Source organism: Streptomyces rubellomurinus (assembly GCF_000961885.1).
Lineage (GTDB): Bacteria > Actinomycetota > Actinomycetes > Streptomycetales > Streptomycetaceae > Kitasatospora > Kitasatospora rubellomurina.
Genome location: NZ_JZKH01000004.1, coordinates 1 through 112,368, shown reverse-complemented (window position 1 = coordinate 112,368; position 112,368 = coordinate 1). Strand labels below are relative to the sequence as shown.

The following is a 112,368-nucleotide window of genomic DNA, read 5'->3' as shown; positions in this document are numbered from 1 at the left end:
GAGGAGCTGGTCCCGGTCCATCCGGTCGGGCGGATGGTGCTCGACCGCAATCCGCGGAACTTCTTCGCCGAGACCGAGCAGGTGGCGTTCCACACCGCCAACATCGTGCCCGGGATCGACTTCACCAACGATCCGCTGCTGCAGGGCCGCAACTTCTCCTACCTGGACACCCAGCTGATCCGCCTCGGCGGCCCCAACTTCTCCCAGCTGCCGGTCAACCGCCCGCTCGCCGACGTCCGCACCGACCACCGGGACGGCTACGGCCAGCAGGTCGTCCACGACGGCACCAGCTACACGCCGAACTCCGTCGGCGGCGGCTGCCCGGCCACGATGGGCGGCGGCCACCTGGCCGAGGGGGTGTTCCAGCACTACCAGGAGCGGATCGACGGATCGGCGGTCCGCCGGCGCAGCCCGAGCTTCGGCGACCACTACAGCCAGGCGGCGCTGTTCTGGCGCAGCATGGCGGACTGGGAGCAGCGGCACATCACCGCCGCGTTCGCCTTCGAGCTCGGCAAGGTCGGTGACCAGGAGGTCCGGCAGCGCACGGTCGGGAACCTGGTGCACGTCGATCCGGGCCTGGCGGCGGAGGTGGCCCGGCGGATCGGCGTGCCCGAGCCCGAGGCGGCGCCGGCGAACGGGGCGGCGCCGCTGGACGGGCGGGCGGCTTCGGCCGGTAACGGCACGGCCGGGCCGCGGACCTCCCCCGCGCTGAGTCTGGACAACCTGCGCGGCCGCGGTATCCGCACCCGCAGGGTCGCCGTGCTGACCGGCCCGGGGGTGGACGGCGACCAGGTGCGGGCCGCCCGTGCGCGGCTGTGCGGCGCGGGCGCCCGCGTCGACACGCTCGCCGCGCACGGCGGTCACGTGCTCGCGCAGGACGGTGAGCACCTGCCGGTGGACCACCCGCTGCCCACCACCGCCTCGGTGCTGTACGACGCCGTCGTGGTACCGGACGGCTGCCACCGCGCGCTGCCCGCCGATCCGGACGCCGTCGCCTTCCTCGCCGAGGCGCTGCGGCACGGCAAGCCGGTCGCGGTGCTGGGCTCGGGCGTCGAGCTGTCCCGGGCGGCCGGGTTCGGTACGCCGAGCGGGCTGGCCGGGGTCGCGGTCCGGGCCGACGGCGGACGGCCCGATCCGGCGTTCTGGGACGAGTTCGCCGGCCTGGTCGAGCGCCACCGCTTCCCCTCGCGCTGACTTTCGCCGACGCGGGCCAACTCGCGCTGACTCTCGCCGACTCCCGCTGACGCGCCCGCACACCAGGGCCCGGACGGTGCCGTACACGGCAGGCCGTCCGGGCCCTCGGTGTGTCCGTACTCCGGCCGTACGCCAGCCATACGCCGGCCGTACGCCGACCGGACGCCGGTCCGGCGGCGGCGGGTCAGCCGGGGGTGATCCGGCCGCGCCAGCCGCCCTCCTCCCGGCCGCGCTCCTCCATGAACTCCTTGAAGCGCTTCAGGTCCCCCTTCACCCGCCGGTCGATCATGCCCATCATGTCGCCGGCCTTCTCGGCGATGCCCTCGGGCCGGAAGTCGATGGCCATGTGCACCCGGGTGTGCACGTCGTCGAGCCGCTGGAAGGTCACGACGCCCTTCTGCTCCACCTCGCCGTCCATCGTCCGCCAGGCGATCCGCTCGTCGGGCTGCTGGTCGACGATCTCGGTGTCGAACTCCCGGCTGACGCCGCCGATGCTGGTCCGCCAGTGGTTGTGGCGGTCGTCCAGCTGCGTCACCGCGTCGACGCCCTCCATGAAGCGCGGGAACTCCTCGAACAGCGTCCACTGGTTGTAGGCGGTGTGCAGCGGCACACCGACGTCCACGGACTCCTTCACCATGCTCATCTGCGACCTCCTCGTACCGTGCGGCCGGGCCGTTCCCGACCGGTCGCGCGTGTGCCCGCCCAGGGGCGGTGTAACCACCGCGCCGGGCCCGACCTCCGGTCCCCGGACGACCGGCCGCCGCCCGGGGACGTTTCGCCCGTGCGGGCCGGGGCAGCCTCGGGTCCCCACCGGGCGCCGCCCCGCCCGGACCTGACGGGCGCCGAGGAGGCGCACCGAGGAGGGAGGTGCTCGCGCGATGACGGTCGACACCATCACCTCCCGGCTGCTCTCCGAGCACGGCCGCACCTACGCCGAGGAGGCCGGCATCACGCTGCGGGACAAGCCCTCGCCGCTGTACCGGCTGCTGGTCCTGACCGTGCTCTGCTCCATTCGGATCAGCGCCGGGACGGCCACCCGGGCCGCCCGGGAGCTGTCCGCCGCGGGGTTCCGCACGCCCCGGGCGATGGCCGACTCCGGCTGGCAGGACCGGGTCGACGCCCTGGGCCGGGCCCACTACGTCCGGTACGACGAGAGCACCGCGACCGCCCTCGGCGAAGGGGCGCGGCTGGTGCTCGACCGCTGGCACGGCGACCTGCGCCGGATGCGGGACGAGGCCGACCGCGATCCGGACGCCCTGCGGGAGCTGCTGCAGGACGTGCCGAGGATCGGCCCGGTCGGCGCGGGCATATTCTGCCGCGAGGCCCAGGCGGTGTGGCCGTGGCTGCGGCCGTTCTTCGACGACCGCGCGTGCGGCGCGGCCGAGGACCTCGGGCTGCCGCACACGCCCCGGGGCCTGGGCGGCCTCGTGCCGCCGAAGGACCACGCCCGCCTGGCCGCCGCGCTGGTCCGGGTCAGCCTGTCGAAGGACGCGCTGGCGCGGCTGCGGGACGCCTGACCGGCGGCGGGCCGGCTGGGTATCAGTCGCCGTGGGCGTGCAGCTGGTAGACCGCGAAGGCGCGGCCGAGGACGGGCTGGGCGACGTTGCGCACGCGCACCCCGCAGGCGGTGAGGCCGCGCTCGGTGCCCAGGTGCGCGTGGCCGTGGACGGCCAGGTCGGCGCCGGCCCCGTCGATGGCCTCGGCGAGCAGGTAGCTGCCCAGGAACGGGAAGATCTCGGGCGGTTCGCCGGCCAGGGTGTCCGGCACCGGGGCGAAGTGGGTGAGGGCGATCCGCAGGTCGCAGCCCTCCTCGGCCAGTCGGTCGAGCGCGGCGCGCAGGCCGTCCGCGCACTCCCGGCTGTGCCGGACGAAGGCCTTCATCTCGGGCTCGCCGAACTCCCCGCCGCTGCGACCGGCGAAACCGCCGCCGAAGCCCTTGGTGCCGGCCACGCCGACGAGTCGGCCGTCCACCCGGACGGTGGTCGAGGCGCGTTCCAGCACCCGTACGCCGTGCGCGGTCAGGATCCGGGTGACCTCGTCCGGCCCGCCGGCGTCGTAGTCGTGGTTGCCGAGGACGGCGATCACCGGCACGGGCAGGCCGCCGGCCTCCTCCCCCACCACCACCGCCTCCTCGGGGGTGCCGTGCCGGGTGAGGTCGCCGGCCAGCAGCAGCAGGTCCGCCAGCTCTCCCAGCGTGGCGAAGGCGGGCCGCAGCAGGCCCCGACTGTCCGGGCCGAGGTGGATGTCACCGACCGCGGCCACCCGGATCACGGCAGGTCCTCCACCCCGGTCGGCGGCCGGCCGTCGACGAGCGCGATGTCGGTGTGCACCGTCAGTCCGGCCAGGGCCTCGTTGACGATGCGTTCGACGGCCGCCCGGCGCCGCTCGTTCGGCACGGTGCCGCGCACCGTGACCCGGGCGCCGTGCAGTTCGATCCGCAGACCGAGTTCGCCGACCTCGTCGTCGGCGAGGCGGTCGCGCAGGTGGGCGAGCCGGTACTCGGTGTCGTCGGCGCCGCTCATCGGTCCGCCTCCTCGGGTTCGATCACCTGGAGCCGTTCCAGGAGGAACAGGAACGCCGCCGGCATCGGCGCCCCGCCGCGCTCCGCCCGGACCCGCCGCCAGTCGACCTTCTCCCGCAGCGGCCGCACCACCGAGAGCACCGCGCCGAAGTCGCAGTGGTGCTCGGAGAACGCGGCCAGCAGGCTGCTGACCAGGTCGGTGGCGGAGAGCACCGGCATGTGGACGGAGTCCACCGGCAGCACCTCGGCGCGGTCCAGCAGCTCCGAGGTGACCGGCCGCTTGGCGAGCTCCAGGATCAGGTCGACGTCCTGGCCCAGGCAGCGGGCCTTGACCAGCCAGTCCTCGGGCGGCAGGAACACCTGGAGCCCGGCCTCGCGCAGGGTGTGGGTGACGGCGTCGGCGTCCTCGCGGCGGATGCAGAAGTCGGCGTCGTGCTGGAGCCGCACGGCGGCGCCGTGCGCGTAGGCGGCGACCCCGCCCGCCAGGGCGAACGGGTGGTCCTTGGCCTTGAGCAGCGAGCCGATCCGCTTCGCCGCCTCCAGGATGGCCTGGGTCCGGTCGGGCGGCAGGCTCCCGTCCGCTCCGTCCAGCGGCCAGTCGGCCACGTCGGAGCGTGCCGGGCGCGGCGGATCGAGCTGTTCGACGCGTCTGTCCATCGCAGGCTCCTCCGCCGGCTCGTTCGGGGCTCCCACGGCTACCCCGGTACCGGGAGTTCACACGGTCGGAGGGCTCCCCGCCCGGGCCGGACGGGGAGGTCGTACGGGGTCGGGCGGGGTCGGGCCGGCTCGGGCGGTTTCCTGCGGTTCGTCCGGGTATACGCCCCCGCGCAACGACCCGGACCACGAGAGGAGCGGCGGCCATGCCCCGACGATCCAGCCCCAAGCGCGAGCGGCAGTACGAGCACATCAAGGAGAGCGCCCTCGACCGCGGCGAGAGCGAGAAGCGGGCCGAGGAGATCGCCGCCCGGACGGTCAACAAGGAACGGGCCCGGCACGGCGAGTCCAAGACCGCGAGCCGCTCGTCGACGCACGACATGTCGTCGAGCCGGCGCGGCGGGCAGCGCTCCCACCAGGGCAGCCAGGGCCCGACCTACGACCAGCTGTACAACGAGGCCAAGCACCGCAACATCAAGGGCCGTTCGAAGATGAACAAGCGCGAACTGGCCAACGCGCTCGGCCGTTGAGCACGGCGCCCGGCGGCGCGCCGCACACCACCGCGCGCTGATCCGGCCGGCCCACGAGGGACGTCATGGACCCGGCGACGGCGCTGCGGCGGATCGCCTTCCTGCTGGAGTGGAACGACGCCTCGCCCTACCGGGTGCGGGCGTTCCACACCGCGGCCGACGCCGTCCGCGCGCTGCCGCCCGGTCCGGTGGACGCTGTGCAGGCCCGGCGCCTGCCGGGCGTCGGGCCGGTCACCGCCGAGGTGATCGCCCAGGCCTCCACGGGCGCCGTCCCGCGCTACCTCGCCCGGCTGGAGAGCACGGCGGGACCGGCCGCGCGGGCCGGATGGGACCTGGCGGCGGCCGCGCGCGGCGACTGCCACCTGCACTCCGACTGGTCGGACGGCGGCCACCCGATCGAGGAGATGGCCGAGGCCGCCCGCACGCTCGGGCACGACTGGGCGGTACTGACCGACCACTCGCCCCGCCTGACCATCGCCCACGGGCTCGACCCCGAGCGGCTGCGCCGCCAGCTCGACGCGGTCGCGGCGCACAACGCCGCCGCCCGGAACGCCGCGGCCCACGACACCGCCGGCCACAACGCCGGGGACGGGCCGTTCCGGCTCCTGACCGGGATCGAGTGCGACATCCTGGAGGACGGCTCGCTCGACCAGGAGCCCGAACTCCTCGACCGGCTCGACGTGGTGGTGGCCTCGGTGCACTCCAAGCTGCGGGCCGATCCGGAACCGATGACGGCCAGGATGCTGACCGCCGTCCGCGACCCGCGCACCAACGTGCTCGGCCACTGCACCGGGCGGATCGTCACCGGCCGCGGCCGGCCGCCGTCCCGCTTCGACGCCGCGGCGGTGTTCACCGCCTGTGCCGCGGCCGGGACGGCGGTCGAGATCAACTGCCGCCCCGAACGCCGGGATCCGCCCGACGAACTGCTGCGGCTGGCCGTCGAGGCGGGCTGCCTGTTCGCCGTCGACACCGACGCCCACGCCCCGGAGCAACTGCACTGGTTCACCTCCGGCTACGCCCGCGCGGCCCGGTTCGGCCTCGGGCCCGACCGCCTGGTCACCACCTGGCCGCGCGAGCGCCTGCTCGCCTGGGCGCGACCGGCCGCCGCCAGGCGACCGTGAGCCCGGGCCCCTCAACAGCCCCTGCCGGTCAGCAGCCCTTGCCGGTCAGCAGCTCGACCACCGCCCGCTCGACCTCCTCGCCGGTGCCGGGCAGCCCCAGCCCGTCGCCGGGCGCGAGGTTCCGCAGGGCGGGGGCGAGGGTGACGCCCTGGTCGTACAGCTCGAACAGCCGCGGATTCAGGTACGAGGCCCGGCAGACCGCGGGCGTGTCGCCCAGGTAGTCGGCCACCTCCCGGACCACCCGGGCCGCCGCGCGCCGCCGGGCGCCCGGGGAACGCCCGGCCACCGGCCAGGAGACCGCCAACCCCACCGCGGCCAGCACGGTGGCGTGCCAGGTGCGGAAGTCCTTGGCGGACAGGTCGGTGCCGCTGTGTTCGCGCAGGTAGCCGTTGAGCCGCGCGGCGTCGACGTCCGCGAAGACCCGGCCCTGCCGGAAGGCCAGCAGCCGCGCCCCCGGATCCGGTCGGCGCAGCAGGGCCCGTACGGCGGTGGCGGTGGTGCGGTCGGTCAGCACGAGGTCGCGCTCGCGGCCCGACTTGGCCCGGTAGGCGAAGTGGATCCGGTCGCGCCGTACGGACACCTGGTCGCGCCGCAGCGTGGTGAGGCCGTAGGAGCCGTTGTCCCGCTCGTAGCCCGGTGCGCCGATGCGGAAGAAGCCCAGGTCGAGCAGCCGGGTGGCGCAGCCGAGGACGCGTTCGGGGCCCAGGCCGCGCCGGGCGAGGTCCTCCTCCGCCCGGCGCCGCAGTCCGGGCAGGGCGGGGGCGACGGCGAGGACGTGGTCGTGCTTGGCGCGCTCCTGCTGCGCCCGGAAGTCCGGGTGGTAGAGGTACTGCCGCCGCCCGGCCGCGTCCGTCCCCACGGCCTGGAGGTGCCCGCGCGGATGGGGGCAGATCCAGACGTCCGTCCAGGCCGGCGGGATCGCCAGTGCCTTCACCCGGGCGATCGCCCGGGGGTCGCCCACCGGGCTGCCGTCGGCGTCCCGGTAGCCGAAGCCCCGCCCTCGGCGCACCCGCCGCCAGCCGGGGCCGTGCGGGTCGCTGCCGGTCAGGGCGGTCGTTCTGGTTCGGCTCGTCACGGTACGGCGGGTGCCCGCACGGCCTCGGCCCACACCCCCGGCCGTGCCCGGGTCGACGCGGCCGGGGGGTGGACTTCGACCGCCCGGTGTGGAAACGCCGATCCGGGGCAGACGCTGCCGGGGGATCGACCGACCGGCCCCCGCACTCGGCACCACGAACCGACCGCCCCGCACGGGCGGAACGACGAGAGGAGCGCCCGATGGGCACCGAGAACAAGCTGCGCAACATCGCGGAGAAGGCCCACGGCAAGGCCAAGGAGGCCGCCGGCAAGGCCATGGACGACCCGGTCGTCGAGGCCGAGGGCCGGGGCAAGCAGATGAAGAGCGACCTCAAGCAGGCGGCCGAGAAGGTCAAGGACGTGGGGAAGGACTGACTCCACTCCCGGGGGAGGCGGCCGCCCCGCGCGGCCGCCTCCCCCGCCCCGTGCGACTCTTTCTTCCCACCCGTCCCGTCTTGCCTCCGAGGGCCCGAAAAAGCTCCGTGCCCATGCCATATTTGCCGGGCGGCGGCGCCCGGCCCGGGGTCGTCCGGTTCGGCCTGCCCGCGAACAGTCGACGCTCGACCGAGTTGGAGGAGAGAGACTTGACGAACCTGCCGGAAACCGACCGTGACATGCCGTCCCCGGTGCCGCTGATGCAACTGACGTCCGCGTTCTGGCAGTTCAAAACGCTCGCGGCCGGGGTGGAGACGGGGCTGTTCACCGAGCTGGCCGACGGGCAGGCGCTCACCCGGGAGGACCTGGCCGCGCGGCTGGACCTCCGGGAGCGGCCGGCGGACATGTTCCTGGCCGCCCTCACCTCGCTGGGGCTGCTGACCAAGGACGACGGCCGGTACCGCAACTCCCCCCTCGCCGAGGAGTTCCTCGTCGAGGGCCGGCCCCGCTACTTCGGCGGGCTCGTGCGCTACTGCGACCAGCGCGAGTACCCGGCCTGGCACCGCATCGTCGAAGCGCTGCGCACCGACAAGCCGCTCACCTGGGACCCGGCCACGCAGGACAGCCTGTTCGGCGCGGACGACCAGGTGATGACGCGACTGTTCTGGGAGGCGATGCACTCCCTCTCGATGTCGACCGCGCGGACGCTGGGCGAGGCCTACGACTTCGGCGCCCACCGCCGGCTGCTGGACGTCGGCGGCGGGTCGGGGGCGTTCCCGATCGTGCTCTGCCAGCGCTACCCGCAGCTGTCGGCGACGGTGGTCGAGCTCGACCACGTGTGCGGCGTCATCGAGCAGAAAGCGCGCGAGGCGGGGGTGGGCGAGGCCGTGCACGCCGCGGCCGGCGACTTCCTGTCCGATGCGTCCCTGCCGCCGGGCCACGACGTGATCCTGCTGAGCAACGTGCTCCACGACTGGGACGAGAGCACCGGCCGGAAGCTGCTCGCCAAGTGCTACGACGCGCTGGAGGACGGCGGCGCGATCATCCTCTGCGAGCTGATGCTCGACTCCGAGCACACGGGGCCCGCGAACGCGGCCCTCATGGGGATGAACATGATCGTCTCGACCGAGGGCGGCCAGAGCTACTCCGCGGACGAGCTCACGCGCTGGCTCACCGACACCGGCTTCGAGGACCCCCGGACCATCTCCTTCGAGGCGACCGGCGCCAACGGCGCCGTCGTGGCCCGCAAGAACCCCGGCCGCGTCGGCTGACCCGAACCACCCGAGCCCGGCACGGCCCCGCCGCACCCCGGCGGGGCCGTTCTCGTGCCACCGGCGGACTCGCGCCATCCGCGGACTCGCCGCTCCCTCCTGGCCCCCACAGGCGGTTCGGGTACCGAGCAACAATGGGCACCCGATCGGACACGGAGGGAAACCATGCCCATGCTGCTCATCACCGGCTCGTACCGGATCCTCGGCGACCGGCCGGACGGCGACACCGTCCACTTCACCCCGCAGGACCCGGGCTTCTGGTGCGAGGTCCCCGGCGAGCACCGCGTCAAGCGCGACGAGTTCGGCGGCGCCTCGATCCGGGTGGACGGGATCGACGCCACCGAGACCCACTACAAGGGCGCCGGCCCGACCTTCGTCCACCAGCCGCTGGACAAGGGGGCACACGCCGCCCGCGACGAGATGCTCAGCTGGCTGGGCTTCAGCCAGGTCGTCCAGGACCCGGAGGAGAAGGTCACCGCCTCCACCCCGCAGACCGTCCCCGGCTACATCCTCACCTCCGGCGCCGACCTCTACGGGCGCTGCGTCGCCCTGGTCGGGCGCGGCGACGCGCCGATGATCGGCAACTCGCCGAAGCCCGCCAGGAGCGGGACCCGCGTCGACGTCACCGTCGCCATGCTGAACCGGACCGCCAACCACCACCTGCTCGCCCGCGGCCTGGTCTACCCGACGTTCTACGGCAACCTGCCCGAGGACCTGCGGGCGGACATGGCCGCCACCGCCCAGCAGGCCCGGGACGACAAGGTCCCGGGCAGCGTCTGGTCGTACGACGAGACCACCAGCGGCGTGAAGATCGACAGCCTCGCCACGCTCACCGACGACCAGGTCATCGTCCCCAAGCTGTTCCGCCGCCTCGCCGACTACGTCCGCCTGTTCGGCCCCTCCCTGACCTGCCTGCCCGCCTACCTCGCGGGCGGCGCCGACGAGTTCCACGTGCCCGAGCAGCAGGACAGCATCATCGGCCTGCAGCACGTCGTCGAGGTCACCAACGGCAACACGTTCCGGATGACCCGCCCGATCGAGGACCTCGTCTTCGTCGAGAAGTAGCCCGCGGCGGGATCGACGTGCGTGCGGGCCTGAACGGGAGTTGGCTGGAAGGCGGGAAATCGAACCGCTACGGGGAGCGGACGCGAGTGAAGGAGCGGTGACATGGCTGTGGTGATGTCGATGCGGTGGGCCGGGACCACCCCCGAGCAGTACAACGCCGTGCGCGACGAGGTCCGCTGGGAGGAGGTCGAGCCGGCCGGCGGGCAGGTGCACATCGCCTGGTTCGACGCGCAGGGCCTGCACGTGACCGACGTCTGGGAGTCCCAGCAGGCCTTCGAGACGTTCTTCGCCGAACGGTTGGCGCCCGCGATCCAGAAGGCCGGCATCTCCGGCGAGCCCGAGGTGGTGTTCAGCCCGCTGCACCGCCGCTTCGTCGCCCCGGGCGTCCACGGCGCCGCGTAGCGGAACTCGGCGCGGGTGCTCCCCGGTGAGCACACCCCCGGCCTCACGCCACCACTAGGGGCCCGTCTTCGACCTCCCGCAGGCGGGAGGTCGAAGACGGGCCCCACGTCCGGCGGGCCTCAGCCGTCGATGCGGTGCTGGCTCCAGAAGGAGGTCAGGTCGACGGTGGTGGCGGCCTGGGACGCGGCCTTGAACTCCGCGGTGGTGGACACGCCGTACCAGTGCGCCTGCGCGTAGCTGCGCAGCAGCGTGGTCATCGCGGTGTCGCCGATCGTGCGGCGCAGGTCGTGCAGGGCGCACTTGCCGTAGCCGTAGACGACCGTGGAGTAGCGGGAGGAGTTGGCGTCCCAGTAGGCCATGGAGTTGGTGATCTTCTCCGCCGACGAGGCCCAGGAGACGTTGTTCCAGCAGCCGTTACCGGTCTTCCCCTGTGCGAGGTCGGTGGCGTAGTCGGTGAAGGCCTCGTCCAGCCAGGGGGCGTTGTACTCGTCGTCGCCCACGATTCCGTACCACCACTGGTGGGCGATCTCGTGGGTGAGGGCCGTGGTGCTGACCAGGTCGAGGACGAAGCCCGGGTACTCCATGCCGCCGAACCAGAAGTTGTTGTCGATCACCGCGTCCAGTTCGCCGTACGGGTAGGCGCCGAAGCGCTGGGCGTGGGCGTCGACCGCCGAGGTCGCGGTGGAGAGCATCGATTTGGCGTCGGCCGCGCTGATCCCCGCCACCGAGTACACGTTGACCTTCACACCGGCTGCGGAGGTGCCGGAGATCCGGGTGAACGGGCCGGCGCCCCAGGCGAAGTCGCGCACCTTGCTCGCGGTCGCCTTGGTGACGGTCCGGCCGGCCGCGCCGGGGGTGTCCACCGAGGTGCCGGTCGCGGGCACCAGCAGGCTCGTCGGGTGGTCCAGGGTGACGGTGAAGTCCGAGGCGACCGAGTAGAAGGACTCACCGTTGTTGGTGTACGGGTCGAGGTGCCAGCCGGCCGCGTCGCGTATCGCCAGGACGGGCAGGGCGTTGCCGAGGAAGTTGTACGCGCCGTCGTGGCCGAAGCGGTCGGCGCCGCTGGGCACGGTGATGCCGAGGTCGAAGCCGACGGTGCCGCTCTGGCCCTGCGCGAGCGGCGCCGGCAGGGTGACCTTGAGCGCGGTGCAGTTCACGCTGAGCGGGGCGGGCGTGCCGCCGGTCACGTTGGTCACCGTGATCGGGGTGCTGGGGCAGCTGCCGTGGGCGTTGTCCCACAGCCGCAGGTACACCTCGTTCAGCGCGGTGGGCGAGGCGTTGGTGAAGGTGACGCTCTCGTGCCCGGTCCAACTGCCGCCGGAGGCGTCACTGGTGAGGTTGACGGTGTACGCGGGTGCGGCCGGGGTGCGGGTCGGGTCGCCGGGCTGGGGCGGGGTGGTGCCGCCGGAGGCGTCCAGGGTGATGTCGTCCAGCACGAAGCTGGTCTGCAGGCTGGAGTCCTCGGTGCCGGTGAAGGAGAGCGTCACGGTCTGGCCGGCGAAGGCGGAGGCGTCGACGGTCTTGTGCACGTACCCGTCCTGGGCGTCCAGGTTGGAGTAGGTGGCCACGGTGGTCGTGCCGAGCTTGACGGCGAGTGTGTCGTAGGCGGTGCTGGTGGTCGTCTCGGCGGTGTCGACGTGCAGCCAGAAACCGAGCGTCGCCGCGCCGCACCCGGTGGGGAGGGTGACGGACTGGGAGAGCGTGTCGGTGTGGGTCGAACCGGTGCCGTCGAGCCAGGCGTAGGAGTTGCCGGAGTGGGCGCTCTGGCCGCTGTCGGCGGTGATCGCGCCGCTCGGTGCCGTCCAGGGTGAACTACCGGACTCGAAACCGCCGTTGGCCACCACCTGGGCGGGCGTGCAGTCCGCGGCGCTCGCCGCATGGGGGGTGGCGAGCACCGTCAGGCCGGCCGCCGCGAACAGCGCGGCGCCGGTCAGGGCAGGCAGGATTCTTCTCATCGGGACCTCTCGTGGGGAAGCGGGCCGGGAGCAGCAGCGTGACAGCAAACCCGCGCCTTTGAAAGGCTCATGTCAGTAAACTGACCCCACGCCCCCGGATGCGTCCGAGCGTTCGGCCGCTGACGGTCAATGTGCCGTAGCCGTCCCAAGTGCCGCTTCCAGAGCCCTGCCCGGCTTTCTGTCTGACTCCCCGGATCTCAGGGCCGGAACCCCCATCTTCCGATTCGAGTGACTGCGCTCCATTGCCCCAGGCAACAGAGCGCAGTCACAGAGCCTTCGCCAACAATGTCCGGCTCGCCTGGTCCCAACGCCGTCCGCCTGGGATGGAGGACCGATCTGCTCTACGGCTCGGGCTGGCGGGCCTCGCTCTCCTGGAGATGGCACTGGAACAGGTACTCGACCTCGTCGGGCGCGCAGTGCATCCGGGCTTGCCGCCAAGCACTGTCGAAGTCAAACGGCGAGCGGCTGAGCCGCTGGAGGCGGAGCGCCCGCAGGGTCGTGAGCGGGGCGAGCAGAATCCGCCACAGGGCCGTTCTCATCCCGCCCGTCCATCCGGGACAGCCCGGTCCGGTGGCGCGGTGGCCGCCATCAGGGCCTCGACGGACTTCCGAAGCAGGACCTGCATAGCCGCGTGCTGGGTCTCCAGGTCCTTGAACCCTGCACCGACCGCCTCCCACTGCTCGAGAAGCGGATACCACCAGGCATCGCAGGACCTCATCGCACGTGAGAGTCGTTGCAGGCCAGCCACTTGAGCATCGTCCGGAAGTGCCGAGGTCCGCTCCAGGCGGTCGAGCACCACGAGGTTCGGGTGGTCGTAGAGGGCCGTCTTGAGGAACTCAAGCCGTCTGATCCGTTCGGTGTCGGCCCGCCGGGTGGCCAGGGTCTCCTGCGCGGTGGGCGACAGGCGAAGGGCGAACTTCGCGGACAGCAGCCGGTAGTGCGGGGTACGCCGTCCGTGTGGCGCACCGAGCACGGCGTTCAGGGTGTCCTCGGCCCCGAGCAGGTCATCCGGTCGCAGCTCGGCGGTCACTTCCGCCGCAGCGGCGCGGATGTCGCTACGGACCTGCTCCGCCAGATTGACCCGGCCCCGTAAGGCGGGCCGCCAGACTAGGGTGAAGGTTGCCTCGAACGGTACACCCTCTTCGGCACTGGGCAGTTGGCACGGCCGCGGGCACCCGGTGGTGTCCGTGGCCCGCTGCCACGGCCACCTCATCGAGCGGCACCGTCGAGCGCGAAAACCTCGTGGAAATCGGCACCGACCAGGTGTTCGTAGAAGTCCTCGGCGATGTTGACGCCCTGCGCCGTGACGTTTCCCGTGAGCGCCTGCATCAGCTGCATCCCGGCCTGGAGCATCCGGTGCCCGCGGAATGGGACGAGCAGCCGGTCGCGGAGCTGCCCGTAGCTGCTGGCATCGGCCTCACCCGCGCAGGAGCGGATCCAGCCGGTGAGCCGCAGGATGGTCTCGCTCGCGGTGTCCGGATTGCCGAGCAGCTCCGCCAGAGCCTGCTGCACATCTATCTCCGACGCGTCGCCCGACAGCAGCCATGGCAGCCCCGGCCTGTCCACCGACATCAGAGCGAGGAAGGCCAGACTCCCGCTCCAGGGCGAGCCCTTCGCCTGCTGCCAGGTCCGTACCTCGGCAACCAGCCGGGCCCGACCGGCGGGCTGGCGGGAGAGCTCCTCGAAAGCCGTGAGCACGCTCTGCCGCACGGCCGGGTCAGCGGTCCTCTGCGCCACCCGCCGCAAGCGGACCACCGCCATCTTCGCGACGGCGGCGCTCACCTCGGAGTCGGCCAGAACGAGGCGGCAGGTGGACACCACGACGGGCGCACTGCTGCTCGTATCAGCCCACTGGTAGAGCGTGGCCCAGACGAGGCGTCCGACATGCTCGTCGGACACCACTGCCCTGAGGACGGCGCCCAGCAGGTCAGGCGCGGTCAGCTCAGTCAGCTTGTTGAGGTGTTCCCTGGTGCCGTGGCGCAGGGCCAGCGACCCGAGCGTCCGGACCACCGGATCCGTCGGCTCGGGCTGGTCGGCGAGCTTCGCGAGCCAGCGGAGCAGAGGCGTGCGCATGACTTCGTAGTTGTCCCAGACGTACTCGAGCACCGCCCGCCCGTAGGCCGGTCGGTCGAAGAGCACCATGTCGCGCCCATCGACCGCGGCACCGACGTCCTGGATCCGACGACGCAGACCACGGGCCGCGAACGCCGCCTGGGTGGCCGTCCCTGCCGTCTGGTCGCTGCCCGCCGACTCCACCGCCTCCTGCAACTGTCGTGCGCCGGCGGACACCAGGGACACCGACGCGGACTGCCGCACCGCCAGGGCGAGCAGCAGGTAGCGGTCCTCAAGCGCCAACGAGCGGTCGATCCTGCTAGGGGCGACAGTCCGGTCCCCGAAGAGCTGGTCCAACTCCTCGCGCCAGTCCGACAGCGCGTCCAGCACGCGCTCCTCGAATGTCTTCGCCGCGTTCTGGTCCGCTCCATTCCGGTGCAGGGCCGAGGCTCCCTGATAAAGGCGGTACTCCTCCCAGACCGCGACAATCCGATGAACCGCCCGAACCGCCGCCACGGCATTCAGGCCTTGAAGCTGGGACTGGGCCTGCGTGGACGCCCTGATCTCCATTGCCAGCTCGCGGTGACCGCCAGCCTCGAGGTGAGCGTCCACCACGGAGCCTGCGGCGGGGGACTCCGTTAGGCGGAGCACCTGTACACCGTGTCGGGCGACCAGTCCGGGCGCGTCCCAGAGCTCCTGAGCCACTGTCAGTACCAGGTGGGATCCGCAGCCAGCGAGGTGCTCGGCATGCTTCCCGAGCGAGTTGAGGAAGTCGGCCGAGACCCGGTCGGTCTCCGGATCCTTGAGATCGAGCTGGAAGGCGTGCCGCTCCTCCAAGGGCAGCCTGGTCCGGCCGGGCGAGTTCCAGTCCGCGTGCAGTTTGACCAGCGTGGTACTCGGCCCGGTGTGCTCGGCCAGCAGGCGCAGCGCGAAGGTCGTGGCGCCGATCGCGCGGGGGGCGACGACGACCAGGACGGGTGCCCGCAATCCGCCAGTCTCCGGGTCGACGGCTTCCTGCCAGGTGTCCGTCCACGCGTCGCGGACGAACGGCTCCTCCAGGAGAGACTCTCGGTCCTGCTCCTCACCCTCCAGGAGATCGCGCTTCCGGGTCTCGAGGATCAGCTTCTTGACGTCGCCGCCGACGACGACGTCGACCGGACGGTGGAAGTGCGCCACCGAGCCGGGGACCGTGTAGACGCCCGGGGCCGCCTCGTAGCTGGCAGGAGGCTCCGGAGCCTCACCGACCGAGGGTTGCACAGCGTCAGGCGGCTGCGGGTGATACTCCTGCCGAGGCTGTACCCAGTTCGGCAGCCGAGACGCGAGATCTTCGCCGCTATGTCCCTCGTCGTTCGGCTCGTCAGCAGATCGCGGCGGGTGGAGGGTTTCGGACACAGGCTTCTCCCTTGTACGGATATGGCGGACGGAGTGGTGTCGGCTCAGCGGCTGCGGCGGTCGATCCGGAGGTTCTTGATCTCGTCCGCGATGACGGGATCGGTAACCGCTCCGTTGAAGTTGAAGACGGCCCCCGCCCTGGCAGGCTGCTCCGGCGCGGGGTGAGCCGGAGGCGTGGAAGCAGTGCCCGGCGCGGGGCTGCCAGGGGCGGTCAGGTACCCGCGAAGGAAGTCGGCAGGCAGGCCCGGGACGAGCAGGCGGCACGGCGCCTCGAACCCGGGCTTCTCGGCCACCCGGGCGACAGTCGCCAGGAACTGTCGCTCCGTCATCTCCATGCCGGTACGCCCAGCCTGCACGGAGCGTTGGTAGACGGGCTCCGAGAGGACGGCCGCCAGGAACAGCCCGTTGGCGGTCGCAGCCGCGACGGCCTGGTAAGCCGCGTCACTGTTGACCAGCCGGCAGGCGTCGTTGATCGCGGCGCCACGATGGTCGGGGACGCTCAGCGGGCCGACGTGGACGGCCGCACGGACGCGGATGGCCGGTGCTGCGGCCATCCGCACGCCCTCGTAGCGCTGGAGCGCCGCACTCAGGTGCCCCAGCAGAGGATCGACCAGCCGCGCGGCGTGTCGGGGCGGGAGGAGCAGGATGACACCGTCGCCCGTGTCCTTGTACCCGGCGCCCAGGGTGTGGGGCGCGGGCAGTCCGCTCTGGACGAAGACCGTCTCCAGGATGCTGTCCAGATCGGACCGGACCGGTGCCATCTGTGCTTCGGGGAGTCGGCTGTAGCCCTTCATGTCGACGACCAGAACGGCCTGCTCGGGCGGGACGTCACGGCCCGCTACGTCGTGGTCCTGTGCGTCGAGGTCCGGCGCGAAGGCGGAGGAAGTCATGGGTGGGCGGCCTTTCGGCAGTCGGGGCGGTGGACGAGGCCCCATGGTGCTCGGCAGGCCACCGCGATGGTGCCCAGGACTGGGCACCATCGCGGTGGCCTGCGTCACTCAGGCGAGCACGTCGGCCTGGATGGCCGACATGTTGCGGATGACCAGGCCCCCGCCGGCCTCGGTCCCGAGCCAACCCCGTTCCCGCCACGGCTTGATCGCGCTGCCCACGCCGTTCCGGGAGGCTCCGATCAGCTGCGACAGCTCGGTCTGGGTCAACCGCACCATGGTCTCGGCACCGTGTCGGGAAGCCGCCTGGACCAATCGACCCAGGGCCGCGGCTAAGCGCACCGGAACCGGCGCGGTCGCCATCTCCAGCCTGACCGCCTCCGACTCCCGGACACGTGCAATGGCGTGCCGCAGCAAGGAAATTGTCAGATCGTGTTCGAGGACAAAGGCGAGGAAATCGGGAGCGGGGATGAGGTGGACGCGGCACGGTTCGGCGGCGATCACCGAGGCCGAGCGCGGCTGGGCGTCCAGGACCGCGAGTTCGCCGAGCAGTTCTCCGGCGCCACGGACGGCCAGCAGGGTCTGCTCACCGTTGGCGCCCGCCAGGGTGACCAGGGTGGATCCAGAACTGAGCAGGATCACCTGGGTGGCGGGGTCACCCTGGCGGAGCAACATGGATCTGGCGGGACGGGTGCGTTCTGGCGCGAGATTGCGCAGTTCCGACCAGAGCTGATCACCGATGATAGATTCATGGCAGAGATACATGTGCCCCCCCTGATTTTCCTCGGACAACAGGGGCATGATGCTCTCAATTCGTGCAGGTAATCAACAGGCCGATTCCGGTCACGGTGCCCGCCACAATGATCAGGTCCACTGCAGTCCGAACGGCCCGGAACTTCCGCTCGGCGAGTTCGGCCAGCCGCCGCAGGCGCTGCACCTCCATTTCGATCAGGGCCGCCCGCTCCAGAGTCGCCAGGTCGGCGACGGTGCTCATCGACCCGGGACCCGGCCGAAAGAGCTCCGACTCGACCAGCGACCGACCCTGCGGTGTCACCGGCCGGATGGCAAGAAGCGCAGCCGCCGCAGCAGCGAGCAGGAGCACGCAGCCACCCAGCACCGCCGCGGTCAGCAGCACTGATCCCGTGGACCAGAGCGGGACGGCCGCCACCGTCGCGGCCAGCGCGCCGCTGGCCAGCCCACAGAGCGCGGTAGCCTTCCCGTCTGCACGCTGGAGCTCCACGAGCACCGCCGCAGACCTAACGCCGAGCACTGCTTCCAGCGGAACGGGCGAGGGATCGGCAGTCCCACTGTTCGAATCCGGCATGGAAACCCCCTGAAATGGTCGGACGATTCGGTCATCACCACTCTCCAGGAGGCGGGTACCGGCACAAGCCCGGTACTGGGCGCCGCTGCTGTTCGCTGCGCCACAACGGTGTGTCTCGACCCACCGGAGCAAGCCGTTGACCACTGTCTACAGTCCCGCAGGGATCTTGCCGTCGCATACAATTCACGTGAATTCACTCGCGCTTCCTTCCGCACCGATCCGCGCGAACCTGTCGGACAACGGCCGGACTTCGCTCTCGCGCCAAGGTCACGAACCCACGTAGCCGGTGGGTCAATCAGCCAGCGGGACAATCTTCTGAGGGCCGGCTCGAGACAAGAAGGCACCAGTGGATGCGTCCGGAAGCCGAGCGAGGCTGTGCGGGAAAAGCCGAACGTGCGACCGAAACGGTAGCGGGCCAGTGGACCGGGATCTCCACTGGCCGCACCTCAGAGGCAGAACAGCTAGCGACCTGCTCGAAAGGTCACGGTGGCCTGATCCACCGGGGTGGGAAGCATTGGCCGGGTCCAGAAGCCCGACTAACAACTGCGTGCTCGGACTCACCGGGCACGCCACGGTCTACCACCCCGCCCCAGATGTCAGAGTGTTACCCCCAGCCCAGGTCGGGGCCCGACAGCTCCTCATCGTCGATCACCCGCCGATGCTCGTACGGCCTCACCCGGAGGACATCTCGGTGCCTCAGCAACCGCTGATCGTTCCCAGGGCTACACCGGCAGGTCCAGGATCGCCGAGGCGAAGGCCTCGGGGGCCTCCTGCGGGACGTTGTGGCCCACGCCGGGTAGGGTCCGCACCTCGCACGGCCCGGTGAAGCGCTCGGTGCCGGTCTGGTCCGCGGCGGGGATCACGCCGTTCTCCTCACCGACCAGCACCATCGTCGGCGCCACGACGGGCGGCCGTCCGGCCAGCGCGTCCTCCAGCTCCTGATAGCGCGGATCGCCTTCGACCAGGCCGAAGCGGTGGCGGTAGGAGTGGATCGTGACCTCCACGAAGTCCGGGTTGTGCAGGCTGGGGGCCGAGGCGGCGAAGGCCTCCCGGGCCTGCGGCCAGGTCGGGGACCAGAGCCGCCAGAGCAGCCCGCACAGCTCCTCACGGTTCCGCTCCAACCCCTGGCGGCCCCGCTCCGAGTGGAAGTAGTACTGGTACCAGAGGTTGCGCTCCGCCTCCGGTGCGGCGGGCTCCGCGGCACGCGCGATGTCCTGGACGGTGTAGCCGCCCGCCGCGACCAGGCCGTGGATCCGCTCCGGCCACAGCGCCGCCGCCGCACAGGCCGCCCGCCCACCCCAGTCGTAGCCGGCGACCACGGCCCGCTCGATCCCCAGGGCGTCCATGAACTCCACCAAGTCCTGCGCGAGCGCGGCCTGCTGACCGCTGCGCGGGGAGTCGTCGGCCAGGAACCTGGTCGGCCCGTAGCCGCGCAGGTACGGCGTCAACACCTCCCGACCGGCCTCGGCGAGCAGCCGCGCCACCTCGTCGTACGCCCGCACGTCGTAAGGAAAGCCGTGCAAGAGGATCACCGGAGGATCGGTCTCCCGGCGCCGCCCGCCGGTCCGGTGGTAGGCGATCTCCAGAACGGGTGTCGCCACCCGGTGCAGCTCGTACGCCTCTTCGGCAGTCGCAGTCATCCGATCATGCTCGCACGCCCGCTGCACCGCCCGGTCCCGCTCGCCACGGATTCGCCGGACCGCCGCCGTCCGCGCCCTGACCTGCCGGGTTCGACAGGGCTGCGCCCAACGGAGCAGGGTGGTCCCGAACACGGGATGCGGGCGACTGCGGGGGCGGGGCCGCAGGGCACGACGAGGATCAGGAGCAGCAGTGGGCGAGCGCAGCGGGATCGAGTGGACGGAGGTGACGTGGAACCCCACGACGGGGTGTGACCGGGTGTCGGCCGGCTGCGACAACTGCTACGCGCTCACCTTGGCGAAGCGGTTGAAGGCCATGGGCGCCGCGAAGTACCGGAACGACGGCGATCCCCGGACCTCGGGACCGGGCTTCGGTCTCACCCTTCACCCGGACACCCTACGGGCGCCTTACGGCTGGCGCGGTCCGCGGACGGTCTTCGTCGACTCGATGTCCGACCTCTTCCACGCCCGTGTCCCGTTCGACTTCGTCCGCCGGGTCTTCGCGGTGATGGCGGATACACCTCAGCACACGTACCAGGTGCTCACCAAGCGGACCCGCCGACTGCGGCGCGTGGCGGACCGGCTGGAGTGGCCGTCCAACGTCTGGATGGGCGTGTCAGTGGAAAGCTCCGAAGAACTCGGCCGGGTCGACGACCTTCGAGTGGTTCCCGCCGCCGTACGATTCCTTTCCTGCGAGCCACTGTTGGGCCCCTTGGACGGTCTGGAGCTGGACGGCATCCACTGGGTCATCGCGGGTGGGGAGTCCGGGCCCGGCCACCGCCCCATGGAGGTAGCCTGGGCCCGAGGCCTTCGCGACACCTGTCACCGGGAAGACGTGGCCTTCTTCTTCAAGCAGTGGGGCGGCCACACGCCCAAGGCCGGCGGCCGCCTGCTCGACGGGCGTACCTGGGACCAACTACCGCTCCCGGTCAGCGTCTGACCGCCGGGCGCAGCTCCAGATTCTTGATCCTCGACGTCTTTCCTCCCTTGGCAATGAGACCTGCCTCGTCCAGTTGCCGAATTGCCTTGCCGACGACGGTTTCCGGTACCTGGCCGTAGTAGTCACCGAACACCTGGACCGTGTGGTCCACCAGCTTGAACGATCTCCCTCGCTGCAGCAGCGTCCGGATGTTCTCGGCGATGACCGGTACCGCTTCCTTCTGCACCTGCGCCGGATCCGGCCGTTGCAGGGTCGCGATCGTGAACAGGGCGTTGTCGTGGGCCTCCTCCTGCAGTTCGACGCCCTCCCACCAGGTGTCGCGGGCACGGGCGTGCGCGTCGCCGAAGACCCAGAGGCCGTGGTTGCTGCGTGTTCCGAACACCAGGTTATAGACCGCCTTCTGGCCCGGGCCCTTGGTGACCGGCACCGACACCATGCGCATGCCGGTCGCCTTCCCCAGGCGCAGGCTGTACTCGCCGGCCACCTTCTCGTCCGCGTCGTGGGTGTAGCCGTCTGCGAAGTACTCTCGCCACCAAGTCCCACCGCAGACCGCGTCAAGGCGCTTGTTGGTGCGTTCATAACCTTTCGGGGAGTGCGAGTTGCCGCCAATCCGGCGCACCGCCATCATGCTGAAGTTGAGTAGCAGTTCGGTGGGCGGCCAGGTGCCGGTGGTACGTCGGCGTGCGAGCACTTCGACCAGACGGTCGAAGGGGAGCGCCAGCCCACAGGGGTCGAGGAACAGGAACAACGGTCGACCCACCGCAGCAGCGAGCACATCGTCGAGCAGCCCGAGCACGTCACCGTGGAAGGCCCGCGCATCCACGCCACGGGACCGGTACTCCGCGACCAGCGCTTCGAGTTGGGTGAATGACTCCGCGGACCGCTCGGCAAAGAAACAGGTCCAGCGAACCAGACCCTTCGCCTGATGGTGAGCCGCCACCTTGAGCACCCGGTCGGCCGACCCCGGCTCGCCGTTGAGATAGCGCCCCTCCCCCGCGTACCCGTCCAGGTACACCACCTCACCGCCCGGTGAACCGGTCATCCCGCCGAACTTCGGTATGTACCGACTCAACAAGTCGTGCTTGAACTTGCTCGGCAACGCCGGCTCGACCCAGTACTCCCCCGAGGTGCCCTTCGACATCCGTCCCCTCCCGGCCCGACACCCGCACCAGTCATCGACCGTTTCAGAGTGGGCGAGGCCGGAGGGCGGCGTAAAGAGGGCGTGTAAGCCAAATGAGCGGGCCCCCCGGGGGCGGGCTCGGCCCTCGTGCCGAGCCCGGTCCCCCGGGGGCCGCTGTCAGCCGGCGAGTTCCGCCCGCAGGCGGCGGGCGGCGCCGACCAGGCTGTCCAGGGAGGCGCGGGTCTCGGGCCAGCCGCGGGTCTTCAGGCCGCAGTCCGGGTTGACCCACAGGCGCTCGGCGGGGATCGCCGCGAGGCCGGCCCGGAGCAGCTCGACGGCCTCCTCGGTGCTGGGGACGCGCGGGGAGTGGATGTCCCACACGCCCGGGCCGACCTCGCGCGGGTATCCCGCACCGGCCAGCTCGCCGGCGACCTGCATGTGCGAGCGGGTGGCCTCCAAGGAGATGACGTCGGCGTCGAGTTCGTCGATCGCGGTCATGATCGCACCGAACTCGGCGTAGCACATGTGGGTGTGGATCTGGGTGTCGGCGCGCACGCCCGAGGTGGCGAGGCGGAAGGCCGCGGTGGCCCAGTCCAGGTAGGCCGGGCGGTCGGCGGCCCGCAGGGGGAGGGTTTCGCGCAGGGCCGGTTCGTCGACCTGGACGACGGCGGCGCCGGCGGCCTCCAGGTCGGTGACCTCGTCGCGCAGGGCGAGGGCGACCTGGCGGGCGGTCTCGGCGAGCGGCTGGTCGTCGCGGACGAAGGACCAGGCGAGCATGGTGACCGGGCCGGTGAGCATGCCCTTGACCGGGCGGTCGGTCAGGTCCTGGGCGTAGCGGAACCAGTCGACGGTCATCGGGTGCGGGCGGGAGATGTCCCCGGCGAGGACCGGCGGCCGGACGTAGCGGGTGCCGTAGGACTGCACCCAGCCGTGGCGGGTGGCGAGGTAGCCGGTGAGCTGTTCGGCGAAGTACTGGACCATGTCGTTGCGTTCGGGCTCGCCGTGCACCAGGACGTCCAGGCCGGCCTTCTCCTGGTAGGCGATCACCTCGCGGACTTCGGCCTCCATCCGCTCGCGGTAGGTGTCCGGCCCGATCCGCCCGGCGTTCAGGTCGGCTCGGGCGAGGCGCAGGTCGGTGGTCTGCGGGAAGGAGCCGATGGTGGTGGTCGGCAGCAGCGGAAGGCCGAGCCGGGCGCGCTGGGCCTCGGTCCGGACGGCGTAGGGCTGGGCGCGGCGGGTGTCGCCCGGGGTGACGGCCGCGGTGCGGGCGCGGACGGCCGGGTCGCGGGTGATCGGCGAGGCGGCGCGGGAGGCCAGGTCGGCGCGGTTGGCGGCGAGTTCGGCGGTGATCGCGCCGGTGCCCTCGCGCAGGCCGCGCGCCAGCAGGGCGGCCTCGCGGGCTTTCTGCTTGGCGAAGGCGAGCCAGCGGGCGATCTGCGGGTCGATGTCGCGTTCGAGGGTGGCGTCGATCGGCACGTGCAGCAGCGAGCAGGACGGCGCGACGTCGACCCGGTCGGCGAGGCCCAGCAGGGTCGCCAGGGTGGACAGCGAGGCGCCCAGGTCGTTGATCCAGATGTTGCGCCCGTCGATCACCCCGGCGACCAGGCGCTTGCCGGGCAGCCCGCCGACCGCGGCGAGGTCGTCCAGGTTGGCGGCGGCCGGTCCGGTGAAGTCCAGCGCCAGGCCCTCCACCGGGGCCTTGGCCAGCACGGGCAGCGCGTCGCCGAGACGGTCGAAGTAGCTCGCCACCAGCAGCTTGGGCCGCTCGGTCAGCGCGCCCAGCTCCCGGTAGACCCGGGCGGCGGCGTTCAGCTCCGCCGGGGTGCGGTCCTGGACCAGGGCGGGCTCGTCCAGCTGCACCCACGCGGCGCCCGCGGCCCGCAGCTCGGCGAGGAGTTCGGCGTAGACGGGCAGCAGCCGGTCCAGCAGGGTGATCGGCTCGAAGTCCTCGGCGACGCCGGGCGCCGGCTTGGCCAGCTGCAGGTACGTCACGGGGCCGACCAGCACCGGGCGGGCGTCATGACCGAGCGCGAGGGCCTCCTTGAGCTCGCCGACGGCCTTGGCCGGGTTCGCCGCGAAGACGGTGTCCGGCCCCAACTCGGGCACCAGGTAGTGGTAGTTGGTGTCGAACCACTTGGTCATCTCCAGCGGCGCGACGTCCTGGGTGCCGCGCGCCATGGCGAAGTAGCCGTCCAGTGGGTCGGCGTCGACGGCGGCCCGGTGCCGGGGCGGGATCGCGCCGACCGCGACGGTGGTGTCCAGCACGTGGTCGTAGAGCGAGAAGTCACCGGTCGGGACCTCCTCGATCCCGGCATCGACGAGCTGCTGCCAGTTCTCCCGGCGCAGGTCGGCGGCCGCGGCCAGCAGTGCCTCGGCGGTGACGGCGCCCTTCCAGTACCCCTCGATCGCCTTCTTCAACTCCCGGCCCCGGCCCTGGCGGGGGTAGCCGTACGCGGTGGCGAGGGCCGCCGCGGCTGCGGACTTCGTGGTCAAGGGACTCTCCTTCGCGAGTCTGGATCCTCAAGCACCCGGTGGCGGCACGAGAACGCGAAGGTAGGACGAACCGGACGGGCGACCTCGGATGGGTACGGCTCCGTCAGGTATGGTCGCCGACCCGCCCACGAGGTCACCGGATGGCCGCGCGCGAACGGTCGCGCACGGGCAGTGGCAGGTCTTCGGACTCGGGGGCACGCCCGCCCTGATTCCAGGACGGACACCTACTGACCGTCGCTTCCCAGACCCGATCCGGGCCCAGTGCGTATGACGGCGGTCGTTCCCACTCACCGCTGCGGGGCAGTCCCGGACTGGCCAATGGAAAGGCGTCACCGGGTTCCCTCTTACGACGCCCCGCCTGGCGGACGGGGCGAACCAACTGCGTCGGCCAGCTTAGGGGCAAAGTCCCGGCCCGGCGCGAGAATCCGTGAGAATCCGCGAGAATCACGGAACCCGTCCACATGATGGGACGCCACCTCCCCTCGCGGGCGAGCGCCCTCGACCCGAAACCCGGTCGGGCAACCGTCCAACCGATCGGGTGAATCGGGCGACGGCCGGGCTCTGCCCGACGCCCTGCCCGGACGGGCGTCCGCGACCGCCCCGAACCCGGCCGGACAGCCTCACTCGAACGTGCACTCGCCGCCTGCGCACTGGCTTCCGGCGCTCCTCGCCGTCCCTCGCGAGCAGGTGGAGCAGCCGCTCGGCGGCGCCTCGGAGCTGCTCGAAAACGCCCGATTCGACCCGGGCTCGCCCGGGGGTAAATCCGCTTGAAGGGCGCATTCGAACAGCTCCATCATCAGACCCTCCCCGTTCACCGGCGCACGCCAACTCGGCTCGATAGAAGCCGACTTGGCAATCCTGGCAATCCCTCACCTGGAGGAGCCGTGATGCACACCCCTGCCCCGATGCCCATCGACCCCCGAGAGGAGGCGGACGCATGAGCGCCGCGACCCGAGCGACCCGAGCGGCCGGGCCGACCCCGGCGGCCGAGGCCGCCGACGAGGAGCTGCAGTGGCTGGCGGACGGCCAGCGCATCAAGGCGATCGAGGCGATCAGCGTCGGCTCGATGGCCCGCCGGCTCCCCGCCCTCGTGGTACGCGCCTTCCGGCTCGGCTGGCGCATCGACCGCGCCTCCGTCGCCCTGCTGCTGACCTCCCAGGTCGTCTCGGCCGTCCTCGGCGCGGCCGGGCTGTTCGCGACCACCGGCGCGATCGCGGCCCTGTTCGGCCCGGGCCCGATCGGCGACAAGCTCACCCACGCGGCGCCGTCGATCCTGGTGATCGCGGCGGCGGCGGGCGCCCGCGCACTGCTCGGCATCACCATCCGCACCGTCACCGTCCACCTGTCCCCCCGGATCTCCCGCGAGGCGGAGGCGGCCGTCCTGCGCGCCACCGTGGCCGCCGAGCTGACCGCCTACGACCACGCCGGCTACAACGACGAGTTGGAGGCCGCCGACCGCGGTGCCGAGGTGTGCGTCGACATCGTCGGCGAGGCGCAGAACCTGATCGCCGCACTCGCCTCCCTCGTCGGCGCCGCGGGCGTGCTGACGGTGCTCCACCCCCTGCTGCTGCCGCTCCTCGTGCTGGCCGCGCTGCCGCAGGGCATCGCGTCGGTGCACGCCGCCCGGGTGCAGTTCCTGGCGAACCGGGCCGCCATCGGCGACCGCCGGATCATGGCGAACCTGCGCTGGTACATCCACCTCAAGCGCAACGCCGACCAGGTCCGCTCCGACACCATGGGCGAGTTCCTGCTCGCCAAGTACGAGCAGGTCGGCCGGCGACTGGACGTCAGCTCCCGGCAGGCGGCGCTGAAGGGCGCCAGGGTCTCGGTGATCGGCGCCGCCGCGTCCGGCCTCGGCACCGCCCTGGTGTGGGGCACGATGCTGTGGCTGGTCAGCACCGGCCGGATGAGCCTGCCGCACGGCGGCGCGGCGGTGTTCGCCCTCGGCTCGGTCGGCACCAGCCTGCACGGCATCGTCGGCTACGGCGCCGACCTGTTCCGCACCGGCATGTACCTGGACGACTGGTCGAGCTTCCTCGACACCGCCGGCGGCCACCGGCCGCAGCGCGGCACCGCCGTACCGCCGGCACCGCGCCGGATCTCGGTGCACGGCCTGACCTACGCCTACCCCGCCTCCGAGCGCACCGCGCTGGACCGGGTCAGTCTGCACGTCGACCGCGGCGAGATCCTGGCCCTGGTGGGCGAGAACGGCTCGGGCAAGACCACCCTCGCCAAACTCCTCGCGGGCCTCTACCTGCCGGCCGCCGGATCGGTGCGCTGGGACGGGCAGGACACCCGCGACCTGGACCCGCACGCCCTGTGGCGCCAGGTCGCGGTCGTGCCCCAGGACTACGCGCGCTGGCCGCTGACCTGCCGGGAGAACATCACCCTCGGGCAGCCGACCCCCGATGGCGACGAGGCGGTGCTGCGCGCCGCCGAGGCCTCCGGGGCGGGTGAGGTCGTCGCCAAGCTCCGCCGGGGCCTGTCCACGCTCCTGGCCGTGGAGTGGATGGGCGGCGAGGAGCTGTCCGGAGGCCAGTGGCAGCGGCTGGCCATCGCCCGGGCCTTCCACCGCGAGGCCGGGCTCCTCGTCCTGGACGAGCCCACCGCCGCCCTCGACCCGCGGGCCGAGCACCGGATCTTCCGCAACCTGCGGGCCGTCGCCCGCGAGCGCGCCGTCGTCCTGGTCACCCACCGGCTCACCAACGTGGCCGTCGCCGACCGGATCGTCGTCCTCGAGGACGGGAAGGTCCTCCAGGAAGGGACGTTCGCCGAGCTGGTCGCCGACACGGGCGGCCGGTTCCGGGAACTGTGGGACCTGCAGAACGAGCGCACCGGCGTCCCCGCCCAGCGGGCCGTCCCGGCCCGGGAGACGGAGGAGCCCCTCCCGTGACCAGCCTCGGCACCCACAGGGCGCCCACGGCGTGAGCCGCCGCGAAGACGAGCACGAACCCGAGGAGGCCCGCGCGCCTGGGCCGGTGACGGGCGAGCGCGGCCACCAGAGGGGCACCGACGACCATGCCGATCGCGAAGGCCGGGGTGAGGACGCCCGCTGTCCCGACGGTGACGTCAAGATCCGAGGCGATCTCCGGCAGGAGGCCGGCGAGCATGAACTCCGAAGTCCCCATGGCGAAGACCGCCAGGGCAAGCAGGTACAGCGGCAGAGGCATCGAGTGGCTCCGGGGTGAGAGAGGAACGAGAAGGCCATCTCGTCACCGCGGCCAGCCCCGGGCACACGCGTCCCACCGCGCGAAGCGGCGCGACAAACGGCGCGACAAACGGCGCTACGAACTCAGTGGTTCGGGGGGCTGACGGCGTGACCGAAAGCCCCCACCCTGTCCGACTCAGGACTCGACATGGTCCGCACACTACCCGACCGCCGCCCGTCGAAGCACCCGGGTTTCCCGGGCATCGGCCTGTACCACCACACGTCATGCGGCCCGGTCGTCCCCCAGCACCGGGAAGCTCCCTCGCCCGCGCCGGACCTTCAGGAGCAGGACGCCGCGAGGAGGGTTTCGGCGGCGCCGGTGCGGGCGTAGAGGACGGAGCGGCCGGCGCGATGGGCGCTGACCAGACCCGCACCACGCAGCGCGGTGAGGTACTGGGACACTGCGGCCGGGGAGAGTCCGGTGCGGCGGGCCAGCTCGGTGGTGGAGGCCGGGGTCTCCAGCTCGGTGAGCAACAGGGTGCGCGAGCGGCCGAGGACGGGGCTGAGGGCACCGGCACCCGTGGCCGGCCGCTTCTCCCACAGTGCGCCCACGCCACGTGCCGGATAGGCGAGTTGCGGCGGGTCCGGCGGTCGCATCCGGGTGCGCAGGCCGGGGCCGGTGAACGCGGACGGGATCAGCAGCAGCCCCGTGCCCGCGCGGTGGCGCGGCATGTCCCGTTTCCGGCGGGCCAGGGTGAGTGCGTCGTCGTCCCAGCTCACCGAGGCGTGCAGGTCGTTGAACAGGTGCCCCGCGCCGTGTTCGGCGACGGTGCGGGCCCGGTGGAAGACATCGGCGTCCAGGACGGCCCTGATCCGCGCCCAGTACGGCGCGAGCGCCGACTCCCAGTAGGTCTCGATCTCCTGCGTCAGCCTGGCCAGCCCGGCGGGCGGGTCGGCGCGGAGGCCGAACAGCCGTGGGCCGAGGTATCCCTGGTGGCGGTCGAGGTGGTCGAGGTCCTGTCGCACCCGGTCGGCGGGCGTGGCCCGGATCGCGTCCCACTCCGCAGCCGGAGCGGGCGCCGGCTGGCCGGGAGCCGGCGTGAGGAAGTCGGGGACGTAGCCGGAGGGGCCGATCAACTCGGCCAGCCATCCTCGCTCCAGGCCGGCGGCCAGCACACGCGGCCGCACCTGCTCGACCCAGGGCCGGTGGACCGGGTGCGCGGTGGTCGACATCAGCAGCCGGAAGCTCGGCGCGACCTCCCACATCGGCGAGACGGCGAAGCGTACCTTCGCGAGATCGTTCGCCGAGAACGCGAGTTCCGCCATGACGAGCACCCCCCGGTGGATTCGGACATGTGTGAATCACTGGCCCGCCACGTTACCGTGCGCCGATCATGCCGCCATGACCTCACAGACCATCACCGCGGCGGCATCGGGCACCTGGAAGCTCGGCGACCGCACCGTCAACCGGATCGGCTTCGGCGCGATGCGCCTGACCCAGCACGGCGAGGCGTTCGCGCCCGACGCCGTCCCGCGCGACCGCGACCAGGCGATCACGGTGCTGCGCAGGGCGGTCGAGCTCGGTGTGAACCACATCGACACCGCCGCGTTCTACTTCTCGTCGCTGCGCTCCGCCAACGAATTGATCAACCGCGCCCTCGCGCCCTACCCGGACGACCTCGTCATCGCCACCAAGGTCGGCCCCGGCCGCGGCCCCTCGGGCACCTGGCTGCCGCACGCCACCCCCGAGCAGTTGCGCGGCCAGGTCGAGGAGAACCTGCGCCAGCTCGGCCGCGACCACCTCGACGTGGTCAACCTGCGCATCGTCGGCAGCGATTCCGTCGCCGAGCGCTTCGGCGCACTCGCCGAACTGCGCGATGCCGGACTCGTCCGCCACCTCGGCCTGTCCAACATCCACCCGCACCACCTCGCCGAGGCCCGGGCCATCGCGCCGGTGGTCTGCGTCCAGAACATGTACGGCATCGGTGCGGCGCCCGAGCAGCGGGAACTCCTGCGCCTGTGCGGTGACCAGGGCGTCGCGTTCGTGCCGTTCTACTCGATCGCCGGCAACGGCCGCACCGCCGGCGCGCCCGCCGACGACAGCAGGGAGGTGCGGGCCCTCGCCCGCGCCCGCGGTGTGAGCACCGCCCAGGTCCGCCTGGCCTGGACGCTGCACCAGGGCCCGCACGTCCTGGCCATTCCCGGCACCGGCGACATCGACCACCTCGCCCAGAACGTGGCGACCGGCGCCCTGCGCCTGTCCGAGGACGAACTGGCCGGCCTGGAGCCCCTCGACGCCGCCACCGCCTGACCGAGCCGCCCTCCGCCGGAGCGGCGGAGCCCCACGCCGATCAGGCGCCGATCACACGTCGATCATGGTCAGGCCCGGGTAGACGTCGGACCAGCGGTAGCGGCGGCAGTGGAAGTGCCAGTAGGCGAAGCCGGTCATGTACCGGTCGAGGTGGGGCCGTTGGTCGTCGGTGGCGAGGTCGAGGACGCTCCGGTAGGCGGCCAGGCCGCTGTCGAGGCTCCGGCGGTAGGCCGCGAGGTAGGGGATGCGTTCCTGGAGCGAGCGGCGGTGGATCCGGCTGACGGCGAAGTCCTCGCCGTGCACCGCCTCCTTGTAGAAGGACAGGACGTCGTTGACGTCGTTGAGGAAGGAGACGCCGTGGCTCAGCGCCGCCGACCAGAACGCCCGGTGGGACGAGGCCTCCAGGCAGGGGTCGGCGAACTGGAGGGTGAGGCACCAGAACTGGGAGAACCCGTTGAAGACGCGCACGAAGTCGCCGTCGACGTGGTCGGACGCGTCCGGCGTGAACTCGGCCTCCATGAGGACACCGGTGATCGCGTTGTAGAAGAAGCTCTTGAAGGCGGCGAGGAAGGTCGGATCGCAGAACCGCGCGATCTCGCCGAACATGTGCCGGATGTACCGGGTGTTCGGCGAGGACGCGGTCACCCCGGGCAGCATGCCCGCCCGCAGGATGGTTTCGGCCTCGGCACGGTCGTGGCAGCACACGTCGTCGGTGGTGGTGACGAACACCCAGATCCGGTCGACGGCGAGGGCGAGGGCGTCGTCGGCGATCGGCACCATCAGGGCCCGCATCAGCGTGATGTTGGCGGTCGTGGCGGCGGGGACGGTGACGCCGAAGGCCGCGAACTCCGCGGTGAGCACCTCGGCGTCGGCGCGGGCCTGCGCGAGGTCGGCGGACGGGTCGAAGGAATCGGTGAGGGCGATCATCCGGTCGACGAGGCCGGCGGACAGGACGTCGGCGACCATGGCGCGGTGGCGCGGGTCGGCGATGGCGTCGAGGCCGTGCCGGACGGTGAAGTCGAGGGTGTCGATGCCGGGCGGTCGCGGGTGCCTGAGCAGGGGACGGCCTGTCTGGTCCACTCGGAGTCCTTCCACGCTGGTTCCGGTCGGGCGGGTGCCGTACGGGCCTTCGGATACTCACACAGTTCGTGCCGTCCTCGGCGCGCATGAGGCGCCGTCACCCGATCGTGTCCGCGGCGCGGTCGGACCGGGCGCGCCGTGGCGGGGCGGCAGCCGGCACGGCGGTCCGGAGCGAGACGGTACAGTCCTCAACAATTGAAAAAGGAACGAAAGGAACGATGGCCATGCACGTCTTCCTCGCCGGTGGCACCGGCGCCGTCGGCCGCCTGCTGCTGCCCCTGTTACTGGATGCCGGCCACCGCGTGGCGGCCACCTCCCGTACGCCCCGCGGGATCGCCTGGCTGCGCGCCCAGGGCGCCGAAGCCGTCCGCCTGGACATGTTCGACCGTGCGGGCGTGCTGGACGCCGTGGCCGCCGCGGCGCCCCAGGTGATCGTCCACCAGCTGACCGCACTGGCCGACGCGAACCTCGCCGACAACGCCCGGATCCGCCGCGAGGGCACCCGCAACCTGGTCGACGCGGCGCACCGGGCCGGCGTCGAGCGGATCGTCGCGCAGTCGATCAGCTGGGCCTACGAACCGGGCGAGGGCCCGGCCACCGAAGCCACCGCGCTGGACACCGACGCGCCCGAGCCCCGGGCCACGTCCGTGGACGGCGTGCTCGCGCTCGAACGGGCGGTGGCCGAGCTCCCCGAGCACGTGATCCTGCGGTACGGCATGTTCCACGGACCCGGCACCTGGTACGAGCCGGACGGCCCGGTCGCCGGCCGCCTGCGGCGCGGCGAACTCGCCGCGGACGGCTCGGTGACCTCGTTCCTGCACGTCGCGGACGCGGCGAGAGCCGCACTCGCCGCGCTGGACTGGCCGAGCGGCGTGGTCAACGTGGTGGACGACGAACCGGCCGCAGCGCACGACTGGATGCCCGTGCTGGCCCGCGCACTCGGCGTACCGGCGCCCGCCCCTAGCCAGGGACGGCCGGGCTGGGCCCGCGGCGCGGACAACACCCGCGCCCGGACGGCCTACGGGTGGCAGCCGCGTGAGGGTTCGTGGCGCGACTGCTTCGAGCGCCTGGCGGCGGACCGGCCCACCGTGCCGGTCACCGCCCACGCCGGAGCCGCCCGCTAGCGCCGGCGGTCGGGGGCGGAGGGACGTGCGACCCTCCGCCCCCGACCCGATCCGGACGGCGGCGACGGCGACGACGCGGTACTCGGCACGGCCAGGGTCGACCTCGCTCTCGACCTCGGGCCGGCACGCTGGCTCACTATCCACTCAAATCATGACCGCCGAACAACAATTCGTGCCACGATTCCATCGCCCCCGAACAGCGGGGCCTCAGCGAGGGGGTGGGTTGTGATCACGATGATCGCCCTATCGGCCGGACTCGTCGCCGCGACCGTGGTGGCGGGCCCGCGGGGCACGGCCACTGCGGGGACCCGAAAGGGAAAAGGGGACCCGAAAGGGAAAAGGAAAAGTGGGAAAAGAGGTGGAGATAGGATTCGAACCCATGTAAACGGCCCTGCAAGCCGCTGCCTCACCGCTCGGCCACTCCACCGCGGCAACACCGGGAACACTACACAACTGTGGAACACGAACCTTTACGGATCACACACAGGTCACCCGAAAGGCCCCACCCGCGACGCATGAGCGACTGACACTTCCGCGCCCGGGTCCGGACAGGAAATCGACCTCGTTCGGCCACGATCCTCCGGAAACCGGACACTTCGGGCCATCACCGGTCCCGGAGGTGTGACACGCCGGGACGGCCGGGCACGCTGCGGGCCGAGCCGATTCGCCCGCACGACGCCAGGAGTGGGACATGTTCCGCAAGGTCCGCGCCGCCAGGATCACCGCCGCCGCTGCCACCACCGCCCTCGCCGTGAGCCTGGGCCTGGTGGCCGCGCCGTCCGCCTCGGCGGCCGACAACTGCTGGCCCGGGGAGAGCAACCGCTGGTACTGCTACAACGTGCCCGGCTCCCCGGTCTACGGCACGGTCGGCAACAACCACCTCTACCCGGACCCGAACACCGTCGTCGGCTACATGAACTCCAACCCCAGCTGGTTCTGGTGCAAGGAGGACAACCAGGCCTGGGTCGGCGGGCCGCACCCGACGCGCTGGCTGATGACCGTCGCCGACAACGGCCGGCTCGGGTTCATGAAGGACACCGCCATCGTCAGCGAGACCGATCCCGTCCCGGACTGCTGACCGGGAGGCGGCGGCGCGGGTGCGACCTCCCGGCCCATGTTCCTGACAGCGGTGACCAGTTCGTCGTTTCCCTGAACGGCGTCGGTCCGCGAGTGGAACGATCAGGGACATGACCACACCTGAGAACGCGGGGAGCGACTACGACGTCGTCATCAGCGGGGCCAGTCTCGCCGGGAGCGCCGCGGCGATCCTGCTCGCCCGGCGCGGCGCCCGCGTCGCGCTGCTGGAGCGCCGCTCGGATCCCGCCGCGTACCGGGTGCTCTGCACCCACAACGTCCACGCCTCCGCCTACCCGGTGCTGGACGAACTCGGCCTGCTGCCCGCGATCGAGCGGGCCGGGGCCGTCCCCAACACGGCCCGCTGGTACACCCGTTGGGGCTGGATCGAGCCGACCGACGTGCTGGCCGGGCCGGGGCTGCCGTCCGGGTACAACCTGCGGCGCAGCGTCCTCGACCCGATGATCCGGGCCCGTGCGGCGCAGACCCCCGGCGTCGAGCTGCTGCTCGGCCACCAGGTGACCGGGCTGGTCCGGGAGGCCGGGCGGACGGTGGGTGTGCGCGTGTCGACACCGCAGGGCGAGCGGGAGCTCCGGGGCCGGCTGGTGGTCGGCGCCGACGGCCGGGACTCGGCCGTGGCGAAGTTCGCCGGGGTGCCCGCGCGGGCGTACGAGAACGCCCGGTTCGGCTACCTCGCGTACTACCGCGACCTGCCGCTGCCCGACGACATGACGCGCGCCTGGTTCCTCGAACCCGACATGGCGTACGCGTTCCCCAACGACGACGGCGTGACGGTCGTCGCGGTGCTGCCGCACAAGAAGCGGCTGCCGGGCTTCCGGGCGGACCTGGAGGGCAGCTTCGACGCGTTCGTCCGCGCCCTGCCGGGGGCGCCGGACATCGACTCCGCCGAACGGATATCGAAGATCATCGGGATGCTCGACTACCCGCTGCGCGAGCGCGAGCCGATCGCGCCGGGCATCGCGTTCATCGGCGACGCCGCCCTGACCGGGGACCCGGTGTGGGGTTCGGGCTGCGGGTGGGCGCTGCAGTCCGCGAAGTGGCTGGCGGAGGCGGTCGCCCCGGCCGTGACCGGTCGGGGCGACCTCGACCCGGCGCTCGCGGAGTACGCGCGGACGCACCGGGAGCGGATGCGCCGTCAGAAGGACCGGCACATCAGCTTCGCCACGGGCCGCCCGCTGAACCCGCTGGAGCGGCTGATGTTCGCGGCGGCGGCGCGCGACGAGTCGATGGCGCGGCACATGCACCGGTTCCAGACCCGGGCGATCGGTCCGCTGCGCTTCCTGAACCCGGTGGCGCTGGCGCGGGCCGCGGCCGTCAACCTCAGGTCCGGCGGGCCGGCCGTGCCGCACGTGCGCCCCCGTCGTGGCGCCGGAGCGGCTTCACGCTGAGGCCGCGCGGTCAGTGCGGGTGGACGACCGCGACCAGGTACTCGGCCTCCACCCGCACCCCGGTCCCGTTCCCGTCCTCGGTCCCGTCCCGGGGCTGCCGGTTCCACTCGGCGAACACCGTCGCCAACTCCTCGTGCAGCGCGTCCCAGCGGCCGGTCGCGACGAGGCGCGCCCGCTCGACCTGGACGTGCCCGGCCGCCCGGATCCAGAAGCCGGCCGCCTCCGCCGGCGACCCGAACGCGAAGGCGATCCGCTCCACCGTGCAGGTGGGCTCCCCCGGGAAGAGGGTGCGCAGGAACTCCGGGTCGCCCCAGCGCGTCGGCGGCTGCCCGCCGGGCGGCGGCGGGGGCAGGAAGCGGCCGAACACGTGGTTGGTCGCGGCCATGAACCCGCCGGGGGTCCAGGCCGCCGACACCACCCGACCGCCGGGCGCGCAGCAGCGGATCATCGCGTCCGCGGCCGACCGGGCGTGCGGGGCGTACATGGCGCCGAAGACCGAGAGCACCCGGTCGTAGCGGCCGGTGATCCGTTCCGCGTCCAGCTCCTGCCAGACCACCGGCAGGCCCTCGGCCGCTGCCCGTTCGGAGGCCAGCGCCAGCAGTTCGGGGGTCGGGTCGGCGCCCGTGACCAGGGCTCCGCGGCGGGCGGCGGCCAACGCGGCGTTGCCGGTACCGGTGCCCACGTCCAGCACGCCGGCGCCGGCGGTCACGCCGGCCAGTCGGACCACCTGCTCGGCGACCGGCGCCAGCCGGTGCGCCATGGCGGGATAGTCCCCGGCTGCCCAGGTCGACGGGCCGGCGGGGGCAGGGGTAGGGGTGCGGGCGTCGGTCACGTGCGGACTCCTCAGCGGCTGGATCGGCTCTCGCCCGAGCTTCTCGGGATAGCGTCGGCGCCGGGAAGTACCGAAACAGTACTGGGGGGTTGTGGGTGGAGCAGGGCATCGAGTACTGCCCGGTCTCGGCCGGGGTGCACGCGGTCGGCGACCGGTGGACCCTGCTGATCCTGCGGGAACTGCTGATGGGCTCACACCGGTTCAACGACATCCACCGCGGGTTGCCCGGACTCAACCGGACCCTGCTGGCCGGTCGGCTGCGCCGGATGCGGGCCATCGGGCTGCTGGAGCACGGGCCCGACCGGGCGGGCCGGCCCGCATACCGGCTGACGGCGGCCGGGGCCGCACTGGAGCCGCTGGTGTGGCAGCTCGGTGACTGGGCGCGGCAGTGGTACTTCGGCGAGCCCGCCGCGGAGCAGGTGGATCCGGGGTGGCTGCTGTGGCGGCTGCGGCAGTTCGTCCGGCCGGAGGCGCTGCCGCAGCGGCGGGTGGTGGCCGAGTTCCGGTTCCAGGACGGGCCGGAGCAGCCCCGCGAGCCGGTCTGGCTGGTGCTGACGCCCGGCGAGGCGAGCGTGTGCCGGGTGGCGCCCGGGCCGGAGGCGGACCTGTGGGTGACGGCGGAGCTGCGGGCGCTGCACCGGGTGGTGGCGGGCACGTTGGCGTTCCCGGCCGCGGTGCGGGACGGCAGCGTGCGGCTGGCCGGGGACCCGGCCCTGGCGGACGGGTTCCCCGGCTGGTTCGCCTGGCGCACGCCGCAGGCGTCGTGAGCGGCGGACGGCGGCGTCGCCGCTTCGGCCGGGCCGAAGCGGCGACGGGCCGCCCGCCTACCGCGGGGCGGGCGTCAGCAGCTGGTGTTGGAGCTGATCATGATGCCGGTGAGGGTTCCGCTCGACCCCAGGCTGTTGTAGGGCTGGCTCGCGTTGGTGAGGCACTCGTAGTCCAGCGGGCCGCCGCCGTGGTCGATGCGCAGCCACACGGTGTCCTGGTTGCGGGTGTTGACGACGCTGAAGCCCGGCCCGTGGTACGTGCTCTGGTAGTAGCTGGTGATGTCCCGGAACTCGGCGACGATGGTGCTGCTGTCGGGGCCGGCGTAGATGCACACGTACGGGTAGGGGCAGCCGTCCTGGGAGTCGGCGTGCGCGCCCGTGGCGCCGACCAGGGACGTGGTGAGCATGGAGAGGCCGACGGCGCCGGTGGCCGCCAGCTTCTTGAGTCCGTTTCGCATGGGGTTCCTCTTCTGTGCAAGGGGGAGCAGGGGAGAGCAGGGGGAATCGCCCGCCGGTCCGGCGGAGTGGTGTAACTCGGGCTCCGCCGTGGTCAGCTGTAGGTCGGGACGAACGGCTTGCAGGCGCCGTTGGGCCCGGCGTACGAGTCGTTCCAGTCGTAGTTCATCAACTTGCTGCCGGTCGCCGGACCGACGACGCCGTCCGCCTGGCTGCTGCCGAGGACGACCTGCTGGAACTCCCGCACGGCGCCGTCGGTCTGCGGGCCCCACTGGCTGTCCTCGCCGATGGCCGCCTCGCCCGCGGCCCGCCGGTAGTCGTTGACCAGGTGCTGCACGCACCACACCCCGGTGCCCGAGGTGGTGTGGCCGTAGCCGAGCCAGGCAGCGGTGGTCGACGCCTGCGCGGTGCCGGCCAGCGCCGCGGTGGAGAGCGTGAGGGCGGCCGCCGCGACCAGGCCGCGGCGGATCGACTTCTTGAGCATGGTGGTCCTTCTTCGAGGGCGGTGCGGGCGGTTCAGGTCGTTCGGCCCTGGGGAGCGCGCTGCGAATTCCGGGATCCCCGCGGTCGAGCCGGCCGCGTGACGGGGGCGGCTCCAGGGGAGCCGTTCGAACGGCTTCCGGGGGGCGGCACAGACTCTGACACGCGGTCACAGCAGCGGCAACCGTTCCTCCGCCATCTCCGTGTCTCAGATGTTCGCGGCTCTCCTGACCTGCGGATTGAGACGTCTCACAACGCTCGTCCCGCACGCTTGGGCGGTTGTCGGACCTGCTCGCTAGGGTTTCGCTCATTGATCACCGGGTGCTCACCGCACCCGGTGGCCGACCACGACATGGAGGAGGAACTGTGCGGCGCTCGGAGCTCGTAGCCGGACCGCGGACGGAGCACGCGGTCGGGACCGCGGAGGCGGTGGCGGAGCCCCGCGAGCTGCCGGACGAGGACACCTTCGTCCTGCCCGCCGCCTGGCGGCCGCTGGTCCTGCCGCGCCGTGGGGGCGCGGGGCAGGCCGTCGCGGAGCCCCGGCCGCAGGCGGTGGAGCAGGAGGAGGAGCTGATCGCCTCCGAGCGGGACTGGGTCGAGCGGGTGCTGGCCGCAGACGGCTCCGATGCCGCACTGGTGCGCGCCGCCCGCGCGTACCTGGCCGGGGAGGCGGACCCGGTCGGGGCCGCCGCGGTGGCGAGCATGCTGCCGCGCGCGTGGCGGTCCGGCCGCTGGGAGGAGTCCCCGCTCGCCGACGCGTGGGTCGCCCGGCACGGGCTGGTGTTCGCCGCCCGGGCGGTGACGGAGGTCTTCGAGGTCGAGACCCACTACACGCAGAGCGGTTCCCACCGGTACGACCTGGCGCTGCGGCACCGGGCTCCGAGGCCGCACGACCTCCGGGCCGCCGAACGCGCGCTGGCGGACCGGGTGCGCGCCCTGCTCGCCGCCGCGGACGAGGCGACGTACGAGGAGGCCGTCGCCGCGCTCGCGGAGTGCCGGACCACCGCGCAGCGCCGCGTCGTCGCCGCCCACCTCGCGCCGGGCACCCCGGGCTGGGCCGACGACTGCCTCGCCGACGAGCCCGGCTACGGCGACGAGGGGCCGCGGCTCCGGGCGATGCTGCTGCCCGCGCTGGACGATCCGGCGCAGGTGGAACGCCTCGGCGGGGCCCCGCAACTGCCGTGGAACGGCTGGTCGCTCCCCCTCATCGCGACGCTGGCCGACAACCTCGGCACGGCCTGCGTGCCGTTCCTCGGCACTGCGGTCGAGTGCGCCTACGGCTCCGACGCGGTGCGCGACATGACTTCGATCGTGGCGCGCTTCCCGACCGACGACGCCTTCCGCCTGCTGCTCGCCCGCCTGGACGACAAGCACACCCGCCCCGCCCTCCAGGAGGCCGTCCAGCGCTATCCGGTCCGGGCCGTGCGGCTGCTGGCCGCCGCGGCGGTCAAGGACGGGAAGAACGCGCGGGCCGCGCGCCAGCTCCTCAACTCCCACGTGGCCCTGAACAAGGACCGCCTGCCGGCGATCCTCCGGCAGCTCGATCCGGCCGTGGCGGAGTTGGTCCGGTCGCTCGACGGCGCCCGGGAGCGCGTGGCCGAGGCCTCGCCGGACGCCCTGCCTCCGCTGCTGGTCGCCCCGCCGTGGACGCGCAAGCGGACGCGACGCAAGCCGCGCGTGCTCACCGGCCTGGAGCCGGATGACACGCCGAGCCTGACGTGGCGCCCCGGTGAGCAGGAGCGCTGGGCCCGTGCGGAGTTCACCGGGTGGGAGTACCCGGAGTCGACGGACTGGGCGGCCGAGGCGGCGCGGGTCGTCGACGGCCGTGCCGGCCTCTGGTACGGAAGTCGGCTGCTGATGCAGGGGCCGGCCGAGGTGCTGACCCCCTGGGTGGAGAAGTGGCGGCCCACCGAACTCTGGGGCGGGCAGGATTACCTGCGCCCCGTCGTCGCCAAGTACGGGACGGCGGCGCTGTCGATGGCCGTGTCGGTCGCGCAGGCGCAGCCGGCGAGCCTCGCGCCGCTGCTCCTGCCGATCCTCGACGCCGCCGCGGCGCGGGTGATGGCGGACGGCCTGGTCCGGCTCAAGTCGGTGCAGCCGACGGCCCGTTCCTGGTTCGCCCGGCACGGGATCCCCGCGGGCCTGCTGCTGGTGCCGGACGCGGTCGGCGCGGCCGGTCCGGCCCGCAGGGCCGCGGAGCAGGCGCTGCGTCTGGTCGCGGCCGGCGAGGGCACGGACGCCGTGCTGGCCGCCGTGGTCGCCCGTTACGGCGGCGAGGCGGCGGAGGTCGTCGCCGAGGCGCTGGCCACGGACCCGCTGGAGAACGCGCTGCCCGCCCGGATGCCGGTGCTGCCCGCCTGGGTTCAGCCCGCCGTGCTGCCCCAGCTGCTGCTCGCCTCGGGCGAGGCGCTGCCGGAGGACGCCGTCCGGCACGTGCTGACCATGCTCGCCCTCTCCAAGCCCGCCGACCCGTACCCGGGGCTCGCCGTCGTCGTCGAGGCGTGCCGCAAGGACTCGTTGGCCGAGTTCGCCTGGGCGCTGTTCGAGGAGTGGCGGCAGGCCGCCATGCCCGCCAAGGAGAGCTGGGCGCTGCACGCGCTCGGGGTCCTCGGCGACGACGAGACGGTCCGCCGGCTCAGCCCGATCCTGCGGGACTGGCCCGGCGAGGGTTCGCACCACCGCGCCGTCGAGGGTCTGAGCGTGCTGGCCGGGATCGGGAGCGACGTCGCGCTGCTGCACCTGCACGGCATCGCCCAGCGGGTGAAGTTCAAGGCCCTGAAGCTCCGTGCCCAGGAGAAGATCTCCGAGGTGGCGGAGGGCCTGGGCCTGACCGGCGAGCAGTTGTCCGACCGTCTGGTCCCGGACTTCTCCCTCGACGCGGACGGCACCACGGTGATCGACTACGGGCCGCGCCGCTTCACGGTCGGCTTCGACGAGCAGCTGCGCCCCTTCGTGCTGGACGCGGACGGCAAGCGGCGCAAGGATCTGCCCGCCCCCGGCGTCCGGGACGACCAGGAGCTCGCCCCGGCCGAGCGCAAGCGCTTCGCGGCGCTGAAGAAGGACGTCCGGACCGTCGCCGCCGACCAGATACGCCGCCTGGAGGCGGCCATGGTCGCCCAGCGCGGCTGGACGGCCGCGGAGTTCCGGGAGCTCTTCGTCCAGCACCCGCTGACCTGGCACCTGGTGCGGCGCCTGGTCTGGCTCGCGGACACCCCGGGCGGTGACGCCGTCACCGCCACGACGGCCTTCCGGGTCGCCGAGGACCGCACCTTCGCGGACGTCGCGGACGAGGCGTTCGCCCTCGCCGAGGACGCGACGGTCCGCCTCGCCCACCCGTTGCACCTCGGGGAGGCCGTGACGGCGTGGTCGGAGCTCTTCGCCGACTACGAGATCCTGCAGCCCTTCCCGCAGCTCGGCCGGGCCGTGCACCACCTGACGGCCGAGGAGGCGGCCGCCAACCGCCTGCACCGCTTCGAGGGCTGCACGGTGCCGGTGGGGCGCCTGCTCGGTCTGACCAAGCGCGGCTGGGAGCGCGGGGTGCCGCAGGACGCCGGCATCGAGCGCTGGTTCTCCAAGCGGCTCGGCGATGCCTGCCACCTGGTCATCGAGCTCAACGAGGGCATCTGGGTCGGTGTGGTCGACGAGTTCCCCGACCAGACCTTCGAGACGGTCTGGCTGGACAGCGCGCCCGGCGACTACTGGCCCCGGGGCCAGTACCCGCTGCGCTTCGCCGACCTGGACCCGGTCGTCGCCTCCGAGCTGCTCGCCGACCTGGAGGAGGTGACGGCCAGGTGACCGCCGTCGCGGGCGCCGCGCTCCGGTCCTGAGGCGCAGCGCGCCGGGGCCCCGGGATACCGGGCCCCCGGTGAGCGGCTGTGCGGGGCGTCAGCGGGCGAACTTCGCGACGGCCTCCGGGGTGACGGGGGTGAAGAAGTTGACGAGGTTGCCGTCCGGGTCGCGGAACAGCAGCGCCCGGTTGCCCCAGGGCATCGTGGTCGGCTCGTTGACGAAGTCGGTGACGAAGCCGGTCAGGTTCCGGTGGACACGGTCCACGTCGTCGACGAGGAACTCGGTGATGACGCTGTGGTTGTCGGCCGGGCGGGCGGAGCCCGGGGCGAACAGCGGGACGGTGCGGGTGCCGGCGATCGCGAGGGTCGCTCCCCCGGTCCTGAGCTCGGCGAAGTCCTCGGTGAACCATATCGCCCGCAGGCCGGTGGCCCGCTCGTAGAACTCGACGAGGCGCGCCACGTCGCCGGTGATGATGCGGATCGAGACGAAGTCCATGGGAATCTCCTTGGCCGTGCCGGTGCGGTACACGTCGCAGACTAGGAGGATTAGCGGACAGAACCGGTCCGGTATTCGCGTTAGGCTGCGGCCATGCCCCGACCCACCGGCCGCGTCCTGACCCTCCTGGAGCTCCTGCAGTCGGGCGGCACCCGGACGGCCGCCGAACTCGCCGACCGGCTCGGCGTCGAGGAGCGCACCGTGCGCCGGTACGTGGACCAGCTGATCGACCTCGACGTGCCCGTGCAGTCGCTGCGCGGCCGCTACGGCGGGTACCGGCTCGCCCCCGGGTACCGGCTGCCTCCGCTCATGCTCAGCGACGACGAGGCGCTGGCCGTGCTGCTCGGGCTGGTCGCCGGCCGCCGGGCGGGGCTGACGACGAGGGACCGCACGGCGAACGAGACGGCCTCGGCGAAGATCCGGCGGGTGCTGCCCAAGCACGTCGCCCGCCGGCTCGACACGGTGCTGGAGGCCCTGGCCTTCACGGACCGGCCCGGCGAGTTCGACACCCCGGACGCCGGGCTCCTGCTGACCGTCGCCGACGCGGTGCGCCACCGCCGGCCCGTCTCGATCCGCTACACCGACCGCGGGGGACGGCGCACCGAACGCACTCTGCACGCGTACGGGATCGTCGCCCATGCGGGCCGGTGGTACGTCACGGGCGAGGACCCCGGGATCGGCGAGGACCGGACCTTCCGGCTCGACCGCATCGCGGACGCGCGGACCCTGCCCGGCTCGTTCGACCCGCCGGCGGGGCCCGATCCGGCGCAGCGCGTGCTGTCGGGATTCGCCACGGCCGGGTACCGGCACGAGGTGACCCTGCGGATCCACGGGACGGTCGAGCAGGTCCGCGCGCACCTCCCCGAGGCCGTCGCGAGCGTGGCGGAGCACGAGCCCACGGCCGGTCAGGACCCGGCGGCCGAGCGCTGGCTGCGGGTCGAGCTGCGGGTGCAGCAGCTCGACTGGCTGCCCCGGACGCTCGCCGCACTCGACCAGCCGTTCGTCATCGAGCGCCCCGACGAACTGCGCGACCTCGTCCTCGCGCTCGCCGACCGCCTCACCTCCCACGCCCGCCGGGTCTGACGGCCCGGCATCATCCGGTGCGCGACCCGGAGACGACCCCGGGGCTGCTCGCGACGTCGCGTCAGGTACCCGCGCACCTCTCCCTCCTGAGTGTCCGTCACGACCCGGGTAGGAGGTCCCGCCCTGCTCCCGGGGCCCCGCCGCATCCGCACGTGTGCGGACTTTCGGTGGGCGACAAGTCCAGAAGTGATCGGATTTGATCATACAGCTCGCGCAGGGCAGGCTCGGTGCCGCACAGTGGCGGATCCGCCACGGTCCGGCACGGAGGGAGCCGCATGTCCGGGACCCAGCACCACGCACCGACCGCGCACGTCGTCGTCGGGTACACCCCCCAGGAGGGTTTCGTCGCCGTCCAACTCAGCCCGCCTCCCGCGGAGTACGTGTGGCACGACCGACAGGCCGAGCACGACCGGGAGCGGTTCGGGCCGGGCAACGGGTACCAGCAGTGGCTGGCCGTCGACCTCCGCACCGGCGCGGTCTGGTTCGGGGACACCGACTGGCGGACTCGGGACGAGGAGGCCGCTCCGCGGTTGCCGGGGCACCGGAGGGCGGAGGTCGGTGACGGCGCCCTGCCGTGCCCGGCCGTGTTCGCCCACCCGCTCCCCCACCGCACCACCGACGAGCGGGGCGGCGAGACCTGGCGCTTCTTCACCGCGGAGGAGCTCTACGCGCTGGCGCGGCGGATCCTGCCGCTGGTCCAGCGGGTGATCGGCTCGCTGCACCGGGTCGGCCCCGCCGCGGACCTGGAGTGGTCCGCCGAGGCCGCGACGGCCTGGAGCGATCTGGAGGAGGCCTGCCGCCACACGCTCGACGCGACGGGAACGCCGGTCTGGCCCGTCCCCCGGATGAGCCCGGTCCCGGGATGGCGGGTCGAAGTGGCGGGCTTCCTCGCCCGGAACCCGGAATTGTGCGACCCGGCGTGGGCGACGGCCACCGACGCCGAGCTGGACGCCTACGCCGCCTACGAACCGGATTCCGGCTACGGCGGCGTTCCCGGGCGGGTGTGCGCCCCGGCGGGCGTCCGGATCGAGGAGGGCTACGCCTTCTACGGTCACCGGGCGGCCCTGTACGCCTGCCGTGCGGCCGCCTGCGGCGACCGCACGCCGGTCGAAGCCGGGGTCTGGCTGCACACCAGCGACGCCGGGCGGAGCAGCTGGGAGGGCGCGAAGGTCGTGGGAGCGAGCCTCGCCGACGCCACCGACTGCGTGTTGGACCACCTCGCCGAAACGTTTCGCCGCGCCGCGGCCGACGACGGCGTGGTCCTCACCGGTCTGACGGCCCACCTGCGGCAGCAGCGGGCCGAGGAACGGACGGCGATCGACGAGACGCTCGCCGCCACGGGGGAGGAGCTGAAGCGCCTGGAGGAGTTGCTCAAGGAGATCCGGCTGGTCCGGAACACCGTGCTGACCCGGGTCCTCAGCTGGACCGACGGACGGGACGACGAGGCGATCGCCCGCCTCGCGTCGCTGTCGCCCGCCGCCGTGGCCGAGTGGCGCGAGCGGCTCACGGCCGACCGGAGCGACCCGACCGAGGGCTGACCGGCACCGTCACCGGCCGGGCCCGGGCCAGCCCGCCGGCCAGCCCGCCCCAGCCGGACGGCGGCCCGGCCCGGCCCGGTCGCGGATCCGTCGAGGCGTCGGCCGCGCCTCAGGACAGCGCGGCCGACGCCTGCGCGGCGAGCATCTCCTCCAGCGCCAGCAGGGCACGCGGGGCGTGCCGGGTGTCGATGCGGACGGTGTAGATGAAGCGCGTCAGCTCCGGGTCGGCGAGGGGGCGCGCCACGATCCGGGGGTTCCGCGGCGGGAGGGCCAGCTGCGGCATGACGGCGACGCACAGGCCGGCGGCCACGAAGCCGAGCACCGTGTTGAAGTCGTCGCCGTCGTATTCCAGACGGGCCTGGAAGCCCGGCGTCTTGGCCATCTGGGCGAGCAGTTCCAGGCGCAGCGCGGCCTCCGGAGCCGCGATCCAGGTCTCGGAGGCGAGACTGGCCAGGTCGATGACGTCCCGGTCGGCGAGGTGGTGGTCGGCCGGGACCACCGCCACGACCGGGTCCCGCGCGACCAGCGTGCGGCGCAGCGTCCGGGGCGGTGGCAGCGGGATGAAGTCGTAGTCGTAGCTGAGGGCCAGGTCCATGTCCCCCCGCTTGAGCCTGGTGTAGCCGGCTTCGGGTTCCACTTGGGAGAGGCTGACCCGCGCGTCGGGGTAGGTCGCGTGCAGCCGTGCCAGCGCCTGCGGGACGATGCCGGCGGCGGCGGAGGCGAAGGCGCCGAGCCGGATCCGTCCGGCCGTACCCGCGCGGATCGCGTCGAGTTCGGTGGACGCGGCGGCCAGGGCGCTCCGGAGGCGCTGTTCGGCGCCGAGGAGGACCTCGCCGGCCGCAGTGGCGCGTACGGGGTGGCGCTCGATCACTCGGAGGCCGGCGCGGCGTTCGAGCTCGGCGATCTGCTGCGAGACGGCGGGTGCGCTGTAGCCCAGCTCGCGGGCGGCGGCGTTGAAGGAGCCGTGGCGGACCACGGCTTCGAGGGTGGCGAGCAGCCGGGGGTCGAGTCTCTGCACGGTGTTAAGGCTCGCTTATCTGTCGCGAAGATGTCTTTTCTTGTGCTTAAGCGTGAACAGCAGCAGGATTCTTGCTCGCGGCCCGGATGCGCAAGCCGCCGCCGCCTGGTCGGTACGCGGCCGATCCCTTCCCCCCGTCGTGGGGGTCGGCCGCGCCCGGCCGTCCCGCGCACGGACTCCTTGACAGCACCGCTCCGGACCCCGAGGATCACCCCGTGAACCTGTCAGACAGCCAGACAGCAAGTGGGATCCCCCGGCGCGTGAGCGCGATGGAAGCGGTGTTCGGCCACCTGCGGAGCGCGATCGAGCGCGGCGAGTACGTGGTCGGCGACAAGCTCCCCTCCGAGGCGGAGCTGTGCCGCACGCTGGAGGTCAGCCGGCCCGTGCTGCGGGAGGCGCTCCGGGCCCTGCAGGCCATGGGCCTGACCGTGTCCAAGACCGGCAAGGGCACCTTCGTCGTGGCGAACACGGTCGAGGACCCCACCTTCGGCGACTACGCGGCCAGCGACCTCCTGGAGGTGCGACGGCACGTCGAGATCCCGGTCGCCGGGTACGCGGCGCTGCGCCGCACCCCGGAGGACCTGGACCACCTGGGCCACCTGCTCGACCGGATGGAGCGGGAGACCGACACCACCGCGTGGGTCGCGCTGGACACCGTCTTCCACCTGGCGGTGGCCGAGGCCTCGGGCAACCCCGTGTTCCGCCGGGTCATCGAGGAGATCCGTGACGCACTGGCGCGTCAGTCGACCTTCCTCAACGAACTCGGCGGTCGGCGCGAGCAGTCCAACTGCGAGCACCGGGCGATCGTCGAGGCCCTGATCGACGGTTCCGAGCCCGACGCGGTCGAGGCGATGTCCCACCACCTCCACCGCGTGGAGGCCACCCTGACCGACATCGTGCGCCCCCAGCGCGCGGACACTCCGAGAGAAGGCAGAGCCGAGGCGTGAGCGAGCAGTTCCTCAAGGACGAGAAGCGCCCCACGACCCGTCACACCGACGCCGGCGACACCGGCTACAGCAAGTCCCTGAAACCCCGGCACGTCAACATGATCGCCATCGGCGGGGCGATCGGCACCGGCCTGTTCCTCGGCGCGGGCGGACGCCTCGCCGACGCCGGCCCCTCCCTGTTCCTGGCCTACGCCGTCTGCGGCGTCTTCGCCTTCCTCGTCGTGCGCGCGCTCGGCGAGCTCGTCCTCTACCGCCCGTCCTCGGGCGCCTTCGTCTCGTACGCCCGGGAGTTCCTGGGCGAGAAGGGCGCCTACACCGCGGGCTGGATGTACTTCCTCAACTGGGCGACCACCGGCATCGCCGACATCACCGCCGTGGCCACGTACGCCCACTACTGGCACCTGTTCTCCGACATCCCGCAGTGGGTGATCGCGCTGATAGCCCTGGCCCTGGTGCTCACCGTGAACCTCATCTCGGTGAGAATCTTCGGCGAACTGGAGTTCTGGTTCGCGATCGTCAAGGTCAGTGCCCTGGTCGTCTTCATGGGCATCGCGATCTTCCTGCTCGTCACCCGGCACCCCGTCGACGGGGCCGTGCCCGGCCCGGCCCTGATCACCGACAACGGCGGGATCTTCCCCAACGGGCTGCTGCCGATGCTGCTGATCATCCAGGGCGTCGTCTTCGCCTACGCCTCCGTCGAACTGGTCGGCGTGACGGCCGGGGAGACCGAGAACCCCGAGAAGATCATGCCGAAGGCGATCAACTCGATCATGTGGCGGGTGGGCCTGTTCTACGTCGGCTCGGTGGTGCTGCTGTCGATGCTGATGCCGTGGAACAAGTACACCTCCGGCCAGAGCCCGTTCGTGACCGTGCTGTCCCACATCGGTGTCCCGGCGGCCGGCAGCGTGATGAACCTGGTCGTCCTCACCGCGGCGATGTCCTCGCTCAACTCCGGCCTCTACTCCACCGGCCGCATCCTGCGCTCGATGGCCGTCAACGGCTCGGCCCCGCGCTTCACCGCCCGGATGAGCCGCAGCCAGGTGCCGTACGGCGGCATCCTGCTCACCAGCGGCATGTGCGTCCTCGGCGTGGGCCTCAACTACGTCGTCCCCGCCGACGCGTTCGAGATCGTGCTCAACCTCGCGGCCATCGGCATCATCGCCACCTGGGGCATGATCATGATCTGCCACCTCTTCTTCTGGCGGAAGACCCGGGCCGGCGAACTGACGCGCCCCGCCTACCGCCTGCCGGGCTCGCCGTGGACCGAACTCGTGACGCTGGCCTTCCTCGCGACCGTCCTGGTCCTCATGTACGCGGACGGCGGCGCCAGCCGCACCACCGTGCTGTGCGTACCGCTGATCGCCGCCGTGCTGGTCGCCGGCTGGTTCGCGATCCGCGGCCGGATCGCCCGCGCCGCCGCCGGGTCCGACAGCTGACACCCGCCGACCAGCAGTGACCCACCTTCGAACGAGGCAGTGATGCACAGACCCTCCCCCGCGGACGCACCCCCGATCCGCGAGCCCCGACACGCCCCCGTCGCCCACGTGACCCGCGGCGGCCTGATCGAGGGCGTCCACCACGGCTCCGTCGTCGTCCTCGGCGACGACGGCGAGGTCCGGTTCCGGCTCGGCGACATCGAGGTCGCCTGCTACCCGCGATCCGCCCTCAAACCGCTCCAGGCCGTCGCCATGGTGCGCGCCGGGCTGCCGCTGGACGGCGAACTCCTCTCCCTCGCGATGGGCAGCCACTCCGGCGAGGAACGCCACCTCGCGGGCGCCCGGCGGATCCTCGAACTCGCCGGTGTCGGCGAGGACGAGCTGCGCAACGTCCCGGACCTGCCGTACGACCCGGTCGTCCGCGACACCTGGGTGCGCGAGGGCCGGCCGCCCTCCCGGCTCGCCCAGAACTGCTCCGGCAAGCACGCCGCGATGCTCTACCTCTGCCGGCTCAACGGCTGGCCCCCGGAGACCTACCTCGACCCCGCGCACCCGCTCCAGCGGGCGGTCGCCGAGGTCGTCGAGGAGCTCACCGGGCAGCGGTCCGCGCACGTCAGCGTCGACGGCTGCGGCACCCCGCTGTTCGCCGTCTCCCTGCACGGCCTCGCCCGCGCCGCCGCCCGCATCGCCACGGCGCCTCCCGGCACCGCCGAGGCCAGGGTCGCGGACGCGCTGCGCACCCATCCGGAGATGGCCTCCGGGACCGGACGGGACACGGCCGCACTGATGCGCGCGGTGCCCGGACTGCTCGCCAAGGACGGCTTCGAGGGCGTCCAGATCGCCGCCCTGCCGGACGGCCGCGCCGTCGCGGTGAAGATCGCGGACGGCGCGAACCGCGCGCGGATCCCGGTGGCCGCCGCCGCCCTGGCGCTGGCGGGCGTCGACCCCCGCCTGCTGGTGGAGTGCGCCGGCGAGGCCACGGCGGGGGGCGGGCTGCCCGTGGGCAGCGTCCGGCCGGTGCCGGCGCTGACGCCGCAGGCCCTCGCCCACCCCGCGTGAGCGCCGCGCGACCCGCGACCCGCGACCCGCGACCCGCGACCACCCGACATCGGAAACCCCAGGAAGAGGACCCGCACACGATGACGACCGCCACCCGCAGCGAGCACGACCTGCTCGGGGACCGCGACGTCCCCGCCGACGCCTACTGGGGCGTCCACACCCTGCGCGCCACCGAGAACTTCCCTATCACGGGCACGCCCATCTCCGCCTACCCGCACCTGATCGACGCGCTGGCCGCCGTGAAGGAGGCCGCCGCCCTCGCCAACGAGGAGCTCGGCCTGCTGGCGCCCGCGAAGGCCGCCGCGATCGTCGCGGCCTGCCGCGAGATCCGCCGCGGCGAGCTGCACGACCAGTTCGTCGTCGACGTCATCCAGGGCGGCGCCGGCACCTCGACCAACATGAACGCCAACGAGGTCATCGCCAACCGGGCCCTGGAGCTGCTGGGCCACGCCAAGGGCGAGTACCGGCACCTGCACCCCAACGAGGACGTCAACCTCGGCCAGTCCACCAACGACGTCTACCCGACCGCGGTCCGGATCGCGACCGTGTTCGCGGTACGCGGCCTGCTCGACGCGATGGCCGTCCTCCAGGACGCCTTCGCCGGCAAAGCCGTCGAGTTCCACGACGTCCTGAAGATGGGCCGCACCCAGCTGCAGGACGCCGTCCCGATGACCCTCGGGCAGGAGTTCTCCGCGTTCGCCGTCATGCTCGACGAGGACCGCAGCCGCCTCGCCGAGGCCGTCTCGCTGATCCACGAGATCAACCTCGGCGCGACCGCGATCGGCACCGGCCTCAACGCCCCGGCCGGGTACGCCGAATCCGCGCGCCGCCACCTCGCCGCGATCACCGGGCTGCCCCTCGTCACCGCGGCCAACCTGGTCGAGGCGACGCAGGACTGCGGCGCGTTCGTCCAGATGTCCGGCGTGCTCAAGCGCGTCGCCGTCAAGCTGTCGAAGACCTGCAACGACCTGCGGCTGCTGTCCTCCGGGCCACGCGCGGGCTTCGGCGAGATCAACCTGCCGCCGGTGCAGGCCGGTTCGAGCATCATGCCGGGCAAGGTCAACCCGGTGATCCCGGAGGTCGTCAACCAGGTCGCCTTCGAGGTGATCGGCAACGACGTCGCCGTCACCATGGCCGCCGAGGCCGGCCAGCTCCAGCTCAACGCCTTCGAGCCGATCATCCTCCACTCGCTCTCGGAGTCCATCACCCACCTGAGCGCGGCCTGCCGCACCCTCGCCGACCGCTGCGTCGTCGGCATCACCGCCAACACCGAGGCGCTGCGCGCGAGCGTCGAGAACTCCATCGGCCTGGTGACCGCGCTCAACCCGCACATCGGGTACACGGCCGCCACCGAGATCGCCAAGGAGGCGCTCACCAGCGGCCGGGGCGTGGCCGAACTCGTCCTGGAGAAGGGCCTGCTCCCGGCCGGGACGCTCGCCGGCCTGCTGCGGCCCGAGGTGCTCGCGGGCACCGGCGCCGCTCCGGCCTGACGGCACGGCGGACCCGGAAGCCGTGCCCCGGCGCGCCGGCCTGACGGCGGACCGCCGGGGCGCGGTCAGGCCGGCGCGCGGGTCAGGTCACGCGCGGGTCGGGCTGGCCAATTGGGCTTCGCGCCCGGCCGCGGTCTATCATCGTCGCGGTTTGAACAGACACCTCGTTCGGTGAGGCGTCTTCACGGACACAGGCCACTGATCCGACGACGTCGAGAGACGCCCAGGGTTAGGACAGATCCTCCCGACCTAAGGGTTGATCCGAAGTGGCTTCCGGCCCACCGGGCCGGACACGCCGTGGAGTGCCAAAGCTCTGACGAGTTGGGGTGCGCCGGGACACCGTCCCGGTTCCCCTTGCCGCGCCGCCGCGACACCACTATTCGCGGCCGGGATCGGGAGGAGGCGAAATGGACAGTAGTCCGGGCCATAGTCGGCCCATGACCGTGTTGTCCTCGTCGTCCTCGCCGTCCGTCCGCGGCCTGGGACAGCCTCTCCAACCCTGACCTCGTCGGCCTTGCCGCCCCGCCCGTCCCCGTCCCGCGTCGCCGGAACAGGGTGCCCCGGTGCGCGAGGAGCCCGCGTGCTGCTGTGGTCAGGGACGGACAGGCGTGTTCCGGGCTGCCCGTCGCCCCGTTCCCGCCGGGGCCCCAGGGGGTGTTCCTCGTGGCTACCGCCACTTTGCTCATGTCGGCCACGGCTCGGCTGCGCGACCGCAGGGTCGAGGTCGCACGCCGCGCCTGCGCCACCCGAACCGTCCGGGACGCACTGGTCTCCGTCGCCGGGCTGATCGGCGGCCCGGTCACCAACCAGGCCGGTGAGGAGGTCGGCCGCGTCGTCGACCTCGTCGCCCGCCTCTACGGACCCGACCCCTACCCGCCGATCACCGGCCTGATCATCCGAATAGGCCGCCGCCGCGCCTTCGTCCGCGCCGGCAAGGTCGAACGCGTCCTCACCGGACAGGTCCGGCTGCGGACCGCCCGCGTCGACCTGCGCGAGTTCAACCGCCGCCCCGGCGAGGCGCTGCTCGCCCGCGATGTGATGGACCACCAGCTGGTGGACGTCGACGGCGTCCAGGTCACCCGCGCCGCCGACCTCTACCTGGCCCCGCTGGCCGACCGTACCGTCCTGGTCGGCGTCGACGTCTCCCTGCCCACCCTGCTGCGCCGCCTCGGCCCCCGCCGCTGGCAGGTCCGCCCCACCCCCGACCGCGTCCTGGACTGGCAGTCCGTCGCCCCGTTCGGCGAGCAGGCCACCCACGGTCCCGCCGAGGTGCGGCTGCGTGCCTCCCGCTCCGCCCTGCACCAGCTGCGCCCGGCCGACCTCGCCGACATCCTGGAGGACCTCGGCCGCCACGAACGCCAGCAGCTCCTCGGCTGGCTGGAGCCCGAGCACGCCGCCGACGCCCTGGAGGAGATGGAACCCGCCGAGTTGGAGAACCTGCTCCGCGAAGTCCCGCCCGAGCACGCCGCACGCCTGGTCGACGAGATGGAACCGGACGAGGCCGCCGACGCCCTGCGCGACCTCGACCCCGGCGAGCGCGAGACCCTGCTCGCCCGGATGCCCGCCCCCGAGGCTGCCGAGCTGCGCACCCTGCTCACCCACCGCGAGGGCACCGCGGGCGGCGCCATGACCACCCTGCTGGTCACCGCCCGCCCCGCCCAGACCATCGCCCAGGTACGGGCGGAGCTGGCCGCGCAGGCCGAACACCGCACCGACATCGACGCCGTCACCGTGATCGACGAGGACGGCCGGCTGCTCGGCGACCTCCCGCTGTTCGACCTGGCCGTCGCCGAGGACACCGCTCTGGTCGCGGACCTGGTGGCCTGGCTGGCCCAGTTCGGCCCGCCGGTGGCCGTCCCGCCCGACACCCGCCTCGCCGAGGCCGCCGACCGGCTGGTCGCCGCCCGGGCCAGTTCCCTGCTCGTGGTCGACGACACCGGGCGCCCACTTGGCCGGGTCCTGGCCGACGACATCCTCGACTCCCTGCTGCCCGAGCGCGGGCGCCTGCACTTCCGGAGACTCCTCAAGTGACCCGCGACCCGGACACCGTCCCCGCTCCCGCCGCCGCACCGCCCACCCCCGCGACAACACCCGGCCGCCGTCGGCGCCTTCGCCGCATCGGCGCCGTCGCCATGGTCGCCGGCCCCGGCCTGGTCGCCGCCAACGCCGGCAACGACGCGGCCGGCATCGCCACCTACGCCAGCGCCGGCTCCCAGTTCACGTACGGCACCCTGTTCTTCATGGTGCTGGTCACCGTCGCCCTGGTCATGGTGCAGGAGATGGCCGTCCGCCTCGGCGCCCACACCGGCAAGGGCCTGGGCGCGCTGATCCGCGAGCAGTTCAGCCTCCGCCTGACCGCCCTCGCGGTCTTCTGTCTGCTGCTCGCCAACACCGGCCTGGTCGTCAGCGAGTTCGCCGGGATCGGCGCCGCCTTCGAGCTCCTCGGCATCCCCAAGTGGGCGGTCATCCCGCCCGCCGCCGTCCTGCTCTGGTCCCTGGTGCTGTTCGGCTCCTACAAGTGGGCCGAGCGCATCTTCCTGATCATGTCGCTGGCGTTCTTCGCCTACCCCGTCGCCATGGTCCTCGGCCACCCGAACTGGGGACAGGTCGGCGAACACCTCGCCGTCCCCCACATCGAACCCAGCAAGGACTTCATCCTCCTGGCCGTCGCCCTCATCGGCACCACCGTCAGCCCCTACATGCAGTTCTACGCCGCCGCGGGGGTCGTCGACCGCGGCGCCAAGCCCGCCGACTACAAGCTGATCCGGGCCGACGCCGTCCTCGGCGCCGTGTTCGCCTGCGTGATCAGCCTGACCATCATCATCGCCACCGCCTCCGCCATCGGCGGCACCGGGCCCCTGGAGTCCGCCGCACAGGCCGCCGAGGCCCTCAAGCCGGTCGCCGGGCACGGCGCCGAGCTCCTGTTCGCCTTCGGCCTGATCGGCGCCTCCGCGCTGGCGGGCGCCGTCGTACCGCTCTCGGCCAGCTACGCCGTCGGCGAGGCCGCCGGCGTCGAGCGCTCCGTCTCCCGCAGCTTCCGCGACGCCCCGCTGTTCCTCGGGCTGTTCACCGCCCAGATCGCCCTCGGCGCGATCGTCGCGCTGACCCCGGTCGACGTCATCCAGCTGCTCATCGGCACCCAGGTCCTCCAGGGCCTGATCAGCCCGATCGTCCTGGTCTACCTCCTCGTCCTCACCAACCGCCGCTCCGTCCTCGGCGAGGCCGCCAACAGCCCGCGCTACCGCATCGCGGCCACCGCCGTGGTCGTCGGCGTGGCCGCCATGTCCACCATCCTGCTCGCCCAGACCGTCCTCGGCTGGTTCGACCTCGCCTGAGCCCACGGCCTCGCTCGCCCGCGGCTACCTCGCCGGACGCGACCACCTCGGCATCGCCGTCGCACTCACCCGCGTCCACGCCGCCACCGCAGCCGCCCGCACGGGCGCGGACGGGCGGTGCTCGGCTCAGTGCTGCCGGTGTTCCTCGGCGAGCAGGCCGAGGACGACCTCGTCCACGAACTCCCCGTACACCCAGGCCGAACGGCGCAGCGTGCCCTCGACGGTGAAGCCCGCCCCGGCGGCGGCCCGGAGCATCGGCGTGTTGTCCGCGAGCGTCTCCAGCTGCAGCCGGTGCAGCCCGAGCACCACGAAGCCGTAGTGGCACAGCACCCGGACGGTGTCCGCGGCGAGCCCTCGCCCCCGGTGGCCGGGGCGCAGGGAGATGCCCAGGTGCGCGGTGCGGTTGTGGGCGTCGATGCCCCAGAGCAGGGCCTCGCCGGCCAGCTCACCGGTGGCCGTCTCGACCACGGAGAAGCAGGCGACCTCGGGTGACGGCCCGGAGACCGCGTACGGCGAGTGCGCCGCCCCGGGCGGGACGGGCCGCCACGGCCGGGAGTCGGCCCGCGCGCGGGTTTCGACGTCGTCGTACAGCTCGGCCTGGAGCACGGGGACGTCGGCCTCGTGCCGGGCCCGGAGGGTGATGTGAGCGCCCTGCAACATGACGCATTGGTAACACCGGGGGCGCCGCCTCGGCCACCGATTATCGACCGGCGAGGCGGACGCCCGGGTGGCGCTCGCGGCGTGCGGGTAGAGCCTCCGCTACGGCGCGGGAGCGTCGCCGGCGCCGCGGCGCAGCGCTTCGAGGGAGGAGCCGCGGCGCCGGCGGACGAGCTCGCGCAGGGTGCTGACGTTGCGGTAGCCGACCCGGCCGGCGATGGCCTCGGCGCTGAGGGCGGTGGTGCGCAGCAGGAAGGTCGCCTCGTCGAGCCGGATGTCCTGGACGAAGTCCAGCGGCGACTTGCCGAGGACGGTCTGCGCGGTGCGCTGGAGGGTCCGCAGGCTGACGCCGAGTGCGCGGGCGGCTTCGGCCAGCGGGGGCGGGTCGGCCAGGTGGGCGCGGGCCCATCGTTCGAAGGCGGTCATCAGCGGGTCGGCCTGGGCGAGCCGGGTGGGCAGGGCGAAGGCGGCCTGCGAGGGCCGGTCGCCGATCAGCAGGTAGCGGGCGACGAGGTCGGCCAGGGCCGGGCTGTGCCGCTGCACCACCCACAGGGCGAGGTCGATGTGGGCGAAGGCGGCGCCCGCGGTGGTGACGGAGCCGTCCTGGACGAGCGTGCGCGAGTCCTCGAGCACGACGGCGGGGTAGCGGGCGCGGAAGGCCGGGCCCAGCCACCAACTCGTCGTGGCGCGCTGCTGTTCGAGCGTGCCGGACTCGGCCAGGAAGAACGCTCCGCTGCAGGCGGCGGCCAGCGCCGTCCCGGCGGCGGCGGAGGCCTCGGCGAGGTCGAGCAGCCAGGCGTTGGCGGGCTCGCGGACCGCCGCGACCACCCGCTCGGGGGCCTGGAAGCCCACCGCCGGCATCAGCAACAGGTCGATTCCGTGCGGGAGTTCTGCGGCCGGGACGGTCGCCAGGCTCAGCCCGTTGCCGGTGCGGACCTGTGGGCCCGCGCCGATCACGGTGACCGAGAACGGCGGTGCGCCGTCGTCCCGCCCGCTCAACGCGTTCGCCGTACCGAGCACGTCCATGATCGCCGAGAGCCCCGAGTCGAAGACGCCGTCGACGGCTGCCATCGCAACACGCATGGCGCAACTCGCGGTCAAGAACCCTTCCTGAGCACTGAGCACTGAGCACTGAGCACTGAGCACCGAACGCGCGACCGGCACCGGTCGCCGTCGAGATTCGACGGCGACCGGTGCCGGTCGCTGCGGCGGGTCAGCCCGCCCAGGACGGGTCGACGCAGGCGTCCGCACGGTGGCCGAGGCGGTTGGTGACGTCGACGACGCCGTCCACGCCGCGGCACAGGCGCTCGATCACCGGGACCAGGCTGCGGTCGCCGACCGTTCCGGTGAGGGTGACGCAGCCGTCCTGGACCCGGACGTCCACGGTGTCCGGCTCGATGCTCAGGGTCCGGCGCAGCACCTCCGCCCGGATCTCCTCGCGGATCGCCCGGTCCTGCCGGAGGAACACCCGGAGCAGGTCGCTACGGCTGAGGATGCCGACCAGGCGGCCGGCCTCGTCGACGACGGGCAGCCGCTTGACGCGCTCGCCCTGCATCAGCCGCGCCGCCTCGACCACCGTCCACTCCGGGCGCGCGCACACCGCCGGGCCGGTCATCAGGCCCACGGCCGTGGTCGCCCGGCTGCGGGCGCGCTCGCGGGGCGGCAGGTTCGGGGCGAGCAGCAGTCCGGCCGGGTCCTCCTGGGCCGCCTCGTTGAGCAGCAGGTCGGCCTCGGAGACCACGCCGAGCGGCCGGTCCTCGTGGTCCAGGACGGGGACGGCGGTGATGTCGTGCTCGGCGAGCAGGCGGACGATCTCCTTGAAGCCGGTGTCGGGCCGCACGTGCACGACGGCCGAGGTCATCAGTTCTCCCACGATCCGGTGTCGCATGGTCGGGTCACTCCTTTCCGGTCGGCGGCGAGGCCGTGTGTCGGGGTACGGGGTTCAGGGGATGGGCGGGTCAGGCCTCGGGGTGGCGGACCACGACCACGGGGCAGGGCGCGTGCTGGACGCAGTGCTGGCTGACGGAGCCGAGCAGGGCGCCGGTGAAGCCGCCGTGGCCCCGGCTGCCGACGACCAGGAGCTCCGCGCCACGGGCGGCGTCCAGCAGGCACTGCACGGCGCCGCCCTCCACCACCAGGGCCTCGACCTCCGCCTCGGGGTCGGTGTCCGCCACCTGCCGGACGCAGTCGTCGAGGATCTTCCGGTAGCTGCCGGACAGGTCCTCGTACTCCATCACCGGCACGACCCAGCCGGTGGCCACCGGGTACTGCCACGCGCTCAGCGCCACGACGACGGCGCCCCGGGCACGGGCGTGGCCGACCGCCCAGCGCAGCGCGTCGACCGAGGCCGGGGACCCGTCGACACCGACCACGATCCGCGGCTGCTCCGACGCGTTCTGCTCGCTCATGGTTGTTCTCCCTCGGTTTCTCGTGTGCATCCAGGATCCGGATTCCGGCGGCGGCCTCGAAGGTCCGAACGGGCCCTGACCGCAGGGACCTTCAGCCCCGACCCGGCCGGCGCGGGAGGGTCAGACGGCGTGCAGGCCGTGGGCGGCGAACACCGCGCGCGCCGCCTCCGTCCGCTCGCGGGTGGGGGGCGGGGTGCCGGCCAGGGTGCACTCCAGGTCGAGGGCGCGCCACTTCGCCAGGCCGAGGCGGTGGAAGGGCAGCACGTCGACCCGGGTGACGTTGCCGAGCGAGGCGGTGAAGGCCGCGACTCCCTCGACGTTCTCGGCGGGGTCGGTCAGGCCGGGGACGAGGACGAACCGGACCCAGACCTCCTTGCCGAGGCCGGCCAGCCGGCGGGCGAAGTGCAGGGTGGGGGCGAGTTCCCGGCCGGTGAGGTGGCGGTAGAGCGCGCGGTCCCAGGACTTGATGTCGAGCAGGACGAGGTCGGTGTCGGCGAGCAGCGCGTCGGTGGCGCGGGCGCCGAGGAAGCCGGAGGTGTCCAGCGCGGTGTGCAGGCCGAGTTCGTGCTTGAGGCGGTGCAGGAGTTCGCCGGTGAGGACGGGTTGGAGGAGCGGCTCGCCGCCGCTGACGGTGGCGCCGCCGCCCGAGGCGCGGATGAACTCGACGTACTTGGCGGCCTCGGCGAGGATCTCGTCCGCGTCGGCGCGCCGGCCGTCGCGCAGGTGCCAGGTGTCGGGGTTGTGGCAGTACAGGCAGCGCAGCGGGCAGCCGGAGAGGAACGCGACGAAGCGGGTGCCGGGGCCGTCCACGCCGGTGGACAGGTCCCAGGAGTGGAGCCTGCCGGCGACCGGCGCGGCGGCGGTGGGCGCGGCCGTCACAGCGAGCCGTGGAAGGTGCGGTTGACCACGTCGAGCTGCTGCTCGCGGGTGAGCCGGACGAAGTTGACCGCGTAGCCGCTGACCCGGATGGTCAGCTGCGGGTACCTCTCCGGGTGCTCCATGGCGTCCAGCAGGGTGCCGCGGTCGAGCACGTTGACGTTCATGTGGAAGCCGCGGCAGGTGGTGTAGCCGTCCAGCACGCCGACCAGGTTGTGCACGCGCTCCTCGGGGGTGCGCCCGAGCGCGTCCGGCGTGACGGTGTTGGTGAGCGAGATGCCGTCCTCGGCGTGCTCGTAGGGCAGTTTGGCGACGGACAGCGCGCTGGCCACGTAGCCGTGGCGGTCCCGCCCGTTCATCGGGTTGGCGCCGGGCGAGAACGGCTCGCCGGCCCGGCGGCCGTCCGGGGTGTTGCCGGTCTTCTTGCCGTAGACGACGTTGGAGGTGATGGTCAGCACGGACTGGGTGTGCTCGGCTCCCCGGTAGGTGGGGTGGCGGCGCACCTTCGCCATGAACTCCTCGACCAGCCGGACGGCGATCGCGTCGGCGCGGTCGTCGTTGTTGCCGTAGGCCGGGTAGTCGCCGTCGACCAGGTAGTCGGTGACCAGCCCGGTCTCGTCCCGCACCGGCCTGACCTTCGCGTACCTGATCGCGGACAGCGAGTCGGCGGCCACGGCGAGCCCGGCGATGCCGCAGGCCATGGTGCGCCGCACGTCCCGGTCGTGCAGGGCCATCTCAAGGCGCTCGTAGGCGTACTTGTCGTGCATGTAGTGGATCACGTTCAGCGCGTGGACGTAGGTCTCGGCGAGCCAGTCCAGCTGCTGGTCGAGCCGGGCCAGGACCTCGCCGTAGTCGAGCACCACGCCGCCGACCGGGGTGGTGGCCGGGCCGACCTGGGCACCGGTCAGCTCGTCCCGGCCGCCGTTGATCGCGTAGAGCAGCGTCTTGGCGAGGTTGACCCGGGCGCCGAAGAACTGCATCTGCTTGCCGACCTCCATGGCGGAGACGCAGCAGGCGATCGCGGTGTCGTCGCCGAAGCGCGGGCGCACCAGCTCGTCGGACTCGTACTGGATGCTGGAGGTGTCGATCGACACCTTGGCGCAGAACTCCTTGAACCCGCGCGGGAGTTGCGGGGACCAGAAGACGGTCATGTTGGGCTCGGGCGCCGGGCCGAGGTTGTAGAGGGTCTGCAGGTAGCGGAAGGACGTCCGGGTGACCAGCGGACGGCCGTCCTGGCCCATGCCGCCGATCGACTCGGTGACCCAGGTCGGGTCGCCGGAGAACAGCTGGTCGTACTCGGGGGTGCGCAGGAAGCGGACGATCCGCAGCTTGATGACGAAGTCGTCGACCAGCTCCTGTGCCTGACGTTCCGTCAGGACACCGGCATCCAGGTCGCGCTGGAGGTAGACGTCGAGGAAGGTCGACGTCCTGCCCAGCGACATCGCGGCGCCGTTCTGCTCCTTGACCGCCGCCAGGTAGGCGAAGTAGAGCCACTGGACGGCCTCGCGGGCGGTCGAGGCCGGGCCGGAGACGTCGTACCCGTAGGCCGCGGCCATCTCCTTCAGTTCGCCCAACGCCCTGATCTGCTCGGCGAGTTCCTCCCGCTCGCGGATGGTCGACTCGACCAGGGCCGGGTCGGCGGGCGCCGGGTCGAGCGCCGCCTTCTCGGCCCGCTTGGCCGCGATCAGCCGGTCCACGCCGTACAGCGGAACGCGGCGGTAGTCGCCGATGATCCGGCCGCGGCCGTAGGCGTCCGGGAGCCCGGTGACGACGCCGGCCTTGCGGGCGGCCAGGATCTCGGGGGTGTAGGCGTCGAACACGCCGTCGTTGTGGGTCTTGCGGTACTCGGTGAAGACCTTCTCCAGCTCCGGCGACACGGGGTAGCCGTAGGTCCGCAGTGCGCCGGCGACCATCCGCCAGCCGCCGTACGGCATGATCGCCCGCTTCAGCGGGGCGTCGGTCTGCAGGCCGACGATCAACTCCCGTTCCCGGTCGATGTATCCGGGCGCGTGCGCGGTGATGCTCGACGGGGTGTCGTACGCGATGTCGAGGACGCCCTTGGCGCGCTCCTCGGGGAAGCGGTCGGTGATCCGCCGCCACACCGCCAGGGTGCGCTCGGTCGGGCCGGCCAGGAAGGCGCTGTCGCCCCGGTAGGGGGTGTAGTTGTGCTGGATGAAGTCGCGGACGTCGATCGCGTCCCGCCAGTAGCCGCCCCGGAAGCCGTCCCAGGCCGTGCGGGAGTCCGCGGTGCGCTCGTCGGTGGTGCGCTCGTGCTGCTGCGAGGTGGTCATCTCGGTGTCCTCTCTCAGGCCTGGTCGCCGTAGTACGCCTGGCGCATCAGCTGCTGCATGTCCGCGAGCATCGGCATCCGCGGGTTGGCCGGGGCGCACTGGTCCTCGTAGGCGTTCATCGCCTGCCGCGGCAGGGCCGCCAGGAAGGCGGTCTCGTCGACGCCCGCGTCCTTGAAGGAGCGCGGGATGCCGACCTTGTCGCGCAGTTCCTCGACCGCCGCGGCGAGGGACTCCACGCCCTGCTCGGGGGTGTCGGCCGGCAGGCCGAGCATCCGCGCGATCGCCCGGTAGCGCTCGGGGGCCTGGTAGCTCCCGTACTTGGGCCAGCCGGTGACCTTGGCGGGCGCCGCGCCGTTGTAGCGGATCACGTGCGGCAGCAGGAGGGCGTTGGTCCGGCCGTGGGCGACGTGGAAGGTCCCGCCGAGCGTGTGCGCCATGGCGTGGACCACGCCCAGGAAGGCCGAGCCGAAGGCCATGCCCGCGATCGTGCCCGCGTTGTGCATCTTCTCGCGGGCGAGCGGGTTGTCCGGGCCGTTGGTGACGGCCTCCTCAAGGTGGTCGAAGATCAGCCGGATGCCCTGGAGGGCGAGGCCGTCGGTGAAGTCGTTGGCGTAGACCGAGACGTAGGTCTCGATGCAGTGGGTGAGCGCGTCGAAGCCGGAGTCGGCGGTGACGTGCTGGGGCAGGCGGGTGGTGAGCGCCGGGTCGACGATGGCCACGCTCGGGGTGAGCGCGTAGTCCGCGAGCGGGAACTTCTGGCCGGTGGCGGTGTCGGTGATGACGGCGAAGGGGGTGACCTCGCTGCCGGTGCCCGAGGTGGTGGGGATGCACACCAGCTTCGCCTTCTCCCCCAGGTCGGGGAAGGTGAAGGCGCGCTTGCGGATGTCGAAGAACTTCTCCTTCAGGTCCGCGAACTCCACCTCCGGGTGCTCGTACATCAGCCACATCACCTTGGCGGCGTCCATCGGCGAGCCGCCGCCGAGGGCCACGATGGTGTCCGGCGCGAAGTCCCGCATCAGCTCGGCGCCCCTGCGGACGGTGTCGATGCTCGGGTTGGGTTCGACGAAGTCGACGACCCGGACCTCGACGGGCTCGCGACGCCGGTCCAGCACGGCGCGCACCCGCTCCAGGTGGCCGATCTCCACCATCGTCCGGTCGGTGACGACCACGACGCGGTGCGCGTTCGGCATGCTGGCCAGGTACGTGACCGAGTTGCGCTCGAAGTAGATCTTCGGCGGGACCTTGAACCACTGCATGTTGGTGTTGCGCCGCCCGATCCGCTTGATGTTGACGAGGTTCAGCGCCGAGACGTTGCCCGCCACCGAGTTGTGCCCGTAGCTGCCGCAGCCGAGGGTCAGCGAGGGCGTGAAGGCGTTGTAGACGTCGCCGATGCCGCCCTGCGAGCTGGGCGCGTTCCAGATGATCCGGCAGGCCTTGACGGCGTGCCCGAACTCCTCGACGAACGCCGCGTCCTCGGTGTGCACCGCCGCCGAGTGCCCGAGGCCGTTGAACTCGACCATCGCGCGGGCGAGTTCGACGCCCTCCCGGCGGGTGGGAGCGGTCAGGACGGCGAGCACCGGGCAGAGCTTCTCACGGGTCAGCGGCTCCCGCGGCCCGACCGCGTCGCAGTCGACGAGGATCACCGAGGTGTCGGCCGGCACCTCGAACCCGGCCGCCTCGGCGATCTGCGCGGCCGAGCGGCCCACCACGTCGGCGTTCAACCGCTCCCCGGCGCAGGAGGAGCCGTCGCCCGTGCCGAACAGGTGGCGCTCCAGCAGCGCCTTCTCCCCCGCGTCCGCGTGGTGGGCCTTCAGCGTGCGGAACTCGGCGAGCGCCGCGTCGCGGATCTCCGCGTCCAGGATCACCGCCTGCTCGGAGGCGCAGATCATGCCGTTGTCGAAGGACTTCGACAGCACGATGTCGTTCACCGCCCGCCGCAGGTCCGCGCTGCGCTCCACGTACGCCGGGACGTTGCCCGCGCCGACGCCCAGCGCCGGCTTGCCGCAGGAGTAGGCGGCCCGCACCATCGCGTTGCCGCCGGTAGCGAGGATGGTGGCGACGTCCGGGTGGTTCATCAGGGCGTGGGTGGCCGCCATCGACGGCTCCTCGATCCACTGCACGCAGTGCGCCGGGGCGCCCGCCGCGACCGCCGCGTCCCGCACGATCCGCGCGGCCTCGGCCGAGCAGCGCTGGGCCGAGGGGTGGAAGGAGAACACGATCGGGTTGCGGGTCTTGAGGGCGAGCAGGCACTTGAAGATCGTGGTCGAGGTCGGGTTGGTCACCGGGGTGATGCCCGCGACCACGCCGACCGGCTCGGCGATCTCCACGATGCCGTCGATCTCGTCCCGGTGCACCACCCCGACCGTCTTCGTCCGGGCCATCACGTGGGTGACGTTCTCGCAGGCGAAGACGTTCTTCACCGCCTTGTCCTCGAACAGCCCCCGCCCGGTCTCCTCCACCGCCAGCGCGGCCAGCCCGGTGTGCCGCTCCAGCGCGGCCAGCGAGGCCTTCTTGACGATGTCGTCGACCTGGTCCTGGGTGTAGTCCGCGTACGCGGCGAGCGCCGTCAGCGCGTCGGCGACCAGCGTGCCGACGACGGCCTCGGGGCTCGGCGCCGCGTCCGGGTGGGGGGCCGGCCCGGAGGAGGGCTGCTCCTCGGTCTGCGGGCGACGGGGCATGGCTACGACCACCTTTCGGTTCGTCATCAGGGCTCGCGCGAGCGGCTGTCCCGCTCGCGCTGCCACCTCCACCCTCCCCCGGCCGGCTCTGCCCGGGACCCTGCCGAAGGGGCACACCCGGTAGTCGAAGGTCCCGTCTCCGGGGACCGCTGGTCCCGGCCGAGCGCCCGCACGGAAACGCCGAGGCGGCCGTGGCGCCGACGTGTTCGTCGGTGCCACGGCCGCTTTCCGCACGCCGATGGGCTCAGTCGTGCGGCACGACCGCCACCGGGCCGTGCGCGTGGTGCAGCACGGCGTGCGCCACGCCGCCGAGCCAGGGCGCGGCCGCGTGCAGCCCGGACGTCCGGCGGCCCACCACGGTCAGCGCGGCGCCCCGGGACGCCTCCACCAGCGCCCGCCCGGCCGGCCACGCCGTCACCTCGGCCTCGACGCGGACCTCGGGGTGCTTCTCCCGCCAGGGCGCCAGCGTGTCCCGCAGGCGCGTCAGCTCCGCCTCCGCCAGGGCGTCCCTGATCTCCCGCTGGTCCACCGGCCCCTCCGTCACGTACGGCCCGGACTGGTACGTCCGGCTCTCCAGCGCCCGCAGGGTCGCGCCGCGCGCGGCGGCCTCCGCGAAGGCGAAGGAGAGCAGCTCGCCGCAGGGCCGCACGCTGTCCAGCCCGACCAGCACGTCGCCGCCGGCGGCCCCCTGGCCCTCCGACCCGGCCCGCACCAGCACCACCGGGCAGTGCGCCCGCGCCGCCGTGCGCAGCGCGGTCGAGCCGACCAGCAGCCCGGCGAACCCGCCGGTCCCGCGCGAGCCGACGACCAGCAGGCTGTCCCGCCAGCCGGCGGCGGCCAGCGCGTACGCCGGGTTGCCGGGGACGTGCCGGCAGGTGAGCTCCAGGCCCGGCAGGACGCCCGCGATGTGGTCCCGGACGGCGAGCACCGCCTGCGGCAGGGGCTCGACGGCCTCGTCCGGCTCCGTGGGCGCGAACTCCTCCTGCGCCCCGACGTGGAGCATGCACAGGGGCCGGCCGCTGCGCTCGGCCTCCCGCGCGGCCCACTCGGCGGCGGCCCAGCTCGCTTCCGAACCGTCGACTCCGACCACTACGGCGTGCGACATGACGACGCTCCTCCCTCGTTCACCGGTCGCGGCGCAGCTGCACGCGACCCTCGGTGTCCTGCTCCACACTCCCGCTCGCCCCGGGAGGGCCACAGGGGCCGAGCAGCCCTCCGGTGCGGTCCGAAGGTCCCTGCCGCTCCCCCGGTCCGCCCGAACGGCCCTGGTCCGAGGCCGTCACCGCCTACCGCCTGCTCGGGCTCGACCTGCCCGTCCCGCCGGTGCACCACGCCCTGACCGAGCCCGACGCCGTCCTCGCCGCCCTCAAGACCGCCTTCGCCTGAGCCCCCCGGTAACTCGAAGCCCTCCCCGGATCGCCGATCCGGGGAGGGCTTCTTGCTGCCCGCGACACGGGCACGCCCCGAGGCAGCAGACACAAAGCAGCGCCGGGAGCGGCCCCACCCGCTCCCGGCGCTCTGCGTGGGCCCGGTCCGGCCCCCACGACCGGCCGGGCCTCACCCCCGTTACTGGTCCACGGGAGTGATGAGGCCGTAGTGGCCGTCGTACCGGTGGTACAGGACGTTGCCCCGGCCGGTCGCGGCGTCCGTGAAGAAGACGAACGGCAGGCCGCCCAGGTCCAGGCGCGCGGCCGCCTCGGCGACGGTGAGCGCGGGGGCGCCGGCGGCGGTCACCGGGAGGCCCGGGTCGGTGTCGGGCGTGGTGCCGGCCGAGGTGATCCGGTACTCGCCGGTCGCCGCGTCCCGGTGGACGACGCTCTCGTGGCCCGTCTCCGTGTCGGTGTACAGGTGGAAGTCGTAGTCCATCGCCTCCAGTTCGAACACCGCCGACCAGCCGGTCTGCCGCGCGAGGCTGTAGGTCTTGTGCCGCACGACCCGGCGCTCCTCGACGCCCAGCGCGCGGCGCTGCGGCCGGTGCTCCTGCCCGGTGGGCGCGGGCACGACCGCGGGCGTCTCGGCGTGGTGGCGGTGGTGGTGCCGCCGGTGGGTCCGGACGCGGGCGATCCGGGCGTTGAGGCGGTCCTGGAGCAGGTCGACGGCCTCCTGCATGGTGGTGGCGGCGACCTGGGCTCGTACCGGCCGTCCGTTGAGGTCGATCACGGCCTGGGCGATCGACGGCCTGGCGACGGCGTGGTTGGCCTCCTGGGTGAGCTTCACCCGGGCCGCGAGGACCGGCTCGTCGAGGCGTTCGAGGACGGCGTGCAGCTTGGTGCGGGCGTAGTCGGGCGCGGCCGGCGAGACTTCGCCGCGGGTCGCCACCAGGACTTCGGTGGCGGGCCGGCTCTGCAGACGGGTCATCAGGGTTCTCCTTTGCGGGTGGTTCTCAGACTGCCGCGTGCCGGTCGGCGGGGCCGAGGGCTGAAGGTCCCTTCGGCAGTGCCTCGGGTCCCGGTCCCGCGGGTGCCGGCAGCGCGCGGATGGTGGTGCCGGTGGTGCCGAGGATGGTGCCGAGGGCGTCGTCGAGGGGGCCGATGGCCGCGAGGCCGCCGGTCCGTTCGGCGAAGGCGGCGGCGGCCTCGGCCTTGGGGCGCATCGACCCTTCCGGGAGGTCCAGTTCGCGCAGCCGGCCGGGGGTGGCGGTGACCAGCGGGCCGGGGCGGGAGGTGCCGAAGCGGGTGAACACGTGGGTGACGTCGGTGAGGATCAACAGGGCGTCGGCGTCGAGCTGTTCGGCGAGCAGCGCGGCGGCCAGGTCCTTGTCGACGACGGCCTCGATGCCGCGCACCAGGCCGGTGTCCCGGTCCCGGGTGACCGGGACTCCGCCGCCCCCGGCGGCGATCACGACCGCTCCGGTCGCCAGCAGGGCCCGGACGGCGGGGAGTTCGACGATCGCGGTGGGGCGGGGCGAGGGGACGACCCGGCGCAGGTGTTCACCGTCGCGCGCCGTGGTCCAGCCGCGCTCGGTCTCCATCGCCCTGGCCTGCCGCTCGGTGAGCCGCCCGCCGATGAACTTCCCGGGACTCTCGAACGCGGGGTCGTCCGGGTCCACCTCGGTGTGGGTGGTCAGCGCGGTGACGGCCCGGCCGGGAAGCCGGCCCAGGAGCTCGCGGACGAGCAGGGTGGCGATCATGCCCTGGGTCTGGGCGCCGAGGACGTCCAGCGGGTAGGGCGCGGTGAGCTCCGGGTCGCTCTCGCTCTCCTGGGCGAGCAGGCCGATCTGCGGCCCGTTGCCGTGGGTGATCACCAACTCGTTTCCGGCGGTGACGAGTTCGGCGAGCGAGCGGGCGGCGTCGTGGACGTGGTGCTGCTGGACGGCGGCGTCGGGGTGTTCGCCCCGCCGGAGCAGCGCGTTCCCGCCGAGGGCGGCGACGATGCGCATGGTCACTTCCTCCCGAGGGTGGCGACCAGGATCGCCTTGATGGTGTGCATGCGGTTCTCGGCCTGGTCGAAGACCAGCGAGGCCGGCGACTCGAAGACCTCGTCGGTGACTTCGAGGCCGTCGAGCCCGTGCTCCTCGGCGAGTTCGGCGCCGAGGTCGGTACGGCGGTCGTGCAGGGCGGGCAGGCAGTGCAGGAAGGCCGTGTCGGGGTTGCCGGTGGCCGCCAGGGTCTTGGCGTTGACCTGGTACGGCAGCAGCCGGGCGATGCGCTCGGGCCAGCGGGCGTGGTCCTCGCCCATGGAGACCCACACGTCGGTGTAGAGGTAGTCCGCCCCGGTCACGGCTTCCTCGACCTCCTCGCAGAGCGTGAGCCGGGCGCCGCTGTCCCGGCCGAGCCGGAGGCAGTCGGAGACCAGCGCGGGGGCGGGCCACAGCTCGCGCGGGGCCGCGACGCGCACGTCCATGCCGAGCAGACTGCCCATGACCGCCAGGGAGTTGGCGGTGTTGTTGCGGGCGTCACCGAGGTAGCAGAAAGAGATCTCCTCCAGCGGTTTCCCGGCGTGCTCGCGCATCGTGAACACGTCGCACAGGCTCTGGGTGGGGTGGCACTGGTCGGTGAGGCCGTTGTAGACGGGGACTCCGGCGTGGGCGGCGAGTTCGGTGACGGCGTCCTGCTCGAAGCCGCGGTACTCGACGGCGTCGTACATCCGGCCGAGGACCCGGGCGGTGTCGGCGATGCTCTCCTTGTGGCCGAGGTGCGAGCCGTCCGGGCCGAGGTAGGTGGTCATGGCGCCCTGGTCGGCCGCGGCGACCTCGAAGGCGCAGCGGGTCCGGGTGGAGCTCTTCTCGAAGATCAGGGCGATCCTGCGGCCGGTCAGCCGGGGTGTCTCGGTGCCGGCCTGCCGGGCGGCCTTCAGTTCGGCGGCGAGGTCGAGCAGGTGGTGGATCTCGGCGGCGGTGAAGTCGAGTTCGCGCAGGTAGTGGCGGCCGGTGAGGTCGACGGTCATGGCGGTTGCTCCTCGGGTGATCGGCTCGGTGGCCGACTCGGTGGCCGGCTCGGTGGTCAGTTGGCGGGGTCGCGCTCGATCGGACAGCTCATGCAGCGCGGGCCGCCCCGGCCGCGGCCGAGCTCGGAGCCGGCGATGGTGACGATCTCGACGCCCTGCTTGCGCAGGTACGTGTTGGTGGTGGTGTTGCGCTCGTAGCCGACGACGACGCCGGGCTCCAGGGCGAGGAAGTTGCTGCCGTCGTCCCACTGTTCGCGCTCGGCGGCCCGGGCGTCCTGCTCGGCGGACAGGAAGCGGACCTTGTCCAGGCCGAGCGCCTCGGCGAGCGAGGCGGCGAGGTCGGTGTCGGCCCGCACGTCGAAGCCGGCGGGGCGTTCGGGCGCCGGGGTGAGGGTCCAGGAGCGCAGGTCGTCCGCCAGGCCCGGGTAGACGGTGAAGGTGTCCCGGTCGATCATCGTCAGGACGGTGTCCAGGTGCATGAACGCCCGGCTCTCCGGCAGGCGGACGGCGATCAGCCGGTGCGCGGTGCCGGTCAGGAAGAGCTGCTGGGCGAGGGTCTCGACGGCCTGCGCGGTGGTGCGCTCGCCCATGCCGACCATGACCACGCCGGGGGCGACGACGTGCACGTCCCCGCCCTCCAGGGTCAACCCGGGGGCCGTGGTGGTGCCGTCGAGCAGCGGGGGCGCGGTCTCGGCGAACAGCGGGTGGAAGCGGTAGATCGCGGCGGTGTGCAGGGTCTCCCGCCGGCGGGCCGGCCTGGCCATCGGGTTGAGGCTGTAACGGCCGCCGATCCAACAGGAGTTGTCGCGCGGGAAGAGCTGGTTGGGCAGTGGTGGGAGGGCGAAGTCCTGCTCGCCGAGGGTGCTCCAGAGCAGGCTGCGGGGGGTGCGCAGCGGCAGGTCGGCCTTGAGGACCCCGCCGATCAGGTACGCGGCGAGGGTGGCGCCGTCGAGCTGTTCGCTCAGCTCCCGGACCGGCTCGACGAGCGCGGGCCCGACGACGGCGGGGGTGACGACCTGGCCGAGCAGCCAGGCCCGGGCGGGCGGCAGGTCGAGCGTCTCGGCGAGCAGGTCGGCGTAGTGGTGGACGCGCACGCCGTGGTCGCGCAGCACCTGGGCGAAGGCGTCGTGCTCCTCGCGGGCGCGCTTGGCCCACAGGATGTCGTCGAAGAGCAGGTCGTCGACGTTGCGGGGGGTCAGCCGGGCGAGTTCCAGGCCCGGGCGGTGCAGGATCACCTGCCGCAGGCGGCCGGCCTCCGAGTCGACGCGCAGAGTGGACATCTCGGTGTGCTCCCTCGTGGTCAAGGACGGTTCTCAGTGCTGGTGGCGCGGCGTCATCGGCCGGACGTGCGGCCGCTTCAGCCAGATGTGGACGGGGATGCCGAGCAGGACGGCGAACAGGCCGTAGTAGACGGTCTGGTAGCCGCTGCCCTGGATCGACCAGTAGGAGAAGGCCAGGGCCAGGACGGTGACGGCCGTGTCGCGCAGGAGGCGGCGCCGGTCCAGTTCCGCCCGGCCGTGCTGCGCCAGCCAGTACAGCTGGGCGGCGGCCGAGACGAGATACGGGATGACGGCGGTGAGCACGCTCAGCAGCACGATCTCGGTGAACACCCGGGTGAAGCGGGTGTAGCTGATCACGGTGAGCGCCGAGGCGAGCACCGTCGCGGAGACGATGCCGAAGGCCGGCACCTCGCCGCGGCCCCGGGTGCCGGCGAAGGCGGACGGGAACAGCCCGTCCCGGGCGGCGGCCATGGGCATCTCGGCGCAGATCAGCGTCCAGCCGTTCAGCGCCCCGAGCCCGGAGACGATCGCGGCGACGGCGACCAGGTTCCCGGCCCAGTGCCCGCCGGCGATGCCGTTCATGGCGTCGGTGAACGGCGCGGCGGAGGAGCCGAGCCGGTCGTGCGGGACGGTGCCGAACACCGCCAGGGTGCCGAGCAGGTAGATCGCCGCGCAGGCCAGGGTGCCGTACACCGTCGCCCGCGGCACGTTGCGCTTCGGGTCGCGCACCCGCCCGGCCGCCACCGAGGCGGTCTCCAGGCCGATGTAGCTGAACAGCGCGATCGCCCCGGCCGCCGAGACGGCGCCCAGCGCCGAGCCGCCGCTCGCGTTGAAGGCCCCGAAGTTGCCGGACTTCACGAACAGCAGGCCGGCCGTGGCCATGAACGCCAGCGGCAGGAACTTCAGCACGGTGGTGACGACCTGGAAGGCCCCGATCGCGCGCACCCCGGTCAGGTTCACGATCGCGGGCAGCCACAGGCCCACCAGGGCGATCGCGATCGAGGCCCAGGTGTGGTGGCCCTTGTTGACGAACACCTCGACGTAGCCGACCCAGGCCACCGCGATCGCGGCGTTCCCGGCCCAGGCCGTGATCCAGTACGACCAGGCGGTGAGGAACCCGGCGAACTCGCCGAACGCCTCCCGGGCGTAGACGTACGGGCCGCCGCTGCCCGGCACCCGCTCCGACAGGCGGCCGAAGGTCACGGCGAGCGCCAGCGCGCCCACGGTGACCAGGACGAAGGCCACCAGCGCGATCGGCCCGTACGGGGCGAGCGCCGAGGGCAGCGCGAACACCCCGGTTCCGATGATGCTGCCGACCACCAGGGCGGTGGCGCCGGGGAGCCCGAAGGTCCCGCCGCGCCGGGGCGTCCCGTCGTCCGCCGTGCTCTCCGGTGGTCTTGCGCGGTCGCGTACGGACATCGGGGGCTCCTTCGCCGGCTGCTGGATCCCGGGGACCGGGCCGGTCCTCGCGGTGGTGTCGCTGAAGATCCTCGACCCGCCGGGCGGCGCGCCCCAGGGGCCGACCGTCCCGGTCACCCACGCCGGCGGTCCCTGCCGCACCCACCCGATGGTCCCGGGCGTCCACCGGGGCGGCGGGGGCCTCCGCGCGGGTGAAGCTCCGCCGGAACGTTTCTCCAGTGGCGGAATGCGGCGAGTCCGTGGCGAAACGGTGTGGTCCGATGGGATGCACGTCCGTTTCGTCCCGAGAGGACCCCATGCCCTCCTCATCCGTCAGCCGTGCCGCCGCCACCCGCCTGACCGCCCGCCGGGCCGTCGTCGTCGGCACCGCCCTCGCCGCCGCCGCGGGCCAGTTGCTGGTCGCCCCCACGCTCGCCGACGCCCGGGGCTCGGGCTCGTCGAAGGCCGACCCGCGAGCCACGACCATCGCCTCGAACCCGCTGCCCTTCACCACCCGTTTCCAGGGTGACTTCCACGGTTCCATCACCCGGATCAGCAACTCGCTGATGACCTGTGACGAGACCAAGGCCCCCCTGGACCCGGCCCAGGTGCCGTGCGAGCAGGCCCGCCAGGGCCTCGGCCCGATGCCGATCAACAACAAGTACGAGATGAAGTACATCAACATCGACCCGGGCTCGATCGGCCCGGAGGGCGATCCGATCTACTCCGCCAGCTCCGCCGACCTCGGCCTGCTCGACGGCTCCAAGGTCAAGTACGCGCGGCTGTACTGGGGCGGCACCCGCGGCATCGGCGACACCGTGCTGCCGGAGAGCCAGATCGACGGGGTCTACCTGAAGATCCCGGGCGAGGCGCAGTACCGGGCCGTCAACAACGACCAGCCGTCCATCGGCTACATCACCACCGACGTGGAGAGCAGCTACCAGGCCTCCGCCGACATCACCGACCTCGTCAAGCAGGCCGGCAACGGCACGTACACCGTCGCCAACATGGACTCGGTGGTCAAGCCGCACAGCTGGGGCGGCTGGACGATCGTGGTCGCGTACGAGAACGACTGCAAGCCGATGCGCCACATCCACCTGTGGGACGGCTTCCAGGTCGAACTGCCGGACAGCCCGCAGCTGGACATCCACCTGGGCGGGCTGCAGACCCCGCACAGCGGCCCGGTCGGGGGCAAGCTCGGCTTCGTCGTCTACGACGGCGACCTCAAGTGGACCGGCGACACCCTGTCGGTCAAGTCCACCAACGGGCCGTCGACGCTCTTCCAGGACGTCAACCACGCGCCGAACGACGCCTTCAACTCCACCATCGAGGAGCTCACCCCGGCCGACCAGTTCGCCCGGAACCCGTACAACCGCAACAACTTCGGCTACGACTCCAACCGCTGGGACATCTCGCCGTTCCTGCGCAACGGGGACACCGACCTGACCGCCACCTTCAACACCCAGAAGGACGGCTACGACATCGGCGTCTTCTACGCCTACGTCAACCTGGACGGCTCGACCGACGTCTGATCCGCCGCCCGCCCCCGGGTGCTCCGGGCCCGCCCTCGTCCGCTCGACGAGGGCGGGCCCCACCGCGTGACCGTCCGCCGCCGCCCGGCCTCACGCCAGCGGTGCCGACCAGAGCAGCCGGGTGCCGCCCCCGACCGGAGCGGTCACCTCGAACACGCCGCCGAGGGCCTGCGCCCGCTCGGCGAGGTTGCGCAGACCGCTGCGCCGCCCCTGCTCCGGGACGCCGACGCCGTTGTCCTGCACCGTCAGCACGACCTGCGTCCCGGTGGCCTGCAGCACGACCTCCACCCGGTCCGCCCTCGCGTGCCGGGCGGCGTTGCTCAGCGCCTCCCCCAGCACGGCCACGACGTGCTCGGCGACCTCCGCCGGGACGTCGGTGTCCAGCAGGCCCTCCATGCTCAGCCGCGGCGGGAACCCGAGGACGGCCTGGGCGTGCTCGACGGCCCGCGTGGCCCTGGCCCGCAGGCCCTGCCCGGCGCGCTCCTCGCGGGCGCGGAGCCCGAAGATCGTCGAACGGATGATCTTGATGGTCTCGTCCAGGTCGCCGACCGCGCGCAGCACCCGGTCCGAGGCCCCCTCGTGCTCGATGAAGCGGGCGGCGCTCTGCAGCGTCATCCCGGTCGCGAAGAGCCGCTGGATGGCCAGGTCGTGCAGGTCGCGGGCGATCCGGTCGCGGTCCTCCAGCATGGCCAACTGCTCGGCGTCCCGGCGGCGTTCGGCCAGTTCCAGGGCGAGCGCGGCCTGGTCGGCGAAGCCCAGCAGCGGGCCGGTCTCGCGGTCGGTGAACTCGGGCCGGCCGGTCTCCCTGGCCAGCAGCAGCACCCCGTCGATCTGTCCCTCGGCCCGGCCCAGCGGCACCGCGACCGCCGCGCCGAGCCCGTCGAAGCGGCGCGGTCCGGCGGACAGCCGCGGATCGCCGGCCAGGTCCGCCGTGGTCACCGGCATCCCCGAGGCGCAGGCCTCGCCCGACAGCGAGCCCTTCAGCGGCACCACCAGGCCCGTCCGGCCGGCCGCGTTGCCGCCGAGGGCGAGCTCCACCCGCACGGTGTCCGTCCCGGCCACCGGCACGGAGACGTCGGCGAGGTCGGCGCCGGTGATCTCCCGGGCCCGCTGCGCGATCAGCTCCAGCACCTCGGACCGGGAGCCGCCGGACAGCAGGGCCCGGGTGATCTCCGCGCTCGCGCCCAGCCAGCGCTGCTGGCGCTGGGCCTCCTCGTACAGCCGGGCGTTGTCGATCGCCACGCCGGCCGCCACCGCCAGGGTGGAGATCACCGCCTCGTCGTCGGCGTCGAACTCCTCCCCGCCCTGCTTGTCGGTCAGGTAGAGGTTCCCGAAGACCTCCTCGCGCACCCGCACCGGCACCCCCAGGAAGGTCCGCATCACCGGATGGTGCGCCGGGCAGCCCACCGACGACGGGTGCTCGGAGAGGTCCTCCAGCCGCAGCGGGGCCGGGCGGTGGATCAGCTCGCCGAGCAGGCCGCGCCCGGTCGGGTACGGGCCGATCCGCGCGATCTCCTCCTCCGACAGGCCCACCGTGAGGAATTCCGACAGCGTCTCGCCGTCCGGCCCGATCACGCCCAGCGCCGCGTACCGCGCGTCCACCAGGACGGCGGCCGCCTCCACGATCCGGCGCAGCACCTGCGTCAGGTCCAGTTCCCGGCCGACCGACAGCACGGCCTCCAGCAGGCTGTGCACCCGGTCCCGGGTGCCCCGGGCGGCGTCGATCCGCGCCTGGAGCTCCTCCAGGAGTTCGTCCAACCGCAGCTGCGGCATCCGCGGCCGCACTCCGTCCCCGCCCACACGAGCCTCCTGCCGCTCTGGTTCCCGGACGGGTCGATTCTCGCAGAAGCCGACCGCCCGCCGTCCAGGCCGCCTCCTCCCCCGACCGGCAAGAGCGCAGGCCAGGGCCTGTGGGGCGGCCCGCGCGGCCGGCTGCCTCTACGCTGGCCCCCGGGCGGCCGCCCGCCGCGCACCGACTCCGGGGGGACAGCGTGATCCGCGTACAGCAGCGCACCTACACCTTGATCGCGTGGCCGTGGAGCACCATGCGGTGGGCCGAGGTCCCCGAGGGGCTCGCATTCACCCTGTACGACGTCGTCCAGCCGATGGTGCGCGGCGTCGAGGTGCCCGGCACCCCGCAGGACGCCGCCCGGTGGAAGACGGCCCACGACGCCTACCAGAGCCTGCTGAGCGACGCCGAGGACGTCGTGCGCCACGCCCACGGCGTGCGCTGCAAGGCCGGCTTCATGGTGGACCACCGCTCGGTGCGCCTGCTCCGCTACGGCATGCTGCCCCACCGCAGCGCCCGCTCCCGGCGGCTGTTCGCCGAGTGCGCGGCGCGGATGCGCACGTACGAGGAGGCGTACCGGCCCGTCCTCGAGGAGATCGAGGCCCGTCTCCCGCAGGCCTCCGCCGACCCGTCCTGACCCGCCCGTCGCGGACGCCCGGACGTCCGGACGGCCCAGCGGTTCGGCACGATGCTCGACATGATCGCCACCGGCCGCCTCGCCCCCGGCCGGATCGTCACCCGCACCGTCGGCCTCCACCAGGCGAGCGCGGTGCTGGAGTCCCTGGAGACCTACGGGCCGACCGGCGTCGTCGTCATCGACGACTTCCGGGACCCGTTCGCCCCGTGACGCCCCGCGCCCGTGACGCCCCGCGCCCGTGACGACCCGCCGAGCGGCGCTCTCACACGGGCGGCAGCAGATCGCTCTCGCTGACGGTGTACGTCAGCGGGGGGTAGCCGAAGTCCGTCTCCTGGTTCTCGCGGCGCCGCAGCCGGTAGAACTCCTGCCGCTGCTCCTCGTCGGCCGCGGTGAGGCGCGCGCCCTGCGGGAGCCGGGCGTGCCCGTCGCGGAACCGCAGGAGGGTCTTCGAGGTGCGGAAGGTGACCCCCAGCCACGCGTTGTCCGCCGCCTCGGCGGGCGCGTCCAGGACGATCCGGTGCCGGAAGCGCCGGTTCGCGTCGACGGAGAACGCGACGACACCGTGGTCGACCAGCGGGATCTCGAACCTCTCGCCGTCGGCCGCCTTCGCTTCGAAGACCAGCTTCCTCGGCGGGCCGGCGTCGGGGTGCCGGTAGCAGGAGAAGACCGCGATGAACGACGCGTCCGCCAGGTCGAGGGCCTGGTCGGAGTGGGCGCCCATCCGGGTGTAGGCGTTCGTGTAGCTCTCGATGAGGGCGTTGTTGAAGGCGACGGGGATCCCCGTGCGCTCCTGGACCTGCCGGGCCAGCCGCTCGTGCACCGGCCGGAAGCGCTGTGCCGGGCTGCCGTACCGGGTGGTGGTCCGCACCAACGGCACGTCGCCCGCCTCGTCGACCCTGGTGAGGACGGCGCCTCGCCGGCCCTTCCCCAGTTCCTCCAGCCGGGCCGTCGCGGACAGCTCCGCGAAGAGGTTCCGCTCGGCCGGCAGCACGCACGACAGGATCTCGTCCGGAATCCTAGAGGTGGGGGGCACGGTAGTCTCCCGAGTTCATGCTGAAGCGGAACCGGTCGCCGTAGTCGACGAAGGCCGACGTCCGGTTCTCCTCGGCGTACAGCCTGCGCAGCTCGTCCATGCCGTCCTGCGTGGGCGGCCCCAGCTTCACCAGCTCGCCGGCCCTCTTGAGGTACGTCCGGCCGTCCCGGTGGACGGCCTCGGTGTTCGAGCAGCGCACCACGTACCCCAGGCGGGTCGGCAGCGACTCGGCGTCCAGGGCCGAGGGCCGGATCTCGTGCGTGTACAGGCGGTTGGTGGACAGCGGCATGAAGAACACCGAGCCCGGATAGAGGGTCAGGGTGAACTGCGGGGGGAGCGCGGCCCCGGCGTGCGCCTCGACCGGCTCCTTGAGGCGGAACCGGAGCCTGGTCAGCCCGCTGACGCCCTGCACGCCGTGGTCGAAGGCGTCCCCGGCCAGGGGCCGCAGCCCGTCGAGCCGGTCGTAGAAGGTGCAGAAGGCCATGATGCCGTTGCCGGGCATGTCCTTGGTCTTGTCGGCATGGGCCGAGATCCTCGCCTTGGACTGCTTGCGCCCGGGCGTGGCACCGGTGTTGTGGTAGACCTGCGCGAGCACGTGGTTGAGCGGCGCCTGGCCCCGGAAGACGGCGGCGGCCTCGCGGTTCAGGGCCTCGACGACGGCCGTGTCGGTCGGGCGGAAACCTTCGGTCGGCCCGGAGAGGTTGGTGGAGCACCGGAGCAGGCGGAAGTGCAGCTCGTCGCCGTCCCGCGTGACGGGCGTCAGGTAGATCCCGCTGCGATGGGCACTCCCGGGCTTGGTCGACTCCGTCAGGGACTGGAACACGTGCTCCGCCCGGATCCGCCCGAAGTGGTCGGCGTCGAGGTCGAAGAAGCGGCGGTAGTACACGCCGACGCCGTGCACGCGGACGGGCACCCGGCCCACGTCCACCAGGGGCCAGGCCTCGTCGACGTCCTCCTGGTCGACCGCGAACACCCGGGCGGCCGCCCGCAGACGGCGGCCGTCGATCCCGGACAGGTCGCCGTACAGGTAGACGGTCTTCCGCACCAGGTCGGGCGAACCGGAGGCGAGGTCCTCCGGCGTGACGACGGTCCCGAAGAACTCCCTGACCACCTCGTGATCGTGCACCATCGAAGGCGCGACCAGGACGTTCCCCGCATCCTGGAGGCGGGCCTCTGCCGGCTGGACGGCCGGCGGCTCCTCGACACCCTCGCACGGACGCGCCACCCCGGCCCGGCCGATCCCGCCCGCGCCCACGGTCCCGATGCGTTCCACTGGCCCTCCCCCGTCGACTTCACCAGCGGTGGCCCGCGCTCCGACGCGCCGGCCGCCGCCGAGTCTAGGGCCCCCGGTGATCGCCGCGGGAACCGCGACCGCCAGGACCGCCGGGCGCCGGACGGCTACCGCCGCCCCGACCAGCGCGGCTCCACCTGCGCCCGGTCCGCCGCCCACGCGCGCTCCGCCCGGCGCTCCAGGGCCCTACGGAACACGCGCCCGGGACCGTCCGACCCGGATCCGCCGGCAGCGGGGGTGTCGCCTCGGGAGGCGCCGACCCCGGCGCCTGCCGATACTGGGGCCGGGGCCCCGAGGAGGGACCATGGAGTACGGGATCGGCGTACGGCTCCACCAGCCGTTCCGCCAGGCGGTCGACGCGGTCACCGCCGCGCTCAAGGAGCAGGGCTTCGGCGTCCTGACCACCATCGACGTCCGGGCGACCCTGCGCGAGAAAATCGGCGAGGAGATCGAGGACTACCTGATCCTCGGCGCCTGCAACCCCGCCCTCGCCCACCGCGCGCTACGGGCCGACCGCCGCATCGGGCTGCTGCTGCCCTGCAACGTGGTGGTCCGCACGGACGGCGACACCACGCTGGTCGAGGCCGTCGACCCGCAGACGCTCGTCGCGCTGGCCGGGCCGGACGGCGGGCTGGGCGAGGTCGCCGACGAGGCGGCCCGGCGCCTCGTCGCGGCGCTCGACGCGCTGCGGGACTGAGGAGCGCGCCATGACCGGACCGGTCGTCGTCGGTGTCGACGGCTCGCCCGAGAGCCTGACCGCCTCCGAGTGGGCCGCCCGCGAGGCGCAGCGCCGGGGGCTGAGCCTCGAACTCCTGCGGGCCTGGCCCTGGCCGAAGCGGGACGTGGTCGGCAGCGACCAGACGTACCGTCACGCCCTGGCGGAACTCGCCGACCGGGAGCGGGAGTTGCGGGCCCTGGCACCCGACGTCCCGGTCTCCTCGTCGACGGTGTCCGCCGATCCGGTCGAGGCGTTGGAGACCGCCGCGCAGAGCGCCGCCCTGCTGGTGCTCGGCTCGCGCGGGCTGGGCGCCGTCCTCGGTTCCCTGGTCGGCTCGGTGAGCCAGGAGGTGCTGCGCCGGGCCGGCTGCCCGGTGGTGCTCGTCCGGGCGGGCGAGGCCGGATCGGACGGCCCGGTGACGGTCGGCCTCGACCTGGCCCACCCGGCCGGGGACGTGCTCGCCTTCGCCTTCGAGGCCGCGGCGCTCCGCTCGGCGCCGCTGCGCGTCGTCCACGTCTGGGCGCCGCCGGCGGGCAGCGGGTACCTGTCGCCCAGCGCGGTCGACGGGCAGCAGGCCGAGCTCTCCGCCGTCGAACAGGACGGGCTCGCCCGGGCCCTGGCGCCGTGGCGCGCCCGCCACCCCGGGGTGGACGTGACGGCCGAGCCGGTCCGCGGCAAGGCCGCCGTCGAGCTCGTCGACGCGGCGGCGACGGCCCGGCTGCTCGTGGTCGGCCGCCGCACCCGCCACCTGCCGTTCCTCCACCACCACCTCGGCCCGGTGGCGCGCGCCGCGATCCACCACGCGCACTGCCCGGTCGCCGTCGTCCCGTACGGCTGAGCGCAGGGGCGTTACGTCCCGGCCTGCTGGTAGAGCGTCACCAGGAGGCCGTGCACGGGCTCGCCCTCGGCGTCCTCCTCCGTCTCGTCGACCAGCGCGGCCAGCGCCTCGGCGAGCCGGGCGGCCTTGGCCGGGCTGAGCCGGAGGTGGCGCAGGGTCAGGAGGTGGTCGACGGGCGAGCGGTCCAGCTCCTGGGCGACGGCGCCGAACAGCGCGGCCGTGCCCTCGGCCTGCGGTTCGTCGACGAGGAGTCGTTCGGCGGTCCGCCGGTAGTACTTCTCGGTGCCGCCGCGCACCCGCCGCGTTCCCGCGTCCTGGACCAGCCCCGCCTCGCACAGCACCCTGAGGTGGTGGGAGACGCTGCCCTTGTTGGCGCCCAGTTGCGCGGCGAGGCGGCTGATCGTCGACGGCCGGCTGCTGAGGGCGAACAGCAGGCGCTGGCGCATGGGGTGGGCGAGTGCGGTGTGCTGCCCGGGTGTGCTGATCCGCTGGACGCTCTCGTCCGGTTGGTGGCTCACCGGATCAAGCGTTAAGCACGTTTGACGCTTTGGCAAGTCGCTGGTCTACTCCCTCCCATGACTTCCACCACCTCACCAACTGCCGTGGACGCCACCGCCGTCGTCGAGTCGGTCGCCGAACTGGTCCGCGAGAACTACGTCTTCCCCGACGCCGCCCGCCAACTGGCCGAGCTGCTACGGCGCCGGAACGCCGAAGGCGCCTACCGGACCGGATCCGCCGAGGAGTTGGCCGAGGCGGTGACGGCCGACCTGCGGTCCGTCAACGGCGACCTGCACCTGGCCCTCCAGTTCCACGCCGAGCCGGTGCCGCCGGACCGGGGCTCGGCCGTACTCGCCGCGATGCGACGGGACTTCGACGCCTCCCTCGGCGGCGTGCCGCGGGTGGAACTCCTCGACGGCGGCGTCGCGGTCCTGGAGATCGGGCCCAAGATGTTCCCGCTGGACTGGGCGGCGCAGCCGCTCACCGCGGCGCTCTCGCTGGTGGCCCCCGCCCGCGCCCTCGTCCTGGACCTGCGGCGCAACACCGGCGGCGATCCGAACACGGTCGCCTTCGTCTGCGGCTACCTGCTCGACGGCCGCACCCACCTGATGACCATGCTCTCGCGGCAGGGAGCGGTGGCCGAGCAGTCCTGGACGCCCCCGTTCGTGCCGGGCGCCCGCTTCGGCGCCAGCAAGCCGCTCTACGTGCTGACCAGCGGGAAGACCTTCTCCGCGGGCGAGGAGCTGGCCTACGACCTGCAGCAGGTCGGGCGCGCCGAGGTCGTCGGGGAGGCCACCCGGGGCGGCGCGCACCCGCGGGACGGCTGGACGGTGCACCCGCACCTGGAGCTCAGCGTGCCCGTCGCCCGCGGGGTCAGCCCGGTCTCGGGCACCAACTGGGAGGGCACCGGCGTCCGGCCCGACGTGCCGTGCGACGCCGACGCGGCGCTCGACCGCGCGCTGTCCCTGGCCGTGGCGCGGCTGGCCTGAGCTGCCCGTCGTCCGGCGTCCGACCCGGACGCGCGCCGACGCGGACGGGCACCGGCACGACGGGCACCGGCACGACGGGCACCGGCCAGACGGGTACCGACCCGGACGAGTACCGGCGCGGCGCCGGGTGTCAGGGTCGGCGCCGCGCCGGGGCGGTCAGGACAGGACGGTCCACCTCTGCCCGGCCGCAGCCGGGTTGGCCGGGTTGGTCATCCCCGTGGAGCCGGCCGCGCTCCCGGCGACGTCCAGGGTCAGGCCGTTGCCGACGTTGGTCACGGTGAGCGCGCCGGCGCTGTTCTGCGTCACCTTCCACTTCTGCCAGGGGTTGTTGGGCGAGGGGTTGAGCAGGTAGGCGCTGCCGACGCCGGCGCCGGCGGCCAGCACGGTGTGCGCCTGGGCGGCGGTGTAGCAGTTGTCGGTGATCGTCACGGTGCCGTCCGCGTTGGGCGTGAACAGCCACTGCTGGGCGGCGTTGCCGCTCTGGTACGCGTTGATGTCGGAGTTGCCGCCGACCGCGGCGTAGCAGCCGCCCTGGACCTCCAGCGCCTGGCCCGCGGTGCCGCCGGCGCTGATCGCGTGGTACTTGCCGTCGCCGACGACGCTCGGCCGGGTGCCGCCGGTGCCACCGCCGCTGCCGATGCTGCCGCCGGCGATGCGGTACAGGGCGACGCCGTGTGCGGGGATCCAGTTGCCGCCGAGCGATCCGGTCGCGGTGCCGGTGGCGCCCGTCCACAGCTCCCGGTAGCCGTAGCTGGAGCCGGTCAGGCCGAGGTCGGCGAAGCCCGCGCTGATCATGGCCCAGTTGTTCGGGTCCTGGTTGATCAGGGCGACGGCCAGGTCACCGTTGGCGAGTTGGCGCTTGAGGACCACGGGGGCGGTCGGGGACGCGGGCGGGTTGCCGACCAGGGTGGCGGGCTTGGCGAGGCCGTCCTGGTCGATCGCGATCATGTCGGGGTTCTTGAGCAGCGACAGCGCGGAGGAGGTGATGCCCGTGGACCAGGTGTAGCCGTTCGCGGTGTGCTGCGAGTCGGCGGCGGTGCGCAGGTCGGCGCCGGAGATGAGCGGGGCGGCCATCATCGACAGCACGGACAGCTCGGTGCGCGACTCGTCGTCCGTGAAGGGCTTGTGGCCCTTGTCCGTGTCGGTGACGCCCCAGACGCCGTAGGTGTCCTGCCAGCCGGCGAACATCATGTCCAGGTCGTTCCAGCTGCCCGGGTGGACGTTGCCCGGGTACTTCAGGGCGGTCTGCAACTGGCCGTTGTAGAGCACGCCGTCCAGTTCGCTGTCCCGGTCGCCGCCGATCCGGCACATGTTGGCGACCTGACCGCACCACACGCCGGTGGGCGAGTAGCCGGGTGCCTGGTGCGGCGGGGTGCCGGCGGCCGTGATCAGCGGATCGGTGCGGGCCGGGTCGTTGGCGGCCAGCAGGTACGGGATGCCGGTGTGCGCGGGCTGTGCGGACAGGCTGAGCGTGACCTTGGGCTTGCCCGCGGCGCCGGTCGCCGCGTCGAGGGCGCGCTGGAAGGTCTGGGTCCGGGCGTAGATGGACTGGGTGAGTTCCTTGCCCTCGCCCTGCGGGTAGTAGGCGTAGCCGTCCGGGCCGGTGATGGTCGGGCCGTACGGGCAGTCGTCGTACTTGACGAAGTCGACGCCCCAGGAGACGAAGTCGGCGGCGTCGGTGCTCTCGTGGCCGAGGCTGCCGGGGTGACCCTGGCAGGTGGTGTAGGTGTCGGTGGCGTAGAGGCCGAGTTTCATGCCCTTGCTGTGCGCGTACCAGGCCAGGTACTGGATGCCGTTGACGGTCCTGCCGTTGACGACCTGGGCGGGGAACTGGCCCGGCTCGGGCACGAGGTGGCCGCTGGTGGGGTCGTTGCCGCTGCCGTCGGTGCCGCTGACCGGGTTGCCGTTGCCGTCGTAGAGCTGCATGGCGTTGTCGGCCGTCTTGGCGAAGTCCGTGCTCTGGCCGTCGCGGTGGCGCATCGACCAGCCGTCGTCGATGGTGACGGTGTTGTAGCCGGCCTGGACCAGGCCGTTGGCCGACATGAAGTCGATGGTCTGCTTGACCTGGCTCTCGGTCACGTACGCGCCGATGCTGTTCCAGGAGTTCCAGCCCATGGGCGGGGTCAGGGCGGTGCCGTTGCCGAGGGCGGCGGCCGGAGTGGCGCCGGTGAGCACCGTGGCACCGAGGCCGGACGCGGCCAGGGCCAGGGCGGCCACCATGCCGGCGACGCGGTGGGGGGTTCTGCGCATGTGGGGGCTTCCCGAATGGGTGAGTGCGCCGCGCCCCCGGGCCGCCCGAGGGCGGAGCCGGGTCGCGGCGCGAGTGAGGGAGGAGTGCCATACGATATTGCACACATCACAAACCGACAAGGCTCAACACAAACACTCACCTTGAGTGGCCGACAGGTGTTCGTTCGTGATGTCTCCTGCTGGTGGCGAGCCCCGGGCCGAGGTGGGTCGCACCCCCGGCAGCGGCTACCGGCCGCGGCGGTTGTCCTCCCAGTCGTCGAACCAGCGGAGCCAGATGGGCGTGCCCACGCCGCGGTGCCACCGGTCGCCGGCGGCCTTCTCCAACTCCGGTGTGGTCAGCGGCTCCTCGTGTTCCAGCCAGTCGAGGTACCACTCCCCGAAGCCGGCCGGCCGGCCCGCATCCGTCAGCAGCGGGTTGAGCCGCTCGCAGGTGGACCGCCCGTCGAACCACATGCTGCCGCGGTCCGGACCGCTGACGATGAGCAGGGTGCTGAAACAGTGCCCGTGGCCCGCCAGGAACACACCGCCGGTGACCCGGTCCCGCTCGGCGGCCTCCACGGCCTCGCTCCGGACGTCCCGGGCCGCCGCGAACTCGGCCGGGTCGGTGTAGTCCTCCTCCCGTACGAACGTCTCCCACACCTCGTCACTCGCCGCCAGCGCCGCGTCGTGATCGGGGAACGGCACGTGCAGCCGCTCCAGTTGGGTGTCCGCGTCCCCCACCCAGTGCCAGCCGTCCGGGCCCCGCCGCAGTTCCCTGGGCCACCGCCCGCCCGCGCTGACCCGGAGCAGGAACTCCCGGTAGTCCGCCGGAAAGGTGATCCCGAACTGCCGCTCCGCCTCCGCCACCTGGCTCTCGGCCAGCGGCGCGGCCAGTTCGGCCCACGCCGCATTCCATGGCCGCTCCTCACGCAGCGCGCGTACCCGCTCCCGGACGCCGTCCCAGTCGATGCTCCGCATGACCGGCCAGGATACGACCCCGCCACGGCCCGGCCGGCCGGCTACCGACCGGGTCGGCTGTCCGCCTCGGCGACGACGCGTATCTCGTGGACGGCGTTCCGGTCCCCGGTGAGCGGCTGGACGCGTCCGGCGGAGTCGGTGGCCCGGCAGCGGATGCGGTGCGGACCCGGGGTGAGGTCGTGGCGGAGGCGGAAGCGCTGCCAGGTCGGGTCCGGGCCGCGCCGGTCCAGCTCGGCGAGCTGCCAGTCGGCGTCGTCCACGGCGACCTCGACGGCCGTCACTTCGGTGGAACTCCAGGCGTAGCCCGCCAGTTCGCGGCTCCCGGCCGGGACGGTGCTCCCGTCGCCCGGGGTGAGCAGCTTGCTGCAGACGTCCTTCTCGCGGACCGGCCGGGCCTCGTGCTCGCCGGGCAGGACGCGGGTGTAGAGGCGGGTGGTGAAGAGGTGGTCGGGGCGGTCGGCGGCCAGCACGATCCGGCTCAGCCACTTGACCGAGTTGGTGCCGAACATCCGGGGCGCCACCGCCCGCAGCGGGTAGCCGTGGTCGGGACGCAGCGGTTCGCCGTTCATGGTGTGCGCGAGGAAGACCTCGGTGCCCGCCTGGTCGAGCGGCAGGTCCTTGAGGAAGCTCACGTCGCGCTCGTCCCCGAAGTCGCCGGAGTCGGCGCCCTCCAGCCAGACGTGCCGGGCCTCCGGGCGGGGCCCGGCGAGCTCCAGTACGGCGGCGAGCGGGACGCCGACCCACTCCAGGTTGGTGACGGCGCGGGTCGGCACCGTGGGGTGCAGCGGGTTGCCGAAGCACTCGTGGACGGCGGTGAAGCGGGTCTGCGGCAGGCCCTGGATGGTCGGGAAGTCCAGCCGCAGCGGCCGCTCCACCAGGCCCTCCACGCTGAGCGACCAGGTGGCGGGGTCGAGCCGCGGGTGCGGTCCGACGTGGTTGCGGATGAAGACGTCGTCGACCGGGGTGAGGAAAAGGTCGGGTGTGTCCGGATCGGTCCTGATCATTGGTCATTCCCCCGTGCTGATCTTGCTGTTGCTTGGGGTAGACAGTACAAGGAGGGACTGACATCGCTGCCGGCGAGGTCGGGACCGGCCCCAGGGGGACGCCTGGTCAGCTGGCCCGCACCCGGGCCCGGAACCGGCCGCCGATCGACACGGCCACCGCCGCGCCGGCCAGCCCGGCCCCCAGGGCGCCCCACCAGAGGGCGGCCGGGCCCAGCAGTGCGTAGACCGTCGAGCCGAGCAGCAGGGCCGCGAAGCGGGCCAGCCCGCGGGCCCAGCCCGCGACGCCCTGGTAGCGGCCGGCGGCCCCGTCCGGGGCGAGATCGGCCACCATCGAGCTGTACAGCCCGCTCACCGCGACCTCGCCCAGGCTCCACACCACCACGGTCAGCACGAAGCCCCAGGTGCCGCCGGCCACGCCGGTCAGCGCCACCCCGGCGGCGGCCAGCGCCGACCCGGCCGCCCACAGCCGGGTCCGGTCGAACCGGGTGAGGACCAGGTTGGCGATCGGCTGCAGCGCCACCACCAGCACCGCGTTGACGGCCGCGGCCAGCCCGAAGACGGTCGGCGGCAGGCCGTGGTCGCGGATCGCCAGCGGCAGGGTGACCTCGGTGAGCGCGTACACCGCCTCGCCGGTGAGCACCGGCACCATCAGGAGCAGCAGCAGCCGGTCGCGCAGCACCACGCCGTAACCGCCGCCGTCCCGCGGCGAGTCGGCCCGCGCGGCGCCGGTGGTGCGGGGCAGGCGGACGGCCACCAGCGCGCCGTACGCCAGGCAGGTCGCCATGTCGAGCGCGAACAGCAGCCCGTAACCGTGCTCGGCCAGGAACCCGCCGAGCGCCCCGGCCAGCGCCGCACCGACGTTGATCGACCAGTGCAGCAGCCCGAACGCGACCCGGCGCCGCTCGCCCTGCGCCGCGCCGGCCATCACCGAGGAGGCGCCGGGCATGTGCAGGGTGCCGCCGACGCCCAGGGCCAGCGTGGCCAGCGCCAGGGTGACCGGGTCGGGCGCGACGAAGAGCAGGGCCTGGCTGCCCGCGGTGGCGAGCATCCCGGTCACCATCGCGAGCCGGGCGCCGAACCGGTCGGTGAGCAGCCCGCCCAGCACCGGGCCGAGCAGGCCGCCGACGCCCAGCGCGCCGAGCACGAACGGGACCTGGCCGGTGGCGATGTGCCGGGAGCCCAGGTAGAAGACCAGGAACGGCACCACCATGTTGCCGAGCCGGTTCAGCATGGTGCCGCCGATCACCACCCAGAACGGGCCGCCGAACCCGGCGAACCGGCTGCGCAGGCCGTCGCGCAGGCCGCTGAACAAGCCGCCGGCCGGACTGCTGGGCGGCGCCGGGACCGGGCCGGCGGCGGGAGCGGGGGCAGTGCTGACGGAGCTGGTGGTGGAGGTCATGGCGGAGGTCATGGCGGGAATCCTGCGGCCACCGCTACGGTGGCTCCATTCATTCAGGCTCAGCCGAATCCACGGCCGCTGAATCCACTGGCCACCACGGGGGGAATCGTGCTGGAACTCGCCTTCTCGACCCGGGACGTGGCCGGGACCAGGCTCGCCTACTCCCCGCTGTGGGAGGTGGTGACGAGCCATCGGCTGCTCGCCCGGGGCGCCGTCGGGCCGCTGCACCGCCGCTGGGCCGAGCGGGCCAGGCCCGAGCTGGCCGCCGTCGGGCTGGGCACCGGCCTGCTCGCCGACCTGATCACGCCGAGCGGCTACCTGCCCGACTTCCTCAACCCGCCGCCCGGTCCCGTCCCGCCGAGCGCCAGTGCCGAGTCGGCGCTGACGGGCGAGCTCGCGGTGCTGGCCCGGACCGCCCCCGAGCGGATCCGCGCCGACCTGGAGCAGTTGGTCGACTGGACGCCCGAGGTGGCCGCGTTCCACCGGGACCCGGCGGCGGTGCTGCCGCGGTTGGTCGACGAACTGCGCGGCTACTGGGCGGTGGCGCTCGCCCCGCACTGGTCCCGGATCCGGGCGGTGCTGGAGAGCGACGTGCTGCACCAGTCCCGCCGGTTCGCCGCCGAGGGCTCGGCGGCCGTGCTGCGCGAACTGCACCCGAGCGTGGAGTGGTGCACCGACCGGCTCACGCTGCCGCTGGCCGACTGCGGCACCTCCGGCAGCCTGGCCGGGCGGGGCCTGCTGCTGATTCCGTCCGCCTTCGTCGGCCCCGGACGCACCATGATGGTGAACCGGCCCGACCAGGTGGTGCAGCTCTGCTACCCCAGCCGGGGCATCGGCGTCCTCTGGGAGCAGCCGGCCGCGCGGGTGCCGGAGGCGGTCGCCGCCGTCCTCGGCCGCTCCCGCGCCCTGCTGCTGGCCGAACTGGCCGCCCCGGCCTCCACCACCGAGCTCTCCCACCGCACCGGCATGTCGGCCGGCGGGGTCTCCCAGCACCTGACGGCCCTGCGCGCGGCCGGTATCGTCGCCTCCCACCGTTCCGGCCGCTCCGTCCTGTACCAGCGCACCGACCTCGCCGACGCCCTCCTGGCCGCGGCGGGCTGAGCCACGTCGCAGGGCCAGGAGGCGAGTTGTCCCTCCTGGCGAAGATCTGATCTTCTGTCGGGGACACGTGCTGCTCGCCCGACCCGACGGAGGGGTTCCATGCGTTTGATCTCAAGTGGCCGCCACCATGCCACGTTCGAGTTCGGCGACCTGCGGGTGGTCTCGTTGCGGGACGGGTACCTCGACATGCCGCCGGCCCGGCTGCGCGACGAGGACGGCCGCACGCTCGACGTGCTGCCGTCCTCCGTCCCGCTGGCCGACGGCAACCTGCGGCTGTCGGTCAACGCCTTCTTCGTCACCGACGGCACGCGGTCGGTCCTCATCGACACCGGCGCGTCCGACGTCTGGCACGAGCCGACCATGGGGCTGCTCCACGACGCGCTCGACGAAGCGGGCGTCGACCGCGCGGGGATCACCGACGTGGCCATCACCCACCGGCACGCGGACCACGTGAACGGCCTGATCGCGCCGGACGGTTCGGAGGCGTTCGGCAGGCTCGAACGCGTGTGGATCGGCGCGGGCGACGCCGCGGTGTTCGCGGAGGGCCGGCTCGCACCGATCCGTGACCGGGTCGTGCCCGTGTCGGAGCGGGTCGCGGTCAACGACTGGACCACCGCGGTCCCGACGCCGGGCCACACTCCCGGGCACACCGTCTACGAGGTCAGGAGCGGCGCCGGCCGCCTGCTCGTCTGGGGCGACACCGTGCACGTCCCCACGCTCCAGTTCGACCGGCCGAACGTGGCCTGGGAGTACGACGGCGACCAGCCCCGGGCCCGCACCGCCCGCGCGGCCCTCCTCGAGCAACTGACCCGCCCGCACCACTTCGTGGCCGGCGCCCACCTCGACTCGCCCGGCATCGCCCGCGTCACCCGCTCCGGCGACAGGGACGGCGACCGGGACGGCAGCACGGACCGGGGCGGCTACGCCCTGGAATACCTCGCACCACCGATCGGCTGAGCGAGGGCGGAATATTCGGGTGCCCCGGGGCGCCGACCGCGTTATCCTCGGCGTCATGAACGTCACCGGCCCGATCACCGCCACCGCGCGAGCGACCAGCTCGCCGGTTGCCGCCGTCTGACGTACCCCTCTCCCCACGGCGACCGGAAACGGTCCGCCGGTGGTGGCTTCGAGGCGTTCCCCGCCTCGCTTCCGATGATCGCGTGGACTCGTTGTCCGGTGCGCCCTCCCGCCCCCGCGAAGGAGCCACCCCGTGAACACCGACCAGCTCGTCCGCACCTTCATCGAGTACTACGAGGACCGCGGCCACCACCGGATCACCGGCTCGACCCTGCTGCCGCCGCCCGGCGACCCGGTGCTGTTCACCACCTCCGGCATGCACCCCCTCACGCCCCACCTGGAGGGGCGTCCGCACCCGCTCGGCCGCCGCCTGGTCAACGTCCAGCGCTGCCTGCGCACCACGGACCTCGACGAGGTCGGCGACCGCACCCACCTCACCGTCTTCGAGATGCTGGGCACCTGGTCCCTCGGCGACTACGAGGGCCCGCAGAGCCTCGACTGGGGCTACGGTCTGCTCACCGAGGGGTTCGGCGTCGATCCGGGCCTGCTGCACGTCACCGTCTTCGGCGGCGACGACCAGGTCGGCCCGGACACCGATTCCCTGGAGCTGTGGGAGCGCCACGGCGTCCCCGTCGAGCTCACCGTCGAGGACAACTGGTGGTCCAACGGGCCGACCGGCCCGTGCGGCCCCGACTCGGAGATCTTCCTGTGGACCGGCGACACCCCGCCGCAGTCGACCCCCACCCGGGACGACCGCTGGGTCGAGGTGTGGAACCACGTGATGATGCGCCACCGGCGCCTCGACGACGGCACCCTCGTGCCGCTCCCCCAGCGCAACGTCGACACGGGCCTCGGCCTGGAGCGCCTCTCCGCCCTGCTGCAGGGCCGCCCGTCCGTCTTCGACTGCGACACCTTCGACCCCTGGCGCCGCCTCGTCCCGACCCTGTGGCAGCTGGACGAACCGTCACTGCGGCTGGTCTGCGACCACCTGCGCTCGGCCGTCGTCGTGATCGGCGACGGCGTCCGCCCCTCCAACACCGGCCGCGGCTACGTCCTGCGCCGCCTGCTGCGCCGGGTGCTCACCGTCCTGCGCCGGGACGACCAGCAGCACGGACTCGGCGAGCTGCCGGGCGAGTTGGTCCGGCACACGCTGGACCACTTCCGCCAGGACGTGCACCCCGAGTCGGTCCACCGGGTGCTGCTCGACGAGGAACGACGGTTCGACCGCCTGCTGGTCCGCGGCCGCCAGGTGCTCTCCCGCCCCCGCTTCCGCGGCCCGCTCAGCGAGGACGACCTCCACTACCTCCACGACACCCACGGCCTGCCCCGCGATCTCGTCCTCGACCTGGTCCCCGACCTGGTCCCCGACCCGCGGATGCGGTAACGGCCGTCCCGGGCCCGCCCGTTGTCCCGGGACGGGCCCGGGGGCGAGCCCGGGACAACGGGCGCCACCGGCCACCGGCCGACTCCCGGCCGACCGTCAGCCGGCGGCGGCCGCGGCGACGGTCACGGCCGTGACGGCCGCGACGGCGACGCGCATGTTCCGGACCGTCTGGCCGACCGACTCGCCCGCCCAGTCGCCCGCGGCGATCTCCGCGAACCGCAGCTCGACCCGCGCACGCGGGAGGTCGGAGAAGGCCAGGCCGTGCAGCCGGGCCGCGTGCAGGAGGGCGATCAGGGTCGCGGTGCGGGCGTCGGGCGCCTGGTGGTGCCGGATCACGGCCGCGAGCCGCGCGCGCAGTTCACGCTCGACGGAGCCGTCCGCCTCCGGATAGCGCCGGACCGGGAACAGACCGAGGAGCCGGTGGCGCTCCTCCACGACCAGGCCGCGCTCGCACAGCCGCCGCACGGTGGCCCGGACCGCCGTGAGGTGGTCCTTGGCCAGCCAGTCCGCCGCCTTCGCCTTGCCGGGCGCCTTGTTCGCCGCCCACTCGGATATCCGCTCCAGGCGCTCGTCGAGCAGCGGATCACCGGTCGGCGTACGGTCGGTGACGCTGAGCCGGCCTTCGTCGAGCGCGACCCGCCCGGCCAGCGCGAGATCGGCGAGGAAGCCTCCCGCCACCGCCCATCCGGCGCTCGAACCGTCCTTCGCCACACCGGACTCGTCGTCCAGCGAGAGCAGCATCAGCTCCTCGGCGAGGGTGACGTGCATGTGCCCTTCCTTTCCCTGTACGGACCGGCCACGCCGCAACGCGCCTACCGGCCGCCGCACCCACGTGTCCTCAGCCAGCAACGCCCGCCCGGTCGGGCCGGTTCCCCGGCCCCTCACCGCGCGACGCCCGGGCGAGGATTGACGCGGCCGTGTCCTGAGTAGATGATCACGCCGGGCCCAGGGCGGCAACCTTCCAGGTGCCGACCCACGAACCGAGAGGAGCCCCTCCATGTCCGCATCCGGACACCCCGTCACCGCAGCGGTCCCCGCAGCCGCCCCCGCATCCACGCCCGGATCCATCCCGGTCCCGAACCGCTCGACCGTGGCCGTGCTCGGCCCCGGCGGCGTCGGCGGCCTGCTCGCCGCGCTGCTCTCCCGCGCCGGACACCGCGTCATCTGCCTCGCCCGGGAGGAGACCGCCGACGCGCTGCGCCGGGACGGAATCCGCGTCAGCAGCAGGCAGTTCGGCGACTTCACCGCGCCGGTCGAGGCGGACACCGTGCTGCGCGAGCCCGTCGACCTGTGCCTGGTGACGGTCAAGAACACCGCGCTGGACGAGGCCCTCGACCGCGTCCCGCCGCAGTGGCTCGCCAACGGCGTGCTGCTGCCGCTGCTGAACGGCGTCGAGCACGCGGACACCCTGCGGGCGGCCTACGGCGACGAGCGCGTCGTCCCGGCCGTCGTCCGCGTCGAGTCCGCCCGCACCGCGCCGGGCGTCATCAGGCACGGCAGCCCGTTCGTCGAGGTCGATCTGGCCGGCCGGCCGGACCGGCTCGCCCCGCTCGCCGAACTGCTCACCGGCGCCGGCGTGACCACCCACGTCCTCCCCGACGAGCACCGGGTCCTGTGGGCCAAGCTGGCCTTCCTCGCCCCCTTCGCCCTGCTCACCACCCGCCATCGCCAGCCCATCGGCGCGATCCGCTCCGAGCGGCGGGACGAGCTGACGGCCCTGGTCGAGGAGACCGTCGCGGTCAGCCGGGCCTGCGGCGGGCAGACGGTCGTCGCCGAAGTCCTGCAGCGCTACGACGCGTTCCCGGCGGACAGCAAGTCCTCCATGCAGCGCGACGCGGAGGCGGGCCTCGCACTGGAACTCGACGCCATCGGCGGGGCCGTGCTGCGCGCCGCCGAACGGCACGGCATCGGCGTGCCGCTCACCACGCGGCTGGTGGCCGAACTCGCCGCCGGCGCCGGCCTTCCCCACCGGGCCGGCTGACCGGACCGCCGGCGCCAGGGAGCCCCGTCCGCACCCGTGGGGACGGGGCTCCGCTCAGCGGGGCTCCACTCAACAGGGCTCCGCTCAACGGCGGGCGGGCGTCACCGCTTCATGTAGACGCTGTCCATGAACTCGATGATCTGCTGGTCCGTCACCTGGTGGCCGTCGCGGTGGCCCATCGCCAGGTCGGCCTCGCTGATCATGCCGACCAGCCGGTCGCCGTCGATCACCGGGATGCGCCGGATCTGGTGCTGCTCCATCTTCTTGAGCACGGTGTCCATGCTGTCCTCGGCCCGCACGCAGTGCAGGTGCCCGGCCAGCTCCATGGCGGTCATGGTGGCCGGGTCCTTCCCCTCGGCGAGACAGCGCACCACGATGTCGCGGTCGGTGATGATGCCGTGGAGCTTCTGGTCGTCGCCGCAGATCGGCAGCGCGCCCACCTTCTTGTCGCGCATCATCTTCGCGGCCTCGTCCAGCGTCTGGTGGGCGCCGATGCACTGGGCGCCGGTGTGCATGATGTCTCGGGCAGTGGTCACGGGGACTCCTTCGTCGGTGTTCCCCCCTGCCGGTCCGCCCCAGCGGTCCACAGCGCCGCTCGCAGGGTGACCGTGCCCTCACCGTAGGCGACCCCGGGGCCGCCCGCGACCGGGCGCGGGCACAGCGCCCGGACGGTTCAACGGGGCCCACGCCCGATGTCGCGGGCGAGTTCGAGCGCGAGCACCTGGTCCAGGCGCAGGCAGGTCTCGAAACGGGTCCCGGCCGCCAGGTCCGACCGCTCGTCCAGCGCCTGCAGGGCGCGCACCGCGACCCGGGCGTCCAGGTTCTCGTCCAGCCCGTCGAAGCCCGCCTGGACCATGTCCGCGTCCAGCGGCCCGGACGGCGCACCGGCGAGGTCGGCCACGAGCGCCCGCCAGCGGGCGATCCTCTCCCCGGCATCGGCCAGCGCGGCCGCGGTGATCCGGACCGGATCGGTGACGGCGTGCTCCAGGAGGACCAAGCGCAGCGCGAAGGGATCGCGTGCGGACCCCGGGGAACCGCTCGCCGGGCCCCCGTCCGAAGCCTCCTCGACGACCGATCCGACGACCGATCCGGCGACCGGCCCGGCGACCGGTCCGCTGACCGGCCCGGTGACCAGGAGCGCCGGCGCCACGGCGTCGGAGCCGGGCTGCGGACGGCCGGCGATGACCAGGTCCGCCGTCCCCGCGTCTCCGTGCGCGCTCAGCCGTCCGGGCGGGTGGATGCCCATCTCCTCCGCCGCCTTCAGCAGGGCCCCGGCCTGCTCCTGCGCACCGTCCGGTACGGCGAGCCCGGTGAACACCTGCAGTCCCTGCGTCTCGCAGGTGCGGGCCAGCACGTCACCGGCCAACAGGGCCCGCAGGTCCCCGAGGTCGAACCGGCCATCCCGCTCCCCCACCACGACGGTCACCCGCAGGAGCCCGACCCGGCGGGGCCGGAGCTCGGCGCGCTCCCCGGTCCGGGCGTCGACGATGCGCAACGGCGTCTCCCTTCGACTCGGCAGCCGGCGGCGCCGCTCGGACCGGACACCCGGGGGCCGGACCGAAGGCGCGGTGCCCTCCCGGCTGGGCTGGACGCAACGCATCACCCTAACGTGGCACGGGCCTTGATGCCCGGTACGGACCGACCGGCCCGGCGTGCCGCGGCCCCCTCGCGCGGGCTGCCGGACGACGGTCGGATGGCAGTGGCCTGTGAGCGAGGTGTGAGTGGCCTCCGGGACCGTGGGGGGCGGGGCGTGACCGGCCGTGGCCGTGCGGTCCCGCCCGCGTCCGATCACTCCGAGCTCCGGGAGCCGTCATGCCCTCCGCCCCCCGTGTCCCGCGCTGGGACGCCCACCGCCTGCCCGATGCCCGTGGCAGGAACTTCCTGGTCACCGGCGGCAACGCGGGCATCGGGTACTTCGTCGCCGAGCAGCTCGCCGCCACCGGGGCGACGGTCGTCATCGGCTGCCGCGACCGGGCGCGGGCCGAGGCCGCGATCGGCTCCGTACGCTCCCGGATACCGGGCGCCACGGTGCGGCACGTGCCCCTGGACCTGGCCGATCGCGCCTCACTCAAGGCGTCCGTGGACGCGCTCGGGCTGGACCGCCTCGACGCGGTCGTCCACAACGCCGGGGTGTTGCTCGACGACCCGCCGCGCCGCGAGACCAGGGACGGCCTGGAGCTCATGTTCGCGACCAACCACCTGGGCCACTTCGCCCTGACCCACCACCTGGCCCCGCTGCTCGCGGCCACCCCGGGGAGCAGGATCGTCACCACCGGCAGCTTCGCCGCCAAGTCCGAACGCCTGGACCTCGACGACCTCCAGAGCACGCGCGACTACCGGCCCAAGCGCACCTACGCGCGCTCCAAGCTGGCCCAGATGCTCTTCGCCGTCGAGCTCGACCGCCGGCTCCGCGCCTGCGGCAGCACGACCCTGAGCGTGCTCGTCCACCCCGGCGGCGCCCTCGACTCCCTCACCCCCTCGCGCCCACCGGTGCACGTGCGCACCACCGGCGAACGGCTGCGAAACCTGCCGCTCGGCCTCGTCGTCCAGGGCAAGGACACCGTCGCGTGGCCCGCCGTCCGGGCGGTGCTCGACCCGGCCGTGCGCGGCGGCCTCATGCTGAGCCCCCGGGCGTTCGGCCTGCGCGGCACGCCCGAGGCCGAACCCCTCTGGAAGCAGCTGACCGACACCCGGACCGCCGAGCGCCTCTGGGCGGCCTCCTGCGACCTCACCGGCACCGACCCGGTCTTCCCGGCACCGGCGACCGGCGAACGGCCGGTGGCGCCGGAGGCGAGCCGGGTCAGGCCGTCCGGCGGGCACGTTCGGTGATGTTGCGGGCCATTGCGCCGAACACCACCGTGTGGAAGGGCGCCACGGCCCACCAGTAGGCGTGGCCGGCCAGGCCGTGCGGGTGGAAGAGCGCCCGCTGCCGGTAGCGGGTGCCGTGGTCGCCGTCCGGCGTGACGGACAGTTCGAGCCAGGCCAGGCCGGGCAGCCGCATCTCGGCGCGGAGCCGGAGCAGCCGGCCCGGCCGGATCTCCTCGACCCGCCAGAAGTCGAGGGAGTCGCCGACCCGCAGCCGGGCGGGGTCGCGGCGGCCCCTGCGCAGGCCGACGCCGCCGAGCAGGCGGTCGAGCCGGCCGCGCAGGGCCCAGGCCAGGGGGAACGAGTACCACCCGTTGTCGCCGCCGATGCCCTCGATCACCTGCCAGACGGCGGCCGGTGAGGCCGTCACGGTCCGTTCGCGGAGGTCCTGGTAGAGGCTGCCGCCGGCCCAGTCGGGGTCGGTGGGCAGCGGGTCGCTCGGGGCGCCGGGCACCGAGGCGCCGGACCAGCGGGTGGCGACGTCGGCGTCCTTGATCCGCCGCAGGGCCAGCACCACGGCCTGGTCGAACCCGGTCGGCCCCTCCGGCGGGTCGGGCACCCACCGGGCGAGGTCGTGTTCGCCGCGGACGACCTCGTGGCGCAGGGACTCGACCAGCGGACGGGCGATGGAGCCGGGCACCGGGGTCACCAGGCCGACCCAGTGGCCGGACAGCCGGGGGGTGAGGACCGGCACGGGGACGATGAGGCGCCGCCGCAGCCCGGCCAGCCGCGCGTAGCGGTGCATCATCTGCGCGTAGGTCAGGACGTCGGGCCCGCCGAGGTCGAAGGTGCGGTTCACGTCCGGCGGCAGACCGGCGGCGCCGGCCAGCTGGCGCAGGACGTCCCGGACGGCGATCGGCTGGATCCGGGTGGAGACCCAGCGCGGCGTGACCATCACGGGCAGGCGTTCGGTGAGGTACCGGAGCATCTCGAACGAGGCGCTGCCGGAGCCGATGATCACGGCCGCCCGCAGTTCGGCCGTGGGGACGCCGCTGTCGCGCAGGATCCGGCCGACCTCGGCACGGGAGCGCAGATGGGGCGAGAGGTCCGCCTCGGGCACCCCGGCCGGGATGAGGCCGCCGAGGTAGACGATCCGGGTGACGCCCGCGGCGGCCGCGGCGGCCCCGAAGGCCCGGGCGGCTGCGCGGTCGGTGGCTTCGAAGGCCGGTCCGGTGCCCAGCGAGTGCACCAGGTAGTAGGCGACGTCGATGCCGTCGAAGGCCCCGGCGAGGGTCTCGGGGCGGCTCACGTCACCGGTGGCGACGTCGACCTGCGCGCGCCACGGCTGGTCCCGCAGCCGCTCGGGATCGCGCACCAGGCAGCGGACGGGGTGTCCCCGGGCGATCAGCTCCGGCACCAGACGGCCGCCGATGTAGCCGCTCGCGCCGGTCACCAGGCAACGCGACGGTGCGGGTCGCGGTGTGTCCATGTCCACTCCTCGTCCGGAGGTCCGGAGGACGGGCTCCGTCAGGGCCGGCCGCGCCGGAACCGCGCGGTCAGCTCCTCGGGCGCGACGATCGGGGGCGGGTAGTCGCCGTCCAGGAGCCAGGGCCGGTGGACGGCGGGGCCGGGCAGGTGGGCGAGCTCGGGCACCCAGCGGCGCACGTAGTCGCCGGCGGGGTCGTAACGGTCGGCCTGGCGCAGCGGGTTGAGGACGCGGTTGGGGCGGGTGTCGGTGCCGGTGCCGGCGACCCACTGCCAGTTGAGCTGGTTGTTGGCCACGTCGCCGTCGACGAGCAGGGCGAGGAAGTGCGCGGCGCCGATCCGCCAGTCCAGGTAGAGCGTCTTGGCGAGGAAGCTCGCCGTCAGCAGCCGGGCGCGGTTGTGCATCCAGCCCTCGTGGGCGAGTTGGCGCATGCCGGCGTCGATGATCGGGTAGCCGGTGCGGCCCCGGCGCCAGGCCTCGGCCTCCTCCTCGTCGTGGTGCCAGTGGTCGTCCTTGGTGCGGTAGTCGTACCGCGCGGCGTCGGGGCGGGCGGCGAGGACCTGGTGGTGGAAGTCGCGCCAGGCGAGTTGCCGGACGAAGGCCTCCGCCCCGGCGCCGTCGTGGCGGAGCGCGTGCGCGGCGAGCTCGGTGGGCGACAGGCAGCCGAAGTGCAGGTACGGGGAGAGCCGGGAGGTGGCGTCGGCGGCGAGGTCGTCGTGCGCGTCCGCGTAGCCGTCCGGGTCCCAGGCCCGCCAGCGCCGCCGGGCCACCGTCTCGCCGCCGCGCGGCACGCCCGGCGAGGACGGGCCCTCGGCCGCGAAGGTGTCGCTGCCGACGCCGTCCGGGGTGGCGAGCGTGCGGGGCGCGGCCAGGACCGTCCGGCGGGGTGCCTGCTGCCAGGCGCGGTGGTACGGGGTGAAGACGGCGTAGTGGTCACGGCCGGCCGGGGTGATCCGCCCGGCCGGGACGACGGTGAGCGAGGCGTCGTGGACGTGCAGCCGCTCGCCGAACACGGCCCGCAGCCGTGCCTCCCGGCGGTGCGCGAAGGCGCTGACGCCCGCGGCGACGTGCACCGATCCTGCGCCCGTCTCGGCGGCCAGCCGGGCCGTCTGCTCGGCGGGTTCACCGCGCCGTACGGTCAGCCGCGAGCCGATCCGGCGCAGCGAGGCGTCCAGGTCCTCCAGGCAATCGGCCAGGAACGCCTGCCGGTTGGGGGCGGCGAAGCCCGCGGCCTCGACGGCGGGGTCGAGGACGAACAGCGGCACGACCTGGTCGGCCGCGGTGCGCGCGGCGTGCAGGACGGGGTTGTCGTGCAGGCGCAGGTCCTGGGTGAACAGGGCGATGGAGACGGTCACGGGAGGGCCCTTCCAGGCGGTGCGGTGCGGATTGCCCCCGGTCTTCGGACCCGACTCCGATGCGGATTGGCATGACGTCGCGTCGACGGGATCCCGGGCGGGGAAGGACCTCTCCGGCACGGCGGCGGAGACGACGACGGACGCGGGCGAGCCGGCATCAGCCCGTGACCGCCTGTTCGAGGAGGTCGACGGCGTCCGCGAGCGTGCGGGGGCCGGCGGTGCCGGCCGAGGGCCTGCCGCGGGCCCAGCCGGGACCGGCGGCGACGACCAGTGCGGCGGCGCGGGAGCCGCGCGGTCCCCAGGTGCTGGCGCCGACCCTGCGCGCCAGTTCGCGGTCGGCGCTGCGCCGGTCCTGGGACCAGATCATCACGGCTCCCGGGCCGATCCGGTGGACGGCGTCGAGCAGCGCCCGGGGCGGGACGGCCGCGCCCAGCATGCGGAAGGGGAGTCCGCGTTCGGTCAGCGCCGCGGCCGTGGCTTCGAGCGGGAGGGTGTGCAGTTCGGTGGGTGCCGCGGCCAGCAGCACGGGCGGTGCGGGCCGGGTGGCGGCCGTTCCCACGGCCGCGCCCCGCAGGGCGCTGGAGACGTGCCAGGACAGCAGGTGCTCGACCTCGACGTACTGCTCGCCGTCCGCCGCCCACTTGCGGCCCGCGGCCCGCAGCGCGGGCATCATGACCTCCGTCCACGCGTCGACCACCCCGAGGGTGTCGACCGCCTCGTCCAGGATCCTGGCGACCTCCGGCGCGTCCAGGCGCACCGCCGCCCGGGCCAGGCCGCGGCATTCCGGCCGCACCGTCCCGACCCGCAGGGAGCGGCTCCCGCCCGGGCCGGGGCCGGGCCGGGCGCCGTCCCGGGCGTCCGCCTTCGACCGGCGCGGCGCGGGGCGCCGGGTCTCGTCGTCCTCGGCGGCGGCGCGCTCGGCCAGGACCGCGCGGGCCGCCTCGCCCGGCGGGACCCCGCGGGCGGTCAGGCGGCACATGGCCTCCAGGACGGCGATGTCCTGCGGGCTCCAGCGGCGGTGGTGCCCGGCCTGTCGGTGGGCGGGGCCGATGCCGTAACGGCGTTCCCAGGAGCGGACCGTGGTCGGGGACACGCCGAGTCGCTGCGCCACACCGCCGGTCGGCAGACCCGCCTCCGCCGAGGGGGCGGCGGCGCGCTCGGTGTGCTGCCCGGCGTGTCCGGCGGACGAGGTCACCATCTCGCGATCCTCTGCTGGTCGGCCGTCACGGTGTCCTTCCACGGCTCGGACGTGCGGGCAATCCTCCTGGGGTTGCGCTCCGGATCCGGTCCGCGCCGCCCCGGGCGGACGTCGTCGGGCGTGATCACGGCCCGCAGCCGGATGAGTCCGTCGCGGATCCGGGTCTTGACGGTGCCCAGCGGCACACCGACCCGGTGGGCGATCTCCCGCTGCGTGTAGCCACCGTAGTAGGCCAGCACCACGGCCTCGCGCTGCGCCGCGCTCAGGCGGGTGAGCGCGGACCGGACCCGCTGCCGGTCGAGCGAGCGGACCGCCTGCTCCTCCGGCGGATCGCTCGGCAGCAGCTCCCGCAGCCCGGCCCGCCGGTCGCGCTCGGCGGACGCCCGCGCCGACCGCACGCGGTCCACCGCCCGGTGGTGCGCGATGGTCAGCACCCAGGTCAGCACCGACCCGCGCTCGGGCCGGTAGGCGGTGGCCGTCCGCCACACCTCCAGCAGGACCTCCTGCGCGACCTCCTCGGCGTGCGCCGGGCTGTGCAGCGTCCGCAGCGCGACGCCGTACACCGGCCCGGCCACCGCGCGGTACACCGCCTCGAACGCGGCCTGGTCGCCGCGGGCCGCCCGCCGCACCAGGCGGGGCAGCTCCTCGGCCACCGGCACGGGGCCGCCGGCGGAGCCCGTACCGCGCCCGTTCCTCGTTCGCGAAGTCACGCCTCCACCGTGCAGCGATTCACGGCCGGCAGCCCAGTCGAAGCGTTTGTGCAGCGTTTGGGGTCGTCCCACCTCGGCCCGCCTCGGCCCGCCGCCGCATGCGGCGGCGCGAACGGGGCAAGCGCTCCTGTTCACGGTCCACCCCGACCGGCCGGACGGAGCAGCCATGAACGGCCCCGAAGCGTTTCCGAGCGAACTGTGCGCCGAGCACCGGGCGATGGAGACCGTCCTGCGCAGGCTGGCCGGCATCCGTGCCGACAGCGGCCCCGGACCGGACGACGACCTCCGGTTGCTGCACGCCCTCAGGGAGCTCCTCGACCGGCACCACACCGTCGAGGAGGAGTACGTGCACCCGCTGGTGCGCCGCTACCTCCCGGCCGGGGGCGCGCTCGCCGACGCCGCCGTCCACACCCACACGACGATCCGTCTGCTGACCGACCGCGCCCTGGACCGGCGCCTGCCGCCCGGCGAGCGCCACCACGCCATCGACACCCTGCTCCTGGTGCTCCGCGCGCACCTGCGCGGCGAGGAGGACCGGCTGTTCCCCGCCCTGCGCCTGCGCGCCCCCGCCGAGGAACTGCGGCGCTGCTCGCGGCGCGTGCGCGAAGCCCCGCCGAGGAATCCGCCTCGGCCCGTGTGGGGGCTGCCGCCCGGCACCGGCGCCATCGCCGCGGTCCGGGACCACCTCACCGGACACGACTCCGGCGAGAACGGCCGGTCGCCCTGACGGCGGGCGGCGGCACGGGTGCCCGGCGGCGGGCCGCCGTCAGGTCAGCGCGAAGATCATGGCGACCAGCATGACCGACACGGCCAGCGCCACCGCCACGATCACGACCGCGGGCCAGATGCCCCAGGCCGTGCGCAGTTCCTCGGGTTCGGGGTGGGAGATGCCCGAGATGCCGCCCTCGGCCGGCGGGGTGTCCCCGCCGGGCAGGGTGCCGCGTTCGTCGAGCGCCGGAGTGTGTTCGGGGTCGGGGTCGGGAGTGGCCATGATGAGTCCCGGGGTGGGGCGGGTTCGGATGCCGGGCGGCTGCCCCGGACGGGCGGTCGGAAACCTCGCCGACCGGGCGAGCGGCACGGCCGGCCCCGGGTTTGAGGGCGCCGGGCCCGGCAAGCCGCCTCGTATGGACACTCCCGCGAACATGCTGCTGATCAGGCCGCCGGGCGTCTACCGGCCCCAGGGCGACACCGAGTTGCTGGTCTCCTGCGTCCGCCGCGAGCGGCTCGACGGGGACAGCCGGGTGCTCGACCTGTGCACCGGCACGGGTGCCGTCGCGCTCGCGGCCGCGCACGAGGGGGCCCGGGTGACGGCGGTCGACCTGTCCGCGCGCGCCGTCGCCACGGCCTGGCTCAACGCCCGCCTGCACCGGAGCGGGATCCGCCTGCGGCGGGGCGACCTGCTGGCCCCGGTGACGGCCGGGACCTTCGACCTGATCACGGCCAACCCGCCGTACGTCCCGGCCGCGCGGACGCGGCGCGGGCACGGGCGCGGGCTCGCGTGGGACGCCGGGCCGGACGGACGCCTCGTGCTGGACCGGATCTGCCGGGAGGCGCCGCCACGGCTGGCCCGCGGCGGCGTGCTGCTCGTCGTGCAGTCCTCCCTCGCGGACGTCCCGGCCACCCTGGCGGCGCTCGGCGCGGCCGGGCTGCGAACGGCGGTGACGGCGCGGCGTCGGCAGGCGTTCGGGCCGGTGATGACGGCGCGCGCCGCGCTGTTCGAGAGGCTCGGGCTGATCTCCCCGGGCGACCGGTGGGAGATCCTGGTGGTGGTGCGCGGTGTCCGGGAGCGCTGACCGGGCCGCGACCCGGGTGGTCGTGGTGCCCGGGGGCCCGCTGCTGGTCGAGGGGCCGGTGGAGGTGGTCCTGCCGGGCGGCGAGGTCCGCTCCTCCGACCGGCCGGTGGTGGCGCTGTGCGTCTGCCGCCGGAGCCGGTGCTACCCGTTCTGCGACACCAGCCATCGCCGGCACGGCCGCCGCGAGCGCCGTCCGACCGGCGGCGGTTCAGGAGGCGTTGCGGACGGCGGGCTCGCCGAGGGGTGAGCGCAGGGAGCTGCGCCCGGCCCGCCAGCAGTCGAGCAGGTGGCCCGCGAACCGGCCGTCGACGACCCGTGCGGCGGCCAGGCCGAAGGCGATGTCCGGCGCCAACGCGGGCTCGGACGCGATCAGTTGGTCGACGACCCCGTGCCGGACGAGCTGTTCGTGGACGGCGTCGGCCTCGACGTGTTCGCGGTAGAACAGCGTCCCGTCCGGGCCCGCGCCCAGCCGCTCCAGCGCGGCGGCCAGCCGGGCGGCACCGGGCGGGGAGGTGATCTCCAGGGCGGCGAAATGCCCGACCGCGGCGCCGCGCAGCGCGTGGTGGAGGCCGAAGAGCGTCATCAGGTTGACCGACGCGAGGGAGACGGCCGGGACGGCGTCCAGGTAGTGCCCGTAGGACGGATCGAGTCCGAAGGCCTCCATCATCCGCGCGAACAGCCCCGCGTGTGCCCGCTCGGGGCGCCCGGCGCCGTACTCGTCGTAGAGGATCGTCATCAGGACGGCCTGGGCGGGCCCGTGGATCCTCGGCACCATCCACACCTGCGGGTCGGCCTCCTTGAGGTGGTAGACCGAGCGGTGCACCAGGTACTCGCGGACGTGCCGGGCCTCGCCCTCGTCGAGCAGGAAGCGCGAGGGCCCGGTGCCGCCCGGGGGTTCCGTCAGCAACTGGTCCAGCGCCTCCGGCACCGGTGGGACGGGCTCGGCCGCCGCGCGCACCGCGGCGAGGAACGACCGCTCCAGCGCCTTTCGCAGCGCCAGCAGTTCGGGTTCCCACTCCCAGCCGGGGTGGGCGCCCGCGAGGCCCCGGTCGTGGAGTTCGTAGCACAGGTACAACGCGAGCTGGTGGTCCTCGCCCCACGGGTCGGAGAGCGGGCCGGGCGGCGCGAGCAGCCGTCCGGCGCCCGGCGGCCCGGACCGTACCAGGCCCAGCACCGCCGCGGACAGCGGACCGCGCGGGCCGAACCCGCCCAGCGGGCCGTACGGGCCGGTCACCGTCCGCTCCTTCGACTGCGGCGGGCCGCCGCACCCGCGGCGATCCGGGCGGCGAAGAGGAGCGATGTCGCGAGCCACACCGCGGCGAAGACCGCCAGGACGTCGGCGCTGTGCTCGCGGGTACGGGCGAGCAGGACCGACACCGTCAGGAGCACCACCAGCGCGGTCAGCGGGATCCGCCCCAGGCCGGCGAGCGCGCCGCCGACGCGGTGCCGGAGCGTGAGCCGCATCCTGCTGAGCTCACGGTCCAGCCGCCGTTCCCCGCGCAGCGTGCTCTCGACCTCGGAGAGGATCCGCCGTTCACGCCAGGACAGACCGGGCCGTTCCATCGCCATCGCCTCCACACCTCCGGTGACCGCGGGCACTGCGCGGCTTCCCGGAACCGGCGCGCTCACACGCCACCACGGGACGGGAAGCCTGCCGGGGCGCGCTCCGAGCGCGCCCCGGCCTGGACGGTGGACTCAGAGCGGTGTGCCGTCCGGGGGCTCCTCGGGCGGTTCGTCCGACCACCCGGGGGCGTCGCGGTCCTCCAGCCGCTCGCGCAGGCGGCTGAGCGTGGCGCTGAGCAGGCGGGAGACGTGCATCTGGGACACGCCGATCCGTTCGGCGATCTCGGACTGCGTGCAGCCGTCCCAGAAGCGGAGCTTGAGCACGATCTGCTCGCGCTCGACGAGTTCGGCGAGCAGCGGGCGCACGGCGGTACGGAAGTCGGCGAGTTCGATGCCGGGGTCGCAGCTGCCGAGCCGGTCGAGCAGCGCGCTGCCGCTCTCGTTGGTGTCCTGCTCGCGCAGCGCGTCCAGGGAGTTGGGGCGGTAGACCCGGCCGGCGGCCAGGCCTTCGGTGGTCTGCTCCAGGGTGAGGTGGAGGTCCTCGGCGATCTCCTCCGGGCGGGGGAGCCGGCCGAGTTCCTGCTCCAGGCGGTCGGAGCCGCGGGCCACCGTCAAGTAGAGCTCCTGCATGCTGCGCGGCACCCGCACCGGCCAGGAGGTGTCGCGGAAGAACCGCTTGATCTCGCCGGCGATGGTGGGGATGGCGTAGGTGACGAACTCGACGCCGCGGTGCGGGTCGTAGCCGTCGACGGCCTTGATCAGGCCGATCGTGCCGACCTGGAGGATGTCGTCCATGTCCTCCGGCCGATGGCGGAAGCGGGCCGCGATGAACCGCACCAGCGGCATGTTGAGCTCGATGATCCGGCCGCGCACGTTGCTGTACGCGTGCGTCTCACGGGCGAGCCCGGCCAGCCGCTCGAACAGCGCGTCGCTGAGTCGGCGCGCCTCGGACTTGCCCATCGCCCGCAGCTCGGCCTCGCTGTACGGAGGCGGCAGGTCGGGCGACGACCCACCCGAGGGGGGTTCGGCGGTCATCTGGGCACTACGGTGCTGTGTCTTGACGGGGATGGACACCTGTTGCTCCTGGGCGTCGGGGCGATCGCCCGACGACGCTGCGAACAAGCCCTCGCTCGCGCGCCACGGGCTTCTTTCCCCAGGACCCGCGCCCGGCTTCTTCAAGCGACGGTCCCGGTGGCACCCGGTGGGTGCCGGCGCGGCCGGCGGATCGGCCGTGGCCGCTGCATTCGGATACCTACCCCGACGGACGACATCGAATTCATGTTTTGCCCGACTTGTTTGGATTTGTGTGCTGATGTGCCCGCATGCACGCTCGACGAGTGGATCGCGCCCGGGCGGGCATCCGCCCGCGGGGGCCGAGAGCCGAGAAAGGAACCGATCGCCATGAGCACTCCCGAGGAACAGGGCGACCCGCGCGTCGACGAGCGGGCGAGGGAGAGGTCCGCCGAGCAGCGCAACATCACCGCTCCGACTCCGGCGGACGTGCGCGCCGAAGGCGAGGCCGAGCCGGACCGGGGCGAGGAGTGGGGCGAGGACGAGGAGCCGCCGGCCGGCACCCGGGCCCCGTGACGCCCGTGACACCCGGGGCGGCGGGGCAGCGCAGCCCTCCGCCGCCGCGGGCCCGCGCTACGCCACCGGAGTGATCTGCCACCGCACGACGGCGCAGCCGCCGCGCTCGGCCGTCCTTCGCGCGCGGGGCCTCGCATAGGTTGCCCGGGTGGAGCCCACCGAGTCACCCGAGGCCGCGAGCCGGCCCCCGGCGGGGGTACGTGCCGCCGTCGCCGTCGACAAGCGCCTGCCGCTCATGGAGGGCGGGCGAGCCCTGCTGCGCAAGGCCTTCCCCGACCACTGGTCCTTCCTGCTCGGCGAGCTCGCGCTGTACGCCTTCGTCGTCCTGCTGGTGACCGGCGTCTACCTGACGTTCTACTTCCGGCCGAGCATGGACGAGCTCGTCTACGACGGCTCGTACCTGCCGCTGCGCGGGGTGCGGGTGTCCGAGGCCTACGCCTCGACGCTGCGGATCAGCTTCGACGTCCGCGGCGGTCTGCTGATCCGGCAGATCCACCACTGGTCGGCGCTGCTGTTCGCCTCGGCGATCGGCGTGCACCTGCTGCGGGTGTTCTTCACCGGCGCCTTCCGCCGCCCGCGGGAACTCAACTGGGTCATCGGGGTGACGCTGTTCAGCCTCGCGCTGCTGGAGGGGTTCTCCGGCTACTCGCTGCCGGACGACACGCTCTCGGGCACCGGGCTGCGGATCGCCGAGGGCGTCCTGCTGTCGCTGCCGCTGGTCGGCAGCTACCTCACCTTCTTCGTCTTCGGCGGCGACTTCCCGGGGCACGACGTCATCCCGCGGCTGTTCACCGTGCACGTCCTGCTGGTGCCCGGCCTGCTGGTCGCCCTGGTCGGGGCGCACCTGACGCTCGTCGTGGTGCTGAAGCACACGCAGTGGGCCGGGCCCGGGCGCACCAACCGGAACGTGGTCGGCATGCCCTTCTTCCCGCAGTTCATGACCCGCAGCGCGGGCCTGCTGTTCGCGGTGGGCGGCGTCATGACCGTGTCGGCCTTCCTCGCGGAGATGAACCCGATCTGGCGCTACGGCGCCTACCGGCCGGACGTCGCCGGGGCCGGCGCGCAGCCCGACTGGTACATCGGCTTCATCGAGGGTGCGCTGCGGCTGATGCCCGCGGTGGAGACCCGGGTGCTCGGGCACACCCTGTCGTGGAACGTCCTCCTGCCGGCCGTGGTGCTGCCCGGGCTCATGTTCGCGGTGCTGTACGCCTACCCCTTCGCCGAGCGGTGGCTCGACCCCGAGCCGGGCGAGCACCACCTGTGCGACCGGCCGCGCAACAAGCCCACCCGCACCGCGCTGGGGGTCGCCGGGGTGACGTGCTACGCCGTCCTGCTGGTGGCGGGCGGCAACGACGTGATCGCGTTCGCGTTCGGGATCTCCGTCAACGCGCTGACCGACGTGCTGCGCGCGGCCCTGATCGTCCTGCCGCCCCTGGCGTTCCTGCTCACCCGGCGGCTCTGCCTGGCCCTCCAGGCCCACGACCGCTCCCGGCTCCTGCACGGCGACGCGACCGGCCGGATCGACCAGTCCCTCGACGGCGGCTTCGAGGGCCGCCGCCGCCGGGTGCGGCCCGCCGAGCGGGAGGTCCTGCTGGTGCGCGACGCCCCGGTGCCGCCGCCGGCCCCGGCGGGGGCGCCGCGCCGCGAGCAGGCGCGAGCCGCCGCGAGCGCCTGGTTCTACCGCGACCGGGCCGAGCTGCCGGCCTCCGAGCGGGAGTCGGAGCGGGTCGCGGCCGTCCTCACCGCCCCGCAGCACCCCAGCCTCCCGGCCGACCGCACGCCCCGGCCCGCCGCGGCCGGGCCGCTGCGCCGGCTGCTGCGCGCGGTCACCCGCCGTCGTCGTCGCGGAACTGGAAGATGAACCCGAACACGGCCAGCGCGACCACCAGCGCGCCGACGACGACCAGCCACCGGGCGAACACCACCCCGAGGGCGAAGACCGTCACGCCCACCGCCGTGAGCACCGGGTAGCCGCTCCGAGCCGGGAAGAAGCCGATCGGCCCCGCCGTCTCGGCGATCTCGGCGTCCTTGCGGTCCTGCGGCCGGCCGTGGCCCCGGCGCCGGTGCTGGACGAACCAGAAGAGGGCGATCAGCGCCGACATCAGGAACCCCACCGCCAGGATCGCCTTGCCGGCGGGCTCCCGGGCCCACAGCCCGTAGACGAGACCGGTCACGGCGAAGAACGCCGCCATGATCGAGAACAGCCATCCCTCGGCCTTCACCGCAGGCTCCCCCGTCGCTCCTCGTCGCCGTCCTCCTCGGACGGGACCTCCGGATGGTGCAGGTCGAAGGCCGGCGATTCGGAGCGGATGCGCGGCAGCACGTGGAAGTTGTGCTCGGGCGGCGGGCAGGACGTCGCCCACTCCAGCGACCGGCCCCAGCCCCACGGATCGTCCCGGTCGACCGTGCGGCCGTGCCGGGTGGTGACCCAGACGTTGTAGAAGAACGGCAGGTTGGAGATCCCGAGCACGAACGCCCCGCACGAGGCGAGCACGTTGAGCGCGGTGAAGCCGTCCACGTCCAGGTACGTCGCGTAGCGGCGCGGCATGCCCTGGGCGCCCAGCCAGTGCATGACCAGGAAGGTGACCTGGAAGCCGGTGAACACCAGCCAGAAGTGCAGCTTCCCGATCCGTTCGCCGAGCATCTTCCCGGTCAGCTTCGGCCACCAGAAGTAGAAGCCCCCGAAGGTCGCGAACACGACGGTGCCGAACAGGACGTAGTGCAGGTGCGCCACGACGAAGTAGCTGTCGGTGACGTGGAAGTCGATCGGCGGCGCGGCCAGCAGCACCCCGCTCAGCCCTCCGAACAGGAAGGTCACCAGGAACCCCATCGACCAGAGCATCGGGGTCTCGAAGGACAGCGAGCCGTTCCACATCGTCCCGACCCAGTTGAAGAACTTCACGCCGGTCGGCACCGCGATGAGGAACGACATCATGGAGAAGAATGGCAGCAGCACCTGGCCGGTGGCGAACATGTGGTGCGCCCACACCGACATGGACAGCGAGGTGATGGCGATGGTCGCGCCGATCATCCCGTAGTAGCCGAACAGCGGCTTGCGGCTGAAGACCGGGATGATCTCGCTGACGATGCCGAAGAACGGCACCGCGACGATGTAGACCTCCGGGTGGCCGAAGAACCAGAAGAGGTGCTGCCACAGCAGCGCGCCGCCGTTGGCCGGGTCGAAGACGTGCGCGCCGAACTTCCGGTCCGCCTCCAGCAGCAGCAGGGCCGCCGTCAGCACCGGGAAGGCGAGCAGCACCATGATCGACGTGAACAGCACGTTCCAGGTGAAGACCGGCATCCGGAACAGGGTCATGCCGGGCGCCCGCAGACAGGTGATCGTGGTGACGAAGTTGACCGAGCCGAGGATCGTGCCGAGGCCCGCCACGACCAGGCCCAGCGCCCACAGGTCGCCGCCCGCGCCGGGCGAGAACACCGGCCCGTTCAGCGGCGCGTAGGCGAACCAGCCGAACGCGGGCGCCCCGGTCGAGGTGAGGAAACCGCTCAGGACGAGCAGCCCGCCCAGCAGGAACGCCCAGTAGGTGAAGGCGTTCAGCCGGGGGAACGCGACGTCGGGCGCCCCGATCTGCAGCGGCATGATCGCGTTGGCGAAGCCGGCGAACGTCGGGGTCGCGAACAGCAGCAGCATGATCGTGCCGTGCATCGTGAACATCTGGTTGTACTGCTCGTGCGACAGGAGTCCGGTGTCGGGCCCCATCAGTTGAGCCCGCATCAGCAGTGCCAGCACGCCGCCGACCAGGAAGAATCCGAAGGCCGTCGCCAGGTAGAGGTTCCCGATGACCTTGTGGTCGGTGGTGAACAGCCAGCGCAGCACGGTGCTGCCCTGGTGGAGCCGGGCCCGGGTGCGGCGCGCGGCGGTGGTCGAAGCGGTCATGGAGCCTCCGCGGCGGAACGGGCGGCCTTCGCACGCCACCGGCGACCCTAGCGGCGGCCGGCGACCGGCCGGGCGTGCCACGCTGCGGACCCTCCGACCGGCCACCCCGCAGGTGACGCCGACGCCCTTCCGACGGACCTCGGGCAACCGGTCCGGACCCCGCCGTCAGTCGTCCCCCGGCTCCCCGTACCGCGCCCGCCACTCGCGGGCCCTCGCGTTGTGCCACTCCACGCCCTGCTCGGCCTGCTGCACGGACAGGCCGCTGAGTTCGGCGACCTCGGTGAGCGGGACGGGTTCGTCGTCGTACTCGGCGAGGGTCCGGCAGACCTTGCCGGCCCACTGCTCCTCCGGGACGAAGGGGCGGTGGCGGTACTGCTCGATCAGCTCGGCCAGGTGGTCGAGGCCGCAGGCGGTCAGCACCCGTTTGCCGTCCAGGGCCGGGTCGCTGACGTGCAGGGCGGACGAGTCCGGCACGAGCGCGCTGAGCAGGTCGTCGCCGTCGACGGCCTGGCCGCAGAGGTCGCACAGGTCGAGCTCGGGGATGCCGCCGCACCGGTCGTCCGGCGGGGGGCCGATGTCCTCCATGCGGCGCGCCTACCCGGTCGGTCCGGGGCCAACCCCGTGCGGCCGCCGGGCGTCAGTCGCCGGCCAGCACCGTGGCCGGGTCCACGGCGCCCCCGACCAGATCGCGGGCCGAGTCGGCCACTCCCCTGCCGCTGCGGCGGGCGTGGCTGCGCAGCACCTCGAGGGCGGTGTCCATGTCCAGGCCGCCTGCCTCGGCGAGGACGCCCTTCGCCCGCTCGACGGCGGTGCGGTCCGCCAGCGCGGAGCCGATCTCCTCGGCGGCGGTCTGCTCCCGCCCGTACCGCTGCTGGAGCAGGGCGATCACGGCCAGGTCGGCGAGCGGCTGGACGATGTCGAGCCCGTCCTGGCCGGGCTCGACCCCGGTGCGGACGTCGAAGACGTTGAGCGCGCCCATGACCCGGCCGTCCAGGCGCAGCGGCACCGCGCGGACCGAGCGGAAGCCGAGCTCGACGGCCTGCTGCGCGAACCGGGGCCAGCGGGCCCGGGCGCCGTCGAGATCACGTTCGACGACCTCGCGGCCCGGTGCGGTGGCAGTCCAGGCAGGGCCCCTCGCCCACGGCGATCTGCAGCGCCTCCAGGCGGCGGACCCGGTCGTTGGAGTAGGCGATGTCGCGGAGTTCGCCGCGGCGGTCAGCGACGACCAGACCGGTGCCGGCCGTGCCGCTGAGCGCCGTGCAGACCTCGGTCAGCCGGTGCAGGAACTCGACGGTGTCGTAGCCGGGACCGACCAACGTACCGGTGAGCCCGGCGAACGCTTCGTTCACGCGGGCCTCGCGCGTCATGACCGCCTCCACTTGCCTTCGGGGCCAGGCTACGCCCCCGCCCGGCCGTCGGTCATCCGTCATCGGTCCTCCTCCGTGAACCGCAGTTGCCGCAGCACGACCTCGTGCGCCACCTCGTCGATCTCGCGGTCGTGGGCGAAGGCGTGCGCGCGCAGCCGGTCGAGGGTCTCCCCGGCGGACACCCCCAGCTGCACCATGACCATGCCCACCGCCTGGTCCACCTCCACGCCGTTCACCGGCGGGTCGTCGAGCCACGGCTGGACGGGGCCCTCGCCGGACGGCGTCATGAAGGAGCCGACGATCGCGAGGGTCACGCTGGTCGCGGCGACCTGGATGTCGGCGGCCTCCTCGGCGCCGGGAACGCCCGGGGCCGAGCGGTACAGGCTCAGCACGCCGATGCTGGCGGACCCCAGGTGGAGCGGTGAGGCGTAGACGCTGCGCAGCCCCTGGTGGTCGGCGTCCGCGTCGTCGGGGTCCGGGTGGTCGGGGTCCGGGTGGCCGGAGTCCGCCGGGGCGAGCGCGGCCACCAGGACCGGCCAGCGCACCTCGTCCGGCGCCAGCAGGTCGGCGACCGCCACCGGGCTCCGGCCCCGGAAGGCGTCCACGCCCGGGCCCTCGCCGAGGCTGAACTGCCGTTCCTCCATCCGCCGGGCCCTGCGGTCGCTGGCCCACACCCCGGCCCGGTGGCCGGTGTCGGCCATCAGGGTGATCGAGGCGGCTTCCACCGCCAGGGCCTCGACGCAGGCCGTGCAGAGCCGTTCGGGAAGGGCGGGTCGGCCCGGGCCGTTGACGGCCTCGGCCATGATCTGCGCGATCCGCGTCAGATCGGCCATGTCCGTGCCTCGTTCATCTGTCGTCGGCCCGCCGCACCCCGGGAGGGTGTGCGACGGTCGTCGCGGTCGGGCCTCTCGTGCGTCGCCACAGCGGCTCGCGCCGCGACGTGATCACCGCGGTATAGGTGCCCGAGGCGGCTCCGGGTTTCGTGCCTCGACGCGCGTGTACCCGGGGCGGCACCCGGCACACGCACCGCGCCGCGCGGGGTTTGACGGCGCGCCGTCCGGCAAGCCGCTGGGCATGGACGCTCCTGTGAAAGCCTCGGCCACCCACACCGCTCCGGCGCTGCACAGCCGCCGCTGGTCCCGTCTGCTGCGCGCCGCGCTCGACGCACCGGCCCACTGGGAGGCGCTCGACCTCCCCGCCGGGCCGCTCGCCGACGCGGTGGAAGCCCTCCCGCTCGGGCCGTACCGCGACGCCCTGCACGGCGTGTGGCTCGGTCACCCGCTGCATCCCGTCCTGGTCCAGCTGCCGATCGGCTGCTGGACGTCGGCCGCGCTGCTCGACTGGGTGCCGGGCGCCCGGCACGAGGCCGACGCCCTGGTGACGACCGGGCTGCTGACGGCCGGGCCGACCGCGCTGGCCGGCTGGGTGGACTGGGCCCGGCTCGACCCGCCCCGCCGGCGCACCGGGCTGGTGCACGCGCTCGCCAACACCGCCGGCGTGCTGCTGTACACGGGCTCGGTGCTGGCCCGCTGCCGGGGCCGCCGCGCCCGCGGCCGGCTGCTGGCGCTGGCCGGCCTGACCGCGGTGTCGGTCGGCGGCACGCTCGGCGGGCACCTGGCCTACGAGCAGGCCGCCGGCCCCAACCGGGCCGCCGCCGTCCCCCGGCTCGCGCCCGCCGACTGGGTCGGCCTCGGAGCCGTCGACGAATTCCCGCCGGGCGAACCCGTGCGCAGGACGGCGGGCGGGATCCCCGTGGTCGTCGTCCGCGAGGGAGAGCGCTGCCACGTGCTGGCGGAGCGCTGCGCCCACCTCTCCGGCCCGCTCGCCGACGGCACGGTCGTCGACGGCTGCCTGCGCTGCCCGTGGCACGGCAGCGAGTTCCGGCTGCGCGACGGCGAGGTCGTGCACGGCCCGGCCACCGCGCCGCAGCCGGTGTTCGAGACCCGGATCCTCTCCGGGCACCTGGAGGCCCGGCTGCCCGAAGCGGGCTGACCGGCCGTCACCCCGCCCACCTGCCCGATGCGCGCCGGGCTCCGGTCATCGTCCGGAGGTCACCGTCCGGGCCCGTCGTCGTCGGCGCACGCGCACAGCACCGCGAAGGCGATCGCGAGCGCCAGGGTCCAGAGGCCGGCGAACACCCAGACGACGGCCGCCGGGGCGCTCCGCAGGCCGGCCACCAGCAGGGCCAGGGACAGCAGCACGAGGACGAGTGCCGTCCGGGGCCGCACGCCCCGCATGAGCTCCCAGGCCCGGCTGCGCAGCCCGAACGCGAACGCGCTCACCAGCACGTCGAGCGCGCGGTCGCGCCGGGCTTCCCGCGCGATCGCGGCCGTGGTCCGCCGTTGCCACCCGTCCATCGTGTCCTGCCTCCTCGCACGCCCGTCCCCCGGTCCGCCGCTGCGGGTTCCCCGTCCGGACGGGCCCTAACGCGCGGACCCGCGCCGGCTACCGCGCGGGGCGGAGGCGGACGGCGAGCAGGCAGCTGTCGTCGGCGGGGTTGGGGCCGCCGAGGCGGTCGGCGATGTGGTCGAGCAGGTCGGCGAGGCCGGGTGCGGTGTACTCCTCGGCGGCGCTCAGGAGGCGGTCGGGGCGGCCGGTGCCGCCGTCGCGCCGGTTGAGCAGGCCGTCGGTCCAGAGCAGGACGGTGTCGCCGGGCCGCAGCGGCTGGACGGTGTCGCGGTAGCGGCTCTCCGGCAGGGCGCCGAGGACGGTGCCGGTGGGCCCGTCCGCCAGGGCGGCGGCGCCGTTCCGGACCACGGCCGGGGGCGCGTGGCCGGCCGCGCTCCAGGTGAGCGTCCGGGCGGCCGGGTCGAGCAGGCCGCACAGCACGCTGGCGATCCGGCGGCTCCCGGTCCGGCAGAGCAGGGAGTTCAGCCGGGTGAGCCCGGCGCCGGGGCCGTCGCCGGTGCCGCACAGGCCGCGCAGGGCGTACCGCAGTTCGGACATGGCGACGGCGGCCGGCAGGCCGTGCCCGCTGACGCCGCCGACCGCGAGCAGGACCGTGCCGTCCGGCAGCGCCGTGAGCTCGTACCAGTCGCCGCCGACCCGGCGGTGGTCCCCGGCGGGCAGGTAGCGGGCCGCGTGGTCGACGCCGGCGGGCGGGGGCTGCGGCTCGTCGGGGGCGGCCATCAGCGCGTTCTGCAGGGCGCGGGTCATCCGGTGTTCGGCGGCGGCCCGGCGCTGCTGCTCGGCCAGCCGGGTCCGGACTCCGGCCAGGACCTGCTCGGTGCGGTGCCGCTCGGTCACGTCCTGGAGGACGCCCCGGACGTCCCGCACCCGGCCGGTGACGGGATCGGTGACGGCCTCCCCGCTGATCCGCAGGACGCGCCCGCCCGCCCCGACCCCGACGTCCACGGCGCCCGGTCGCCGGCCGCCGAGCAGGAGTCCGGCGAACTCGCGGACGGTCGCGCGGTCCTGCGGCCGCACGCAGGCCAGCGCCTCGACCACGCCGGCCGGGCCCGTCCGCCCGGGGTCGAGGCCCATCAACCGCCGCGCCTCCCCCGACAGTTGCAGGCCCGGCGAGCCGGGCGACCAGGTGAAGCTGCCGACGCCGGCCAGCCGCTGGGTGTCGCCGACCCCGGCCGCGGGCTCGGGGCCGTCGGACTCGCGCCAGGTGAGCAGCAGGCCGTCCAGGAACGGCACCGCCCGCAGGGTGAGGACCGCTCCGGTGCCGGTGGCGGCGTCCGCCCCGGTGAAGTCGTCGACCCGGCCCTCGTAGCGGGCACCGGTCTCGGCGGCGTCGAGGATCCGGGCGAAGGCGCCGGTCGAGACGAGCCCGGGGAGGATCTCGCTGAGGCGCCGCCCGAGCACCGGGGCGGTGCCCGTCCCGGCGTTGGCGTACCTGACGCGCAGATCGGTGACCGCTCCCCGGCTGCCGCCCTCGCGGACCACGGACAGCACGAGGACGGGTTCGAACATCGCGTCCAGCACGCCGCGGAACCAGTACTCGCCGCCCGGGATCACCAGTCCCGGCTCGCCGCCGTCCGCCGCGGCGACGCGCAGCAGGTGCCCCGCCACCAGCCCGGACAGCGCGTCGAGGTACCGGGTGGCCGCGCGGGCCCGCTCGGGCGGGCCGTCCCAGCCGAGGCTCATCGCCCCGACGACCCGGTCGCCGTTGCGCAGCGGCACCGCGCAGGCCGTCCGGCCGGGGACGATCCGGCCGGTCTCGGGCGGGCGGCCGCCGGCGTCGTCCGCGTCGAACTCCCAGACCATGCCGCCGCCGTGCGCGGCGGCGGCCAGCGGGACCCCGGTCTCCGGCGGGATGCGCCGCCACCGGCTGACCCGGCTCGGCTCCACGCCGTGGCTGCCGAGCAGCGCGAGGGCGCCGTCCGGCTCCAGCAGGCCGAGCACGACGGCGACGACGCCGAGCGGCGCCACCGCCACCTCGTGCAGCAGCCGCGCCAGGTCGTCGGGCGTCTCCGCGCCGGCCAGGGCGGAGACGGCCAGGTGGTAGCGGGCGGCCAGGCCGGGCAGCGGTGCCCGGCGGGCGGCGCCGGGCGGCGCCGGGACGGGCGGCGGTCGGACGGGCGGCTGCGGGGCGGGGCGGACGAACTCGTCGATGGCGTCCTGGAGCGACGCGTCCTCGGCGAGGTCCCCGATCGGCGCCGCGAGACCGACCAGCCCGGCGGCGATGTCCGCGACCCTGCGGTTGGAGTCCTGGGAGAGCCGGACCAGGTGGCCGAAGGCCTGGTCCGGAGTGCAGCCGAGCCGTTCGGTGAGCATCCCCTTGGCCTGCTCGATGACGCCCCGGGTGCGCATCGCCCGGCGCAGCCCCTCCGCCTCGGCGCGCAGCCGGTCGACCGCTGCCAGCAGCACGGTCGTGTCGTCGGGGCGGGCGGCTCCTCCGGGGCTCCGCTGCTCAGGCACAGGCCGCCGCCACGTCCGGGTAGAGCGGCAGCACCGCTGTCACCCCGCCCAGTTCCACGACGTCCCGCACCCGCGGCGCCGCGCCCGCCAGCCGGAGGGCGCCGTGCGCGTCCCGCACCCGGCGGGCGGCGCCGAGCAGCGCGTTGAGGCCGGTGGAGTCGACGAAGCCGACTGCGGTCAGGTCCACGACGAGCCGGGGCTCGCCGCCGTCGATCAGCACGTCGAACAGCTTCCGCAGTTCGGGAGCCGCGAAGTCGTCGAGGTCGCCGAAGAGCGGCACGACCGTCCAGCCGTTGACCTCCGGGAAGTCCATCATCCGGATCGTCCTCGCCGTGTGTGGCCCCTCCTCCAGGTTAGGCCCTCTCTTTTGGGTCTTGTCGGATCAGGCCGCGGCGTTGGGGTGCGTGCATCGCAAGGCGGAGGAGGGAGCCACTGCGGTGGGGGCACCTCCCGGCCGAAGGCTGGGGGCCATT

The 112,368-nt window shown here is 73.5% G+C and carries 103 protein-coding genes, 1 tRNA gene, 2 pseudogenes and 2 riboswitches (1 of these 108 only partly in view); of the genes and pseudogenes, 42 read left to right on the top strand and 64 right to left on the bottom strand.

Features of this window, described 5'->3' with window-relative positions; genetic code table 11:
• Nucleotides 1-1,194, top strand: partial view of a catalase gene (locus tag VM95_RS03650; protein WP_078859565.1) — the 3' portion only. Its footprint begins 1,038 nt before the window's first position; 1,194 of the gene's 2,232 nt are visible here — the last part of the coding sequence; its start codon lies beyond the left edge, outside the window; the stop codon is at nt 1,192-1,194.
• Between the two features lie 184 nt (nt 1,195-1,378).
• On the opposite strand, the gene VM95_RS03645 is transcribed toward VM95_RS03650, so the two are convergent.
• Nucleotides 1,379-1,837 carry an SRPBCC family protein gene (locus VM95_RS03645; RefSeq protein ID WP_045692517.1) on the bottom strand — a complete coding sequence of 153 codons (459 nt, stop codon included), beginning with the start codon at nt 1,835-1,837 and terminating at the stop codon, nt 1,379-1,381.
• A 235-nt stretch (nt 1,838-2,072) separates the two neighbouring features.
• Between VM95_RS03645 and VM95_RS03640 the strand changes: the two genes are divergently transcribed.
• Complete coding sequence (locus VM95_RS03640) at nt 2,073-2,711, top strand: hypothetical protein (protein ID WP_045692516.1); 639 nt, start codon at nt 2,073-2,075, stop codon at nt 2,709-2,711.
• A 22-nt stretch (nt 2,712-2,733) separates the two neighbouring features.
• On the opposite strand, the gene VM95_RS03635 is transcribed toward VM95_RS03640, so the two are convergent.
• The 3 genes from VM95_RS03635 to VM95_RS03625 are packed head-to-tail and all read right to left on the bottom strand — an operon-like array spanning nt 2,734 to nt 4,372.
• The gene (locus VM95_RS03635) at nt 2,734-3,465 is read right to left on the bottom strand and encodes a metallophosphoesterase family protein (RefSeq protein WP_045692515.1); all 732 of its coding nucleotides are present in this window, start codon (nt 3,463-3,465) and stop codon (nt 2,734-2,736) included.
• Nucleotides 3,462-3,716: a BON domain-containing protein gene (locus VM95_RS03630; RefSeq protein ID WP_045692514.1), complete on the bottom strand. Its 255-nt coding sequence runs from the start codon at nt 3,714-3,716 to the stop codon at nt 3,462-3,464. The genes VM95_RS03635 and VM95_RS03630 overlap by 4 nt, the downstream gene beginning before the upstream one ends.
• Entirely contained in the window at nt 3,713-4,372 is a 660-nt protein-coding gene (locus tag VM95_RS03625) for a nucleotidyltransferase family protein (protein ID WP_045692513.1), read from the bottom strand. Before VM95_RS03625 ends, VM95_RS03630 begins: the two co-directional genes overlap by 4 nt.
• Before the next feature lie 203 nt (nt 4,373-4,575).
• On the opposite strand from VM95_RS03625, the gene VM95_RS03620 reads away from it, so the two are divergent.
• On the top strand, nt 4,576-4,899 hold the full coding sequence (locus tag VM95_RS03620; RefSeq protein WP_045692512.1) for a hypothetical protein: 324 nt from the start codon (nt 4,576-4,578) through the stop codon (nt 4,897-4,899).
• A gap of 65 nt (nt 4,900-4,964) precedes the next feature.
• Nucleotides 4,965-6,020: a PHP domain-containing protein gene (locus VM95_RS03615; protein ID WP_045692511.1), complete on the top strand. Its 1,056-nt coding sequence runs from the start codon at nt 4,965-4,967 to the stop codon at nt 6,018-6,020.
• A 28-nt stretch (nt 6,021-6,048) separates the two neighbouring features.
• On the opposite strand, the gene VM95_RS03610 is transcribed toward VM95_RS03615, so the two are convergent.
• Nucleotides 6,049-7,095, bottom strand: coding sequence for a DNA topoisomerase IB (locus VM95_RS03610; RefSeq protein ID WP_244178610.1), 1,047 nt, complete (start codon nt 7,093-7,095; stop codon nt 6,049-6,051).
• A gap of 200 nt (nt 7,096-7,295) precedes the next feature.
• On the opposite strand from VM95_RS03610, the gene VM95_RS39580 reads away from it, so the two are divergent.
• The 4 genes from VM95_RS39580 to VM95_RS03595 all read left to right on the top strand — a co-directional run bounded on the left by VM95_RS39580 (nt 7,296) and on the right by VM95_RS03595 (nt 10,207).
• On the top strand, nt 7,296-7,469 hold the full coding sequence (locus tag VM95_RS39580; RefSeq protein ID WP_063773443.1) for a CsbD family protein: 174 nt from the start codon (nt 7,296-7,298) through the stop codon (nt 7,467-7,469).
• Nucleotides 7,470-7,678: 209 nt separating this feature from the next.
• Nucleotides 7,679-8,740 carry a methyltransferase gene (locus VM95_RS03605; RefSeq protein WP_244178609.1) on the top strand — a complete coding sequence of 354 codons (1,062 nt, stop codon included), beginning with the start codon at nt 7,679-7,681 and terminating at the stop codon, nt 8,738-8,740.
• 165 nt (nt 8,741-8,905) lie between these two features.
• On the top strand, nt 8,906-9,805 hold the full coding sequence (locus VM95_RS03600) for a hypothetical protein (RefSeq protein WP_045692510.1): 900 nt from the start codon (nt 8,906-8,908) through the stop codon (nt 9,803-9,805).
• Between the two features lie 102 nt (nt 9,806-9,907).
• On the top strand, nt 9,908-10,207 hold the full coding sequence (locus VM95_RS03595; protein WP_045692509.1) for a hypothetical protein: 300 nt from the start codon (nt 9,908-9,910) through the stop codon (nt 10,205-10,207).
• A gap of 119 nt (nt 10,208-10,326) precedes the next feature.
• Here VM95_RS03595 and VM95_RS03590 read toward each other — a convergent pair whose 3' ends face one another.
• The 8 genes from VM95_RS03590 to VM95_RS03555 form a co-directional block, all read right to left on the bottom strand.
• Complete coding sequence (locus tag VM95_RS03590; protein WP_045692508.1) at nt 10,327-12,162, bottom strand: M1 family aminopeptidase; 1,836 nt, start codon at nt 12,160-12,162, stop codon at nt 10,327-10,329.
• A 341-nt stretch (nt 12,163-12,503) separates the two neighbouring features.
• A complete protein-coding gene (locus VM95_RS03585; protein WP_045692507.1) occupies nt 12,504-12,701 on the bottom strand; it encodes a hypothetical protein in 198 nt (65 codons plus the stop codon).
• Complete coding sequence (locus VM95_RS03580) at nt 12,698-13,192, bottom strand: hypothetical protein (RefSeq protein ID WP_157881984.1); 495 nt, start codon at nt 13,190-13,192, stop codon at nt 12,698-12,700. Before VM95_RS03580 ends, VM95_RS03585 begins: the two co-directional genes overlap by 4 nt.
• 179 nt (nt 13,193-13,371) lie before the next feature.
• Entirely contained in the window at nt 13,372-15,606 is a 2,235-nt protein-coding gene (locus VM95_RS03575; protein WP_244178608.1) for a hypothetical protein, read from the bottom strand.
• A 44-nt stretch (nt 15,607-15,650) separates the two neighbouring features.
• Nucleotides 15,651-16,496, bottom strand: a complete 846-nt coding sequence (locus tag VM95_RS03570; RefSeq protein ID WP_045692506.1) for a hypothetical protein — start codon at nt 16,494-16,496, stop codon at nt 15,651-15,653.
• A 108-nt stretch (nt 16,497-16,604) separates the two neighbouring features.
• A complete protein-coding gene (locus VM95_RS03565) occupies nt 16,605-17,294 on the bottom strand; it encodes a Crp/Fnr family transcriptional regulator (RefSeq protein ID WP_244178607.1) in 690 nt (229 codons plus the stop codon).
• Nucleotides 17,295-17,301: 7 nt separating this feature from the next.
• Nucleotides 17,302-17,817 (bottom strand): Pycsar system effector family protein, encoded by a 516-nt coding sequence (locus VM95_RS03560; RefSeq protein ID WP_157881983.1) that lies wholly within the window; start codon nt 17,815-17,817, stop codon nt 17,302-17,304.
• 722 nt (nt 17,818-18,539) lie between these two features.
• Complete coding sequence (locus VM95_RS03555) at nt 18,540-19,457, bottom strand: alpha/beta fold hydrolase (RefSeq protein ID WP_045692504.1); 918 nt, start codon at nt 19,455-19,457, stop codon at nt 18,540-18,542.
• Nucleotides 19,458-19,647: 190 nt separating this feature from the next.
• On the opposite strand from VM95_RS03555, the gene VM95_RS03550 reads away from it, so the two are divergent.
• The gene (locus VM95_RS03550) at nt 19,648-20,394 is read left to right on the top strand and encodes a DUF5131 family protein (protein ID WP_045692503.1); all 747 of its coding nucleotides are present in this window, start codon (nt 19,648-19,650) and stop codon (nt 20,392-20,394) included.
• Here VM95_RS03550 and tcmP read toward each other — a convergent pair.
• Both tcmP and metE read right to left on the bottom strand, forming a co-directional pair.
• Nucleotides 20,384-21,535, bottom strand: coding sequence for a three-Cys-motif partner protein TcmP (gene tcmP / locus VM95_RS39895; protein WP_052707118.1), 1,152 nt, complete (start codon nt 21,533-21,535; stop codon nt 20,384-20,386). The two genes, VM95_RS03550 and tcmP, sit on opposite strands and share 11 nt — an antisense overlap.
• Before the next feature lie 156 nt (nt 21,536-21,691).
• Nucleotides 21,692-24,007 (bottom strand): 5-methyltetrahydropteroyltriglutamate--homocysteine S-methyltransferase, encoded by a 2,316-nt coding sequence (gene metE / locus VM95_RS03535; RefSeq protein WP_045692502.1) that lies wholly within the window; start codon nt 24,005-24,007, stop codon nt 21,692-21,694.
• A 156-nt stretch (nt 24,008-24,163) separates the two neighbouring features.
• Nucleotides 24,164-24,403, bottom strand: a riboswitch (cobalamin riboswitch).
• A gap of 541 nt (nt 24,404-24,944) precedes the next feature.
• On the opposite strand from metE, the gene VM95_RS03530 reads away from it, so the two are divergent.
• A complete protein-coding gene (locus VM95_RS03530) occupies nt 24,945-26,900 on the top strand; it encodes an ABC transporter ATP-binding protein (protein WP_045692501.1) in 1,956 nt (651 codons plus the stop codon).
• Nucleotides 26,901-26,919: 19 nt separating this feature from the next.
• Here VM95_RS03530 and VM95_RS39890 read toward each other — a convergent pair.
• Both VM95_RS39890 and VM95_RS03525 read right to left on the bottom strand, forming a co-directional pair.
• Nucleotides 26,920-27,177: pseudogene (locus tag VM95_RS39890) on the bottom strand (MFS transporter); the annotation flags it as partial.
• 317 nt (nt 27,178-27,494) lie between these two features.
• Nucleotides 27,495-28,481, bottom strand: coding sequence for an ArsR/SmtB family transcription factor (locus VM95_RS03525; RefSeq protein ID WP_045692585.1), 987 nt, complete (start codon nt 28,479-28,481; stop codon nt 27,495-27,497).
• Nucleotides 28,482-28,557: 76 nt separating this feature from the next.
• Between VM95_RS03525 and VM95_RS03520 the strand changes: the two genes are divergently transcribed.
• Nucleotides 28,558-29,466 (top strand): aldo/keto reductase, encoded by a 909-nt coding sequence (locus tag VM95_RS03520; protein ID WP_045692500.1) that lies wholly within the window; start codon nt 28,558-28,560, stop codon nt 29,464-29,466.
• A 51-nt stretch (nt 29,467-29,517) separates the two neighbouring features.
• On the opposite strand, the gene VM95_RS03515 is transcribed toward VM95_RS03520, so the two are convergent.
• On the bottom strand, nt 29,518-30,546 hold the full coding sequence (locus VM95_RS03515) for an isoprenoid biosynthesis enzyme family protein (RefSeq protein ID WP_052707117.1): 1,029 nt from the start codon (nt 30,544-30,546) through the stop codon (nt 29,518-29,520).
• Between the two features lie 218 nt (nt 30,547-30,764).
• On the opposite strand from VM95_RS03515, the gene VM95_RS03510 reads away from it, so the two are divergent.
• Entirely contained in the window at nt 30,765-31,670 is a 906-nt protein-coding gene (locus VM95_RS03510; RefSeq protein WP_244178606.1) for an NAD-dependent epimerase/dehydratase family protein, read from the top strand.
• A 356-nt stretch (nt 31,671-32,026) separates the two neighbouring features.
• On the opposite strand, the gene VM95_RS03505 is transcribed toward VM95_RS03510, so the two are convergent.
• Nucleotides 32,027-32,097 (bottom strand) — tRNA-Cys (locus tag VM95_RS03505).
• Between the two features lie 264 nt (nt 32,098-32,361).
• On the opposite strand from VM95_RS03505, the gene VM95_RS03500 reads away from it, so the two are divergent.
• Nucleotides 32,362-32,748 (top strand): hypothetical protein, encoded by a 387-nt coding sequence (locus VM95_RS03500; RefSeq protein ID WP_045692499.1) that lies wholly within the window; start codon nt 32,362-32,364, stop codon nt 32,746-32,748.
• Nucleotides 32,749-32,857: 109 nt separating this feature from the next.
• Nucleotides 32,858-34,153 carry an NAD(P)/FAD-dependent oxidoreductase gene (locus VM95_RS03495; protein WP_045692498.1) on the top strand — a complete coding sequence of 432 codons (1,296 nt, stop codon included), beginning with the start codon at nt 32,858-32,860 and terminating at the stop codon, nt 34,151-34,153.
• A 10-nt stretch (nt 34,154-34,163) separates the two neighbouring features.
• Here the strand turns inward: VM95_RS03495 and VM95_RS38485 are convergent, their stop codons facing one another.
• A complete protein-coding gene (locus VM95_RS38485; protein WP_052707116.1) occupies nt 34,164-34,913 on the bottom strand; it encodes a class I SAM-dependent methyltransferase in 750 nt (249 codons plus the stop codon).
• Between the two features lie 167 nt (nt 34,914-35,080).
• Here VM95_RS38485 and VM95_RS03485 point away from each other — a divergent pair, with 167 nt between their 5' ends.
• Entirely contained in the window at nt 35,081-35,752 is a 672-nt protein-coding gene (locus tag VM95_RS03485; RefSeq protein WP_045692497.1) for a winged helix-turn-helix transcriptional regulator, read from the top strand.
• Nucleotides 35,753-35,826: 74 nt separating this feature from the next.
• On the opposite strand, the gene VM95_RS03480 is transcribed toward VM95_RS03485, so the two are convergent.
• Both VM95_RS03480 and VM95_RS03475 read right to left on the bottom strand, forming a co-directional pair.
• Nucleotides 35,827-36,210, bottom strand: coding sequence for a hypothetical protein (locus VM95_RS03480; RefSeq protein ID WP_045692496.1), 384 nt, complete (start codon nt 36,208-36,210; stop codon nt 35,827-35,829).
• 92 nt (nt 36,211-36,302) lie between these two features.
• The gene (locus tag VM95_RS03475) at nt 36,303-36,692 is read right to left on the bottom strand and encodes a peptidoglycan-binding domain-containing protein (RefSeq protein ID WP_045692495.1); all 390 of its coding nucleotides are present in this window, start codon (nt 36,690-36,692) and stop codon (nt 36,303-36,305) included.
• 425 nt (nt 36,693-37,117) lie between these two features.
• Between VM95_RS03475 and VM95_RS03470 the strand changes: the two genes are divergently transcribed.
• Nucleotides 37,118-40,483, top strand: coding sequence for a DUF4132 domain-containing protein (locus tag VM95_RS03470; RefSeq protein WP_045692581.1), 3,366 nt, complete (start codon nt 37,118-37,120; stop codon nt 40,481-40,483).
• Nucleotides 40,484-40,573: 90 nt separating this feature from the next.
• On the opposite strand, the gene VM95_RS03465 is transcribed toward VM95_RS03470, so the two are convergent.
• Nucleotides 40,574-40,972 (bottom strand): VOC family protein, encoded by a 399-nt coding sequence (locus VM95_RS03465; RefSeq protein ID WP_045692494.1) that lies wholly within the window; start codon nt 40,970-40,972, stop codon nt 40,574-40,576.
• A 93-nt stretch (nt 40,973-41,065) separates the two neighbouring features.
• Between VM95_RS03465 and VM95_RS03460 the strand changes: the two genes are divergently transcribed.
• Together VM95_RS03460 and VM95_RS03455 are read left to right on the top strand one after the other, a co-directional pair.
• Complete coding sequence (locus VM95_RS03460) at nt 41,066-42,055, top strand: helix-turn-helix transcriptional regulator (protein WP_045692493.1); 990 nt, start codon at nt 41,066-41,068, stop codon at nt 42,053-42,055.
• A gap of 275 nt (nt 42,056-42,330) precedes the next feature.
• Nucleotides 42,331-43,593 carry a hypothetical protein gene (locus VM95_RS03455; RefSeq protein ID WP_045692492.1) on the top strand — a complete coding sequence of 421 codons (1,263 nt, stop codon included), beginning with the start codon at nt 42,331-42,333 and terminating at the stop codon, nt 43,591-43,593.
• Between the two features lie 109 nt (nt 43,594-43,702).
• On the opposite strand, the gene VM95_RS03450 is transcribed toward VM95_RS03455, so the two are convergent.
• Nucleotides 43,703-44,611 (bottom strand): LysR substrate-binding domain-containing protein, encoded by a 909-nt coding sequence (locus tag VM95_RS03450; RefSeq protein ID WP_052707115.1) that lies wholly within the window; start codon nt 44,609-44,611, stop codon nt 43,703-43,705.
• 269 nt (nt 44,612-44,880) lie between these two features.
• Here VM95_RS03450 and VM95_RS03445 point away from each other — a divergent pair, with 269 nt between their 5' ends.
• From VM95_RS03445 to VM95_RS03420, 6 genes are all read left to right on the top strand, one after another.
• Nucleotides 44,881-45,558, top strand: coding sequence for a FadR/GntR family transcriptional regulator (locus VM95_RS03445; RefSeq protein ID WP_045692491.1), 678 nt, complete (start codon nt 44,881-44,883; stop codon nt 45,556-45,558).
• Nucleotides 45,555-46,994, top strand: coding sequence for an amino acid permease (locus VM95_RS03440; RefSeq protein ID WP_045692490.1), 1,440 nt, complete (start codon nt 45,555-45,557; stop codon nt 46,992-46,994). The genes VM95_RS03445 and VM95_RS03440 overlap by 4 nt, the downstream gene beginning before the upstream one ends.
• Nucleotides 46,995-47,036: 42 nt before the next feature.
• On the top strand, nt 47,037-48,053 hold the full coding sequence (locus tag VM95_RS03435) for an asparaginase (protein ID WP_045692489.1): 1,017 nt from the start codon (nt 47,037-47,039) through the stop codon (nt 48,051-48,053).
• An 80-nt stretch (nt 48,054-48,133) separates the two neighbouring features.
• Complete coding sequence (gene aspA, locus VM95_RS03430) at nt 48,134-49,543, top strand: aspartate ammonia-lyase (protein ID WP_045692488.1); 1,410 nt, start codon at nt 48,134-48,136, stop codon at nt 49,541-49,543.
• A 156-nt stretch (nt 49,544-49,699) separates the two neighbouring features.
• Nucleotides 49,700-49,876: riboswitch (M-box (ykoK) riboswitch) on the top strand.
• Nucleotides 49,877-50,227: 351 nt separating this feature from the next.
• Nucleotides 50,228-51,574: a magnesium transporter MgtE N-terminal domain-containing protein gene (locus VM95_RS03425; protein ID WP_244178605.1), complete on the top strand. Its 1,347-nt coding sequence runs from the start codon at nt 50,228-50,230 to the stop codon at nt 51,572-51,574.
• On the top strand, nt 51,571-52,878 hold the full coding sequence (locus VM95_RS03420) for an NRAMP family divalent metal transporter (RefSeq protein ID WP_244178604.1): 1,308 nt from the start codon (nt 51,571-51,573) through the stop codon (nt 52,876-52,878). Before VM95_RS03425 ends, VM95_RS03420 begins: the two co-directional genes overlap by 4 nt.
• 126 nt (nt 52,879-53,004) lie before the next feature.
• Here VM95_RS03420 and VM95_RS03415 read toward each other — a convergent pair whose 3' ends face one another.
• From VM95_RS03415 to VM95_RS03380, 8 genes are all read right to left on the bottom strand, one after another.
• Nucleotides 53,005-53,538: a GNAT family N-acetyltransferase gene (locus tag VM95_RS03415; protein WP_045692487.1), complete on the bottom strand. Its 534-nt coding sequence runs from the start codon at nt 53,536-53,538 to the stop codon at nt 53,005-53,007.
• 99 nt (nt 53,539-53,637) lie between these two features.
• Nucleotides 53,638-54,606, bottom strand: a complete 969-nt coding sequence (locus tag VM95_RS03410) for a GlxA family transcriptional regulator (RefSeq protein WP_244178603.1) — start codon at nt 54,604-54,606, stop codon at nt 53,638-53,640.
• Between the two features lie 142 nt (nt 54,607-54,748).
• Nucleotides 54,749-55,423 carry a CBS domain-containing protein gene (locus VM95_RS03405; protein WP_045692485.1) on the bottom strand — a complete coding sequence of 225 codons (675 nt, stop codon included), beginning with the start codon at nt 55,421-55,423 and terminating at the stop codon, nt 54,749-54,751.
• 70 nt (nt 55,424-55,493) lie between these two features.
• On the bottom strand, nt 55,494-55,943 hold the full coding sequence (locus VM95_RS03400; RefSeq protein ID WP_045692484.1) for a universal stress protein: 450 nt from the start codon (nt 55,941-55,943) through the stop codon (nt 55,494-55,496).
• 120 nt (nt 55,944-56,063) lie between these two features.
• Nucleotides 56,064-56,822, bottom strand: a complete 759-nt coding sequence (gene pflA / locus VM95_RS03395; RefSeq protein ID WP_045692483.1) for a pyruvate formate-lyase-activating protein — start codon at nt 56,820-56,822, stop codon at nt 56,064-56,066.
• On the bottom strand, nt 56,819-59,110 hold the full coding sequence (gene pflB / locus VM95_RS03390) for a formate C-acetyltransferase (protein WP_045692482.1): 2,292 nt from the start codon (nt 59,108-59,110) through the stop codon (nt 56,819-56,821). Before pflB ends, pflA begins: the two co-directional genes overlap by 4 nt.
• Nucleotides 59,111-59,124: 14 nt before the next feature.
• Nucleotides 59,125-61,788, bottom strand: a complete 2,664-nt coding sequence (gene adhE / locus VM95_RS03385; RefSeq protein WP_045692481.1) for a bifunctional acetaldehyde-CoA/alcohol dehydrogenase — start codon at nt 61,786-61,788, stop codon at nt 59,125-59,127.
• A gap of 244 nt (nt 61,789-62,032) precedes the next feature.
• Nucleotides 62,033-62,893: a universal stress protein gene (locus tag VM95_RS03380; RefSeq protein WP_045692480.1), complete on the bottom strand. Its 861-nt coding sequence runs from the start codon at nt 62,891-62,893 to the stop codon at nt 62,033-62,035.
• Between the two features lie 113 nt (nt 62,894-63,006).
• Between VM95_RS03380 and VM95_RS42260 the strand changes: the two genes are divergently transcribed.
• Nucleotides 63,007-63,174, top strand: a complete 168-nt coding sequence (locus VM95_RS42260; protein WP_157881982.1) for a hypothetical protein — start codon at nt 63,007-63,009, stop codon at nt 63,172-63,174.
• Between the two features lie 180 nt (nt 63,175-63,354).
• On the opposite strand, the gene VM95_RS03375 is transcribed toward VM95_RS42260, so the two are convergent.
• The 5 genes from VM95_RS03375 to VM95_RS03355 are packed head-to-tail and all read right to left on the bottom strand — an operon-like array spanning nt 63,355 to nt 68,774.
• Nucleotides 63,355-64,146 carry a ribosome hibernation promotion factor gene (locus VM95_RS03375; protein WP_045692479.1) on the bottom strand — a complete coding sequence of 264 codons (792 nt, stop codon included), beginning with the start codon at nt 64,144-64,146 and terminating at the stop codon, nt 63,355-63,357.
• 25 nt (nt 64,147-64,171) lie between these two features.
• On the bottom strand, nt 64,172-65,167 hold the full coding sequence (locus VM95_RS03370; protein ID WP_063773442.1) for a carbamate kinase: 996 nt from the start codon (nt 65,165-65,167) through the stop codon (nt 64,172-64,174).
• Between the two features lie 2 nt (nt 65,168-65,169).
• Nucleotides 65,170-66,174, bottom strand: coding sequence for an ornithine carbamoyltransferase (gene argF / locus VM95_RS03365; protein ID WP_045692478.1), 1,005 nt, complete (start codon nt 66,172-66,174; stop codon nt 65,170-65,172).
• A 56-nt stretch (nt 66,175-66,230) separates the two neighbouring features.
• Nucleotides 66,231-67,454, bottom strand: coding sequence for an arginine deiminase (locus VM95_RS03360; RefSeq protein WP_045692477.1), 1,224 nt, complete (start codon nt 67,452-67,454; stop codon nt 66,231-66,233).
• Between the two features lie 33 nt (nt 67,455-67,487).
• Nucleotides 67,488-68,774, bottom strand: coding sequence for an amino acid permease (locus VM95_RS03355; RefSeq protein ID WP_045692576.1), 1,287 nt, complete (start codon nt 68,772-68,774; stop codon nt 67,488-67,490).
• A gap of 395 nt (nt 68,775-69,169) precedes the next feature.
• On the opposite strand from VM95_RS03355, the gene VM95_RS38480 reads away from it, so the two are divergent.
• Nucleotides 69,170-70,384, top strand: a complete 1,215-nt coding sequence (locus tag VM95_RS38480) for a hypothetical protein (protein WP_052707114.1) — start codon at nt 69,170-69,172, stop codon at nt 70,382-70,384.
• 90 nt (nt 70,385-70,474) lie between these two features.
• Here the strand turns inward: VM95_RS38480 and VM95_RS03345 are convergent, their stop codons facing one another.
• Nucleotides 70,475-72,157, bottom strand: coding sequence for a GAF domain-containing sensor histidine kinase (locus tag VM95_RS03345; RefSeq protein WP_045692476.1), 1,683 nt, complete (start codon nt 72,155-72,157; stop codon nt 70,475-70,477).
• Between the two features lie 218 nt (nt 72,158-72,375).
• Here VM95_RS03345 and VM95_RS03340 point away from each other — a divergent pair, with 218 nt between their 5' ends.
• Together VM95_RS03340 and VM95_RS42255 are read left to right on the top strand one after the other, a co-directional pair.
• The gene (locus tag VM95_RS03340) at nt 72,376-72,810 is read left to right on the top strand and encodes a hypothetical protein (RefSeq protein WP_045692475.1); all 435 of its coding nucleotides are present in this window, start codon (nt 72,376-72,378) and stop codon (nt 72,808-72,810) included.
• Between the two features lie 60 nt (nt 72,811-72,870).
• The gene (locus VM95_RS42255) at nt 72,871-73,020 is read left to right on the top strand and encodes a hypothetical protein (protein WP_157881981.1); all 150 of its coding nucleotides are present in this window, start codon (nt 72,871-72,873) and stop codon (nt 73,018-73,020) included.
• A gap of 52 nt (nt 73,021-73,072) precedes the next feature.
• Here the strand turns inward: VM95_RS42255 and VM95_RS03335 are convergent, their stop codons facing one another.
• Complete coding sequence (locus VM95_RS03335; protein ID WP_045692474.1) at nt 73,073-73,843, bottom strand: alpha-ketoglutarate-dependent dioxygenase AlkB; 771 nt, start codon at nt 73,841-73,843, stop codon at nt 73,073-73,075.
• Nucleotides 73,827-74,972, bottom strand: coding sequence for a hypothetical protein (locus tag VM95_RS03330; RefSeq protein ID WP_244178616.1), 1,146 nt, complete (start codon nt 74,970-74,972; stop codon nt 73,827-73,829). Before VM95_RS03330 ends, VM95_RS03335 begins: the two co-directional genes overlap by 17 nt.
• A gap of 466 nt (nt 74,973-75,438) precedes the next feature.
• Here VM95_RS03330 and VM95_RS03325 point away from each other — a divergent pair, with 466 nt between their 5' ends.
• Both VM95_RS03325 and VM95_RS03320 read left to right on the top strand, forming a co-directional pair.
• Nucleotides 75,439-75,831: a DUF302 domain-containing protein gene (locus tag VM95_RS03325; RefSeq protein ID WP_045692473.1), complete on the top strand. Its 393-nt coding sequence runs from the start codon at nt 75,439-75,441 to the stop codon at nt 75,829-75,831.
• Between the two features lie 10 nt (nt 75,832-75,841).
• Nucleotides 75,842-76,690, top strand: a complete 849-nt coding sequence (locus VM95_RS03320) for a universal stress protein (RefSeq protein ID WP_045692472.1) — start codon at nt 75,842-75,844, stop codon at nt 76,688-76,690.
• An 11-nt stretch (nt 76,691-76,701) separates the two neighbouring features.
• Here VM95_RS03320 and VM95_RS03315 read toward each other — a convergent pair whose 3' ends face one another.
• Nucleotides 76,702-77,208, bottom strand: a complete 507-nt coding sequence (locus VM95_RS03315) for an ArsR/SmtB family transcription factor (protein ID WP_244178602.1) — start codon at nt 77,206-77,208, stop codon at nt 76,702-76,704.
• A 57-nt stretch (nt 77,209-77,265) separates the two neighbouring features.
• Between VM95_RS03315 and VM95_RS03310 the strand changes: the two genes are divergently transcribed.
• Complete coding sequence (locus VM95_RS03310; protein WP_045692471.1) at nt 77,266-78,177, top strand: S41 family peptidase; 912 nt, start codon at nt 77,266-77,268, stop codon at nt 78,175-78,177.
• 156 nt (nt 78,178-78,333) lie between these two features.
• Here VM95_RS03310 and VM95_RS42250 read toward each other — a convergent pair whose 3' ends face one another.
• The 4 genes from VM95_RS42250 to VM95_RS03290 all read right to left on the bottom strand — a co-directional run bounded on the left by VM95_RS42250 (nt 78,334) and on the right by VM95_RS03290 (nt 83,799).
• Nucleotides 78,334-80,427 carry an alpha-galactosidase gene (locus tag VM95_RS42250; RefSeq protein ID WP_045692470.1) on the bottom strand — a complete coding sequence of 698 codons (2,094 nt, stop codon included), beginning with the start codon at nt 80,425-80,427 and terminating at the stop codon, nt 78,334-78,336.
• Between the two features lie 225 nt (nt 80,428-80,652).
• Nucleotides 80,653-81,384: an SMI1/KNR4 family protein gene (locus VM95_RS41190; RefSeq protein ID WP_052707113.1), complete on the bottom strand. Its 732-nt coding sequence runs from the start codon at nt 81,382-81,384 to the stop codon at nt 80,653-80,655.
• Nucleotides 81,385-81,425: 41 nt separating this feature from the next.
• Entirely contained in the window at nt 81,426-82,388 is a 963-nt protein-coding gene (locus VM95_RS03295) for a molybdopterin-dependent oxidoreductase (RefSeq protein WP_045692469.1), read from the bottom strand.
• Nucleotides 82,389-82,494: 106 nt separating this feature from the next.
• Nucleotides 82,495-83,799, bottom strand: coding sequence for an MFS transporter (locus VM95_RS03290; protein WP_244178601.1), 1,305 nt, complete (start codon nt 83,797-83,799; stop codon nt 82,495-82,497).
• Between the two features lie 96 nt (nt 83,800-83,895).
• On the opposite strand from VM95_RS03290, the gene VM95_RS03285 reads away from it, so the two are divergent.
• The 3 genes from VM95_RS03285 (at nt 83,896) to VM95_RS03275 (ending at nt 87,289) form a co-directional block, all read left to right on the top strand.
• A complete protein-coding gene (locus tag VM95_RS03285) occupies nt 83,896-84,888 on the top strand; it encodes an ArsR/SmtB family transcription factor (protein ID WP_341845983.1) in 993 nt (330 codons plus the stop codon).
• A gap of 99 nt (nt 84,889-84,987) precedes the next feature.
• On the top strand, nt 84,988-85,845 hold the full coding sequence (locus tag VM95_RS03280; RefSeq protein ID WP_045692468.1) for an MBL fold metallo-hydrolase: 858 nt from the start codon (nt 84,988-84,990) through the stop codon (nt 85,843-85,845).
• A gap of 253 nt (nt 85,846-86,098) precedes the next feature.
• Nucleotides 86,099-87,289, top strand: coding sequence for an alanine--tRNA ligase-related protein (locus VM95_RS03275; protein WP_045692467.1), 1,191 nt, complete (start codon nt 86,099-86,101; stop codon nt 87,287-87,289).
• A gap of 96 nt (nt 87,290-87,385) precedes the next feature.
• On the opposite strand, the gene VM95_RS03270 is transcribed toward VM95_RS03275, so the two are convergent.
• The gene (locus VM95_RS03270; protein ID WP_045692466.1) at nt 87,386-88,057 is read right to left on the bottom strand and encodes a GOLPH3/VPS74 family protein; all 672 of its coding nucleotides are present in this window, start codon (nt 88,055-88,057) and stop codon (nt 87,386-87,388) included.
• 229 nt (nt 88,058-88,286) lie between these two features.
• Here VM95_RS03270 and VM95_RS03265 point away from each other — a divergent pair, with 229 nt between their 5' ends.
• Entirely contained in the window at nt 88,287-89,270 is a 984-nt protein-coding gene (locus VM95_RS03265; protein WP_078859562.1) for a ketopantoate reductase family protein, read from the top strand.
• A gap of 101 nt (nt 89,271-89,371) precedes the next feature.
• Here VM95_RS03265 and VM95_RS03260 read toward each other — a convergent pair whose 3' ends face one another.
• Together VM95_RS03260 and VM95_RS45060 are read right to left on the bottom strand one after the other, a co-directional pair.
• Complete coding sequence (locus VM95_RS03260; protein ID WP_078859561.1) at nt 89,372-89,806, bottom strand: CBS domain-containing protein; 435 nt, start codon at nt 89,804-89,806, stop codon at nt 89,372-89,374.
• A gap of 137 nt (nt 89,807-89,943) precedes the next feature.
• Nucleotides 89,944-90,765, bottom strand: coding sequence for a hypothetical protein (locus VM95_RS45060; protein WP_045692464.1), 822 nt, complete (start codon nt 90,763-90,765; stop codon nt 89,944-89,946).
• A gap of 317 nt (nt 90,766-91,082) precedes the next feature.
• Here VM95_RS45060 and VM95_RS03250 point away from each other — a divergent pair, with 317 nt between their 5' ends.
• Entirely contained in the window at nt 91,083-92,099 is a 1,017-nt protein-coding gene (locus VM95_RS03250) for an SDR family NAD(P)-dependent oxidoreductase (protein ID WP_078859560.1), read from the top strand.
• Here the strand turns inward: VM95_RS03250 and VM95_RS03245 are convergent.
• The 4 genes and pseudogenes from VM95_RS03245 to VM95_RS03230 form a co-directional block, all read right to left on the bottom strand.
• Complete coding sequence (locus tag VM95_RS03245; RefSeq protein WP_045692463.1) at nt 92,071-93,564, bottom strand: SDR family oxidoreductase; 1,494 nt, start codon at nt 93,562-93,564, stop codon at nt 92,071-92,073. The genes VM95_RS03250 and VM95_RS03245 overlap by 29 nt on opposite strands.
• 38 nt (nt 93,565-93,602) lie before the next feature.
• On the bottom strand, nt 93,603-94,916 hold the full coding sequence (locus VM95_RS03240) for a cryptochrome/photolyase family protein (protein WP_045692462.1): 1,314 nt from the start codon (nt 94,914-94,916) through the stop codon (nt 93,603-93,605).
• A gap of 157 nt (nt 94,917-95,073) precedes the next feature.
• Entirely contained in the window at nt 95,074-96,114 is a 1,041-nt protein-coding gene (locus tag VM95_RS03235; RefSeq protein WP_045692461.1) for a MerR family transcriptional regulator, read from the bottom strand.
• A 131-nt stretch (nt 96,115-96,245) separates the two neighbouring features.
• Nucleotides 96,246-96,824: pseudogene (locus VM95_RS03230) on the bottom strand (sigma-70 family RNA polymerase sigma factor); the annotation flags it as partial.
• Between the two features lie 166 nt (nt 96,825-96,990).
• Between VM95_RS03230 and VM95_RS03225 the strand changes: the two are divergent.
• A complete protein-coding gene (locus VM95_RS03225; RefSeq protein WP_045692460.1) occupies nt 96,991-97,551 on the top strand; it encodes a hemerythrin domain-containing protein in 561 nt (186 codons plus the stop codon).
• 39 nt (nt 97,552-97,590) lie between these two features.
• On the opposite strand, the gene VM95_RS03220 is transcribed toward VM95_RS03225, so the two are convergent.
• Entirely contained in the window at nt 97,591-97,815 is a 225-nt protein-coding gene (locus VM95_RS03220; protein ID WP_045692459.1) for a DUF6480 family protein, read from the bottom strand.
• Between the two features lie 133 nt (nt 97,816-97,948).
• Here VM95_RS03220 and VM95_RS03215 point away from each other — a divergent pair, with 133 nt between their 5' ends.
• Both VM95_RS03215 and VM95_RS03210 read left to right on the top strand, forming a co-directional pair.
• The gene (locus tag VM95_RS03215; protein ID WP_244178599.1) at nt 97,949-98,617 is read left to right on the top strand and encodes a HemK2/MTQ2 family protein methyltransferase; all 669 of its coding nucleotides are present in this window, start codon (nt 97,949-97,951) and stop codon (nt 98,615-98,617) included.
• The gene (locus VM95_RS03210) at nt 98,601-98,864 is read left to right on the top strand and encodes a CDGSH iron-sulfur domain-containing protein (protein WP_045692457.1); all 264 of its coding nucleotides are present in this window, start codon (nt 98,601-98,603) and stop codon (nt 98,862-98,864) included. The genes VM95_RS03215 and VM95_RS03210 overlap by 17 nt, the downstream gene beginning before the upstream one ends.
• Here the strand turns inward: VM95_RS03210 and VM95_RS03205 are convergent.
• The 3 genes from VM95_RS03205 to VM95_RS03195 form a co-directional block, all read right to left on the bottom strand.
• The gene (locus VM95_RS03205; protein ID WP_045692456.1) at nt 98,826-99,851 is read right to left on the bottom strand and encodes an iron-containing redox enzyme family protein; all 1,026 of its coding nucleotides are present in this window, start codon (nt 99,849-99,851) and stop codon (nt 98,826-98,828) included. The two genes, VM95_RS03210 and VM95_RS03205, sit on opposite strands and share 39 nt — an antisense overlap.
• Nucleotides 99,848-100,186, bottom strand: a complete 339-nt coding sequence (locus tag VM95_RS03200; protein WP_045692455.1) for a hypothetical protein — start codon at nt 100,184-100,186, stop codon at nt 99,848-99,850. The genes VM95_RS03205 and VM95_RS03200 overlap by 4 nt, the downstream gene beginning before the upstream one ends.
• 126 nt (nt 100,187-100,312) lie before the next feature.
• Nucleotides 100,313-101,215, bottom strand: a complete 903-nt coding sequence (locus tag VM95_RS03195; protein WP_052707112.1) for a SigB/SigF/SigG family RNA polymerase sigma factor — start codon at nt 101,213-101,215, stop codon at nt 100,313-100,315.
• A gap of 366 nt (nt 101,216-101,581) precedes the next feature.
• On the opposite strand from VM95_RS03195, the gene VM95_RS03190 reads away from it, so the two are divergent.
• A complete protein-coding gene (locus VM95_RS03190; protein WP_045692454.1) occupies nt 101,582-101,767 on the top strand; it encodes a hypothetical protein in 186 nt (61 codons plus the stop codon).
• 148 nt (nt 101,768-101,915) lie between these two features.
• Entirely contained in the window at nt 101,916-103,628 is a 1,713-nt protein-coding gene (gene qcrB / locus VM95_RS03185; protein WP_063773440.1) for a cytochrome bc1 complex cytochrome b subunit, read from the top strand.
• Here qcrB and ctaF read toward each other — a convergent pair.
• From ctaF to VM95_RS03160, 5 genes are all read right to left on the bottom strand, one after another.
• Nucleotides 103,594-103,989, bottom strand: coding sequence for an aa3-type cytochrome oxidase subunit IV (ctaF, locus tag VM95_RS03180; RefSeq protein ID WP_045692453.1), 396 nt, complete (start codon nt 103,987-103,989; stop codon nt 103,594-103,596). The genes qcrB and ctaF overlap by 35 nt on opposite strands.
• The gene (ctaD, locus tag VM95_RS03175; RefSeq protein WP_045692452.1) at nt 103,986-105,662 is read right to left on the bottom strand and encodes an aa3-type cytochrome oxidase subunit I; all 1,677 of its coding nucleotides are present in this window, start codon (nt 105,660-105,662) and stop codon (nt 103,986-103,988) included. The genes ctaF and ctaD overlap by 4 nt, the downstream gene beginning before the upstream one ends.
• Nucleotides 105,663-105,827: 165 nt before the next feature.
• The gene (locus VM95_RS03170; RefSeq protein ID WP_045692451.1) at nt 105,828-106,247 is read right to left on the bottom strand and encodes a hypothetical protein; all 420 of its coding nucleotides are present in this window, start codon (nt 106,245-106,247) and stop codon (nt 105,828-105,830) included.
• A gap of 52 nt (nt 106,248-106,299) precedes the next feature.
• The gene (locus VM95_RS45410; protein WP_341845986.1) at nt 106,300-106,881 is read right to left on the bottom strand and encodes a GAF and ANTAR domain-containing protein; all 582 of its coding nucleotides are present in this window, start codon (nt 106,879-106,881) and stop codon (nt 106,300-106,302) included.
• A 207-nt stretch (nt 106,882-107,088) separates the two neighbouring features.
• The gene (locus VM95_RS03160) at nt 107,089-107,862 is read right to left on the bottom strand and encodes an ANTAR domain-containing protein (protein ID WP_052707111.1); all 774 of its coding nucleotides are present in this window, start codon (nt 107,860-107,862) and stop codon (nt 107,089-107,091) included.
• Nucleotides 107,863-108,103: 241 nt separating this feature from the next.
• Between VM95_RS03160 and VM95_RS03155 the strand changes: the two genes are divergently transcribed.
• Nucleotides 108,104-109,021 (top strand): Rieske (2Fe-2S) protein, encoded by a 918-nt coding sequence (locus VM95_RS03155; protein ID WP_078859556.1) that lies wholly within the window; start codon nt 108,104-108,106, stop codon nt 109,019-109,021.
• Between the two features lie 59 nt (nt 109,022-109,080).
• Here the strand turns inward: VM95_RS03155 and VM95_RS03150 are convergent, their stop codons facing one another.
• The 3 genes from VM95_RS03150 to VM95_RS03140 all read right to left on the bottom strand — a co-directional run bounded on the left by VM95_RS03150 (nt 109,081) and on the right by VM95_RS03140 (nt 112,211).
• Entirely contained in the window at nt 109,081-109,386 is a 306-nt protein-coding gene (locus VM95_RS03150; RefSeq protein ID WP_045692450.1) for a hypothetical protein, read from the bottom strand.
• An 88-nt stretch (nt 109,387-109,474) separates the two neighbouring features.
• Entirely contained in the window at nt 109,475-111,895 is a 2,421-nt protein-coding gene (locus VM95_RS03145; protein WP_167352887.1) for a SpoIIE family protein phosphatase, read from the bottom strand.
• Nucleotides 111,888-112,211, bottom strand: a complete 324-nt coding sequence (locus VM95_RS03140; RefSeq protein WP_078859555.1) for an STAS domain-containing protein — start codon at nt 112,209-112,211, stop codon at nt 111,888-111,890. Before VM95_RS03140 ends, VM95_RS03145 begins: the two co-directional genes overlap by 8 nt.
• Nucleotides 112,212-112,368 lie beyond the last annotated feature (157 nt).

Excerpts from the sequence above, each read along its gene's own strand:
- VM95_RS03645 (WP_045692517.1), bottom strand. The coding sequence starts at position 1,837 with ATGAGCATGGTGAAGGAGTCCGTGGACGTCGGTGTGCCGCTGCACACC.
- VM95_RS03640 (WP_045692516.1), top strand. The coding sequence starts at position 2,073 with ATGACGGTCGACACCATCACCTCCCGGCTGCTCTCCGAGCACGGCCGC.
- VM95_RS03630 (WP_045692514.1), bottom strand. The coding sequence starts at position 3,716 with ATGAGCGGCGCCGACGACACCGAGTACCGGCTCGCCCACCTGCGCGAC.
- VM95_RS03625 (WP_045692513.1), bottom strand. The coding sequence starts at position 4,372 with ATGGACAGACGCGTCGAACAGCTCGATCCGCCGCGCCCGGCACGCTCC.
- VM95_RS03620 (WP_045692512.1), top strand. The coding sequence starts at position 4,576 with ATGCCCCGACGATCCAGCCCCAAGCGCGAGCGGCAGTACGAGCACATC.
- VM95_RS03615 (WP_045692511.1), top strand. The coding sequence starts at position 4,965 with ATGGACCCGGCGACGGCGCTGCGGCGGATCGCCTTCCTGCTGGAGTGG.
- VM95_RS39580 (WP_063773443.1), top strand. The coding sequence starts at position 7,296 with ATGGGCACCGAGAACAAGCTGCGCAACATCGCGGAGAAGGCCCACGGC.
- VM95_RS03600 (WP_045692510.1), top strand. The coding sequence starts at position 8,906 with ATGCCCATGCTGCTCATCACCGGCTCGTACCGGATCCTCGGCGACCGG.
- VM95_RS03595 (WP_045692509.1), top strand. The coding sequence starts at position 9,908 with ATGGCTGTGGTGATGTCGATGCGGTGGGCCGGGACCACCCCCGAGCAG.
- VM95_RS03590 (WP_045692508.1), bottom strand. The coding sequence starts at position 12,162 with ATGAGAAGAATCCTGCCTGCCCTGACCGGCGCCGCGCTGTTCGCGGCG.
- VM95_RS03585 (WP_045692507.1), bottom strand. The coding sequence starts at position 12,701 with ATGAGAACGGCCCTGTGGCGGATTCTGCTCGCCCCGCTCACGACCCTG.
- VM95_RS03570 (WP_045692506.1), bottom strand. The coding sequence starts at position 16,496 with ATGACTTCCTCCGCCTTCGCGCCGGACCTCGACGCACAGGACCACGAC.
- VM95_RS03565 (WP_244178607.1), bottom strand. The coding sequence starts at position 17,294 with ATGCCCCTGTTGTCCGAGGAAAATCAGGGGGGGCACATGTATCTCTGC.
- VM95_RS03560 (WP_157881983.1), bottom strand. The coding sequence starts at position 17,817 with ATGCCGGATTCGAACAGTGGGACTGCCGATCCCTCGCCCGTTCCGCTG.
- VM95_RS03555 (WP_045692504.1), bottom strand. The coding sequence starts at position 19,457 with ATGACTGCGACTGCCGAAGAGGCGTACGAGCTGCACCGGGTGGCGACA.
- tcmP (WP_052707118.1), bottom strand. The coding sequence starts at position 21,535 with ATGTCGAAGGGCACCTCGGGGGAGTACTGGGTCGAGCCGGCGTTGCCG.
- VM95_RS03530 (WP_045692501.1), top strand. The coding sequence starts at position 24,945 with ATGAGCGCCGCGACCCGAGCGACCCGAGCGGCCGGGCCGACCCCGGCG.
- VM95_RS03525 (WP_045692585.1), bottom strand. The coding sequence starts at position 28,481 with ATGGCGGAACTCGCGTTCTCGGCGAACGATCTCGCGAAGGTACGCTTC.
- VM95_RS03520 (WP_045692500.1), top strand. The coding sequence starts at position 28,558 with ATGACCTCACAGACCATCACCGCGGCGGCATCGGGCACCTGGAAGCTC.
- VM95_RS03510 (WP_244178606.1), top strand. The coding sequence starts at position 30,765 with ATGGCCATGCACGTCTTCCTCGCCGGTGGCACCGGCGCCGTCGGCCGC.
- VM95_RS03500 (WP_045692499.1), top strand. The coding sequence starts at position 32,362 with ATGTTCCGCAAGGTCCGCGCCGCCAGGATCACCGCCGCCGCTGCCACC.
- VM95_RS03495 (WP_045692498.1), top strand. The coding sequence starts at position 32,858 with ATGACCACACCTGAGAACGCGGGGAGCGACTACGACGTCGTCATCAGC.
- VM95_RS38485 (WP_052707116.1), bottom strand. The coding sequence starts at position 34,913 with ATGGCGCACCGGCTGGCGCCGGTCGCCGAGCAGGTGGTCCGACTGGCC.
- VM95_RS03480 (WP_045692496.1), bottom strand. The coding sequence starts at position 36,210 with ATGCGAAACGGACTCAAGAAGCTGGCGGCCACCGGCGCCGTCGGCCTC.
- VM95_RS03475 (WP_045692495.1), bottom strand. The coding sequence starts at position 36,692 with ATGCTCAAGAAGTCGATCCGCCGCGGCCTGGTCGCGGCGGCCGCCCTC.
- VM95_RS03465 (WP_045692494.1), bottom strand. The coding sequence starts at position 40,972 with ATGGACTTCGTCTCGATCCGCATCATCACCGGCGACGTGGCGCGCCTC.
- VM95_RS03460 (WP_045692493.1), top strand. The coding sequence starts at position 41,066 with ATGCCCCGACCCACCGGCCGCGTCCTGACCCTCCTGGAGCTCCTGCAG.
- VM95_RS03455 (WP_045692492.1), top strand. The coding sequence starts at position 42,331 with ATGTCCGGGACCCAGCACCACGCACCGACCGCGCACGTCGTCGTCGGG.
- VM95_RS03445 (WP_045692491.1), top strand. The coding sequence starts at position 44,881 with ATGGAAGCGGTGTTCGGCCACCTGCGGAGCGCGATCGAGCGCGGCGAG.
- VM95_RS03435 (WP_045692489.1), top strand. The coding sequence starts at position 47,037 with ATGCACAGACCCTCCCCCGCGGACGCACCCCCGATCCGCGAGCCCCGA.
- aspA (WP_045692488.1), top strand. The coding sequence starts at position 48,134 with ATGACGACCGCCACCCGCAGCGAGCACGACCTGCTCGGGGACCGCGAC.
- VM95_RS03425 (WP_244178605.1), top strand. The coding sequence starts at position 50,228 with ATGTCGGCCACGGCTCGGCTGCGCGACCGCAGGGTCGAGGTCGCACGC.
- VM95_RS03415 (WP_045692487.1), bottom strand. The coding sequence starts at position 53,538 with ATGTTGCAGGGCGCTCACATCACCCTCCGGGCCCGGCACGAGGCCGAC.
- VM95_RS03410 (WP_244178603.1), bottom strand. The coding sequence starts at position 54,606 with ATGGCAGCCGTCGACGGCGTCTTCGACTCGGGGCTCTCGGCGATCATG.
- VM95_RS03405 (WP_045692485.1), bottom strand. The coding sequence starts at position 55,423 with ATGCGACACCGGATCGTGGGAGAACTGATGACCTCGGCCGTCGTGCAC.
- VM95_RS03400 (WP_045692484.1), bottom strand. The coding sequence starts at position 55,943 with ATGAGCGAGCAGAACGCGTCGGAGCAGCCGCGGATCGTGGTCGGTGTC.
- pflB (WP_045692482.1), bottom strand. The coding sequence starts at position 59,110 with ATGACCACCTCGCAGCAGCACGAGCGCACCACCGACGAGCGCACCGCG.
- adhE (WP_045692481.1), bottom strand. The coding sequence starts at position 61,788 with ATGCCCCGTCGCCCGCAGACCGAGGAGCAGCCCTCCTCCGGGCCGGCC.
- VM95_RS03380 (WP_045692480.1), bottom strand. The coding sequence starts at position 62,893 with ATGTCGCACGCCGTAGTGGTCGGAGTCGACGGTTCGGAAGCGAGCTGG.
- VM95_RS03375 (WP_045692479.1), bottom strand. The coding sequence starts at position 64,146 with ATGACCCGTCTGCAGAGCCGGCCCGCCACCGAAGTCCTGGTGGCGACC.
- VM95_RS03370 (WP_063773442.1), bottom strand. The coding sequence starts at position 65,167 with ATGCGCATCGTCGCCGCCCTCGGCGGGAACGCGCTGCTCCGGCGGGGC.
- argF (WP_045692478.1), bottom strand. The coding sequence starts at position 66,174 with ATGACCGTCGACCTCACCGGCCGCCACTACCTGCGCGAACTCGACTTC.
- VM95_RS03360 (WP_045692477.1), bottom strand. The coding sequence starts at position 67,454 with ATGTCCACTCTGCGCGTCGACTCGGAGGCCGGCCGCCTGCGGCAGGTG.
- VM95_RS38480 (WP_052707114.1), top strand. The coding sequence starts at position 69,170 with ATGCCCTCCTCATCCGTCAGCCGTGCCGCCGCCACCCGCCTGACCGCC.
- VM95_RS03345 (WP_045692476.1), bottom strand. The coding sequence starts at position 72,157 with ATGCCGCAGCTGCGGTTGGACGAACTCCTGGAGGAGCTCCAGGCGCGG.
- VM95_RS42255 (WP_157881981.1), top strand. The coding sequence starts at position 72,871 with ATGATCGCCACCGGCCGCCTCGCCCCCGGCCGGATCGTCACCCGCACC.
- VM95_RS03330 (WP_244178616.1), bottom strand. The coding sequence starts at position 74,972 with ATGGTGCACGATCACGAGGTGGTCAGGGAGTTCTTCGGGACCGTCGTC.
- VM95_RS03325 (WP_045692473.1), top strand. The coding sequence starts at position 75,439 with ATGGAGTACGGGATCGGCGTACGGCTCCACCAGCCGTTCCGCCAGGCG.
- VM95_RS03320 (WP_045692472.1), top strand. The coding sequence starts at position 75,842 with ATGACCGGACCGGTCGTCGTCGGTGTCGACGGCTCGCCCGAGAGCCTG.
- VM95_RS03310 (WP_045692471.1), top strand. The coding sequence starts at position 77,266 with ATGACTTCCACCACCTCACCAACTGCCGTGGACGCCACCGCCGTCGTC.
- VM95_RS42250 (WP_045692470.1), bottom strand. The coding sequence starts at position 80,427 with ATGCGCAGAACCCCCCACCGCGTCGCCGGCATGGTGGCCGCCCTGGCC.
- VM95_RS41190 (WP_052707113.1), bottom strand. The coding sequence starts at position 81,384 with ATGCGGAGCATCGACTGGGACGGCGTCCGGGAGCGGGTACGCGCGCTG.
- VM95_RS03295 (WP_045692469.1), bottom strand. The coding sequence starts at position 82,388 with ATGATCAGGACCGATCCGGACACACCCGACCTTTTCCTCACCCCGGTC.
- VM95_RS03290 (WP_244178601.1), bottom strand. The coding sequence starts at position 83,799 with ATGACCTCCGCCATGACCTCCACCACCAGCTCCGTCAGCACTGCCCCC.
- VM95_RS03280 (WP_045692468.1), top strand. The coding sequence starts at position 84,988 with ATGCGTTTGATCTCAAGTGGCCGCCACCATGCCACGTTCGAGTTCGGC.
- VM95_RS03270 (WP_045692466.1), bottom strand. The coding sequence starts at position 88,057 with ATGCACGTCACCCTCGCCGAGGAGCTGATGCTGCTCTCGCTGGACGAC.
- VM95_RS03265 (WP_078859562.1), top strand. The coding sequence starts at position 88,287 with ATGTCCGCATCCGGACACCCCGTCACCGCAGCGGTCCCCGCAGCCGCC.
- VM95_RS03250 (WP_078859560.1), top strand. The coding sequence starts at position 91,083 with ATGCCCTCCGCCCCCCGTGTCCCGCGCTGGGACGCCCACCGCCTGCCC.
- VM95_RS03245 (WP_045692463.1), bottom strand. The coding sequence starts at position 93,564 with ATGGACACACCGCGACCCGCACCGTCGCGTTGCCTGGTGACCGGCGCG.
- VM95_RS03235 (WP_045692461.1), bottom strand. The coding sequence starts at position 96,114 with ATGGTGACCTCGTCCGCCGGACACGCCGGGCAGCACACCGAGCGCGCC.
- VM95_RS03225 (WP_045692460.1), top strand. The coding sequence starts at position 96,991 with ATGAACGGCCCCGAAGCGTTTCCGAGCGAACTGTGCGCCGAGCACCGG.
- VM95_RS03220 (WP_045692459.1), bottom strand. The coding sequence starts at position 97,815 with ATGGCCACTCCCGACCCCGACCCCGAACACACTCCGGCGCTCGACGAA.
- VM95_RS03215 (WP_244178599.1), top strand. The coding sequence starts at position 97,949 with ATGGACACTCCCGCGAACATGCTGCTGATCAGGCCGCCGGGCGTCTAC.
- VM95_RS03200 (WP_045692455.1), bottom strand. The coding sequence starts at position 100,186 with ATGGCGATGGAACGGCCCGGTCTGTCCTGGCGTGAACGGCGGATCCTC.
- VM95_RS03195 (WP_052707112.1), bottom strand. The coding sequence starts at position 101,215 with ATGACCGCCGAACCCCCCTCGGGTGGGTCGTCGCCCGACCTGCCGCCT.
- VM95_RS03190 (WP_045692454.1), top strand. The coding sequence starts at position 101,582 with ATGAGCACTCCCGAGGAACAGGGCGACCCGCGCGTCGACGAGCGGGCG.
- ctaD (WP_045692452.1), bottom strand. The coding sequence starts at position 105,662 with ATGACCGCTTCGACCACCGCCGCGCGCCGCACCCGGGCCCGGCTCCAC.
- VM95_RS03170 (WP_045692451.1), bottom strand. The coding sequence starts at position 106,247 with ATGGAGGACATCGGCCCCCCGCCGGACGACCGGTGCGGCGGCATCCCC.
- VM95_RS03160 (WP_052707111.1), bottom strand. The coding sequence starts at position 107,862 with ATGGCCGATCTGACGCGGATCGCGCAGATCATGGCCGAGGCCGTCAAC.
- VM95_RS03155 (WP_078859556.1), top strand. The coding sequence starts at position 108,104 with ATGGACGCTCCTGTGAAAGCCTCGGCCACCCACACCGCTCCGGCGCTG.
- VM95_RS03150 (WP_045692450.1), bottom strand. The coding sequence starts at position 109,386 with ATGGACGGGTGGCAACGGCGGACCACGGCCGCGATCGCGCGGGAAGCC.
- VM95_RS03140 (WP_078859555.1), bottom strand. The coding sequence starts at position 112,211 with ATGATGGACTTCCCGGAGGTCAACGGCTGGACGGTCGTGCCGCTCTTC.